Source organism: Psychrobacillus faecigallinarum (genome assembly GCF_014836595.1).
Taxonomy (GTDB): Bacteria; Bacillota; Bacilli; order Bacillales_A; family Planococcaceae; genus Psychrobacillus; species Psychrobacillus faecigallinarum.
The window spans coordinates 115,344-230,686 of sequence record NZ_JACSQO010000004.1 but is presented as its reverse complement, the minus strand read 5'-3'; the positions used below and the strand labels follow the sequence as shown (position 1 = coordinate 230,686).

The 115,343-nt window shown below is 35.5% G+C and carries 112 protein-coding genes, 1 pseudogene and 1 other annotated feature (2 of these 114 cut by a window edge); of the genes and pseudogenes, 68 read left to right on the top strand and 45 right to left on the bottom strand.

Annotation, left to right across the window (positions count from 1 at the left end; genetic code table 11):
• Together H9650_RS10430 and argH are read left to right on the top strand one after the other, a co-directional pair.
• Positions 1-504: the end of an argininosuccinate synthase gene (locus H9650_RS10430; RefSeq protein ID WP_144536290.1), read on the top strand. Its footprint begins 705 nt before the window's first position; 504 of the gene's 1,209 nt are visible here — the last part of the coding sequence; its start codon lies off the left edge, out of view; it ends in the stop codon at positions 502-504.
• Positions 501-1,874 (top strand): argininosuccinate lyase, encoded by a 1,374-nt coding sequence (argH, locus tag H9650_RS10425; protein ID WP_191697137.1) that lies wholly within the window; start codon positions 501-503, stop codon positions 1,872-1,874. The genes H9650_RS10430 and argH overlap by 4 nt, the downstream gene beginning before the upstream one ends.
• Positions 1,875-1,948: 74 nt before the next feature.
• Here the strand turns inward: argH and H9650_RS10420 are convergent, their stop codons facing one another.
• Entirely contained in the window at positions 1,949-2,494 is a 546-nt protein-coding gene (locus H9650_RS10420; protein ID WP_154310763.1) for a recombinase family protein, read from the bottom strand.
• A 95-nt stretch (positions 2,495-2,589) separates the two neighbouring features.
• On the opposite strand from H9650_RS10420, the gene H9650_RS10415 reads away from it, so the two are divergent.
• From H9650_RS10415 to wecB, 18 genes and pseudogenes are all read left to right on the top strand, one after another.
• The gene (locus H9650_RS10415; protein ID WP_225216015.1) at positions 2,590-4,020 is read left to right on the top strand and encodes a SulP family inorganic anion transporter; all 1,431 of its coding nucleotides are present in this window, start codon (positions 2,590-2,592) and stop codon (positions 4,018-4,020) included.
• 14 nt (positions 4,021-4,034) lie between these two features.
• Entirely contained in the window at positions 4,035-4,454 is a 420-nt protein-coding gene (locus H9650_RS10410; protein WP_191697136.1) for a universal stress protein, read from the top strand.
• Between the two features lie 84 nt (positions 4,455-4,538).
• A complete protein-coding gene (locus tag H9650_RS10405; protein ID WP_191697135.1) occupies positions 4,539-5,093 on the top strand; it encodes a GNAT family N-acetyltransferase in 555 nt (184 codons plus the stop codon).
• Positions 5,094-5,177: 84 nt separating this feature from the next.
• The gene (locus H9650_RS10400; protein WP_144536303.1) at positions 5,178-6,254 is read left to right on the top strand and encodes a metallophosphoesterase; all 1,077 of its coding nucleotides are present in this window, start codon (positions 5,178-5,180) and stop codon (positions 6,252-6,254) included.
• Positions 6,255-6,376: 122 nt separating this feature from the next.
• Positions 6,377-7,087 (top strand): ABC transporter ATP-binding protein, encoded by a 711-nt coding sequence (locus H9650_RS10395; RefSeq protein ID WP_191697134.1) that lies wholly within the window; start codon positions 6,377-6,379, stop codon positions 7,085-7,087.
• Entirely contained in the window at positions 7,081-7,821 is a 741-nt protein-coding gene (locus H9650_RS10390; protein WP_191697133.1) for an ABC transporter permease, read from the top strand. Before H9650_RS10395 ends, H9650_RS10390 begins: the two co-directional genes overlap by 7 nt.
• Before the next feature lie 64 nt (positions 7,822-7,885).
• Entirely contained in the window at positions 7,886-8,416 is a 531-nt protein-coding gene (locus H9650_RS10385) for a PadR family transcriptional regulator (protein WP_151109754.1), read from the top strand.
• Positions 8,417-8,974: 558 nt separating this feature from the next.
• Complete coding sequence (locus H9650_RS10380; protein ID WP_144536314.1) at positions 8,975-9,592, top strand: NUDIX hydrolase; 618 nt, start codon at positions 8,975-8,977, stop codon at positions 9,590-9,592.
• Positions 9,593-9,613: 21 nt separating this feature from the next.
• Positions 9,614-10,162, top strand: a complete 549-nt coding sequence (locus H9650_RS10375; RefSeq protein ID WP_191697132.1) for a histidine phosphatase family protein — start codon at positions 9,614-9,616, stop codon at positions 10,160-10,162.
• Positions 10,149-10,571, top strand: coding sequence for an NUDIX domain-containing protein (locus H9650_RS10370; RefSeq protein ID WP_144536319.1), 423 nt, complete (start codon positions 10,149-10,151; stop codon positions 10,569-10,571). The genes H9650_RS10375 and H9650_RS10370 overlap by 14 nt, the downstream gene beginning before the upstream one ends.
• Before the next feature lie 141 nt (positions 10,572-10,712).
• A complete protein-coding gene (locus tag H9650_RS10365; RefSeq protein ID WP_225216014.1) occupies positions 10,713-11,744 on the top strand; it encodes an LCP family protein in 1,032 nt (343 codons plus the stop codon).
• A gap of 127 nt (positions 11,745-11,871) precedes the next feature.
• A complete protein-coding gene (locus H9650_RS10360) occupies positions 11,872-12,453 on the top strand; it encodes a TetR/AcrR family transcriptional regulator (RefSeq protein WP_151109756.1) in 582 nt (193 codons plus the stop codon).
• Between the two features lie 22 nt (positions 12,454-12,475).
• Positions 12,476-13,678 (top strand): MFS transporter, encoded by a 1,203-nt coding sequence (locus H9650_RS10355; protein ID WP_151109758.1) that lies wholly within the window; start codon positions 12,476-12,478, stop codon positions 13,676-13,678.
• A gap of 409 nt (positions 13,679-14,087) precedes the next feature.
• A pseudogene (locus H9650_RS10350) lies at positions 14,088-14,593 on the top strand (recombinase family protein).
• 63 nt (positions 14,594-14,656) lie between these two features.
• On the top strand, positions 14,657-15,619 hold the full coding sequence (locus H9650_RS10345; RefSeq protein ID WP_191697131.1) for a helix-turn-helix transcriptional regulator: 963 nt from the start codon (positions 14,657-14,659) through the stop codon (positions 15,617-15,619).
• Positions 15,620-15,693: 74 nt separating this feature from the next.
• Positions 15,694-16,326, top strand: a complete 633-nt coding sequence (locus tag H9650_RS10340; protein WP_154310771.1) for a type 1 glutamine amidotransferase family protein — start codon at positions 15,694-15,696, stop codon at positions 16,324-16,326.
• 246 nt (positions 16,327-16,572) lie between these two features.
• Entirely contained in the window at positions 16,573-18,198 is a 1,626-nt protein-coding gene (locus H9650_RS10335; protein WP_191697130.1) for a glycosyltransferase family 2 protein, read from the top strand.
• Entirely contained in the window at positions 18,195-19,313 is a 1,119-nt protein-coding gene (gene wecB, locus H9650_RS10330) for a non-hydrolyzing UDP-N-acetylglucosamine 2-epimerase (protein WP_191697129.1), read from the top strand. The genes H9650_RS10335 and wecB overlap by 4 nt, the downstream gene beginning before the upstream one ends.
• Positions 19,314-19,465: 152 nt before the next feature.
• On the opposite strand, the gene H9650_RS10325 is transcribed toward wecB, so the two are convergent.
• The gene (locus H9650_RS10325) at positions 19,466-19,678 is read right to left on the bottom strand and encodes a hypothetical protein (RefSeq protein ID WP_225216013.1); all 213 of its coding nucleotides are present in this window, start codon (positions 19,676-19,678) and stop codon (positions 19,466-19,468) included.
• A gap of 254 nt (positions 19,679-19,932) precedes the next feature.
• Between H9650_RS10325 and H9650_RS10320 the strand changes: the two genes are divergently transcribed.
• The 13 genes from H9650_RS10320 to H9650_RS10260 all read left to right on the top strand — a co-directional run bounded on the left by H9650_RS10320 (position 19,933) and on the right by H9650_RS10260 (position 33,909).
• Positions 19,933-20,979, top strand: coding sequence for an ArsR/SmtB family transcription factor (locus H9650_RS10320; protein WP_151109770.1), 1,047 nt, complete (start codon positions 19,933-19,935; stop codon positions 20,977-20,979).
• A complete protein-coding gene (locus H9650_RS10315) occupies positions 20,976-22,196 on the top strand; it encodes an MFS transporter (protein WP_191697128.1) in 1,221 nt (406 codons plus the stop codon). Before H9650_RS10320 ends, H9650_RS10315 begins: the two co-directional genes overlap by 4 nt.
• A 51-nt stretch (positions 22,197-22,247) precedes the next feature.
• Complete coding sequence (locus tag H9650_RS10310; RefSeq protein ID WP_186318063.1) at positions 22,248-22,598, top strand: hypothetical protein; 351 nt, start codon at positions 22,248-22,250, stop codon at positions 22,596-22,598.
• Between the two features lie 246 nt (positions 22,599-22,844).
• Entirely contained in the window at positions 22,845-23,600 is a 756-nt protein-coding gene (locus H9650_RS10305) for a class I SAM-dependent methyltransferase (RefSeq protein ID WP_154310775.1), read from the top strand.
• 337 nt (positions 23,601-23,937) lie between these two features.
• Positions 23,938-25,959 carry a right-handed parallel beta-helix repeat-containing protein gene (locus H9650_RS10300; protein WP_151109776.1) on the top strand — a complete coding sequence of 674 codons (2,022 nt, stop codon included), beginning with the start codon at positions 23,938-23,940 and terminating at the stop codon, positions 25,957-25,959.
• Between the two features lie 139 nt (positions 25,960-26,098).
• Positions 26,099-26,317 (top strand) — a binding site (T-box leader).
• 75 nt (positions 26,318-26,392) lie between these two features.
• Positions 26,393-27,424 carry an anthranilate phosphoribosyltransferase gene (gene trpD, locus H9650_RS10295; RefSeq protein ID WP_151109778.1) on the top strand — a complete coding sequence of 344 codons (1,032 nt, stop codon included), beginning with the start codon at positions 26,393-26,395 and terminating at the stop codon, positions 27,422-27,424.
• Positions 27,421-28,212, top strand: coding sequence for an indole-3-glycerol phosphate synthase TrpC (trpC, locus tag H9650_RS10290; protein ID WP_154310778.1), 792 nt, complete (start codon positions 27,421-27,423; stop codon positions 28,210-28,212). The genes trpD and trpC overlap by 4 nt, the downstream gene beginning before the upstream one ends.
• Positions 28,209-28,823, top strand: coding sequence for a phosphoribosylanthranilate isomerase (locus tag H9650_RS10285; protein ID WP_151109780.1), 615 nt, complete (start codon positions 28,209-28,211; stop codon positions 28,821-28,823). Before trpC ends, H9650_RS10285 begins: the two co-directional genes overlap by 4 nt.
• A gap of 2 nt (positions 28,824-28,825) precedes the next feature.
• Entirely contained in the window at positions 28,826-30,019 is a 1,194-nt protein-coding gene (gene trpB, locus H9650_RS10280; protein ID WP_191697127.1) for a tryptophan synthase subunit beta, read from the top strand.
• Positions 30,012-30,800, top strand: a complete 789-nt coding sequence (gene trpA / locus H9650_RS10275; RefSeq protein ID WP_191697126.1) for a tryptophan synthase subunit alpha — start codon at positions 30,012-30,014, stop codon at positions 30,798-30,800. Before trpB ends, trpA begins: the two co-directional genes overlap by 8 nt.
• 364 nt (positions 30,801-31,164) lie before the next feature.
• A complete protein-coding gene (locus H9650_RS10270; RefSeq protein WP_151109786.1) occupies positions 31,165-32,037 on the top strand; it encodes a GNAT family N-acetyltransferase in 873 nt (290 codons plus the stop codon).
• 191 nt (positions 32,038-32,228) lie between these two features.
• The gene (locus H9650_RS10265) at positions 32,229-32,828 is read left to right on the top strand and encodes a lysophospholipid acyltransferase family protein (RefSeq protein ID WP_144536362.1); all 600 of its coding nucleotides are present in this window, start codon (positions 32,229-32,231) and stop codon (positions 32,826-32,828) included.
• Positions 32,829-33,111: 283 nt separating this feature from the next.
• Positions 33,112-33,909: a DUF4097 family beta strand repeat-containing protein gene (locus H9650_RS10260; RefSeq protein WP_154310782.1), complete on the top strand. Its 798-nt coding sequence runs from the start codon at positions 33,112-33,114 to the stop codon at positions 33,907-33,909.
• A gap of 55 nt (positions 33,910-33,964) precedes the next feature.
• Here the strand turns inward: H9650_RS10260 and H9650_RS10255 are convergent, their stop codons facing one another.
• The gene (locus H9650_RS10255; protein WP_151109792.1) at positions 33,965-34,456 is read right to left on the bottom strand and encodes a GNAT family N-acetyltransferase; all 492 of its coding nucleotides are present in this window, start codon (positions 34,454-34,456) and stop codon (positions 33,965-33,967) included.
• A 183-nt stretch (positions 34,457-34,639) separates the two neighbouring features.
• On the opposite strand from H9650_RS10255, the gene H9650_RS10250 reads away from it, so the two are divergent.
• The 9 genes from H9650_RS10250 (at position 34,640) to H9650_RS10210 (ending at position 43,667) form a co-directional block, all read left to right on the top strand.
• Positions 34,640-35,545 (top strand): aminoglycoside phosphotransferase family protein, encoded by a 906-nt coding sequence (locus tag H9650_RS10250; protein ID WP_191697125.1) that lies wholly within the window; start codon positions 34,640-34,642, stop codon positions 35,543-35,545.
• 210 nt (positions 35,546-35,755) lie between these two features.
• Positions 35,756-37,360, top strand: a complete 1,605-nt coding sequence (locus H9650_RS10245) for a spore germination protein (RefSeq protein ID WP_191697124.1) — start codon at positions 35,756-35,758, stop codon at positions 37,358-37,360.
• A 5-nt stretch (positions 37,361-37,365) separates the two neighbouring features.
• A complete protein-coding gene (locus tag H9650_RS10240) occupies positions 37,366-38,553 on the top strand; it encodes a Ger(x)C family spore germination protein (RefSeq protein ID WP_154310785.1) in 1,188 nt (395 codons plus the stop codon).
• A gap of 5 nt (positions 38,554-38,558) precedes the next feature.
• The gene (locus H9650_RS10235; protein WP_154310786.1) at positions 38,559-38,789 is read left to right on the top strand and encodes a hypothetical protein; all 231 of its coding nucleotides are present in this window, start codon (positions 38,559-38,561) and stop codon (positions 38,787-38,789) included.
• A gap of 15 nt (positions 38,790-38,804) precedes the next feature.
• Entirely contained in the window at positions 38,805-39,932 is a 1,128-nt protein-coding gene (locus H9650_RS10230; RefSeq protein WP_151109802.1) for a GerAB/ArcD/ProY family transporter, read from the top strand.
• A 111-nt stretch (positions 39,933-40,043) separates the two neighbouring features.
• A complete protein-coding gene (locus tag H9650_RS10225; RefSeq protein ID WP_191697122.1) occupies positions 40,044-40,625 on the top strand; it encodes a hypothetical protein in 582 nt (193 codons plus the stop codon).
• A gap of 215 nt (positions 40,626-40,840) precedes the next feature.
• A complete protein-coding gene (locus H9650_RS10220; protein WP_191697121.1) occupies positions 40,841-41,797 on the top strand; it encodes a tyrosine recombinase XerC in 957 nt (318 codons plus the stop codon).
• Between the two features lie 377 nt (positions 41,798-42,174).
• A complete protein-coding gene (locus tag H9650_RS10215; RefSeq protein WP_191697120.1) occupies positions 42,175-43,041 on the top strand; it encodes a GNAT family N-acetyltransferase in 867 nt (288 codons plus the stop codon).
• A gap of 437 nt (positions 43,042-43,478) precedes the next feature.
• Positions 43,479-43,667 (top strand): hypothetical protein, encoded by a 189-nt coding sequence (locus tag H9650_RS10210; protein WP_144536379.1) that lies wholly within the window; start codon positions 43,479-43,481, stop codon positions 43,665-43,667.
• 11 nt (positions 43,668-43,678) lie between these two features.
• Here the strand turns inward: H9650_RS10210 and H9650_RS10205 are convergent, their stop codons facing one another.
• From H9650_RS10205 to H9650_RS10195, 3 genes are all read right to left on the bottom strand, one after another.
• Positions 43,679-43,879, bottom strand: coding sequence for a hypothetical protein (locus tag H9650_RS10205; RefSeq protein WP_144536382.1), 201 nt, complete (start codon positions 43,877-43,879; stop codon positions 43,679-43,681).
• A gap of 32 nt (positions 43,880-43,911) precedes the next feature.
• Positions 43,912-44,802: a hypothetical protein gene (locus H9650_RS10200; RefSeq protein WP_191697119.1), complete on the bottom strand. Its 891-nt coding sequence runs from the start codon at positions 44,800-44,802 to the stop codon at positions 43,912-43,914.
• A gap of 359 nt (positions 44,803-45,161) precedes the next feature.
• Entirely contained in the window at positions 45,162-46,919 is a 1,758-nt protein-coding gene (locus H9650_RS10195) for a glycoside hydrolase family 13 protein (protein WP_191697118.1), read from the bottom strand.
• Between the two features lie 322 nt (positions 46,920-47,241).
• Here H9650_RS10195 and H9650_RS10190 point away from each other — a divergent pair, with 322 nt between their 5' ends.
• The 8 genes from H9650_RS10190 (at position 47,242) to H9650_RS10155 (ending at position 56,922) form a co-directional block, all read left to right on the top strand.
• On the top strand, positions 47,242-48,534 hold the full coding sequence (locus tag H9650_RS10190; RefSeq protein WP_191697117.1) for an extracellular solute-binding protein: 1,293 nt from the start codon (positions 47,242-47,244) through the stop codon (positions 48,532-48,534).
• Positions 48,535-48,666: 132 nt separating this feature from the next.
• Positions 48,667-49,947, top strand: a complete 1,281-nt coding sequence (locus H9650_RS10185; protein WP_144537180.1) for a carbohydrate ABC transporter permease — start codon at positions 48,667-48,669, stop codon at positions 49,945-49,947.
• Position 49,948: 1 nt separating this feature from the next.
• Positions 49,949-50,791 (top strand): sugar ABC transporter permease, encoded by an 843-nt coding sequence (locus H9650_RS10180; protein ID WP_144536394.1) that lies wholly within the window; start codon positions 49,949-49,951, stop codon positions 50,789-50,791.
• A gap of 29 nt (positions 50,792-50,820) precedes the next feature.
• Positions 50,821-52,359, top strand: a complete 1,539-nt coding sequence (locus tag H9650_RS10175; protein ID WP_225216012.1) for an alpha-amylase family glycosyl hydrolase — start codon at positions 50,821-50,823, stop codon at positions 52,357-52,359.
• A gap of 114 nt (positions 52,360-52,473) precedes the next feature.
• Positions 52,474-54,138: a glycoside hydrolase family 13 protein gene (locus H9650_RS10170; protein WP_144536397.1), complete on the top strand. Its 1,665-nt coding sequence runs from the start codon at positions 52,474-52,476 to the stop codon at positions 54,136-54,138.
• 135 nt (positions 54,139-54,273) lie between these two features.
• The gene (locus H9650_RS10165) at positions 54,274-55,317 is read left to right on the top strand and encodes a LacI family DNA-binding transcriptional regulator (protein WP_144536399.1); all 1,044 of its coding nucleotides are present in this window, start codon (positions 54,274-54,276) and stop codon (positions 55,315-55,317) included.
• Between the two features lie 143 nt (positions 55,318-55,460).
• The gene (locus H9650_RS10160) at positions 55,461-56,003 is read left to right on the top strand and encodes a GNAT family N-acetyltransferase (RefSeq protein WP_144536401.1); all 543 of its coding nucleotides are present in this window, start codon (positions 55,461-55,463) and stop codon (positions 56,001-56,003) included.
• A gap of 103 nt (positions 56,004-56,106) precedes the next feature.
• Entirely contained in the window at positions 56,107-56,922 is an 816-nt protein-coding gene (locus H9650_RS10155; protein WP_144537184.1) for a ZIP family metal transporter, read from the top strand.
• 144 nt (positions 56,923-57,066) lie between these two features.
• Here H9650_RS10155 and H9650_RS10150 read toward each other — a convergent pair whose 3' ends face one another.
• Positions 57,067-58,737 (bottom strand): ribonuclease J, encoded by a 1,671-nt coding sequence (locus H9650_RS10150; protein ID WP_191697116.1) that lies wholly within the window; start codon positions 58,735-58,737, stop codon positions 57,067-57,069.
• Between the two features lie 223 nt (positions 58,738-58,960).
• Here H9650_RS10150 and H9650_RS10145 point away from each other — a divergent pair, with 223 nt between their 5' ends.
• The 9 genes from H9650_RS10145 to H9650_RS10105 all read left to right on the top strand — a co-directional run bounded on the left by H9650_RS10145 (position 58,961) and on the right by H9650_RS10105 (position 66,070).
• On the top strand, positions 58,961-59,254 hold the full coding sequence (locus H9650_RS10145; protein ID WP_151113662.1) for a PadR family transcriptional regulator: 294 nt from the start codon (positions 58,961-58,963) through the stop codon (positions 59,252-59,254).
• Positions 59,251-60,339, top strand: coding sequence for a DUF2812 domain-containing protein (locus H9650_RS10140; protein WP_191697115.1), 1,089 nt, complete (start codon positions 59,251-59,253; stop codon positions 60,337-60,339). Before H9650_RS10145 ends, H9650_RS10140 begins: the two co-directional genes overlap by 4 nt.
• Before the next feature lie 382 nt (positions 60,340-60,721).
• Positions 60,722-61,777 (top strand): ribosome small subunit-dependent GTPase A, encoded by a 1,056-nt coding sequence (gene rsgA, locus H9650_RS10135; RefSeq protein ID WP_191697114.1) that lies wholly within the window; start codon positions 60,722-60,724, stop codon positions 61,775-61,777.
• A gap of 36 nt (positions 61,778-61,813) precedes the next feature.
• The gene (locus H9650_RS10130) at positions 61,814-62,797 is read left to right on the top strand and encodes a phosphotransferase enzyme family protein (RefSeq protein ID WP_191697113.1); all 984 of its coding nucleotides are present in this window, start codon (positions 61,814-61,816) and stop codon (positions 62,795-62,797) included.
• A gap of 260 nt (positions 62,798-63,057) precedes the next feature.
• Positions 63,058-63,237, top strand: coding sequence for a hypothetical protein (locus H9650_RS10125; protein WP_191697112.1), 180 nt, complete (start codon positions 63,058-63,060; stop codon positions 63,235-63,237).
• A gap of 86 nt (positions 63,238-63,323) precedes the next feature.
• Positions 63,324-63,632 carry a serine hydrolase domain-containing protein gene (locus tag H9650_RS10120; protein ID WP_191697111.1) on the top strand — a complete coding sequence of 103 codons (309 nt, stop codon included), beginning with the start codon at positions 63,324-63,326 and terminating at the stop codon, positions 63,630-63,632.
• Between the two features lie 96 nt (positions 63,633-63,728).
• Entirely contained in the window at positions 63,729-64,454 is a 726-nt protein-coding gene (locus H9650_RS10115; protein WP_191697207.1) for a serine hydrolase domain-containing protein, read from the top strand.
• An 80-nt stretch (positions 64,455-64,534) separates the two neighbouring features.
• Positions 64,535-65,227: an AIM24 family protein gene (locus H9650_RS10110; RefSeq protein ID WP_151109831.1), complete on the top strand. Its 693-nt coding sequence runs from the start codon at positions 64,535-64,537 to the stop codon at positions 65,225-65,227.
• A gap of 372 nt (positions 65,228-65,599) precedes the next feature.
• Positions 65,600-66,070, top strand: coding sequence for a DinB family protein (locus tag H9650_RS10105; RefSeq protein ID WP_144536419.1), 471 nt, complete (start codon positions 65,600-65,602; stop codon positions 66,068-66,070).
• A gap of 167 nt (positions 66,071-66,237) precedes the next feature.
• On the opposite strand, the gene H9650_RS10100 is transcribed toward H9650_RS10105, so the two are convergent.
• Positions 66,238-66,747 (bottom strand): DUF6944 family repetitive protein, encoded by a 510-nt coding sequence (locus tag H9650_RS10100; protein WP_144536421.1) that lies wholly within the window; start codon positions 66,745-66,747, stop codon positions 66,238-66,240.
• Positions 66,748-66,952: 205 nt separating this feature from the next.
• Here H9650_RS10100 and H9650_RS10095 point away from each other — a divergent pair, with 205 nt between their 5' ends.
• Complete coding sequence (locus H9650_RS10095; RefSeq protein WP_151109835.1) at positions 66,953-67,477, top strand: SMI1/KNR4 family protein; 525 nt, start codon at positions 66,953-66,955, stop codon at positions 67,475-67,477.
• 143 nt (positions 67,478-67,620) lie between these two features.
• Complete coding sequence (locus tag H9650_RS10090; RefSeq protein WP_151109837.1) at positions 67,621-68,853, top strand: SH3 domain-containing protein; 1,233 nt, start codon at positions 67,621-67,623, stop codon at positions 68,851-68,853.
• A 608-nt stretch (positions 68,854-69,461) separates the two neighbouring features.
• Here H9650_RS10090 and H9650_RS10085 read toward each other — a convergent pair.
• From H9650_RS10085 to ccsB, 3 genes are all read right to left on the bottom strand, one after another.
• Positions 69,462-69,947, bottom strand: coding sequence for a tetratricopeptide repeat protein (locus H9650_RS10085; RefSeq protein WP_151109839.1), 486 nt, complete (start codon positions 69,945-69,947; stop codon positions 69,462-69,464).
• Between the two features lie 143 nt (positions 69,948-70,090).
• Positions 70,091-70,300: a hypothetical protein gene (locus H9650_RS10080; RefSeq protein ID WP_191697110.1), complete on the bottom strand. Its 210-nt coding sequence runs from the start codon at positions 70,298-70,300 to the stop codon at positions 70,091-70,093.
• Between the two features lie 443 nt (positions 70,301-70,743).
• The gene (ccsB, locus tag H9650_RS10075; protein ID WP_191697109.1) at positions 70,744-71,934 is read right to left on the bottom strand and encodes a c-type cytochrome biogenesis protein CcsB; all 1,191 of its coding nucleotides are present in this window, start codon (positions 71,932-71,934) and stop codon (positions 70,744-70,746) included.
• Between the two features lie 143 nt (positions 71,935-72,077).
• Here ccsB and H9650_RS10070 point away from each other — a divergent pair, with 143 nt between their 5' ends.
• A complete protein-coding gene (locus H9650_RS10070; protein WP_318245403.1) occupies positions 72,078-72,494 on the top strand; it encodes a ribosomal maturation YjgA family protein in 417 nt (138 codons plus the stop codon).
• Between the two features lie 258 nt (positions 72,495-72,752).
• Here H9650_RS10070 and H9650_RS10065 read toward each other — a convergent pair whose 3' ends face one another.
• The 8 genes from H9650_RS10065 to parE form a co-directional block, all read right to left on the bottom strand.
• Positions 72,753-73,232, bottom strand: a complete 480-nt coding sequence (locus H9650_RS10065) for a GNAT family N-acetyltransferase (RefSeq protein ID WP_191697108.1) — start codon at positions 73,230-73,232, stop codon at positions 72,753-72,755.
• 360 nt (positions 73,233-73,592) lie between these two features.
• Positions 73,593-76,205: an Ig-like domain-containing protein gene (locus H9650_RS10060; protein WP_191697107.1), complete on the bottom strand. Its 2,613-nt coding sequence runs from the start codon at positions 76,203-76,205 to the stop codon at positions 73,593-73,595.
• Positions 76,206-76,664: 459 nt separating this feature from the next.
• Complete coding sequence (locus H9650_RS10055) at positions 76,665-77,171, bottom strand: GNAT family N-acetyltransferase (RefSeq protein ID WP_191697106.1); 507 nt, start codon at positions 77,169-77,171, stop codon at positions 76,665-76,667.
• Between the two features lie 201 nt (positions 77,172-77,372).
• On the bottom strand, positions 77,373-78,503 hold the full coding sequence (locus H9650_RS20770; RefSeq protein ID WP_191697105.1) for a copper resistance D family protein: 1,131 nt from the start codon (positions 78,501-78,503) through the stop codon (positions 77,373-77,375).
• Positions 78,476-79,024: a copper resistance CopC family protein gene (locus H9650_RS10045; protein ID WP_191697104.1), complete on the bottom strand. Its 549-nt coding sequence runs from the start codon at positions 79,022-79,024 to the stop codon at positions 78,476-78,478. Before H9650_RS10045 ends, H9650_RS20770 begins: the two co-directional genes overlap by 28 nt.
• A gap of 389 nt (positions 79,025-79,413) precedes the next feature.
• Positions 79,414-80,616 (bottom strand): MFS transporter, encoded by a 1,203-nt coding sequence (locus H9650_RS10040; protein WP_191697103.1) that lies wholly within the window; start codon positions 80,614-80,616, stop codon positions 79,414-79,416.
• A gap of 17 nt (positions 80,617-80,633) precedes the next feature.
• Positions 80,634-83,063 carry a DNA topoisomerase IV subunit A gene (gene parC, locus H9650_RS10035; protein WP_191697102.1) on the bottom strand — a complete coding sequence of 810 codons (2,430 nt, stop codon included), beginning with the start codon at positions 83,061-83,063 and terminating at the stop codon, positions 80,634-80,636.
• Positions 83,060-85,030, bottom strand: a complete 1,971-nt coding sequence (parE, locus tag H9650_RS10030; RefSeq protein ID WP_191697101.1) for a DNA topoisomerase IV subunit B — start codon at positions 85,028-85,030, stop codon at positions 83,060-83,062. The genes parC and parE overlap by 4 nt, the downstream gene beginning before the upstream one ends.
• A 467-nt stretch (positions 85,031-85,497) precedes the next feature.
• On the opposite strand from parE, the gene plsY reads away from it, so the two are divergent.
• Both plsY and H9650_RS10020 read left to right on the top strand, forming a co-directional pair.
• Positions 85,498-86,103, top strand: coding sequence for a glycerol-3-phosphate 1-O-acyltransferase PlsY (plsY, locus tag H9650_RS10025; RefSeq protein WP_191697100.1), 606 nt, complete (start codon positions 85,498-85,500; stop codon positions 86,101-86,103).
• A 118-nt stretch (positions 86,104-86,221) separates the two neighbouring features.
• On the top strand, positions 86,222-86,515 hold the full coding sequence (locus H9650_RS10020; protein WP_144536449.1) for a HesB/YadR/YfhF family protein: 294 nt from the start codon (positions 86,222-86,224) through the stop codon (positions 86,513-86,515).
• A 310-nt stretch (positions 86,516-86,825) separates the two neighbouring features.
• Here H9650_RS10020 and H9650_RS10015 read toward each other — a convergent pair whose 3' ends face one another.
• From H9650_RS10015 to H9650_RS09960, 12 genes are all read right to left on the bottom strand, one after another.
• Positions 86,826-87,131, bottom strand: a complete 306-nt coding sequence (locus tag H9650_RS10015) for a hypothetical protein (protein ID WP_144536451.1) — start codon at positions 87,129-87,131, stop codon at positions 86,826-86,828.
• 2 nt (positions 87,132-87,133) lie between these two features.
• Positions 87,134-87,556 carry an acyl-CoA thioesterase gene (locus tag H9650_RS10010; RefSeq protein ID WP_191697099.1) on the bottom strand — a complete coding sequence of 141 codons (423 nt, stop codon included), beginning with the start codon at positions 87,554-87,556 and terminating at the stop codon, positions 87,134-87,136.
• Between the two features lie 57 nt (positions 87,557-87,613).
• Entirely contained in the window at positions 87,614-89,098 is a 1,485-nt protein-coding gene (locus H9650_RS10005) for a class I adenylate-forming enzyme family protein (RefSeq protein WP_191697098.1), read from the bottom strand.
• Between the two features lie 19 nt (positions 89,099-89,117).
• On the bottom strand, positions 89,118-89,858 hold the full coding sequence (gene fabG / locus H9650_RS10000; protein ID WP_154310833.1) for a 3-oxoacyl-ACP reductase FabG: 741 nt from the start codon (positions 89,856-89,858) through the stop codon (positions 89,118-89,120).
• A gap of 2 nt (positions 89,859-89,860) precedes the next feature.
• Complete coding sequence (gene phaZ, locus H9650_RS09995; protein ID WP_191697205.1) at positions 89,861-90,754, bottom strand: intracellular short-chain-length polyhydroxyalkanoate depolymerase; 894 nt, start codon at positions 90,752-90,754, stop codon at positions 89,861-89,863.
• Between the two features lie 2 nt (positions 90,755-90,756).
• On the bottom strand, positions 90,757-91,779 hold the full coding sequence (locus tag H9650_RS09990; protein ID WP_191697097.1) for a 3-oxoacyl-ACP synthase: 1,023 nt from the start codon (positions 91,777-91,779) through the stop codon (positions 90,757-90,759).
• Positions 91,776-92,789, bottom strand: a complete 1,014-nt coding sequence (locus H9650_RS09985; protein ID WP_191697096.1) for a branched-chain amino acid ABC transporter permease — start codon at positions 92,787-92,789, stop codon at positions 91,776-91,778. Before H9650_RS09985 ends, H9650_RS09990 begins: the two co-directional genes overlap by 4 nt.
• A gap of 7 nt (positions 92,790-92,796) precedes the next feature.
• Positions 92,797-93,657 carry a branched-chain amino acid ABC transporter permease gene (locus H9650_RS09980; protein WP_144536461.1) on the bottom strand — a complete coding sequence of 287 codons (861 nt, stop codon included), beginning with the start codon at positions 93,655-93,657 and terminating at the stop codon, positions 92,797-92,799.
• Positions 93,658-93,670: 13 nt separating this feature from the next.
• Positions 93,671-94,378, bottom strand: a complete 708-nt coding sequence (locus tag H9650_RS09975; RefSeq protein WP_144536463.1) for an ABC transporter ATP-binding protein — start codon at positions 94,376-94,378, stop codon at positions 93,671-93,673.
• The gene (locus H9650_RS09970) at positions 94,362-95,129 is read right to left on the bottom strand and encodes an ABC transporter ATP-binding protein (RefSeq protein WP_151109864.1); all 768 of its coding nucleotides are present in this window, start codon (positions 95,127-95,129) and stop codon (positions 94,362-94,364) included. Before H9650_RS09970 ends, H9650_RS09975 begins: the two co-directional genes overlap by 17 nt.
• A 106-nt stretch (positions 95,130-95,235) precedes the next feature.
• Positions 95,236-96,477 (bottom strand): substrate-binding domain-containing protein, encoded by a 1,242-nt coding sequence (locus H9650_RS09965; RefSeq protein WP_404814880.1) that lies wholly within the window; start codon positions 96,475-96,477, stop codon positions 95,236-95,238.
• A gap of 727 nt (positions 96,478-97,204) precedes the next feature.
• Positions 97,205-100,417 carry a BTAD domain-containing putative transcriptional regulator gene (locus tag H9650_RS09960; RefSeq protein ID WP_191697094.1) on the bottom strand — a complete coding sequence of 1,071 codons (3,213 nt, stop codon included), beginning with the start codon at positions 100,415-100,417 and terminating at the stop codon, positions 97,205-97,207.
• Between the two features lie 119 nt (positions 100,418-100,536).
• Between H9650_RS09960 and H9650_RS09955 the strand changes: the two genes are divergently transcribed.
• On the top strand, positions 100,537-101,079 hold the full coding sequence (locus H9650_RS09955) for a GNAT family N-acetyltransferase (protein WP_191697093.1): 543 nt from the start codon (positions 100,537-100,539) through the stop codon (positions 101,077-101,079).
• Positions 101,080-101,342: 263 nt separating this feature from the next.
• Here the strand turns inward: H9650_RS09955 and H9650_RS09950 are convergent, their stop codons facing one another.
• The 4 genes from H9650_RS09950 to H9650_RS09935 form a co-directional block, all read right to left on the bottom strand.
• Positions 101,343-101,753, bottom strand: coding sequence for a GNAT family N-acetyltransferase (locus H9650_RS09950; RefSeq protein WP_191697092.1), 411 nt, complete (start codon positions 101,751-101,753; stop codon positions 101,343-101,345).
• A gap of 3 nt (positions 101,754-101,756) precedes the next feature.
• Positions 101,757-102,806 carry a serine hydrolase domain-containing protein gene (locus H9650_RS09945; RefSeq protein WP_191697091.1) on the bottom strand — a complete coding sequence of 350 codons (1,050 nt, stop codon included), beginning with the start codon at positions 102,804-102,806 and terminating at the stop codon, positions 101,757-101,759.
• A 128-nt stretch (positions 102,807-102,934) separates the two neighbouring features.
• The gene (acnA, locus tag H9650_RS09940; protein WP_191697090.1) at positions 102,935-105,643 is read right to left on the bottom strand and encodes an aconitate hydratase AcnA; all 2,709 of its coding nucleotides are present in this window, start codon (positions 105,641-105,643) and stop codon (positions 102,935-102,937) included.
• Positions 105,644-105,765: 122 nt separating this feature from the next.
• The gene (locus H9650_RS09935) at positions 105,766-106,263 is read right to left on the bottom strand and encodes a DinB family protein (protein WP_191697089.1); all 498 of its coding nucleotides are present in this window, start codon (positions 106,261-106,263) and stop codon (positions 105,766-105,768) included.
• A gap of 1,298 nt (positions 106,264-107,561) precedes the next feature.
• Between H9650_RS09935 and H9650_RS09930 the strand changes: the two genes are divergently transcribed.
• Entirely contained in the window at positions 107,562-107,810 is a 249-nt protein-coding gene (locus tag H9650_RS09930; RefSeq protein ID WP_144536478.1) for a GlsB/YeaQ/YmgE family stress response membrane protein, read from the top strand.
• A 108-nt stretch (positions 107,811-107,918) separates the two neighbouring features.
• On the opposite strand, the gene H9650_RS09925 is transcribed toward H9650_RS09930, so the two are convergent.
• Together H9650_RS09925 and H9650_RS09920 are read right to left on the bottom strand one after the other, a co-directional pair.
• Complete coding sequence (locus H9650_RS09925) at positions 107,919-108,590, bottom strand: lytic transglycosylase domain-containing protein (RefSeq protein WP_151109881.1); 672 nt, start codon at positions 108,588-108,590, stop codon at positions 107,919-107,921.
• Positions 108,580-108,954, bottom strand: a complete 375-nt coding sequence (locus tag H9650_RS09920) for an EAL domain-containing protein (RefSeq protein WP_318245409.1) — start codon at positions 108,952-108,954, stop codon at positions 108,580-108,582. Before H9650_RS09920 ends, H9650_RS09925 begins: the two co-directional genes overlap by 11 nt.
• Positions 108,955-109,594: 640 nt before the next feature.
• On the opposite strand from H9650_RS09920, the gene mscL reads away from it, so the two are divergent.
• Positions 109,595-109,972, top strand: a complete 378-nt coding sequence (gene mscL / locus H9650_RS09915) for a large conductance mechanosensitive channel protein MscL (RefSeq protein ID WP_151109885.1) — start codon at positions 109,595-109,597, stop codon at positions 109,970-109,972.
• Between the two features lie 139 nt (positions 109,973-110,111).
• Here mscL and H9650_RS09910 read toward each other — a convergent pair whose 3' ends face one another.
• The 4 genes from H9650_RS09910 to H9650_RS09895 form a co-directional block, all read right to left on the bottom strand.
• Entirely contained in the window at positions 110,112-110,702 is a 591-nt protein-coding gene (locus H9650_RS09910; protein ID WP_144536482.1) for an SCO family protein, read from the bottom strand.
• Between the two features lie 90 nt (positions 110,703-110,792).
• Positions 110,793-110,921, bottom strand: a complete 129-nt coding sequence (locus H9650_RS09905; protein ID WP_144536483.1) for a YvrJ family protein — start codon at positions 110,919-110,921, stop codon at positions 110,793-110,795.
• Positions 110,922-111,286: 365 nt separating this feature from the next.
• The gene (locus H9650_RS09900; RefSeq protein WP_151109887.1) at positions 111,287-111,499 is read right to left on the bottom strand and encodes a DUF2922 domain-containing protein; all 213 of its coding nucleotides are present in this window, start codon (positions 111,497-111,499) and stop codon (positions 111,287-111,289) included.
• Positions 111,500-111,518: 19 nt separating this feature from the next.
• Positions 111,519-111,734, bottom strand: a complete 216-nt coding sequence (locus tag H9650_RS09895; protein WP_151109889.1) for a DUF1659 domain-containing protein — start codon at positions 111,732-111,734, stop codon at positions 111,519-111,521.
• Positions 111,735-111,850: 116 nt separating this feature from the next.
• Here H9650_RS09895 and H9650_RS09890 point away from each other — a divergent pair, with 116 nt between their 5' ends.
• The gene (locus H9650_RS09890) at positions 111,851-112,312 is read left to right on the top strand and encodes a DUF2621 family protein (RefSeq protein WP_144536487.1); all 462 of its coding nucleotides are present in this window, start codon (positions 111,851-111,853) and stop codon (positions 112,310-112,312) included.
• A gap of 13 nt (positions 112,313-112,325) precedes the next feature.
• On the opposite strand, the gene H9650_RS09885 is transcribed toward H9650_RS09890, so the two are convergent.
• The 4 genes from H9650_RS09885 to H9650_RS09870 all read right to left on the bottom strand — a co-directional run.
• Positions 112,326-112,811 (bottom strand): CcdC family protein, encoded by a 486-nt coding sequence (locus H9650_RS09885; RefSeq protein ID WP_151109891.1) that lies wholly within the window; start codon positions 112,809-112,811, stop codon positions 112,326-112,328.
• A gap of 40 nt (positions 112,812-112,851) precedes the next feature.
• Positions 112,852-113,217: a response regulator gene (locus H9650_RS09880; protein ID WP_151109893.1), complete on the bottom strand. Its 366-nt coding sequence runs from the start codon at positions 113,215-113,217 to the stop codon at positions 112,852-112,854.
• A gap of 16 nt (positions 113,218-113,233) precedes the next feature.
• The gene (locus tag H9650_RS09875; RefSeq protein ID WP_144536493.1) at positions 113,234-113,944 is read right to left on the bottom strand and encodes a cytochrome c biogenesis CcdA family protein; all 711 of its coding nucleotides are present in this window, start codon (positions 113,942-113,944) and stop codon (positions 113,234-113,236) included.
• 90 nt (positions 113,945-114,034) lie between these two features.
• Positions 114,035-115,343, bottom strand: partial view of an ABC transporter ATP-binding protein gene (locus H9650_RS09870; RefSeq protein WP_151109895.1) — the 3' portion only. 476 nt of this gene lie beyond the right edge of the window; 1,309 of the gene's 1,785 nt are visible here — the last part of the coding sequence; its start codon lies off the right edge, out of view — the gene reads right to left on this strand; the stop codon is at positions 114,035-114,037.

The following is a 115,343-nucleotide window of genomic DNA, read 5'->3' as shown; positions in this document are numbered from 1 at the left end:
CATGAGCTTATTCTAAAATTAAACGATGTAGCTGGGAAGCATGGCGTTGGACGTATTGATCACGTAGAAAACCGTTTAGTTGGTATAAAGTCCCGTGAAGTATATGAAATACCTGGGGCACACACCTTACTGCTCGCTCATAAAGAACTTGAAGATATCACTTTAGTAAAGGAACTCGCTCACTTTAAACCGGTAATGGAAAAGAAATTAACAGAGCTTATTTATGAGGGGCTTTGGTTTTCGCCATTAAAAACAGCACTTGAGGCATTTTTAAAGGAAACACAGCAATATGTAAATGGAACTGTACGAGTAAAACTATTCAAAGGTCATGCGATTGTAGAAGGACGTAAATCCCCAAACTCCTTATACAATGAAAAACTTGCTACCTATACGTCCGAAGACGAATTTAACCATACTTCAGCTGTTGGATTCATTGAGTTATGGGGACTACCGACAAAAGTACATGCAATGGTAAACAAGGGAGAAAAGAAGGTGCAGGTATGACCAAGTTATGGGGTGGACGTTTCCAAAAATCCGCCGAGCAATGGGTGGACGAATTTGGAGCTTCTATCGAATTTGATCAAAAGTTAGTAATGGAAGATATAGATGGTAGTATTGCACATGTCCAAATGCTTGGCGATTGCAATATTTTATCTACTGATGATGTAGACATAATTCTCGGTGGCCTAGTTCAACTTAAGCAGCTTGCAGTGGAACATAAGCTTGAGTTTTCTATTGCTAATGAAGATATACATCTGAATTTAGAAAAGATGTTAATAGATTTAATTGGACCAGTTGGTGGAAAGTTACACACTGGGAGAAGCCGGAATGACCAAATTGCAACAGATATGCATTTGTATTTAAAGAACCGAGTAGAAGAAATTATTGAGTTGATCCAAGTATTCCAAAAAACAATCGTGAATCAAGCAGAGGATCATATCGAAACACTTGCACCAGGTTATACTCATTTACAACGTGCCCAACCAATTTCCTTTGCGCATCATTTAATGGCTTATTTTTGGATGCTTGAGAGAGACAAAGAACGTTTTTTAGATTCTATGAAACGCATTGATATTTCACCGCTAGGTTCCGGTGCACTTGCAGGAACTACCTTTCCGATAGACCGTAAGCTTTCAGCAGATTATCTTGGATTTAGTAATGTTTATGCTAATAGTATGGATGCAGTAAGTGATCGTGATTTTATCGTTGAATTTTTAAGTAACTCTTCCTTGCTCATGACTCACTTATCACGTTTTGCAGAAGAAATTATTTTATGGTCTAGCTCTGAGTTTAACTTTATCGAATTGGACGATTCCTTCTCTACTGGATCAAGTATTATGCCTCAGAAGAAAAATCCAGATATGGCAGAGTTAATCCGTGGTAAAACTGGTCGTGTATTTGGAAACCTAATGGGACTTTTAACCACTTTAAAAGGGTTGCCGCTTGCATACAACAAAGATATGCAAGAGGACAAGGAAGGTATGTTTGATACTGTAGAGACAATTGTTGGATCTCTTAAAATTTTTGAGGGAATGATTCGGACAATGACTGTACATACTAAGCGGTTGCATGATACAGTGCATAAGGATTTTTCAAACGCTACAGAGCTTGCAGATTATTTAGCAGCAAAGGGACTTCCGTTCCGAGAAGCTCATGAGGTGACTGGTAAGCTGGTGTTCCTATGTATTCAACGTGGATATTTCCTTTTAGATCTTCCTTTAAATGATTTACAAGAAGCTAATAGCTTAATAGAAGAAGACATTTACGAGGTATTATCACCATTAGCTGCTGTCAGAAGAAGAAATTCGCTCGGTGGAACAGGCTTTAATCAGGTTGAAATTCAAATAGAAGAAGCTAAAAAACGATTAATATAAAGTAAAACCCGTAGGAATGGATAAACACAATTTCTGCGGGTTTTCTTTGTATGTTATTTAGTAAGCTACTAATTTTACTCAGCGGACTCCAGATAGCGATATAGTGTTGACTTGCTTATGCCCGTTTCTTCTTTAATCTCATGGAGAGTGAAATCTCCTGAATGGTACATGGCAATTGCTTTTTTTATATTAGTATCCGGTTTTTTTGGTCGTCCTAATGTTTTTCCTTGTTCCTTTGCATTTTCTATGCCAATTGTTGTAGTCTGTTTTACTATGTCTGTCTGAAAATCCATTAAATACTGCATATATACTCTCAATGAAAGATTAAGTACCTCATCACTTTGTATTCCCTCATGAATGAATTGAATGACAACGCCGTCTCTTTCACCAAGCTTAAGAAGATCTACAAGATGTCTTGTTGTATCGGCAAGGACAAACATTCTTTCCACTACAATGATGTCTCCTTTTTTTAAGTTCATTAGAAGTGACTCTAGCTCTGTACGTTTTTTTGATGAGCCGTGGCTCTCCTGAAAAATATTTTGTGTTCGAGAGCCTAAACATGCTAGCTGTTGTTTGCAAGTAACATCATTATAGAGGGGTCTAACATATCCATAAATCATATAAAAGCAACTCCTTACATTTGTCCCCAAAAAGGTTCCATTTTGGGAATGGAGATGGTATGATAATCGAAGATTTTTTTTAGAAGGAGATTATCATGGAAAATATAAAACAACAATGGTTTGGAAACATACGGGGGGATATACTGTCTGGTATTGTGGTCGCGCTAGCCCTCATACCAGAAGCAATCGCTTTTTCAATTATTGCAGGTGTCGACCCTATGGTTGGTCTGTATGCTTCCTTTTGTATTGCGGTCATTATAGCATTTGTAGGCGGACGGCCAGGTATGATTTCTGCAGCTACAGGAGCTATGGCGTTAGTAATGGTTCCACTAGTTAAGGAATACGGTTTAGATTACTTATTAGCAGCAACTATTTTAACAGGTATTATTCAAATAATGTTTGGTGTATTTAAAATTGCTAAATTGATGAAATATATTCCAAATGCTGTAATGATCGGTTTCGTCAATTCGCTTGCTATTTTAATATTTATGGCTCAGGTTCCACATTTCATCGGTATTTCAACCATGACATATATATTTGTAGGCATTACGCTTATTCTTGTATATACATTACCACGTTTTGTAAAGGTAATACCAGCACCGTTAATTGCAATTGTCGTTTTGACTATTATTGCAATTTACAGTGGATTAGATTTAAAAACAATTGGAGATTTAGGTAACATTACTCAAACTTTGCCTTCCTTCTTTTTACCAGACGTCCCTTTAAAATTTGAAACGTTACAGATTATATTCCCTTATTCAATCGCACTTGCAATCGTAGGATTAGTGGAATCTCTGCTCACTTCACAAATCATCGATGATATGACTGCTACGGAAAGTGATAAAAATAAGGAAGCAAGAGGTCAAGGTATTGCTAACTTTATCAATGGATTCTTTGGAGGAATGGCTGGTTGCGCCATGATAGGTCAATCGGTAATCAATGTGAAATCAGGGGGTAGAGGAAGACTATCTACATTAGTTGCTGGATTGTTTCTTATGTTCTTAATTATTGTATTAGGTGATTTAGTTATTAAAATTCCAATGCCGGTATTGGTTGGAATCATGATCATGGTTTGTATCGGTACCTTTGACTGGAATTCTTTTAAGTATTTAGTTAAGGCCCCAAGAACCGATGCAATTGTCATGCTAACAACTGTAATTATTGTAGTTTATACACATGACCTATCTAAGGGAGTTATCGCAGGGGTAATTTTAAGTGCTGTTTTCTTTGTTGTAAAAATTTCAACCTTAAAGATAATTCAACAGGAACAGCGATATATTATAGAAGGACAGCTATTTTTTGCTTCTACTGATAGCTTTGTGGATTACTTTAAAAAAGTATCCATACATTCGGAAAGTATACAAATCGATTTTTCTAATAGTCGGATCTGGGATGATTCAGGGGTAGTTGCATTATTTAAAGTAAAAGTTTTACTTAGTGACCGAGCTATACAAGTAGAATTAGTTGGCTTAGATACATATAGCCAAAAAATGATTGCACAGATCGATGGCTTATCATCTCATTAAGGGGGAAATCACAAATGTATAAACATATCGTTTTAGCAGCTGATGGCTCTGAAAATGCTGACCGTGCAGCGAAAGAAACTATAAAAATAGCTTCTATGAGTAAGGACTGCGTAGTGGAAGTAGTGTATGTTGCGGATTTTGAAAATGCGAAGACCGAGGTATTGCACTCTAGCTCTAAAGAGGCATTAGAGCTAGAAAGACGTAGAAAAATTAAAAATGTAGAAAAACTATTAAATGAATCAAAGATTTATTATAAAGTAAGAATACTGCATGGTATCCCAGGACCAGAAATTGTGAAATTTGCTAATGAGAATAATGTAGATCTTTTAGTTATAGGTAGTAGGGGATTAAATTCCTTGCAGGAAATGGTTTTAGGTAGCGTCAGTCATAAGGTGATTAAACGCGTAAATTGTCCAGCTTTAGTAGTTAAATAGGTTTTTTGATAAGTCCTGTGTTTCACAGGGCTTTTAATTTTGAACGAATTTTCATATAATTTAAGAAACAAAAGGAGGAGAATTATGGAGACTCAAGAAGGTATTTATATTCGTTTACTTAAAACAGAGGACACTGAAGCCTCATTAGCTCTAGAAACAAAAAACAAGGAATTTTTTAAGCATTACACAGTATTAAGAGAACCAAGCTTTTATACATTTGAAAAAATAAAGGAACGGATCGAAAATGGGATTGAAGGAGCAGCGAATGATACTTTATATGCTTTTGGAATTTTTTTGTCAGGTACGGATGAGTTAATAGGCAATGTATCATTATCGCATATCTCACGTGGTCCGGCTCAAAGCTGTATGATTGGTTACTACTTAGATAAAAATCAGAATGGGAAAGGTTATATGACGAAGGCTGTCCAGTTAGCGGTTGACTATGGTTTTAAGACGTTGAAATTACATAGAATAGAAGCTGGAGTTATGCCTCACAATATTCCTTCTATAAATGTTCTAGAAAAAGCCGGCTTTCACAAAGAGGGAATTGCTAAAGAAAATGTGAAAATTAACGGAAAATGGCAAGACCATCTTATATTAGCAATTATTAACCCCGATGATTCAGAATCTGAGGTTTAAATAATATTTGATTGTATTTGTAGTTTAGACTCTTTTAGGCTAAATAACTCAAATCAAAAAGCTTAACTTAGGAGAAATCAAGTAATGTTAAATTTTAAAAGGCTCAATTTAGAACATAACAAAAGAGTTATTATAATTTCAGATATACATGGAAATTTACATTTATTCAAAAGCTTATTAGAAAAAGTCAATTACCAATCGGAAGATTATTTGTTTATAAACGGCGATTTATGTGAGAAAGGTGATAACAGCCTAGAAGTCATAGAATTTGTTCGGTTGCTCCAAGAAAGCTCTAGTAACGTATTTATAACGAAGGGTAATTGTGATGTTGTTCATCGATATATAATTCAGGAAGATAAATCCATTATTTCTTATATGAAAAATCGTAAAAAATCTGTTTTAAACGAGATGCTCAATCAACATGGAAAGAGTCTGGATGAATATACTAGCTTAAGCGAACTATCTAAGTTTTATCAAAAGCATTATTCAGAGATGATTGCCTGGCTGGAGGGGCTTCCAATTGCCTTTGAAACAGAAAATTTTATAGTCGTTCATGCAGGAATTGATCCTATAAAAGATTGGAAACTTACTGATGAAGAAACCGCATTAAATATTTCCTCTTTTCTAGATAAGGGGCATCAAGCCAATAAGCTAGTCATTGTAGGACATTGGCCGGTTATAAACTACCGTTCAACTTCAGTAAGCTCCCATAACCCTATGATAGATATAGATAAAAACATAATTTCAATTGATGGGGGAAACCAAATAAAACAGGATGGACAATTAAATGCTTTAATCATAGAAGGCGATACATATTCATATACCTATGTCGACAATCTTTCTAAATACATAATTGCACACAATGATTTCGGAGGATGCTCAAATAGAGTTGGTACTGTAGCTTATCCTAATTACGAATTAAAAATTATAAGACAAGAAGAATACTTTACCTTATGCGAAAATGTAAAACTAGGTATAGAACAGTGGATTAAAAATGAATATATTATTGAAAAAAACGGGACAAACTTTTGCAGGACAGATTTAAGTACTACCTTTCTCCCAGTAATGAGAGGAGAAAAGGTTTGGGTAGTAGATGACGGGTGTGCCGGTTACATGCTTGTTAAAAATGTTCTCGGAGAAATCGGATGGATTGAACAATAAATTTATTTACAAAAGGTATGGAGTAAACTCTGTACCTTTTTCTATTGACATTTAAACAGCACTACTATAAATTTTAATTAACGTTGAATAGTCAACGTTGAATAAAAAGAAGGAGTGGTGAAATGTTATATTTGCAAGCTACAAATTTAGTAAAGAAATATGGTAACCGAGATGTAGTTAAGGATATTAATATGAATATTAGCCAAAACGAAATCCTAGGTGTAATTGGTCCCAATGGTGCAGGTAAGACAACTTGTATTGAGTTACTAATCGGATTAAAGGAAGAGGACGGCGGGACTATTCAATATTTTATGGAGGATTTTAAAAACAATTTTGGAGTACAGCTACAATCAATATCCTTTTTCCCAAGGTTATCTGTCTCTGAAAATTTAAGGTTGTTTGGAGCCTTTTACAAAAAGAATGTAAATAAGTACGAAATGAAAGAAATCCTTTCAAAATGTAACTTAACTCAAAGCGCTAATATGGAAGCATCCAAGCTTTCCGGAGGTCAGCAAAAACGTCTTGCAATTGCTATTACGTTAATACATGATCCGAAGCTAATATTTCTAGATGAACCAACAGCTGCATTAGATCCACTTTCAAAAAAAGAATTACATTCCCTAATTCGCCAAGTAAATAAGGAAGGAAGAACAGTTGTGTTTACTTCACATGACATGGAGGAGGTAAACTATCTAGCGAACAGAATTATATTTATAAATAAAGGCAGGATTATTTGTGAAGGTGATCCTAAATTATTGATAGAAGAACACAATGTAGCTAATTTAGAAAGCCTATATATTAAATTAATCTCTGAGGAGGTCTCTGAATGTTAATTATTTTTCGTTCTATGATTGTAAGTTCTTTGAGAGATAAAATTACCTTATTTTATTCTCTTTTGTTTCCTATAGGAATGATTATTGGATTAGGTCTCTATTTTAATAATATGGATGAACGTATTTTAACAGGCGTGACAGCAATTGGAACATTATTTTGGGGTATGCAAGGAATCGCTTTTCAAATTCTCTATCAACGAAACAAAGGTGTCTATAAAATGTTGAAAATAACTCCTTTACTGATTGGCCATTTTATCATTGCTATGGTGCTCGCTAGAACTGTATTGGGGATAATCTTAAATATGGGTGTATGGATTATTGGAGTCTTGTTTTTTCAAATATCGATTAGTAGTGAAGCATTCATAGGAACATTGCTACTTGTTACAATAGCAACACTCTGTTTTACTAGTCTTGGTTTTTTAATAGCCAACTTAGCTAATAATGAGGGCCATATTAATATGATTGCAAACCTGATTCAAATTCCTTTTATACTAATAAGTGAAGCTTTTTATTCTTTAAGTAAAGCACCCGGTTGGATGTACTTCATCAGCAAACTATCACCTTTTGAACACTATGTTAAAGCGTTGAAAGGCTTAACCGATGGAATGATGTTACCTATGGGATCCTCTATACTAATATTGTTAATTTACACACTGTTTAGCTTTTTATTGGCTGTTATTACCTTTAAATGGGAAGAACGGATAGGTAGTGAATACAAACCTATTTCTAACTAGGCTGACAATCGTCTTGTGCTATAATAATACTCAATATTGATTATTTATAATTGAGGAGAACTTTATGACAAGATTGATGGTATTAGGCCTACTAAAATTAAAGCCGATGAGTGGTTATGAAATTCAACAAACACTTCAAACAAGTGAAGCGGATCGTTGGGCAGGAATCTTAGCTGGTTCTATCTATCACGCTCTTAAGAAAATGGAAAAGGAGCAACTAGTAGAGCTAGAAGCAGTAAAGAATATTGGGAACAGAAGTAAAGCCATCTATAGAATCACTGAACATGGCAAAAAGGAATTTCAAACATTGCTAAAAGAAACATTGCAGGAACAATCTGTTAACCTGCCAAGTAATCTATACACAGCATTAAGCTTTATACAAGACCTTCCAAAAGATGATGTTTTAGAAGCTCTCTATAATCAAAAATTACAAATTGAAACAGATTTAGAACAGCAAAAAAGAGGTATTCAAGTTAAGAAAGAACATATGAAAGCCGATGAAGTTACAGAACTTATTTTTCACAATATGTACAGTCAATACGAACTACAAATACAGCTTCTCGACGATTTAATTAAAATCTATGAAAAAAGATGAATCTTGTTCCACAATCTAGGTTTTTCAATTCATTAGTCAGATTCAAGTCCAAGTGGAGAGCTTTTTCAATTGGCAACGCCTTTGTGACCGACATCCTCTTGGCCTGAAGCACCCGAACTGAACGTAGAGAGGGAGAAGTCTGAGGCCGTGTCGGTGGTTAGCATAGCGCTTGAAAACGATTTATTTGAGTTTATAAAGTGTGAATTGCTTGATAATAGTTTAATAGTTCTTTCCCCTTGATAGCTGCCGTGACATACAAATGTCGGCAGCTTTTAATTTTTTTCTATCTTTATTCGAGCCATAATGATATATTTAATGTGAATTTTTAGACTTTTAAGTTTAATGCTTCATTGATTATTATCAGTTAGCACTTACAAAGTAAAACTGCCAGAGTCAGTGTCTTCCCTAAAAAAGTGTATGTATCTCCACAGCTAAATAAATTATTCTCTATTGGATCATACAGAGGCAAGGTGCAAAGTTAGACAAAGCATCTATTTATCTTTTTAAAAGTAATAGACAATAATTTAAAATGTCTCTAATACATAGGAGTGTTATGAAATGAGCCAAAAATGGTTGGAATGGGCAAAGAGGATTCAAGCTTTATCACAATCTGGATTAGCCTTTTCTAAGGATATATACGATATCGAACGATACGAGGAATTAAGAGCTATAAGTGCTGAAATTATAGCGGGACATACAGGAATAGAATTTCAAAAGGTACAGGATTTATTTACTAATGAAACAGGTTATCAAACTCCCAAAGTAGACGTCCGTGGAGTAGTTTTCAAGGATAACAAGATTCTCATGGTTTGTGAGAGTATTGACAACAAATGGTCCTTACCAGGTGGTTTTTGCGATATTGGGTTATCTGCATCTGAAAATATTGTAAAAGAAATAAAAGAGGAATCCGGGTATGAGGTAAAACCTATTAAATTGCTTGCATTATTGGACAAAAATAAGCATCCTCATCCACCAGAAGCATATCATTATTATAAAATATTTATCCGCTGCGAAATAATTGGTGGGACACCAGCAAGCGGTGTCGAGACAAGTAATGTTCAATTTTTCTCTCCTACTAATTTACCGCCACTTTCTACTAACAGAAACACAGAATCACAAATAATCACTATGTTTGAATACCTGCACAATCCGGATAAAGATACGATATACGATTAAACAAATATGGAGGCATTCCGAATGATTTATGTAGTGCGTCACGGAGAGACAGATTTAAATAAAGAAGGCAGATTACAAGGACGCATGGGTCTACCTTTAAACGAGAAAGGTAAACAGCAAGCAAGAGAAATGAAAGAAATGTTAAAAACTGTACAATTTGATCTAGTTTTTTCTTCTCCCCAAGAACGAGCAGTTCAAACTGCTGAAATTATAACAAATTTAGAACCTATAGTAGATTCTAGGTTAGACGTTTTTGACTTAGGAGAGGCAGATCAATCAAAAAAAGAAGAAGTAAAACTAAAAGGTGCAATACCTGATCCAACTATATACAAAGGCGTGGAGGATATAAAATCCTATGTTGGGCGTATATTTGATTTCATGGTGCAGCTTGAAGAGCAATATAAAAGTAATAGTGGAAATATACTTATAACCGGTCATCGTTGTACTACAGGATGTATAGGGGCCTACTTCAAAGGAATACCTGAAGATAAAAATATCTTATGTTATTCCTCAAACAACGGAGAATTTAAAATATACACATTTAAGGAGGAGTTAAATGTTCATCGTTAATGTGGAGGGCGCTATATACAAAGAGGGAAAGTGGCTCTTAGTGAAACGAAGCGAGAAGGAAGAACATGCTGCTGGAAGTTTGGCATTTGTGGGTGGCACAGTAGATCAAGAGGGTGATGCAATTGACATATTTGAAAGAACGTTGCACCGAGAGATCAAAGAAGAGGTAGGTATTGAAGTTACAAACCTTCAATATGTAAACAGTTCTTCCTTTATATCAGATACTGGAAAATCTGTTGTTGATATTGTCTTTGTCTGTGACCACTCATTTGGTGAACCCTACGTCAAATGCAGAGAAGAAGTGGATGAAATAGTTTGGCTGACGACTGAGCAAATATTAAGTAGTGATGAATTCCCTGATTATTTCAAAAGAAATATTACTCTAGCAGACCAATTTAAAAATACATGAAAAAGTAAAATAATCTCATGAATAAAACCTAAAAGTCTTTATAAACTTGTAATTAAAAATATAAATGGTATAATTTAGAAAAATAATTATAAGATAATTTCAAGAAAAACATATATTAGACTTAAGGGAGAAAAGAACAAGATGAAAAGTTCTCGAAGTCGAGTGAAAAGAAAGACTTTTAAAAGAAAGAAAGTTATATATACTATAATGATTAGTTCTATTTTACTGATGTCTGCAGTCATTTTCTTTGCCATCAATTTATCGTGGGAGGCAAAGCATGCGAATAATAAAATATTTGCGCCATTGATTAAGGACCTTGAAGAAGACACTGGTACGAAAGAAGTAAAAGCTAAGTCTCCGTTTTCAATACTTTTAGCTGGCATTGAGCATGGAGAAAATGAAAAGTATGGTCGATCAGATATGCTAATTGTAGCTACAGTCAATCCAACTACCAACAAAATGTCAATGGTTAGCATACCTAGAGACACTTTAGTTTATATAGAAGGACTAGATAAAGAAGACAAAATAAACCATGCTTATTCAAATGGTGGTATCAATTGGACAACTGATACAATAGAAAACATGTTAGGGATACCTATTGACTATTACGTATCGACAGATTTCCAGGGTTTCCAGGACATAGTTGATACTTTGGGAGGGGTCGAAGTCGACGTTCCTTTTACCTTTAAAATTCAACTCGCTAATTTTGAGTGGAAGACCTATACAGAGGGACCTATGTTTTTAGAGGGAGACGAGGCTCTAGCATATGTACGTATGCGTAAAAAAGATCCAGAGGGTGATAAAGGACGAAATGAAAGACAGAAGCAAGTCATCCAATCACTTTTAAGCGAAATGACCAATGTGAGTATGATTACTAAAATAGATGATTTAATCAAGGATATTGGAGAAAATGTCAAAACCAATATTCCTTCCTCAGACTATATAAAGCTAGCTAAAATGTATCAGCAGATAAAAGGAACGCCCATTGAACACTTACAGTTAGATGGTACAGGTAAAACCATATATAGTAAAGAAGCTGGCCATGATCTCTGGTATTTTATAGCAGATGAAAACTCTTTAAACGAAGTAAGCAAAAAGCTTAAAACAAACTTAGAGGATACTACTTATAAGGCAAATTCGGATGAAGTAAAGGACTTAACAATAGGTAACTAAAGTGCATCAGGATTATCTCCTGATGCTTTTTTGTGTAATTTTTTAATACTTTGATCTAATTAACTTGCTTCCATGATTAAATTTTGTTAATATAACTGACGAACGTTCGTTAAAAGGAGTGAGAGATGTGAAAAGCCAAGAGCTCAAAGAATCAGCTCTTAAATATTTTACAATTCACGGCTATGAAGGTGCTTCGCTTTCCCAAATCGCTGAAGATGTGGGTATGAAAAAACAGTCTATTTATGCACACTATAAAGGGAAGGATGACCTTTTTCTTCAGGTTTTAAGAGATGCCAAGCAAACTGAATTGGATACTAAGTTAGAGTACTTTCGTCCATTAAACTCTAAGGATCCCCAGAATGATTTGTATGGATTCCTGCAAATGGTCATTAATCTTTTTCAAAAAGATGAGCATTTAAAGTTTTGGTTACGTATGTCATTTTTCCCACCTGCTCACTTAGCGAAGGAAATTGAAGAGGATGTACTTGATATAGAGAAACAAGTGCAAGCTATGTTAGAAGACAAATTTAAACAATGGATGGATGAAAATTTGGTTATTGGTGAGTCCGCGTTAATATTGACTTATGCATTTCTAAGCATGGTAGATTCAATGATGCTTGAACTGGTATATGTCAATGAAGAAAAACGTTTACACGAGAGGCTAAATGCCTCGTGGAAAGTATTTTGGCGAGGCATATCTATTCATTGATAGTAAAGAAAGAAGTGTATATATGAATAAATCTATAAAAGAACAAAAATCAGTAATTATTATCTTATTAAGTAATATTTTCATCGCGTTTTTAGGAATAGGACTCATTATTCCTGTGATGCCATCGTTTATGAATATCATGCATTTGTCCGGAAGCACAATGGGTTATTTAGTAGCAGTGTTTGCTGTCGCTCAACTGATCACATCTCCATTTGCTGGCCGCTGGGTAGACCAATTTGGTCGTAAAAAAATGATTACCATCGGTTTACTATTATTTAGTGTTTCCGAGCTTATTTTTGGGGCGGGTACAAACGTCTGGGTACTATACCTTTCAAGAGTATTAGGAGGCGTTAGTGCTGCATTTATTATGCCGGGTGTTACAGCATATATTGCTGATATTACGACGATTCAGGAGAGACCTAAAGCAATGGGCTATATTTCAGCAGCCATTAGCACAGGTTTTATCATAGGGCCAGGGATTGGCGGATTTATAGCAGAATTTGGGGTTAGATTGCCATTCTACTTTGCAGCAGGAATAGCATTTATCGCCTGTATTTCCTCTTTGTTTATACTGAAAGAACCACTTTCAAAAGAAGAATTAGCTGAAATATCAGCTAACAGTAAACAAACCAATTTTGTAGGCGATTTAAAAAAATCACTAAAACCAATGTACTTTATAGCTTTCATTATTATATTTGTTTTAGCCTTTGGTCTATCTGCATACGAAACGGTTTTTAGCCTATTCTCTGATCATAAGTTTGGTTTTACACCAAAGGACATCGCTGTCATTATTACCATAAGTTCCATATTTGGAGTAGTAGTACAAGTATTTATGTTTGGAAAGTTAGTAGACCTTTTAGGCGAAAAAAAACTAATTCAAATTTGCCTAATTGTAGGAGTGATTTTGGCATTCATTTCTACGGTCATTTCTAGCTTTATAATAGTCCTTATAGTAACGAGCTTTATATTTCTTGCATTCGATTTACTCCGTCCAGCACTCACAACATTTTTATCCAGAGCAGGCGGAAAAGAACAAGGATTTGTTGCGGGCATGAACTCAACATATACGAGTTTAGGAAATATTATTGGACCTGCACTAGGTGGTATCTTGTTTGATGTTAACATCAATTTTCCATACATTTTCGCTGGTATAATCATGGCAGTCGGCCTAGGGATTACATTTATGTGGAAAGAACAACAATTCAAAGATAGTTTTCTTAGTTAACGATAAGTATATTTCTTATAAGAAAAAAACAATTTAGCATCTTTTCCTGTAATGAAGGTGAACACTACATTACAAAAGAAAAGATGCTCTTTTTAATTCATTAATTAGCATAATTGTAGCGGCAGGCGGCGACAACGGCGGGATTGTGAGCCAAATGAACCCAAATGTAGTAGGTTCCTAGCACCCACTCATCTTCAGGAATTTGCATAAGAGCCCGTCAATGTTCCGGTGTAAGAAATTCTCTACCTCTAGGAGTTTTCATAAAGTATCATCTCATTTCTGTAATTATTCAGTCAATTAATTTAATTAAATATCAATAGAGTGTACTCTATTGATACAAGTGTCGGAGACAGATAAAATCATAGTTAAGAGCGTCTCATAAGACTTGTCTCAAAAACGAGGTGATATTTTGCGAAAACTCGGTTATATACGTGTCAGTTCAACTAGCCTTAATCCTTCAAGTCAATTACAGCAACTTCAAAAAATGTTAGAGGATATACAAGAAGGTGACATCATTTATGTTCGGATTTAACTCGGATTACTCGTATTAAACAAGATTTATTTGAATTAATCGATAACATACGAAGTAAAAAGGCAATTTTAAAATCCTTAAAAGATACATGGCTAGATTTATCAGAAGATAATCCCTACAGCCAATTCTTAATTCCTGTTATGGCGGGTGTAAACCAATTAGAACGTGATCTTAACCGTATGCGGCAGCGTGAAGGGATTGAACTGGCTAAGAAAGAAGGAAATTTTAAAGGTCGGTTAAAGAAGTAGCACAAAAACTATGCAGGAATGAATTATGCAGTAAAGCTTTATAAAGAGGGAGAAATGACTGTAAATCAAATTTGTGAAATCACAAATGTATCTAGGATCTCATTATATAGAAAGCTATCGGAAAGGAAATTTTGATGAGATATACCAAAGAGCGGAAATATAGAGTAGAAAATAAGTTCCATATAGAGGTGGGAATATATGCCTAAAATTGACAATCTGTTAGCGATTCTATGGATGCTTCGTTCAGGTGAAAAAATTACTGCAAAACAAATTTCAGAAAAGTTAGAGATGAATATAAGGACTGTGTATCGTTATATTGATACAATTTCAACGAGTGGCGTACCTATAATTTCAGAACCAGGACATAACGGTGGATACACTTTATTGAACAATTTTATTGAGGCACCTCTTTTTTTTGATTTTGAAGAGCAAACTTCACTATTTCACGCGGCTGTTTTTGCAGAAGAAGCCGGATATTATGGAGGTGAAGCACTAAATAGGGCCATTTCAAAACTAAGTAAATACTCAAATCAAGAGCAGGAAACAAAGATAAACCAACATTTAACTAGTCTTGAAGTAATAAGTCGATTAAGTTCACTCTCTATGGAACCTTTTTTGAAGGAGTTGGAGCAGGCTGTAACTGACGGGTACTCAGTAAAAATTCTTTACCATAAAAGTGGCGAAAAGCAATTAAATTATAGATTGGTCGATCCGTACAGAATTATCTATTGGAATAATAAGTGGTATGTGATTGGCTTTTGTCATCTTAGGAATGATATCCGTAGTTTTAGAGTAAATCGAATTGAAAGTCTAATGCTAACCGCAAAAAAGTTTAACCGACCAGAAAATTTTTCAGCACGTGACTTTTTTATGAAAAATCTCCTTCCTACTATAGAAGATAAGGAAGGGATTACTTCTTTAGTTATTAATGGAAATGAAAGTACGCTGAATGATGTTTGCCAACATTGGTTTTTAGGACATTATTTACATGAACGAAATTCAAATCAAGCAGTTTTCCTTCTTGAAAGAGATATAGTACATACATATATTCCTCATTTACTTTTACCGTACGGTAAATCTATTCAAATTATAGAGCCAATAAGTCTAAAAAAAAGACTTATTGAAGTTCTGTCGGAATTAATAAAATTTCATCAAGTATGATAACTTCCCTGACGCTAGCTGTCAGGGAAGTTATATTATAATTAGTATATAAATGTGATTGGGAGTGTTATTGGATGCAAACAAAAAAAGTTTATCTATATGTATTTAACACAATGTCAGACTGGGAATATGGGTATTTAATTGCCGAACTAAACACAGGAAGATATTTCAAAAAAGATATAGTACCTTTAAAAGTAGTTACAGTAGGAGCTAATAACGAAATGATTACCACGATGGGGGGACTTAGTATAAAACCAGATATTTCCCTTGATGAGTGTACTCTTGAGAGTAAAGATCTTTTAGTTTTGCCTGGAGGGACTACTTGGGGAGAAGTTATTCATCAACCAATCATGAAAAAAATTGGCGAAGCCTTAAAGCTCGGCACTATTGTCGCTGCAATTTGTGGTGCAACTGAGGCTCTTGCGAATATGGGATACTTAGATTCTAGAAAACACACAAGCAATGACTTACAGTATATTAAAATGGTCTGCCCTAATTATAAAGGAGAAAAATATTATGAGATGAGACCTGCGGTATCTGGTGAGAATTTGGTTACTGCATCAGGGGTTGCACCTCTGGAATTTACGATGGAAGTATTAAAAAAATTAGATGTATTTGCACCAGATACATTACATTCCTGGTATAACCTAAATAAGACTCATAAACCTGAATACTTCTTCCAGTTAATGAATTCAATAAATAGATGAGCTAAAAAAATCAACTTAGCAGATTTATATAAGTTAAATAAAAACCATGCTTTAGACAATGTCAAAGCATGGTTTTTAGTATTGAAAATTCCTTAACGTTGTAAATCCGCATTTTCCTGATGGTACCCCTAGCGAAGTATTCCCATTAATTATTCACTAGATAAAAGCCGTGTTCTCTTAGAAAGGGTTTCATATACTACTTAACCGATGTGAAATTCGGTATAAATAATAGGAAGTAGTGAATATATGTTCTTTAAAAATAAAAAGCACTTTTGGTTACCAAGTAAGCCTAAAGATAAGCAAAGTCATTTAAAAACAAGTACAAAGCAAAATAATATCGAACGTATACCAAATAAGGTAGGTATTGTAATGCCTGTTTACAATCAAGAAAAACAATATTTGATTGAATGTGTACATGCTATTGAACAACAAACCTATAAAAATTTTTCACTTGTGATTGTAATTGATGGTGCAAATGTGGAAACCGTTAAAACCGTTTATGAATTATCCAGTTACTTAACTTGCGACTTCATCATAATCGATAGGAAGATAAACAAAGGAATTGCCTACTCATTAAATGAAGGATTTGACAAACTCAAAGATTGTTCCTATTTAACTTGGATCTCCAGTGACAATAGACAAGCTCCCAATTTCCTAGAAAAGTTAGTTGAAACTATGAACACTTCACCATCAAATACTGCTCTCGTTTACTCCATGTATAGTCCAATTGATGAAAATGGAATGCCGCATCCTTCCACTCCATATTTTTACCCAGCTCTATACAAGATGATGAATCGTTCAAAAGAAGAGATCATGATGGTCAGTTTCATCGGTGCATCTTTTCTTTATACAAGAGAGGCTTTTGAAAAGACTGGTGGCTATGATTCTAAATACGACTTAGTATCTGATTATGAATTTTGGATTAGATTAATGAAACAAGGAGAATTTGTTTTTATACCTGAACCCTTAATGGAATATCGCTTAAACGGCAAACACTCATTAACAACTCTTACTCCTCCTGAGGAACTATATCTTAACAGCATGTCTGCTAGCTTAGAACACCGAACGAAAAATGGAGACTTACCTAAGGTTTCAGTAATAATTACTGCTCACAATCATGGGAACTTTATAAAAAAATGCTTACAAAGTGTTTTTGATCAAACTTTTAAAAACTTTCATGTAATAGTTGTAGACGTTGGCTCTACGGATAATACCTTAGAAGAGATATATAGTTTACATGATACCCGTACTATCCCTATTCATATTAAGCAACGGACTAAAGCAGAAGCATTAAATATTGCTTTAGACTATGTGTTGGGTGAATATGTCCTTGAACTTGATGGTGATGACTGGATAGAACCCATTACTTTGGAGGTCATGATTAGTGAAATGGATAATTTATCCTCTAAAGTAGGGATGGTTTTTGCAAATAGAAGGCTCTGGTATGAGGAAAACGGCGTTTTAGTCGAGGGGGACATTTATAAAGGCTCACCATTAAAAGATAAATATAAAATTCTAGAGAGTTTTCAGACTCACTGCCCTAGAATGTATCGGTATTCTGCACTAAAAGAGCTAAGCGGATGGATGACTACTTTACGAGGAGAACCACTAATTGCTGAAGACTTCATGATGTTTTTACGAGTCGCAGAACGCTTCAAAGTTCACTGGATTGATCAAACCTTATATAATCAGCGCAGACATAATAAAAATATAACAATTATTCAGAAGGAAAATTTAAATAAACAGTTTCGTATGGTAGTTGATGAAATGCTTATCCGTTGGGGAGATTCCTATAAAGCAAATTTTGAAGAAAGTGATGGCTATATTACTAAAATAAAGCTTGAAAAACGGAGAAAAGGAGACAGACAATGAAAGTGATGATTATATTCGGTACAAGACCTGAAGGAATCAAATTCGCGCCTATTATTAAAGAGCTTCAAACGAATAAAAAATTTGAAACTGTTTTGGTTAACACCGGGCAACATATAGAAATGCTCGACCAAGTTTTATCCTTATTCTCCATAAAACCCGAATACGAACTAAAGCTTATGAAAACAAATCAAAAGCTAGAGGAATTATCCGCAGAACTAATACAAAAACTAGGTGAGGTTTTGGATAAAGAAAAACCTGATCTTGTTTTTGTTCTAGGAGACACGGCGACTACATTTGCAGGAGCATATACATCGTTTTTAAAACGTATCTCGGTAGCACATGTGGAAGCAGGTCTACGCACACACAATATTTCTTCTCCTTTTCCCGAAGAAATGTACCGACGAATCGTAACTAAGTTAAGTGATTATCACTTTGCACCAACTGAAAAAAACAAAGAGAATTTATTAGCTGAAGGAATTCCACAAGAAAGAATTATAATAACAGGGAATTCAGTAATAGATGCTCTTTATGACATTACAAATAGACCATATGTCTTTCCTGATCATCTGCAAAAAATATTTGATAGAGGAAAGAGAATTCTATTAGTTACTACTCATCGACGTGAAAATTTTATAAAGCTAAAAGGAATATACGAAGCTCTTACCAGTCTAGTAGAAGAGTTTGAGGATATTGAAATTATTTTCCCGGTGCACCCGAACCCTAATGTCAGAAAAGAGGTTAAAGATCATTTTCTAGCAAGTACTAAGAGTTCCACTATTCATATTATCGAGCCGCTAGACTATGAATGTTTTGCACATGTTATGAAGAAATCCTATCTAGTAATCACAGATTCAGGAGGTATACAGGAAGAAGCTCCAGCATTAGATATACCCGTTTTAGTTATAAGGGAAAGTACAGAACGTACGGAAGGAGTAAAGGCAGGAACTTTAAAATTAGTTGGAACTGAGAAAGACGATATTTTACAAGCAACTCGAATGTTACTCAATAATCCACAAGCATATGAAAACATGGCTCAAGCTAATAATCCATATGGAGATGGTACCACTTCCGAACAAATCTCATCCTATCTTGATAAAATTGCAAAAAAGATATGAGCATCTGAACTCATATCTTTTTTAAATCGGCTATATTAAAGTGACAGGTTAATTTATAATTTTAAAAAATGAGTTGGAGATACATTTTCCAGCTCATTATTGTTTTGATTTGCTTTTTTATTAAAGCACTTGTTAGTTTAAATAAGAACTTTTTATATTTTATCTTCTTTTATCCATGTCCAAATTCGGTAACTTCCGAATACTGATACTAAAAAAAGTAAAATCATAAATATAACGTAAATGGATAATCTATTGATTTCTTGTAACCCTTCCCTGTTAGCCACTGTCCAAATGGATAAACCAAATAGCATCAAGTAACAAAATACATTAGGAATAATCCATGCGATTCTCTTTTTGTATTTCAAAAATATTCCCCCTCAAACTATATATGAATAACAGTATGAATAGATTCCAAATAAGCCGTTAGTTTAAGTGTACCATTACACAAACAATACCTCCTCATGAAAAACAACCTTTGTCGTTAACAGAGCCTTTATGTCCAACCTATAAACTCTAACCACCTAAGATAGAAGATTGTCCATTTTTATTAATATTCTATTGATTCTAAAAATATAGAATGTTATATTCTAAATAAATAGAATTATAAGGAGAGAAATGCATGGATGTTTTAAATCTTTCAAGTAAAGAAAGAGAAACTTATGAAGTAGAGATTAACTATTCAATATTATGGGAATCTGCCTTAGGTATTGCAGCAATTACTAATACACGTCTATTAAACACTCTAGAAAAGCAAGCATCTTTTTGGGATTCCATTAAAAGTAGTTTGTCAGCGGGAATACTAAAAGAGTTAAATTATGTTGAAGAAAATAATACTTGGAAAGCTTTGCTTTTACTTTTACATGTGAAGGATTTTAAGAGTCTTAAGGAATTTACTTCTTATATAGATGAGTTATCTGCAGAGGAACTAAGGTTGACTTGTATGCCATACTTAGGAATAAAACATCAATACCTAAGACAAAGTGCTTCATTGGGTGATTTGACTTCTTTACAAAAAATGAAGGAAATTGCTAAAGATAATCCATTTTACCCTGCTTATATTGATTTTGTCTGCCAAGTAGATGCAGATAAGCTTAAACAGCATTTGACTAAAATAATGAGCGTTTGGGTTGAAGAGGTTATAACAATTGATAAGCAGAAAGAGATTACTAAAATACTTCAGGCAGATTATGAATCAAAGAGTAAGATGAAAGAAACTTTAAATAGTTTTGAATTAGTGGAATGGGCTACAGGCGGAGTTACTTACCATCCGGAGCCGAGCGTCACAAAGGTATTATTAATTCCTCAGTACATCTATAGACCATGGAATATAGAAGCGGATTTAGAAGGTACAAAAGTATTTTATTATCCTGTGGCAAATGAAAGTATTACACCAGAGGACCCATATACACCCAATCATTCACTAGTTCTTAAATATAAGGCGCTGGGTGATGAGGTTAGATTACGAATGGTAAAAATGCTTTACGAAAATGACCATACATTACAGGAAATTACAGACCACTTAAACCTTGGGAAATCAACTGTTCATCATCATTTAAAAATATTAAGGTCAGCGAGAATTGTTGCAATAAAAGATAATAAATACACTTTAAAAAGAAAGCCTTTAGATTCCATTTATATGGAACTAAATTCCTTTCTAAATCAATGAAACAGAGTGTTGTTTTTCATAATAAGAGCTTTTTAGTACTATGGATAGGAAATATCATTTCGGAACTAGGAGGAGTCCTAGGTACACTATGTAACTCATTTTTAATCTATCAGCTAACCAATTCTACTTTAGCGCTTAGTAGTATGTGGCTTCTATATTTTATACCATCATTGATTCTTCAATTATTTATTGGCCCATTCATTGATCGTTGGAGCAGAAAATGGATCATGATTCTATCACAGTGGGCTAGGGGAATAATTTTTATTCTTCCATTAATAGCTCTTGCTTCAAATCAATTAGAAGTATGGCATATTTATTTAGTACAAATAGTTGTCGGATTAATCACACCGATCTATACACCAGCCAATCAAGCTATTACACCTACGATTGTTCCTGAAGAGCTTTTGACTTCAGCGAATGCATACAATGACGGTGCTATAAGATTAATGACATTTATAGTTCCTTTCGTTGGAGGTATGATCATTGAGTTTCTAGGGTTAATCCCCTCGTTATTAGTAGTATGCTTAACGCTACTTACTAGTGGTATTCTCTTATTGTCTTTACAGGAAAAAAGGAATGCATTTACTGTGAGGAAAACGTGGCTAGAGCAATTTACAGAAGGGATTTTATATTTTTTTAAGCAGCGTATAATAGTTTGGCTAGGGATTTTTTTAGCATTTGTGCAATTTGGTGTAGGAGTAACAATGATTATTACTTTGCCTTATATTACAGATGAGCTTTCTGGCTCCTACACTCAAGTCGGATATTTTATGGCTAGCTTCCCACTAGGTTATGTGATTGGCACTATGTTGGTTGGAAAAGTAAAGGCTAAAAGCCGTAGAATGTTAATGCTAGGCTCCTTAGCTGTAGGCGGGCTAACATTTATCTTTCTTTGCTTCAATACAAGTATTGTCCTTGCTCTCTTAACGGAAGGGATAGCAGGAATTGCGTTGGCCTTCTTTGGAGTACATAATATCACCATTTTTCAAAAATCAGTTCCAAATGAATTGATGGGTAAAGTTGCTTCCGTCCGATTGCTTATTATTAGAGGCGCAATGCCAGTAGGTGTATTAGTGGGAGGACTTTTAAGTGAGACATGGGGGATACGGCCCTTATATTTCTTCATCGGTTCAATTATTTGTACGGTATCCATAATAGGCCTGACTTTTCCTTATTTTAAATTCTTAAACAATTCTTCGGGAATTGAAGGGAATTAGCTTCTATTGATTGAATACTTTATATAAGAGCATATATAGGAGGTATCTAATTTGAACAAATTTTACCTGGTACTCTTTTTAATATTTCTTTTAATGGGCTGCTCCGAAAATGGAAATCCTACCCCTAGAGAGTTGCTGGGCGAAGAGGATGTTGATATTTTCCTAATGAACGAAGTCGTTTATGCGAAAGCTAGTGATATTGATTGGGTCACTGAGTCTGAATATACAATTGGAGAGGAAGTTGCTGAAATTAGTAAGCAACAGAACCGTGCAATAGGATTCAACAATGGAACAGCCAATATACTACCGGTCGGCACCAAAATATACGAGACAGGTCAGGGATTTGTTATTGCAATTGTAGGGGAAAAAGAGGTGCCTTATATTGCTTTACTTGAAGGGTGAGAAATGTTAATTTACTGTCAGTTTCAAATAAAATTCAATTGATTCATTTAAAAAAAACGGTTAATTTTTCAAATAAATTTATTAGGTAAACAAATACTTTAAAGGATGTGAACTAAGTGATTAGAAGCAAACGAGATAAATACTCGGTGCAGTTTTGATGGATAGCAGCATGCAACCGAGTACTAATGCTATCACCTAGGCTGCACTATCTTATTTGTACTAACTAAGAATAGGAGCGTAGCATAGATGAATATAGAAACTCTGAAAAAAGATTGGAAGATGGAAGAAATTGAAAGCTTTAAAGGGTGGGATTTTTCTCATTTGGAAGGTCGGTGGAAGGAACAAGCTACACCGTGGGATTATCGGAAAATCATCGATAAATATCTTTCTCCAGAGAACGTACTTCTGGATATGGGAACAGGTGGCGGTGAATTTCTGATAACATTAGGCCATCCCTTCGAACGGACTTCTGTTACAGAGGGATGGGAACCAAATGTGAATTTGTGTAAAGAAAAATTGGAACCTCTCGGAATTTGCGTTAAGCAGGTATTCAATGACTCTGAACTTCCCTTTGAGGATAATGTTTTTGATATTATTATTAATCGACATGAATCCTATGACGTAAATGAAATACGGAGAATCCTGAAAAAGGGAGGCATCTTTATAACCCAACAGGTTGGAGGTAAGAACAACGAGTGGCTGTCCAATGCATTAATAAATAACTTTCAGCCCTTATATCCTAGCTTAAATCTAGAGAATGAAACTAAAAGATTTACTTCTGAAGGCTTTGCTATTTTATATGAGGGTGAGTATTTTCCATCTTTAAAGTTTTTGGATGTAGGTGCAATTGTTTACTACGCTAAAATTATAGAATGGGAATTTCCTGGGTTTACGGTCGATTCATGCCTTGAACGTCTAATAGAACTTGAAAAAGTGATGCAGCTTCAAGGATATGTAGAAAGCTATGAACATCGATTTATATTAGTTGCTCGTAAAAGCTGAATGGTAACTTATTATACTGAACGGTCATAAATTTTTTTATCCGGTCATAAATCCTACTTGAACGGTCATAAAAAAAATTATCCGGTCATAACGACCAAATTTTCTTTGACAAATAGGAAATTAAGCATAGTATGGACTGGTCTTTTTAACTGAAATACAGATTCTACTAACAATTGTAAAGGAAAATACCCTCTACTTATCGAATTAGTAATTACTAATCCTGATAGTAGGGGGTTATTCGTTATTTAGCACACAAAAAGGGGGGAGATACGAAAGAAGATGTATATATAAACAGCCGGTTGATCTTAGAACAATAATTTAAAGGGGAGATATAAAAATGACCAATTATACACCCAAGAAAAAATATTATATTCCAACTAACATTGAGGACAAACTTTCAAAGGACTTCGTTCAGGGAATCACGCGTAATTTTGAAATGTTAGATGAGATGGAAGGTGGAACAGCTAAGACGATTAAGGCCGATACAACTGGACGTACACGGATTCAAGAATTAATTCAAATTGCTTTTGATCATGCTAGGGATGGGGATACCTTGATCCTTCCACCGGGCCGTTATTGGCTTGAGAAAAACACCAAACTGGATGATTTTCCAAACAATGACCAACCATGCTTGCTACTTAGGGGGAAAAAAAGAATTCATTTGGTTGGTTACGGTGCTGTGTTATTTACTAGAACACATGCCCAAGGGATCTTAGAGCTACAACAATGTGAAAATTGTATAATCGAAGGCATTAAGTTTGAGGGGTATGGGGAGTTTCCAGGAATAGACCCAGTGACTGGATATGGAGAAAAAGGGACCAAAGCTGGAGGCTATCCAACTTCAGGCTTTTGGAATTATAGAAAAAACAATAGCTTTGATACGAGTGAGCGCGCCAGAAATGATGGGAAGCCGTTTGGCATATTTGGTGGTGGATTTATAGGAAACGTAGGTAGTGGTGTTTTAGTACATCGAGGTTGCAAAAATATTATCTTTAGATCATGTGAGAGCAGTGGCTTTAACTTTTCCGGATTTGCGGTTGGACATCTAGGGGACTATTTGCCAACAGACTTAGAATACGAAAACAATGCCGACATTACCTTCGTAGAGTGTAATGCACACGACAATTACTCTAGCAATTTTGTGTTCTCAGCTGTTGAAAGACCTCGAGTGCTCAACTGTATAAGCGATCGGGCTGGACACCCGAATGCCTCGAAGCTCCATACTTACGTTGATCCAGGCTACGGTATAAATGCACTTGGAACAATGTTTCCTAAAGCAAATGATCTTTTAGTTTCTGGATGTACTTTAAGAGGAAACAAGCGGAAAGCTATTGATGGTCATGCTGCAGGCGGTTTAATCGCAACAGACAATTTAATATCAGACTCGATGGTCGGTGGTGTTTTCTATAAATGGACAAATGGAGACCAGTTTACAAAAGACTGCATCATAGTAAACAATAAAATCGAGGATTGTGGCTATGCCAAAAACCCTCTAGGAGCCATTTATATTGGCGGTGTTCAGCGAGAGTCAAAAGAAAATCAAGAAATGAACACTATCATATCTAACAATCATATAAAAAATTGCTTTGGCACAGAGGGTGTGATCTTTGCAGGAGCATTCGATCGTCTCATAATTGAGGGAAATATCATTCATGGAATACCAGTGGAGTTAGATACCACTAACACTATTTTTGAGCCATATGTCATATATGCAGGATATTCCATAGCTTCTCAGCCGAACTTTGCCGGCAATATTTCTAATAATGTAATAGATGTTAACCACCCAAGAATTGCAGGTGGAATATTAGTTAGAAATTTACAGGACGGTACTGTTCAGGGCAACACAATCAAAACCGTTAACTCTCTGACTTTATATGGCTTGAGATTATGGAACTGTAAAGAGGTTGGAGCAGTCGGCAACACAATAAAAATGGGCACAGAAGGTTTGCCTTTAGATGCAGAAACAACTGGAGTAGTTGCACACAACACCTTGGTTGGTGGAAATGCTGCATTTCAGCCTCTACAGGGTCAAGCCATTATATTTACTATAGAAGCAAATAAAGGAAATGGAAATGTTCGTTTTAAAAATGGACAATCATATGTGTCGATAATCGAGAGCCATGAAATGGGACTGGAGGTCAAACTTCAGAATATTTCGTCAGGCATTATACCTACGGTGAAAGTATCTCAAACAGGACAAAAAGGACTTCTAGGAGCTGAGCATTCAATCGACTATATTTACAGTTGTCAAGAATCTCATAAAAATGTCTTTATTGTTCTAAAGCCTTCAAAAGAATTAAGTCACATGCCTTTTTCAAGTATGACTAATGGTGGTCTTGAAATTGAAATCATGATTTAGTGATTAAAATGCTTAAAAATAATTTGACAATTTAAAGTATTCCTATTATCATAGACAATAACTTTTATGTTCGGGTATAGGTTGAAGACATTGAGAGCAATGTCGCCTTGAGAACAGACGAGCCGAGATGAGATAGCTGAGAAATTGTTTAAATAAGAGAAGTAGCATTAGTTCTGCAATTTAGAGAGTCAGTGGTTGGTGAGAACTGATTTGCAACTGATGTGAATGGACTTATGAGAGCCTCCTTGAGAATGTCTTTTTGTTTTAGAGGTGGACGTATTTCCTACGTTACAAGGAAAAAAGGGGGAGTATATATACTCCAACTAGAGGTGGCAACGCGGTTAACATCGTCCTCTTCATGGGAATTTTATATTCCTATGAAGGGGACTTTTTTTATTTAGCTTAGACGAGAAGAGAGCAGAGGAGAGATTAGATGAGAGAGTATATTGAACAGGTCCTTAGAAAAGAAGATTTATCATTCGAAGAAATGCAGGAAGCATCTAGAATTATTTTGGATGAGAGTACGGATATGCAATTGATAAAACAATTTTTAATTGCTTTAGCTATAAAAGGAGAAACAGCAAATGAGGTAGCTGCTCTTGCGACAGTAATTAAATCATTTGCAATCACTTTAAATGTTCCTGAAGGAAATTATATGGATAACTGTGGAACAGGTGGTGACGGATCAAATAGCTTTAACATTAGTACAGCATCTGCCATTGTAATAGCTGGAGCTGGCGTGAGTATAGCAAAGCATGGAAATAGAAAAATCTCTAGTTCATCTGGAAGTACAGATGTATTAGAGGCATTAGGTATTCAAACGAACTTAGATATCCAGGCTTCCTTGAATATATTAAACAAAGAAGGTATTACTTTTTTATATGCACCGACTGTACATCCAAAACTAAAAAGAATTGGACTGGTGAGACAACAAATTGGAAAACCGACTATCTTTAATCTTGTAGGGCCTCTTACCAATCCGGTTCCACTTCTCAGCCAGTACACTGGCATAAACCGTCCTGATTTTACAATAGAATACGCAAAAGTACTTCATATGCTTGGAAGAGAGAGAGCAATTGTAGTTTGTGGGACGGGTGGGATGGATGAAGCATCGCTTGTAGGAAAAAACTCTTTAGTATTAGTCGAAAAAGGTGACCTGATACCCTTCACCCTTAGTCCGGAGGATGTGGGACTTTCCTTTTATTCTCCTGCTGCTGTAAGAGGGGGTACAGCAGAGGAAAACGCTCAAATTATGTTGAATTTGCTTAACGGTAAACAGGATGCTTATTTTGATAGCGTAATTTTTAACGCAGGAATAGGACTCTACGCAAATGGAGCAGTGAATAATATACCTGAAGGTGTAAAACTAGCAAAAGACAGTATTCTCTCTGGCAAAGCACTTGATAAATTGAAAGCAGTTGTTGCTTATAGCAATCCTAATTTTGCTCAGGAGGTACTATCATGACAACTATTCTAGATAAAATTCTTAAAGAAAAAGAGACGCTCATCAATCAAATGATTCATGAAACAATTCCTGTATGTAAAAAGAGACTGAAAAGACCTTCGCTATTTGATAGGTTGTTTCAGAACAATAAGCTCCAAGTAATTGCCGAAATTAAACGAGCCTCTCCTTCAAAAGGGTTAATTCAAGGAATAGTAGATCCAGCAAAACAAGCATTAGTTTACCAAGAAGCTGGGGCTGCTGCAATATCTGTTTTGACAGATTCCCCCTTTTTTCAAGGTTCTTTTAAGGATTTACAAGCAGTAGCAGAAACCGTAGATTTACCGATCTTGTGTAAGGACTTTATCATTCATAAAGTACAGATTGATTTTGCTAAAAGTGCTGGTGCCTCTGTTGTTCTTCTCATTGTCGCAGCATTATCAAAGGAAAAAATAAAAGAATTATACACATATGCAATAGCGAAAGGTCTCGAGGTGCTAGTAGAGGTTCACAATATCCAAGAGCTAGAGGTAGCACTTCAATTAGACACTAAGCTTATAGGTGTAAATAACAGAGATTTACGCACTTTCCAAGTAGATTTATCTCACACCGGTGAATTGGCAAGTAATTTCCCTTTTAACGAGGGACGGGTATTAATTAGTGAAAGTGGTATTTGCAATAATGTGGATGCAATACAGGTTGCAAAATACGGTGCAAGTGCTGTATTAGTAGGTGAAGCTTTAATGCGAAGTGATGATCCGTATAAGACACTTCGTACATTGCAGGTGGAACGTGAAGTGATGGTCCAATGACTAAGGTGAAGATATGTGGATTGATGGAGAAAGAACATGTGGTAGCAGCAATAGAAGCTGGCGCGGATGCTGTTGGATTTGTTTTTGCACCAAGTAAAAGGAGAGTCACATTATCACAGGCTCATGACTTAGCAAAATGCATCCCTAAAGAAGTGTTAAAAATTGGCGTTTTTGTCAATCCAAACAGCGATGAACTAGAACAGGCAATTCGAGAGATTCCGTTGGATTTAATTCAATTACATGGTAATGAGGAACCAGATTTTATAGAAAATATTAAGTTTCCAACCATTAAGGCCCTATCTATCAGAGAAAGTCGTGATGTGGAAAAAGCGAAAGTGTTTAATACCGATTATATGCTGTTCGATGCTCCAGGAAAAGATTTTAAAGGAGGAAGTGGAGTAACGTTTGATTGGCAACTGTTAAATGATCTCAGCATTTCCCCTAATCAGATAATTCTAGCTGGTGGTTTAAATGCATCAAATATAAAAGAAGCGATTAGAAGAGTGAAGCCCTTTATGGTGGATGTATCTAGTGGAGTAGAGGTAAATGGTAGAAAAGATGAGCAATTGATACGCGAATTCATTCAAACGGTCAAAGATGAGGAGAGATAAGCATGGTACAAACAAAAGCTGGGCGATATGGACGTTTCGGAGGTCAATTTGTTCCTGAGACACTTATGACTGCATTAGTAGAATTAGAGAATGCCTATAAAACAGCAATCGAAGATGCTTCCTTTTTAGAAGAGGTAGAATATTACTTAAAGGACTACGTGGGAAGAGAAACTCCTCTCTATTTTGCTGAACGTCTTACAAAGGAAATCGGTGGAGCAAAAATTTTATTGAAGAGGGAAGATTTAAATCATACAGGCGCTCATAAAATAAACAATACAATCGGCCAAGCGCTACTGGCAGTCAGAATGGGTAAGAAGAAAATTGTAGCAGAAACAGGTGCAGGCCAGCATGGAGTTGCTACTGCTACTGTTTGTGCACTGTTTAATCTCGAGTGCATTGTTTTTATGGGAAAAGAAGATGTTCGCAGACAGGAACTGAACGTTTTCCGGATGGAGCTACTCGGTGCAAAGGTTGTATCGGTAGACCAAGGCTCTGGAACTTTAAAGGACGCAGTCAACGAAGCACTTAGATATTGGGTTGCAAATGTCGAGGACACCCATTATATTTTAGGCTCAGCTCTTGGTCCCCATCCTTTTCCGAGAATTGTTCGGGATTTTCAACGTGTTATCGGTGTAGAGACTAAGAAGCAAGTACTAGAAAAGGATGGAAAACTCCCTAATGCCATCGTTGCCTGTGTAGGCGGAGGAAGCAATGCAATAGGAATGTTCCATCCCTTTATAGACGATTCAGAAGTGGCTTTGTACGGTGTTGAAGCAGCGGGAGAGGGAATTGAAACTGGGAGACATGCAGCGGCAATTGCCGGGGGGAAAGAAGGTGTATTGCATGGAGCTTATATGTACGTTCTGCAAAATGAAGACGGATTTATACAGGAAGCACATTCAATTTCCGCCGGTTTAGATTATCCTGCGGTTGGTCCGGAGCATAGCTATTTACATGACATTGGAAGAGTGAGGTATCTTTCTGTGAAGGATTCTGAGGCATTAGAAGGATTACAATTACTAGCTAGAACGGAAGGAATTATTCCAGCTCTAGAGAGTTCCCATGCTATATATTTTGCAGCTAAACTTGCTAAGAAAATGAGCCCAGAGGATACAATAGTTATTTGTCTTTCTGGTCGTGGTGATAAAGACGTACACACAGTTAGAGATGCATTAGGAGGCTCAAATCATGTCTAAAAGAAAACTTACAAATGCATTAGTTAATTGTTTAAGCAGCGGCGATAAAGTATTTATTCCTTATATTATGGCTGGGGACGGGGGGCTGGATCAGTTAAAGGAGAGAGTTCTACTTCTCCAAGAGGCTGGAGCAACAGCTATTGAATTAGGAATTCCATTTTCTGATCCAGTGGCCGATGGACCAACTATCCAACAAGCTGGTGAACGAGCACTTAAAGTAGATGCTACATTGAAAAATATCATTGCTGAACTGGAAGGAATCTATCAAGAGATCCATATTCCATTAGTTATTATGACGTATTATAATCCTATGTTGAGCTATGGATTGAGTAATTTTGCACAGGATTGTGAACGACTTGGTATTGCCGGGTTAATCGTACCGGATGTGCCCTATGAGGAGAGTGACATTTTGAGAATCGCCTTAAGAGAAACAGATGTAGCTTTAGTGCCTCTTGTGTCACTGACTAGCCCGAAAGAACGTATAGTTAAAATCGTGAATGCTGGAGAAGGTTTTATATACGCTGTCACGGTCAACGGAATAACTGGTACTCGTGAAAAGTTCAATAAAGACTTAGTAGAGCATTTGAAATCTATCAAAGAACTTAGTAATATACCAGTGATGGCAGGATTCGGCATATCATCTCCTGAGCAAGTAGAGGAAATGACTAGTATGGCTGATGGAGTCATTGTCGGAAGTGCAATTGTAGAGGCATTTCATAAAAAAGATTTGAATAAAATTAAAATCTTGGTGAAAGCTTCTAAACGAAAAATTATATCTTAAAAACATAGACACATAAACGTCTTTCTTACAGACTAACAATTAATAAAATGATCTTAAGCAATCCGAAATAATGCTATCTCGGATTGCTTTTTTATTGAAGCATTTATTTTTAAATGGGAATAAAAAGGATTTTTAAAGGAAAGCTAGAATTTATTATAAAAGCTGCGAAATTAATCTCCAGTTGAATGGTTTCGAACAAGGATTTTCTCTTGAAAAAGATTACTAGTGATTAAGATGGATATTAATTTCAAGATTATTAGAAACAAATGATATTACTTGTCCCTAAGAGTAGAAAAAAGATTGTTCAAAACTAAAGGCGGTTGAAATACAATCACAAAAAATACTGATGAGTAGGTGCGGTTAAATGTTAAAGATAAAGAATCCAAAAGATATTCATCTTCTTTCGGAATTTCTCGAGAAATTGAATCTCCAGCCTGAGTATCATATCGGTTATTGTGGAGTTATTGCTAAAGAAATTGAAGATACTATTCTACATGATTTCTCTGACTTAGACTTTGAGCACTCATTTGTCATTGCCACTGAACATGCCATTATTAAAGGTGCTCTTGGCTTTGATGTGGATGAGCAATTAAGAACTATTGAAGTTTGGGGACCATTTGTTTTAGCTTCAGAGGAATACCGGGAGATAGCAGATGGAATGTGGAATCATTTGGTTTCACAGATGCCATTTGACGTAAAATCCTTTCAGTTCTTTGTTCATAAGGAGAATTTTCTTACAAGAGAGTACATTCGGGAAAAAGGGGGAGTGGAAATAGGACAGCATCTGATATTATCTATCATTAAGAAAAACCACTCATTTCCGCAAAACATCAAAATTATACAATACAGCCCATCATTCGAAGATTCCTTTACAGCTCTCCATACTGCATCATTTTCTAATACTTACTATAATAGCTCCGATATTCTGAGACGTTTGGACAATAAAAATAAGCTTTTTATATTTGCAGAGGGTCTAGAAAAAGTTAAAGGATATGTTTACGTAGAGATAGAATCAAGTCAAAACAATGGCTCTATTGAATATATAGCAGTTTCCAGTGAGTATCAGAAGCAAGGAATCGGGACTCAACTTATTCAATCCGCTCTCAATTACTTATTTTCTTATGACACTATTAAAGAAATTACATTGAGTGTCAGAGCTGAAAATGACAAAGCATTGGCTTTATATAAATCGGTAGGTTTTGAATTGAAGTATGAGCTCATAGCCTATAGGAAATAGTAGAAACACAAGGTCAACAGTCTGCTCCGATATTCAAACAATGAAAAAAGCAAGAACCCCCTGAAAGGATTAGTAAGAATATGAATCTAGTAGACAAGTAGATAAGTGAAAATTAAAAAAACCTAGTAATTTCCCGATATTTACTCTACAATTAGCACTAGGTGCTAATCGTAGATAATAAGGTGGGTTATATGTATAAATTTGTATTAAGTATTGCTAAAATAATTGTAAGGATATTCGGGAAAGTAGAAGTGCTAAACAAGGAACTGTTGCCGCAACAAGAAGCATACATTGTTACTTGTACTCATAGGGGCTGGCTAGAAATTGTTATATTAGGAATTGCTATTCCAAGACCAGTTCATTTCATGGCAAAAAAAGAACTATTTGATAATCCGATAATCGGATTTCTTTTACGCAAAATCAATGCATTTCCGGTAGATAGAGAAAATCCTTCTCCTAGCACTATTAAAATTCCCGTTAAACTATTAAAAAGAAAAGAAGTTGTCGGCATTTTCCCAAGCGGAACTCGAAATTCAGAGGGAGCGCCCTTAAAAAGAGGCGCAGTAACTATTGCAAACTTGTCGAAATCCCCGATTGTTCCAGCCTATTATTACGGTCCTCGAACATTGAAGGAGTTAAAAAGAATGAAAAAAGCTGTAATAATGTTTGGTGAACCAATTTTCATAAATGTTCAAAAAAAAGACGAACTAGCTAGCTATACAGAACTACTTAATGAAAGAACAAAATTATTAGAAGAAGAAATACAAACTACATTAGAAAATAAGAAATAATAATCAGACCTAAGCCTTACATAACAAGAGACTTAGGTCTATTTTTAACATTACATATTTTTATTATAATTTGGTAAATGTTAACTTTTGAAGGTTATTAGTAGCAAATAGCTCCTGGATATATCTTGCTTTTTCTAGGTGGAAGTCGATAAAACCATTCTATAACAATAATATGAAGAGCATATATTAAGCTATATACGGCTTAGGTCTTACACTTAAACAGCTCTTCAGACCATTTATATGTTTTTCAAACACACTATAATGAAGTTAAGGAGGGAAATATATGAACTTAAAAAAAATTATTATCTTATGTGTATCAATTTTACTCGTAGGAGCTATCATCAATATTGGTTTTGATATAAAAGGTCTATTTCAAGCAGACGCAGCTAAAGTGTCAACTATAGCAGAGACGTATGAAAATGTGGAGGTTGTATCAGACAATGCTTCCATTACAGTTTTACCTACAACCGATTCAAACACTAAGGTAGAATATACAGGAAATACAAAACAGAAGAAGAAATATAAGTTTTCAGCAAAAGTTAAGGGTGATACTCTTTATGTAGAGTTGTTAGAAAAAAGATGGAATACTTTTCAATTTGGTATTAATTCGGGTAGCACGAAACTAACGATTTATCTTCCAGAAAAGGTTTATGATGATATTAATCTTTCAACTTCAAATGGAAGTATCAAAGCAAACAATATTCAGGGTGATCAACTTATTTTTGAATCCAATAACGGGTCAGTATTACTAGAAGATATCGTTGGGAAAAATGTTCATGCTGAAACGGATAACGGAAAAGTTGCTTTGAAAAATATAGCTGGAATCATTGTGGCTGATTCAGATAACGGTGCGATAAGTCTAGAAACGAAAAATCTTGATCAACATATTAACCTCAGCACTGATAATGGAGCTATTGAAGTAAAGACAGAGAATGAACCGACGAATGCAACTATTCAAGCAAAAAACGACTTAGGCGGAATCGATCTTTTCGGTTCATCTGATTCTTCTATCACTTACGGTAAGGGAGAATATCTCATCAAACTTGATACTGATTTAGGTAGAATTTCTGTTCGAAAGTAGAATAATAAGTGAGCGGACTATGAATTTTCTATTTATAGTCCATTTTCTCATTATATTATTTTTCGGTTTCTCTTTCTAAGCTTATCGTCATTTTCCTGCTGATAGTTTCCATTCCTAACTTTTCATAAAAGGCAATAGCACTTTCATTGAAGTTCCACACATTAAGTTCCAAGGCTGTTGCTCCTTTACTATTTGCCCAGTACGTACACCCTTCAAATAGTACTTTTCCTATACCCATTCTTTTATGACTGCTTTTTACTCCAAAATCGTTTATGTATGCATATTTTCTTGGAGCAAGTGAGTCGAAAGGTGGAGCCTCCATTACCTCCAATATAGCGAAACCTAGGATTTGATTATTTTTTCTAACTACTAATACTTCACTTGCTGGTTCGATTAATAACGATTGAAAGTAATCGTGTGGCATTACTTGGTCGACTCTGCTAAAAATATGGGGTAAAGCTCGGTGGTGTTCATCTTGACTCTCTTTTACTATGGAGTTAACCTCATCAAAATCAGCTATGGTTGCAGTTTCTATTGCAATAGTCATTTTATCTCCAACTTTCAGTAGTTATTTCATTCTATTTTACTAAAGTATTTTTTAAATATAAATAACAATTCTCACAAATTAAATAAGAAGCACCAAAGATATTAGTAATTATTTTATACTTATAAGAGAAACTAATATATTTTAGAAATGGTAAATTAAGAGCTAGAGAATGGAGGTAGGGTTATGGAGTATCCCCAATCGTTTGTGCAAAAGATAAAGGGGGCATTTGGAGAAGAAGGCATACAATGGCTTAGTCATTTACATCAAATCATAGAAGTTTACGAAAAAAAGTGGGAACTAACAATATTAAGCCCGGTAGATAACTTATCCTACAACTATGTATTAAATGTTAAGCAAATAAACGGCTGTCCAGCAATTTTAAAAATCGGTGTCCCCAATATAGATTTTTCAAATGAAATCAACACCCTTGCTTCATATGATGGAAATGGAAGCGTAAAACTTTTGCGATATGAAAAGAAAGATGGAATAATGCTACTGGAGAAAATTATTCCAGGCAACATGCTGTTTGATTTATCAGAAGAAGAAGCAATTGAACAATACGCCACTGTGTGGTCAAAACTCCCTAGGAAGGTAAATCTATCACTTACGACGCCCAATATTAGTAATTGGTTCTCCGCCATTGACCGATATGTAGAAAGTGATTATGACTTTGTCGAATATCCTCCAAAGAAGTTTGTACTTGAAGCAAAGCTTCATTCTCTGGACTTTATGAATCCATCCAATGAATTTCTTTTACATGGTGATTTACACCATGAAAACATCCTTTACTCAGATGAAAAAGGATGGACCGTAATTGATCCAAAAGGAGTGGTAGGTCATCTTTACTTAGACTTCACCTCTTTTATGGTTAATCATCTGCCAAAAAACAAAGATGTAAAACAGGTTCTCAATAATCGAATTAACCGTTTATCAAATCTTTTACACTTAGACAAACAAAAATTAGTTGAAGCTAGTTTCGTAATGGCAACCTTAAGCATGTGTTGGGCAATTGAAGATAATGATTCCTATTGGAGAAAGGCATATTATTGTGCCCAATGTTTTAAAGAACTTCTTATAGAGGATTGTTAATATAATAAGTAGTTGAAAACTTAAAAGTGGACAACAAAGGTTCGAGCACAACTTAAAAAGATGGAGAAAATGAATCATTTTCTCCATCTTTTTGTATTTAGGACTATTTAGACTTACCTAATTTTACTGTATATTGCAGTTTGATTTTGAATAAATAATGCATAAAATGGAAACACTTTTTCGTAGGATACTCACGAAAAGAGGGAAGAAATGTTTTTTTTAAAACGAAAGAAGAAAGTCGTATTATCATCATCGAGCACTGGTGATCGATTTGATTCGAAACAATTCGATAAACAACAATCCCTCAAGCAACAACTTGATGAAAATCTCAAGACTATAACAAGCTCCCTTGGTAATAGTAATGATATTATCATTCGAGAAATAAAAATTGGAACAAACGGAATTTTAAAAGCTGCAATTATATATACAGATGGACTTAGTGATGCTAATGCTATACAAGAATTTGTAATGGAATCATTAATGATTGATTTGAATGATATTCCAATTGGCGAAACTATAATGAATGAATCTGAAATTATGAATACATTAAAGAGTTATGCATTAACTGTTGGAGAATTAAAAGAAGTGAAAGATTTTAATATGTTGTTCACTTCTTTATTATCTGGAAACACTATCTTATTGATTGATGGTGCAGAATTAGGTTTTATAATCGGGAACAAAAATTGGCAGCAACGTGCGGTAGCAGAGCCGACTTCACAAACTGTCATAAGAGGTCCTAAAGAAGCTTTTACAGAAAATTTAAGAGTTAATACTGCCCTAATCAGAAGAATTATAAAGGATACAAATCTATGGATGGAACAAGTTGAGCTAGGTACTAGGACCAAAACCAATATTGCCATTATGTATATTAACGGAATTGCAGAAGAGTCTGTTATTAAAGAGGTTCATGCACGTTTGAATGAAATTAATATTGATGGAATATTAGAGAGTGCTTATGTCGAAGAATTAATACAGGATGAACCCAACACCCCTTTTCCAACAATCTATAATACGGAGCGACCTGATTCTGTAGCTGCTTGCTTGTTAGAAGGTAGGGTAGCAATTTTTGTAGATGGTTCTCCTTATGCTCTCATAGTGCCTACATTATTTGTGCAATTTTTTCATTCGCCAGAGGATTTTTATCAAAGACATTGGATGGCTACTTTTGTTCGATTATTGAGATTTTTCGCCTTTAGTATATCCTTGTTATTTCCCGCCATGTTCATAGCCTTAGTAAACTTTCATAGAGAAATGTTACCTACTGAATTATTAGTAAGTATAGCTTCTCAAAAAGAAAATACCCCTTTTTCTACCCTTACTGAGGTAGTCGTGATGGAAATAGCTTTTGAACTATTAAGAGAGGCTGGTCTCCGGATGCCTCGAGTTATAGGATCTGCAATGTCAATTGTCGGGGCTTTTGTAATAGGAACAGCAGCAGTAGAAGCTGGGTTAATATCTGCGGTAATGGTAATTGTAGTCTCGCTCACTGCAATTGCTAGCTTTGTAGCACCAACCTATAACATTGCAATCTCAGGAAGATTACTACGTTTTGGTTTTATATTATTGGCTGGTATGTTCGGATTATTTGGTATTGTACTAGGACTAATTTTGTTGATACTTCATTTATGTCATCTTAAATCTTTCGGAATCCCATATATGTACCCATTTGCGCCATTTCATTTAGTTGGACAGAAAGACACTGTATTGCGTTCACCTCTTCAGAAAATGACTCATCGTTCTTCCTACTTTTCTAAGAATTTGGTGAGACAGCATGCTCCTAGCACTAAAGAGAAAAAGAGTAAGGGGAAAACATAAAAATTATGATAAAAAAAATGTCCTTAATGATTTGTTTATTGTTACTTTCCGGGTGTTGGGATAAATCTGAGTTAAATGAAATAGCAATAGCATTGGCTATTGGTATCGATTTAATAGATGATGAATACGTGGTAACAGCTCAAGTCATTGTACCATCAGAACTTTCTCAAAATGGGGGGACTGGGAACTCGCAAATTACAATGCTGAAAGCAAAAGATAAAAGTGTACTTGGGGCAATTAATAAAGTCACCGAAGCTTCACCTCGAGCAATATATCCTGGTCACCTTCAAATATTAGTCTTTGGTGAAACATTAGCTCGAGAAAAAGGAATTGTAGAGACAGTTGATTCATTCACTAGAAATTGGGAGGTTCGGTCTGATTTTTTTATTGCTGTAGCAAAGGATACTAATGCAGAGGAGATATTAAAGGTACAGACCCCTCTTGAAATTGCTCCTATTCATATGTTTTACAGCATCCAGCAAACTGCCCAAAATAGTGGTAAAAGCGTAAGGATTTCATTAATCGAAATTGCACAAGAATTAGAGAAGGTTGGAAAACAACCAGTATTAGCAAAAGTAGAATTAAAAGGGGATACAAAAAAAGGTGCAAGTAAACAAAATTTAGAAGGGATAAATCCAGAGGCCCATCTTAACATGTCAGGACTTAGTGTATTTAAAAAGGATAAATTAGTTGGATGGTTAGAGCAAGAGGATACAGTCAATTTTAACATTATAACGAATCATCTAAAATCAACAGTAGATACTGTTTCTTGTCCTAAAGAAGGAAATATTGAACTAAGAATAAACAAGGCTAAATCCAAATTGAAAGGCAATGTTATCAATGGTCAGCCAAAAATTGATATGAACATAAAATTATCAGGAAATATAAATGCAATTGCTTGTGACATTGATCTCCAAGATGAAAATATCATTAAGGAATTAGAAACAAACTACGAAAAACAACTGAAAGCCTCTATGCTAAAAACAATAAAAAAATTACAGGACGAGCATCATTCAGATATATTCGGTTTTGGGAGGACTATATATGAAAATGATCCAAAGGGATGGAACAAAATAAAAGATCAGTGGACAGAGGAATTATTCGCAGAGCTGGAAGTAATTATTGAAGTGGAAGCAACAATAAAAAATACAGGAATAACCAATAACTCTCTTTTGGGTAATGTAAAGGATTAAATTGAATGGTAAATAGCTTAATTATCATATCTATTGGGGCATTAATCATCAAATTGGATTTACCTTTATTGAAAAATAAATCAGGGAAAAAAGAGAAATTTTTATATTGGATTTTATTTTTTTTAGGATTGGGTCTTTGCTTTTTTATAGCATTCAGTATTCCAATTCCATTAGCAGATTTTTTGTCCAAATTATTTAAGCCTATTAGTAATTTACTTATGGACGAAAAATTGTAAAGAAAGGAGCGAAATATTATAACTTCCTATAACATAAATTCATTTCAATTTTTTGTGCTCGTTCTTTTTTTTACAATTGGTTCTAGCATTATATTCGTTCCGTCACATCTGGCACAGCATTCAGAGCAAGATGCCTGGATAGCTAGTATTATGGGAATACTGGGGAGTATAGTAATTGTCTATATGTATACCTTATTAGCTGGCTGGTTTCCAGGTTTAAATTATATTGCTATTAATAAGAAAATATTTGGAGGTTTTCTCGGGTCTATTTTTTCTATTTTCTTTATTATTTTGGTAATCATTTTCGCTGCAATATTACTGGCAGATGCGGGTTCATTTCTCACCACACAGATGCTACCTAAAACACCTCCGGTTATTATTAATGCCTTACTCGCATTATTGGTGGTAGTAGCTCTTAGATTAGGATTGAATACACTTGCACTTTCTGCAGAAATATTATTATTTATATTTCTCATCTTCTTTTCCTTTCTAGTGCTGTCTACTTTATCAATAGTAGATACACATAATTTATTGCCAGTGTTTCAGAAAAATATTGGCACTTTAGCAGATTCCTCTTTATTTTACATTGTAATATCCACTACCAATTCACTCGTTTTACTTATGGTTTACCCTTACGTTTCAGAAGGCGTGAAGAAGGCGAAAAAAGCTTATCTTTTCGGTAACTTTGTAGGGGGAGTATTAGTATTTATTGTTACTATCTTGTGCATTGCTGTACTAAGTGCACCTTTAACCTCGAGATTGACTTATCCAAGCTATTACCTTGCAAAACAAATTACGATTGGAGATGCAGTAAGCCGTATTGAAGCCTTGATGGCTGGTATTTGGATTATTAGTATATTCTTGAAGTTATGTTTATATTTTTTTGCTGCAATATTTGGGATTGTCCATCTTTTCAGATTGAAAAATTATAAATTACTTTGTTATCCCATTGGAATAATTGTTACCGCTCTTTCCATAATCATATTTCCAAATGTAGTAGTGCAACGAAATTTTGTTGGGAGTACTGTCGTTTCTATGAGTATTTTTGGCTTTTTATTCATCCCAATCTTAATGATGCTTGTGTATTCTATCCGCAGAAAATCATTAAAGGCACAAAATAAAACACTTGAAACAGATCCGTGATGAGTTAATTCATTGCTGGGTCTTTTTTTATTCCAATTTTTAAAAATTTATTGTTTACTACGTTCTACTCAGGGAAACCAATTAATAATGATAGGAAAAGGGGGGAAGAATATGAACGCTGCAATCCAATATAACGGATTGGTATTACTTTATGGCTATCTTCAAAGGTTATACGTTCATGAAAGAACAAAAGGGCTGCTTGATAATGGAGCTTTTAACGTGGAGAAAATAGATATTATTACACAACATTTAAAGAAAATACATGACATTACAGATGTATTTGACAACAATAAAAAATTAGATGAAACAAATCAGGCTTTGTTGTTAGACATAGCTAATGTTTGCAGCGAAATGTCTGATGAATACAAAAATGAAATCTTAAATAGCAAAACCTTTAAGGATGAGCTCGCAGTAGTTGCCTCTACCATTTACGCCGAGGAGCATATAAATAATGGAATCATAAAAATGGGCGAGTTATTTAATCCAGAAATTCAAGATCGGTTCATGCAACAAATATTATATTACAGAAATCGAGTAGCACTTGTAAATGCTGTAGTACAAAAAGAAACAGAAGGCAAAGAGATATCAGAAAAAGAAAAGGAACAAATAAAAAATTGGTATGTGGAAACTTCGCAAACCTCTAGTTACATGAAAAAGGATTTTGATTCCATTAAGGAGTACATTCAAAGCTAAAAAGAGAATTATACTAGATTAGATTGAGAGCTCCCTTCAAGGTAATTATACGGAAATGATTTTCTAAAGTACTCTCAGAGCCAATCTCAAGCATTCATAAAAAACGACAAAAATCCTAAATAAAGTAAAATATTTAAAGAAATTTTAAAAAGGTTCCCAAATTCATATTTGGGAACCTTATTTTGTGATAAAATGGGTGTTATGAGGTGAGCGAATTGCAACGAGAAATCCCAAGATTACTTAAGGACTTTTTAGTATATTTAACAACAATTAAAGGGAAATCTCCCCGTACGAGAAAAGAGTATGAATATGATATAAGTTTGTTTCTTCGATTTATTAAATCATTGGATGATGATATACCAGCTAGGAAAATAGACGAGATAAACATAAAAGATGTTACCATTGATCGAATACGTAAAATTACATTAGAAGATTTATACATGTTTATAGAATTTTGTGAGATACAAAGAAACAATAGTGCTGCTACAAGAGCAAGAAAGGTAGCTACTCTAAAATCTTTTTTCAAATATTTAAAAGGGAAAAGAAAATTATTGGAGGATAATCCTGCTGATGAGCTGGAAAGCCCCAAGATAGGAAAAAAATCTCCTATTTACATGAACCAAGGAGAGGCAGAGCAGTTTATAGCAGCTATCAAGCATAGCAACCACTATTACCGTAACTATTGCATGGTAATACTCTTTTTAAATTTAGGACTCCGAGTATCGGAGCTATGTGGCTTAGACATTAATTCGATTCATGATCGAACACTTCGAATTGTAGGTAAAGGAGACAAGGAGCGCACGGTATATTTAAATAATGCCTGTCTCAGCTCTATTCGCAATTATTTTGAAAAGGAAAGATCATCTATACATGGGGCGGATAGTAATACCGCTTTATTTTTATCCCAAAAAGGGACACGCCTAACTAGACAAACTGTGGCTAAAATTATTAAACAGATCAATATGGATTCTGAACTAAAAAACGATAAAATCACCCCACATAAGCTGCGCCATTCAGCTGCAACCATTATGTATAAACACGGAGCTGATATTAGAAGCCTGCAGCAAATTTTAGGTCATACAAGTGTCTCTACCACTCAAATCTATACACATGTTGAAGATAAAGAGATTCAACATGTTTTGGAGAGTAATCCATTCAATCAAACTAATTAAGAGGTTTACATAATATTATTATGTAAACCTCTTTCTATAAATCCATAATTCAAACATTGTATTAACTTAACAGCAGGGAGTTTATACATTCAAATATTCCTTTTTAATCATGTAAAAGTATGCAGAACGAAATAAGGACTGGATATTACAACTTACTTAGCAACTAGATGTGTTGATCTTATCTCAATGTAATCAAAAAATTATTTAAATAGAGGAGGATAATGCTCTTAATTTGTCAAATAGAATTCTTAATATATTTTGGTGATTATACTTTAGAAATAAAATTGGCATTTAATACAAACTACTTCAACCAATGATGCTGGAAATATGGGTTATAGAGCATTAGTAGAATCATCGATAAAGGGGAATAATATGTAATGGAAATAAAAACATTAGCTAAATGCACTTTAGATGAGATCACTGAAGCATGGAATAAAGGATTTGAAGGTTATTTATTGCCTGCTACGATGGATACTCACTCATTAATCAAGAAAATAGTAGGTGAGGAGCTTTCGACTGATTTTTCTATCGTCGGTTTTATGGAAGGCAAACCAGTTGGCATTATTTTAACTGGCATGAGGGAAGATGGCGGCGAAAAAGTAGCCTGGAATGGTGGAACAGGTGTCGCTCCTTCCTATAGAGGCAAAGGAGCTGCAATTAAAATGATGGAAGCACTTTTTGAAATCTATCGGAAAAATAATGTTTCAACAGCTACTCTTGAGGCACTTGAAAAAAATGAAAGAGCGATCGCTTTATATAAAAAGTTAGGATATGAAGTGAAGGATTATTTATTATTCATAAGTAAACAGATTAAAAGCGATGAATTTCCCTTGCAAAATAACAAGTGGACAATGGAAGCAGTTTTACCTGAACAACTTGCTAAAATTGATTTCTATACATCAAATATTCCATGGCAGTGCCAGTGGCAGAGCCTCAAACACGGGGAATCCTTTGTTGTTAAAGATCAGCTGGGAGGCAGTGTAGGCTATGGTCTTTACAAAAAAGTGATAAATGCAGAAGGCAAGGTTGAAAAGGTCAACATCTACGATTTGAATTATCAACCTGAAAAAATAAATAGTACAGAATTTACGAGGAAGTTTATATCTTACTTAGCAGCAAGTATGGAGAATTCGATTGAACTATCGACATTTAACTTTCCATCAAATAATCCTCTAGCAGAAGTTCTTATGGAGATTGGATTTGAAAAGAAAATTGTCCAAGTATATATGGAGAAGCTGATGTAATACCATTGCCCATAAATATACAAAAGAAAAGCGATTTCTTATATAACTAAAAACGGTCTCCATTTCTCATGAATTGAATTTGAGAAATGGAGATTTTCGTTACTCGAATCGCATACATCTGCTTAAAATGAAAGAAAAGTGATATTTCTATGCTTTTATTCTAATAGAACTTCTATGTAGTCGGTAGCTTAAAATATCAAGAATAACCACCCTAGAGGGGGGCATTCCATTTTCCACTTCACTTCAAAATAAGTACTGCACCGATGTCCATCACAATAGAATTCCATTGATCTATTTAAATCAGCTACCACTAAAATAACTATAATAATATTATGTAAACTAATTATTATCTTCCATATAATGCAAGCAAGTACATACGTCTAATTAACATAACTGAATATACTACAAAAGGAATATGTAGAAAACGAGGGGAAGCAATGAAAATAAGGGATATTTATGAGCGACTTCTAAGGGGAGAGAAGTTCAAAGGAGTAAATGAAATAAAGTTAAACCACTTACCCGTAAAACGACCAGCAGATTTGGTTGGGCCTTCGCCAATTATGCAGGAGATAGCTGAAAAGCACTCCAAACATTTTAAAGAAAAAAATAGAAAGTACCCACTTTGAACAAGTGGGTACTAACTGTTGTTTTGAAAATAAGTCATTCTCTTTACTAGCGGCTCGGACTTGTTTACATGGATTGGTTTAACTAAATCTCCGGTTATTGCAGCAGTCTTTACAGGTTTCGAACTTTTTTTTGTCGTATTGAATCTACCCAGTTTTCTTGCTGCCCGATTTTTAACATCCTCGGTGCAAATAGGTACCTTTTCACTTAGCATACTCAACACTCCTTTAATGTATAAATTATATTTTATTGGTTTTCAATTGATTCTGAGTTAGTCAATGCCACCATGTATTCAATATTTTCAATATTTTTGGCAATTGTTTTATGAAGAAGCTCAAAAAGATATTTATCAATAATATCAAACGAGTAAGTAAAGCTTTCAATCACTGTCGTAAATTCTAAATTGTCATATGCAAAATAGTAAATTAAATAATTTTTCTTCCATACATTTAAGTCATCTGTCCTATTAAATACTACTGCCTCTCCAGTTTCCTTTGATTCGTCTATTAGGTCCACAAACTTTTCAGGGGTGTCTCCTGTATACACAGCAAAAGAAAACGCACCGTTGATTGGTTGATTTTTGTAACCGATTTGTGTCTCCTCTAAAAAATATTCTAAAACCTCTTTAAAATCGATTGCCGACCTGAATAAGAACTCCAGAGTTCTTCCAGAGGCGTCGTCACCTGTAAAATAAGCCATGAGCTTTGCTTTTGTACCACTGATTTCCACTGTTTCAATAGCGGCTTGCTCAATATTATCTACTTCAAATTCTAAATTCAAAAACTTAAACCTTTTCAATCTCTTAAAAGCAACTGGGATTATTAAAAATAATAAAAACCATATAAATAGTAAAAAGAGTCCTCTAAAAATGACTTGGTTAAAATTTGATTCAACAAAGGGTTTTATAATAAGTGAAAAAGCAGTTTCTTGAACAGTTTGTACTGTATTAGAATTATCTACCTCGATTTCCTGAAGAAAAAATGCTTTAGGGTTCTCCTGCCATGTCGAAATGCCAATGATCAGGGAGGAGGTGGCCATCCACACCAAAATTAACAGAATTCCTATCGTATAAATATAGGGAATCATCATGTTTATCCATTGAAAGAGAGTACGTTTTTCTTGAAAACGGGAATTCATATGGGCTACGCCTCCGTCATATAAAACGAGTTGTATATTTGTTTTATCAATTGATTGTATGTGACAGAGCCCAAAATATTACCTGATTCCTCTTTATCATATGAAAGGTTGCTCCAAAAATTGATAGTAGCGATAGAATAATAGAATGGAAAAATTTAAGGGGGGGTGACCTAGTAGCTAAAAATGCATTTAATGTGCTATTATCCAGACATGCGAGAACAACGGACAGACCATAGACATAAAATAACGTTAAAAAAGATGGTGAGACCTTATGTCACACCATCCTCTCTATATTTTTCTATTAGTTAGAGTTTATTGTACATACTAAACATTTTTTATTTGATTAATTGAAGTTATGCTCATACCACAACGCTTGCATTTTTCTTTATAATTGCGAAACCATAACCATTTAAGCTTATTGCGGTGCTATTGAAACTTTTAGTATCGCTATATAATAGATCATATTTGCTTGTTTGGTCTAAATCCAGGGCCTGCTCCGTTTGTGATGGATTAAATAATACAAGTAGAGAATAATCATCATTGAATTTCTCATAACCAAAAATACCATTTTCAGAAGAAGGACGGATAAATCTTACAGAGCCTTCGTTCGCAAGCAGCTTCTCTTGTTTTCTTAATTTAATAAGGGTTTTAATATGGGTTTTCATCTCCAGATTATGCTTTGATTCATCCCATTCCATACATTCTCTACAACCAGGGTCTTGACCACCAGTTAATCCGATTTCATCTCCATAATAGATACAAGGTGTCCCCATAAAGGTTAAAAGAACAGTGAAGATTTGTTTTGTTTTGTTAATATTGTTATCACATTCTGTTAATACTCTTGCCGTATCATGACTTCCAACAAGGTTAAAAGTATAGTCAAAAACATTTTTAGGATAGTTGTAATAAACTTGAGTAATATTTTCTACAAACTGTCGAGAACTAATGCTTTCATTTACTAAAAGATTAAATAGATTTGTTTTAAAGGGATAGTTCATGACCGCATCAAACTCATCTCCTCGAAGCCAAGGCATTGAATCATGCCAGATTTCTCCTAATATATATATATCTGGCTTAATATTTTTTACTACAGTTCTAAACTCTCGCCAGAAATGATGATCCACTTCATTAGCAACATCTAATCTCCAGCCGTCTATGTCATACTCCTCAATCCAGTAAGCTCCTACATCTAATAAGTATTTCTTTACTTCAGGATTAGCTGTATTTAGCTTTGGCATAGACTCTACAAAACCAAACGCCTCATAATTTGGTCTTTCTCCGCCTCGGACAGGGAAGTCATGAATATGGAACCATTCCTTATAACGAGAACTTTCTCCATTTATTAATACATCTTGAAAAGGGGGGAAGTAGTACCCACTATGATTGAAAACAGCATCTAGCATCACCTTGATGCCACGTTTATGACACTGTTTCACAAGAAGCTTTAAGGATTCTTTATCACCAAATTGAGGATCGATTTCTAAGTAGTTGATTGTGTCATACTTATGGTTGGAACTAGCTTGAAATACAGGTGTAAAATATATTCCATTAATACCTAAGTCACTTAAATAATCTAAATGTTGAATGACCCCGGCAAAATCCCCACCAAAAAAATTATTGATTGCAGGGGGCTCGGAACCCCATGCCTTAGCGGTTGGAGGATTAATAGAGGGATCACCGTTTGCAAAGCGCTCTGGGAAAATTTGATACCAAACAGTGTCTTTTACCCAGGAAGGGGCCTCAAAAATATCATTACTGTGCAAATATGGAAAACAAAAATAGTAGTCGGAATCATTAGGAGCTTCCGAGTAGAACCCTTTTTCTGTATAAACAATTTGCTCATCATTTGAAATTAACTTAAAGCCATAACGGATTCTATTCGTCTCAGAGAAAACCTTAATCTCCCAGTAATCATGCACTTCATCAGATCCTACCAAATACATTCTAGCCACGTTATATTTCCATTCTCCATTTTCCCAAATGTATGGATCTCCATGGATTAGTAATGCTTCGTTAAGATCATTTGCTTTCGTCTTTAAGCGTATATGCATTGTTTTTTCTTCTAATAGATACGCTAAGTTGTCTACCGGTCTATGAAATACAGCAGCTCTTTCCATATAACTCCCCTTTTCCAATTATCACTTCTACTAATTTGACTATATTTTTACACAAATAAAATATTTTTTTAAAAAATTTAAAAAAGTGTTTGTGTAAACTTACTTTAAATGTATAATAAAACCATAAGTTGTGCAATCGCTTTCATAAAATTTAGTTGAAATAATATTTTTCTATTTAACTTACATACCATGCAATAACAGGAATAAATAGAAAATTATTTTCATAGATAAATTTTATGTTAGCGTTTTCATTAAATTTATTGTGCAAACGGTTGTACAACTTTGGTAAAAAAGAGAGACACAAATTGGGAGGGGTAAAGAAATGAAAAAGTCACTATCATTCTTATCTATTTTGGTTCTACTGATGGCTATTTTAGCAGCATGTGGACCAGATAGAGAAACTAACACGGGCACGTCTACTTCAAACAATAATGAAAATGCTAGTAGCTCGGATGAACCTGCTAAACCAGAAAAGCTAATTGTATGGGAAGATACAGATAAATCTGTAGCCTTAAAACCTGCAATAGAGTCTTTTGAAAAAGAATATGGTATTAAAGTAGAATTCAAAGAATTAGGTATGGCTGATAAAATGCGTGATCAGCTTCGTATGGACGGTCCATCTGGAACTGGTGCAGATGTAGTTACTTTACCTCATGACCAAATCGGCCAGGTAGTAACAGAAGGTCTTATACAAGAAATTGAAGTAAGTGATGAAGTTCTATCAATCTTCAGTGATTCTTCTGTAAATGCACAAAAATACGATGGCAAGCTTTATGGGCTTCCTAAAGCGACTGAGACACCAGTATTCATCTATAACAAGGCATTAATGTCTGAAGCACCGGAAACTATGGATGAGGTATATGAGTTTTCAAAAGGTTTTACAGATGGCAAACAATTTGGATTTATCGCAACTTGGGATGATTTCTATTTTGCACATGGGGTAATTGCTGGTATGGGCGGATACGTTTTCAAGGAAAATGATGGCGCTCTTGACAGAGACGATATCGGTTTAAATAACGAGGGAGCAATTGAAGGAGCTTCTTACATTCAAAAATGGTATTCAGAAGGATTATTCCCTAAAGGAATTATTGGGGAAAGTGGTGGTTCTACTAGAGACGGTCTATTCAACGAAGGAAAAATTGCTTCAGTTATGAATGGTCCATGGTCTTTCCAAAGCATGAAGGATGCTGGAATAGATATCGGTATTTCAGCAATGCCAAAGCTTCCGAATGGTGAACCAATGAAAACGTTCATGGGAGTTAAAGGATGGCATGTAACTGCTTTTACAGAACATAAATACTGGTCTACTAAATTAGTCGAGTGGTTAACAAACGAAGAAAATGCAAAAATTCGTTTTGAAACTACACAAGAAATTCCACCAGTTAAAACACTAGTAGAAGATCCAATCATTGCAGATAACGAAGGAGCTAAAGCTGTAGCACTTCAATCTCAATATGCAGTTCCAATGCCAAACATTCCAGAAATGGCTGAAGTATGGAGTCCGGCTGCTTCTGCATTGCAAACTATTGCAACTGGAAAAGCTGAGCCTAAGGCCGCAATGGATGATGCAGTTAAAAACATCAAAACAAATATAGAAACAAATCACCCTAAATGATTTTAAATGATTTTTAATCGCAAAGGCATGTTTCCTACACGGGGGCATGGCTTTGCTTATATTTAAAGGATTGTGAATACAATTTTGAGAGAAAATACTCCTTTCAAAGGAAAGAAGGAGGCCGCATTAGCAATGGACAGTAATGCCACCAACAAACATAGAAAAACAGCTGGGTTATTATCGATTATTCCAGGCATTGGTCAGTTTTACAATAAACAATATGTTAAAGGAATCATTTTCTTAGTTTTAACAGCCGCATTTTTTAGTAGTTTTTATCAAACTCTTAATTGGGGCTTTTGGGGATTGTTCACACTTGGAGAAATACCAGGTCTAGACCACTCCGTATTCTTATTAGTAGATGGAGTCATAGCTTTGCTAGTAGCAGCAATCGGTTTAGGTATTTATGCATTTAACATTTACGATGCGTATAACAACGGAAAAAAAAGAGATAAAGGCTTCGAGTTAAACAGTGTAAGAGAGCAATATCATAATTTAATAGACAATGGTTTTCCTTATCTTATGATTTCCCCTGGTTTTTTACTGTTAATCTTTGTTGTAATTTTCCCTATCTTTTTCGTAATATTACTTTCTTTTACTAACTATGATTTATACCACACGCCACCGGCTAAATTAGTCGATTGGGTAGGAATACAAAACTATATTGATATTTTCAAACTAGAGTTATGGCGCTCTACTTTCTTTAGTGTTCTTGGATGGACGATTGTATGGACTTTTGGAGCAACAACAATCCAGGTAGCAATCGGTATATTCCTCGCAGTTGTGATTAACCAAAAGGATTTAAAAGGAAAAGCTGTTTTCCGTACGATTTTAATACTTCCTTGGGCAGTACCAGCATTTATCTCGATTTTGATATTCTCTGGAATGTTCAATGAATCATTCGGAGTAATAAATGATGGCATACTAAGCTTTTTTGGAATAGATCCTGTCCCATGGATGACTTCTGAAATGTGGACCCGTATCGCCTTAATAGGTATACAATCGTGGCTTGGATTTCCTTTTATATTTGCTATGACAACTGGTGTTCTACAGTCTATTCCTGATGAACTATATGAGGCAGCTAACGTGGATGGTGCTTCTATTTGGCAAAAGTTTCGAAGCATCACATTACCGATGGTACTTTATGCGACTGCTCCGATTTTAATCACGCAATATACATTTAACTTTAATAATTTCAACGTAATTTTCTTATTCAACGGCGGTGGGCCAGCATTGCCTGGGCAAAATGCTGGAGGTACAGACATTTTAATCTCATGGATTTACAAGTTAACGATGACTTCCGCTCAGTATGGTAAAGCTGCAGCCATAACGATGCTATTATCCTTAGTTGTTGTAGCCGTTGCCCTATGGCAGTTTAAACGCACAAATTCATTTAAAGAGGAGGATATGATGTGATATGAATATGAAGACTGAAAAAATCATCAGACTGACACTTTCATACTTTATTCTCCTGGTAGCTGCTGTAGTTGTTATTTATCCACTTCTTTGGGTTATTGGTTCATCACTCAATCCGGGTCAAAGTCTTTCGGGATCTACCATGTTTCCTGAAAATCCGACTTTTAAACATTACTTAGACCTGTTCGATATGGAAAACTCTAACTATGTACTTTGGTATATCAACTCAATGAAAATTAGCTTGATCACAATGGCTTTAGCTGTAATTAGTGTATCTCTAACTGCATACGCCTTCTCTAGATACCGATTTGTCGGCCGTAAGAATGGACTATTAACGTTCTTAGTACTTCAAATGATCCCTAACTTTGCAGCTCTTATAGCAATTTTTGTTCTTGCACAAAGAACAGAACTTTTAGATACTCATTTAGGATTAATCCTAATTTATACAGGTGGGCAAATCCCTATGAATACATGGCTTATGAAGGGATATTTAGATACTATCCCTAAAGAGCTTGATGAATCTGCAAGGATGGACGGCGCAAGTCACCTTCGTATATTCTGGCAAATCATTATGCCATTAGCTAAGCCAATTATTGCCGTAGTTGCTTTGTTCTCCTTTATAGCACCGTTCGGAGACTTTATACTTGCTCGTGTAATGCTACGCTCCGAGGAAAAATTTACGATGGGCGTAGGACTGTATGAATTAGTATCTAAGCAATTTGGTAATGAGTTTACGACATTTGCAGCTGGTTCCGTTTTAATCGCAATTCCTATAACAATTTTGTTCTTAACTTTCCAAAAGTATTTTATCTCTGGATTAACTGCTGGTGGAACAAAAGGCTGACAATAGTTCATGGAAATTGGCGGGGGTGTATGACTATAAAAAGGTGTTTACAATTACTAATATTGCTAGTGCTTTTAGTTAGCTTCAATCCCTATCATGCTTCTGCTAATGTAGATACTACAATGCAGGATGAGGCTGTCTATATGATTATGGTGGACAGATTTAATAATGGTGACACTTCAAATGATAAGGACGCTAACCTAGATGATCCTTATGCCTATCATGGTGGGGATTTTAAAGGAATAATGGATAAGCTAGATTATATAAAAGAAATGGGTTTTACAGCTATTTGGCTGACACCCATCTTCGAGAACACTCCAAAAGGGTACCATGGATATTGGACAAAAGATTATTATAAAACTAACGAGTACTTCGGTACAATGGAAGAATTTAAAGCGTTAGTACAAGAAGCTCATGAAAGAGACTTAAAGATTATCTTAGATTTTGTTGTGAATCATGTTGGACCGAATCATGAATGGCTAAATGATCCCTCTAAGGAAGAGTGGTTTCATCCAAATCAGCCAATTTCTAATTGGAATGACCAAGCTGAAGTTGAGAACGGATGGTTGTATGACCTCCCTGATTTAAATCAAAGTAATCCAGAAGTAGCTGCCTACTTGATAGAAGCTGCAAAGTGGTGGATCAAGGAAACCGATATAGACGGTTATCGTTTAGATACAGTTAAGCATGTACCTAAGGAATATTGGTTCGATTTCTCCAGTGCTATTAAAGCTGAAAAGGAGAACTTTTATCTTATAGGTGAGGTATGGCATGATAATCCAAATGTAATTGCTGAATATGAAGAAACAGGGATTGATGGCTTTTTTGATTTTTCTCAAAATGATAGCCTTCGTACAGCTTTTGAGAAATCTAACCAATCACTTGGCTGGTTATTTTCAAACGTCGAAAGAAACGAAAAATTATTTAATCGTTCCAATTTTCTCGGCCAATTTATTGATAACCATGACATGACTAGATTTAGTAATTTGGTACTTAACCAAAAAGAAGAGCCTAAATCTCAACTCAAGAAGAGTCTTACTTATTTGTACACCGCTCCTGGTATACCGATAATTTATTATGGGACTGAAATAGCGATGGATGGCGGAAATGACCCTGACAATCGAAGAATGATGCAATTTGATAGTGAAAACAATTTAGTTGACTATATTTCCAAACTTGGGTCGTTAAGGACAGAACATCTTTCCCTTACAAGAGGAAAAATGGAGGTCCTTCACGAGGATGAAGGAATAGCTATATATTCTAGAGTGTATGAAGAAGAAACAATTGTGGTGGCTATTAATAACACTTCAGAGCAACAAAGGGTCGTTCTAGAGGGAAAGCTGGAAAATGGAAAAAGATTAATGAGCTTGCTGTCGGACTCTGTAATTAAATCCAACGGCAACCAGTACACGATTAATATAGAAAGCGGTCAATCAGAAATATACGAGCTAACGGAGAAAGCCGACACTAACTGGTTGTTTATAGTCTTATCTTCAGCCGTATTAGGTTCATTTATATTAATTCTCACATTGGGAATTAGAGAAGTTAAAAAACGATCAGTATTTTAGTTTATGCTAACCCTCTCTGTATACCGCGGATAGCATGATGCTATCACTCGGATAGCCGATTGGTTGTGGCTACATATACTTAAAAAAGTTCAAGCGAGAGGAGTTTTTCATTACATGAAGAGAAATTGGTGGAAAGAAGCAGTCAGCTATCAGGTATACCCTAGAAGCTTTATGGATAGTAACGGGGACGGAATAGGTGATCTGCGTGGAGTAATCTCAAAACTAGATTACTTGAAGGATTTAGGTATAGACGTAATATGGGTATCTCCATTTTACAAATCTCCAAATGCCGATAATGGTTACGATATAAGTGATTACCAAGGTATTTCAGAGCAGTATGGAGACATGAAGGATTTTGATGAGTTATTGGCAGAAACTCATGCCCGTGACATGAAACTTATTCTAGATCTTGTTATTAATCATACAAGTGACGAGCATCCTTGGTTTGTTGAATCACGTTCTTCTATAGATAACCCAAAAAGAGATTGGTATATATGGAGAGACGGTAAAGGTACTGAGCCGCCAAACAATTGGGAGAGTATTTTTTCTGGTAGTGCTTGGGAATACGATACAGCGACAGCGCAGTATTATATGCACCTTTTTGCCATTAAACAACCAGACTTAAATTGGGAAAACAAAGAAGTAAGAATAGCATTACATAAGATGGTCAATTGGTGGTTGGACAAAGGAATCGATGGTTTTCGTGTAGACGCTATCAGTCATATTAAAAAACGTGAGGGTTTTCCTGATATGCCAAATCCAGAAGGCAATCAGTACGTTTCCTCATTTGACATGCATACTAACCAACCAGGTATACAGACATTCCTAAGCGAATTAAAAGAAGAAACGTTCGCAAAATATGATATTATGACGGTCGGAGAAGCTAATGGCGTTGGTATAGACGAGGCAGACGAATGGGTTGGTGAGACAAACGGGAAGTTTGATATGATTTTTCAGTTTGAACACCTTGGACTTTGGAATAAGGATAAAAATAAGACTGTTGATGTGCTCGGACTTAAAAAAACACTAACAAAATGGCAAAAGGGACTTCACGAAAGAGGTTGGAATGCACTCTTTCTAGAAAACCATGACCAAACAAGAAGTGTTTCTAGCTGGGGAAATGACCAGGAATATTGGAATGAAAGTGCAAAAATGCTGGGTGCTTGTTATTTCTTAATGCAGGGTACACCTTTTATCTATCAGGGCCAAGAAATTGGTATGACGAATGTTCAGTTCCCTTCTATAGAAGATTATGACGATATCGGTATGCAAAATTTTTATGAGATCGAAATTGCAAAAGGTCGTCCTCATTTGGAAGTAATGGAAACCATTTGGACAAACGGAAGGGACAACTCACGAACTCCAATGCAATGGGATAATTCTGAGAATGCTGGATTTACAAGTGGTACTCCATGGATGAACGTTAACCCAAACTATTCTAATATTAATGTACAGGCTCAGCTTAAGGATGAGAATTCCATCTATCACTTCTTTAAAAATATGATTAAGCTTCGCAAGGAAAATGAAGTTTTTGTATATGGCTCTTATGATCTATTATTAGAAAATGACCCAGATGTATATATCTATAAACGTTGTCTGAATGAAAAGACAGCAGTTGTCCTATGCAACTTCCGTAACAAAACGGTAGAAGTTAATCTACACGAGTTGGAGCAAAAGGATTACCATCTTATGTTAAGCAATTATAAAAAAACACCTGATTCACTAACAGAGAAAGTGATATTAAAGCCATACGAAACGAGAATATATTTGTCAAAGTAAGAAAGCTCTGATGAATAGATACAGTCACTAACAATTGGTCATATGACTTAATTGGGCTAGTTAATAATAACACTTATCTATATAATTATATTTTACAGAAACATTATGAAAACAGAAAAAGAGTGGTGATATCCTGTGGCAATTACGATTAAAGATGTAGCAAAATTAGCAAATGTCGCTCCCTCAACCGTCTCTCGGGTAATTGCCAATAATCCCCGGATTAGTGAGAAGACAAAGAAGTGTGTTAGAGAAGCAATGGAGCAGCTAGGATATCATCCTAATTTTATTGCACGTAGTCTTGCTAGCCAATCGACAAAGGTAATCGGTCTAGTATTGCCTCCATCGACTGGTGCATTCTTTCAAAACCCATTCTTTGCTGAGGTTATGCACGGATTAAGTGAAGGAGTGCATGAAAAGCATTATGCACTTCAGATGACTACTGGAACGACTGAGGAAGAACTATTCAATGGTGTAGTGCAGATGGTTCAGGGGGGTAGAGTGGATGGAATTATACTCCTTTACTCTCGAATCAATGACGATATCTTAAACTATTTGAGATCTAGAAACTTTCCATTTGTAATGATTGGGAAGCCTTATGAGCATGTGGCAAAAATCACTCATGTAGATAATGATAACTTCCTAGCAGCGAAAGAGGCAACAGAGTACCTTATCGGTCTTGGACATGAGAATATCGGCTTTATCGGGGGCAGTCCTAACCTCACAGTAACTTTGGACAGACTCCATGGCTATAAGGCAGCTCTGCAAGAAAATGATATATCTTTGCAAGAAGATTATATTATACATTCTGAACAATTTCTAAGAGAGGGTGGCCAGAAAGCAGTAAGTAAACTTTTCTCGGGTACCATTTCTCCTACAGCGTTAATCGTTACAGATGACTTGATAGCGCTAGGAGTTGTAAACTCTCTTACAGAAATGGCAATTGACATTCCGAGTCAGGTTTCCATTATAAGCTTCAATAATGCTTTGTTTGCGGAAATGTCTCGTCCACCTCTAACATCCATTAATATCAACATAGTTGAATTAGGATATCAGGCAGCCAGAAGCCTGATTCAGGTGTTGGAGAATGAAAATGAACCAGTAAAGCGTATTATCATTCCGCATCAACTAGTAGTTCGTAACTCATGTGCAGTGTCACAAAAAAACGTTTTCGAAAGATAGTAGTCCATTTTAAAAAGTAAAATGGTTATCCGAATAATTTGGATAACCATTTTTATGTTTGATAATATTATTATGTAAACAAATAAAATATTTCCATTATTGTAAAGTTAATTTATAATGCTCTATAAGGAGGGAGATATACTATGTTTACATTTAATATTGACGAAAAAACTAAACTAAAAATGCTAGATTTACGGGACTCGGAACAAGTGTTCGATTTGACTATCATGTCCAAGGATACATTAAAGGAATGGTTACCTTTTATTGATTTTACAAAAACTGTTTCTGACACGGAGAATTTCATCAAATCTACTATGAAACAGTTTAGTGAAAATAATGGAATCCAAGCAGGGATTTGGTATGAAGACAATCTTGCTGGTATAATTGGTTTTCATAAAATTGACTGGAACAACAAATCTACGAGCATTGGATATTGGTTGGGCGATGCCTTTGTTGGCTATGGTCTAATGACTAAATCAGTAAAGGCATTTGTAGATTATGCATTAATCGATTTAGGATTAAATCGTGTAGAAATCCGAGCTGCGGTTGAGAATAAGAAAAGCAGAGCAATTCCTGAAAGACTTGGGTTTACCCATGAGGGAACTATTCGTCAATCAGAGTGGCTATACGACCATTATGTCGATCATGAGGTCTACGGCATGCTAGCAGCCGATTGGAAGAAATAATGATTTAAATAACCAGGTTGGTACCGTTTAATTTCTTTATTATTAAATTCTCTACAAAATCATATAGTGATAATAAAAGAAGACAAAGAAGGGACAGGAAATGATGATTGCGTACATATCCACGCTTAGCCCAGTTATGCAGGCATTATTAGCAACTTTGTTTACTTGGGGAATGACAGCGCTAGGCGCCTCCCTAGTGTTTACAACAAAGACAGTAAACCAAAAATTAATGGATGGTATGCTTGGCTCTGCTGGCGGAATAATGATTGCAGCAAGCTTTTGGTCGCTTCTTTCCCCTGCTATAGAGATGTCAAAAGAAGGCCCTTTTCCAGTTTGGTTTCCAGCAGCTGCTGGATTCCTCTTGGGTGGATTTTTCCTTTGGATCGCAGATAAAATCATCCCCCATATGCACCCTTCCTCTCACACCAATCAAACCGAAGGGATTAATCCGAAGGGGAAAAGAAGAAGTACACTGCTTGTCTTTGCAATCACTTTACATAATATTCCGGAAGGCCTAGCTGTCGGTGTCGCTTTTGGAGCAGTTGCAGCTGGTCTCGATTCAGCGTCTTTAACTGCAGCTGTAGCTCTAGCAATCGGAATTGGTATTCAGAACCTTCCTGAGGGTGCAGCGGTTGCAATGCCTCTAAGAAGAGAGGGGATGTCTCGTAGAAAGAGCTTCTTTTATGGACAATTCTCTGGAATGGTAGAACCAATTGCTGCAATTATCGGTGTCTTAGCAGTGTCCTTTATGTCTCCAATCTTACCTTTTGCTCTTGCATTCGCAGCTGGTGCTATGATTTTTGTTGTAGTGGAGGAGGTAATTCCTGGTTCACAGGAATACGGAAACGGAGATTTGGCAACTGTTTGCTTGATGATTGGATTTACAATTATGATGATTCTAGATGTAGCTTTTGGATGATGCCAAATAGGGTGAACGGTCATAATTTTTTTTATCCGGTCATAAAAGATCTCTGAACGGTTATAAATCTTGCCTATCCGGTCATAAAAAATTCTATCCGATAAAAAATCAACGCATCCTTTTTACTAGGATGCGTTGATTAGTTTAAATTTCAATAATAATAGGCAAAATCATCGGTTTTTTCTTTGTTCGTTTGTAAATCAAGTTTTCTACGGAGTTTTTAATATTCTTTTTGAGGGTACGTTGGTTTTTATTGTTATCCCATTTTTCTACAGTAGTGCGTACATTTTGATTGATAGAGTTAATAAGCTCTTCTGAATCTGGTCCATATACAAAGCCTCTTGTAAGAGTATCTGGACCATTCCATATTTTCTTCAGCCCTTTTTGTAGGCTTACGACTATAACAATCATTCCATCTCCAGCAAGAACCCTGCGGTCACGAAGAATTATTTCTCCTACATCTCCTATACCGGAGCCGTCCACAAAAACATCACCGGCCTCTATCGAGCGAGTTTGTATGACCTCATTTTCGTTAATAATATCGACAACATCCCCATTGTTCAGTAAAAATATATTGGAACGCTTAACACCGATGGACTGAGCGAGCTCTCTGTGAATATGCAGCATGCGATATTCACCATGTATAGGGATAAAATACTTTGGCTTCATCAAGGTCAGCATGAGCTTCAGCTCTTCTTGGTAAGCATGGCCAGATACATGCATCCCTGTTGCGCTTCCTGAACCATATATTACATTCGCTCCTAGGCGCAATAGATTGTCTACAACCCTCGTAACATTCGTTTCATTTCCAGGGATAGGGCTAGAAGAAAAGATTACTGTATCTTCTGGGAGAACTTCTAATTTACGGAACCGAGAGCTGGCTAGTCGAGAAAGAGCTGCCATTGGCTCACCTTGTCCACCTGTACAAAGAATCGCCACTTCTTCTGGTGACATTGAAGGAACCTCGCTTTCCTCTAGCAACATTCCTTCTGGTATTTTTAAATATCCTCGCTGAGTCGCTACCCTAACTACATTTACCATGCTTCTTCCAAGTAAAAGAATCTTTCTGTTGTTTCTAATGCAAGTGTCAACTATTTGCTGTACCCTGTGTACGTTTGAAGCGAAAGTAGTAATGAAAATTTTGCGAGTTGCCTTTCTAAAGGTTTCATCCAAATGTTCTTCTATTAGCCTTTCCGACGGGGAAGAGCCAGGTCGCTCTGCATTCGTACTTTCTGAAAGTAGCAATAGTACTCCCTCCTGACCAATTGCTGCCATACGATGTATATCTGCAGCTTGCTTATCCACGGGAGTCCAATCAAATTTAAAGTCTCCTGTATGCACAATTGTGCCAAGTGGCGTTTGAAAGGCTATACCAAGGCAATCTGGTATGCTGTGGCTCGTGCGAAAAAAGGTTGTCCGAATAGTACCCAGCCTTAAGACATTATCCTCGTCTATCATAAAAAGCTTGCTATCTCGAAGAATTCCATGCTCCTTTAACTTAATTTCAATCAAACCGAGCGTCAGATTTGTGGCATAAACGGGTACATTCAACTGTTTTAAAAAGTAAGGTATTCCACCAATATGATCCTCATGCCCGTGTGTGACGATCAAACCACGTATTCTTTCCTCGTTTTCTTTTAGATAAGTGATGTCAGGGATGATTAAATCTACTCCTGGAAGACTTTCATCGGGAAATTTACCTCCACAGTCAATTATTACAATGTCATCGTATGATTCAATAACATACATGTTTTTTCCAATTTCATTTATACCGCCAAGCGCAAACACGGAAACGGTAGAATTTTTTGTATTCAAAAAAATACCTCCCTCATAAATAAACTATTTAAAGTATGAACTTTAAAAGCTTATTTATGAGGGAAAATCATGAAAGAAATTTTTATATTGCTTAACTAGTAAATATTAGGTTAAATTTTACATGTTTTGCTTGGCAAATATGTCACGTCGTGATATAGTCGTGTTGTGACATAGTACAAGAGGGTGGAGCAGCTTGGATAAATTAATCAAGAAATACATACCAATGACGGAAACAGCTTTCTATATACTTTTTTCATTGACTGAGCCACGGCATGGTTATGGAATTATCAAAAGAGTAGAAGAACTGACTAACGGCAGACTACATTTAGGATCTGGCACTATTTATGGAACGCTCACTAAAATGCAGAACGATGAAATGATTACTGTATTCTCGGACGAAAAGAGAAAAACAATTTATGAAATTACCGAGCTTGGCAAGGTTATCATTCGGAAGGAAATGGAGCGTTTAAAAGAAGTACATAGCAATATTTTGCTTTATGAGGGGGAGTTCGATTGAAACAGTTCAAATTATTTTGGAGCTATCGTATATCATACACTGAACGTTGGCTAGAAAGGATGGCTTATAAAGGCTATATACTCAAAGACATTAACAGATTCACACGGATATTTACGTTTGATAAAACTGTGCCTCCTAACAAGGTTACCTTTTCAATACAATATAATTCCGGAGCGTTATCAGAAAGCTTAAAAAGCGATGGCTGGCAGGAGCATTCAACTACCGGTAAATGGGGTATTTTAAAAAATGAAGATATAATTGTTTCTTTTTATCCCTCCCGTGAAAGCTTGTTCAAAAGGATTCGTTTGCATGCGTATTTATTTCTTATGCTGTCCATATTTTATTTATCAACTGGCCCTATTAACTTGTTAATTTTTGAAACCATAAATACTAATGACCCTAATTATGCAGCACTTATTATTCCCGTACTAGTATTCTTGGCTTTAGCAGGACTATCGACTTTTGTTTTCATTTCCTATAGAACTTTTGAGAAAAAAACTTTTAATCTTAAGGACGAAATAAAATACGATAGAAAAAAAATAAGGAAAATTCGATTAGCATGGATGTATCAGCCACTCCAGACTAAAATATGGTTGGATGAGATGCATCATAAGGGCTACGAGCTTGAAAGTGTATTTGCTACAATCTTTTCTTTTGTTCCCTCTAGGCACGAAAAGATTGCATATGAGGTTACATTTGAACCAAAACTTAAATCTGATTATTATATAATTCATAAAGAAATAGGATGGAAACTAAAATATACATCTAATATGTCTCTATTAAATTACTCTATTTGGGCGATGCCTTATGACGAGGCTAATAATAAACCAGCATTCTCCTATGACGTATCAGAAAAGCGACTCCAAATAAAAAAAGCCTTTAGGATGAATATGACAATCGCTATATTCTTGTTGTTTGTATTAGCACAGTCCATGTATATGCAATGGGTTCTTGACACAGATTCTTCTACAATTAATACTGTTTTAAAGTACCTTTTAACATGTATGACTATTTTTTGGATATTATTATCTGTCAAAATCATCACTGGATATAGGAAAGAAAAAAATTTACTAAAAGAATCCTAGAAATAGGATTCTTTTTTTTTTCTTCCAAGGAATTTTGCCATTGGACAAGATAAGTTATTGATTTATCAATAATTGAAATGGTATAATTTTCTTACAATTACTGAAGGGAGTGAGATTAAGCAATGACTAATTTAATGAAGATAACCTTGGAATTATATTTATTGCATCTCACTCATGCGGACTAAGTTATTAGGCTTTTGAACTTATTAATATAGGACATGTCAAGAGAGAAAATTGACTTTTTGTAAAGAAGAACGGAATGTCTAGTCACAGGGTTATTTTATATATCCTGTGGCTTTTTTCGTGTGAGTACAAAATATATTAAATAAATATAATTCCAGTTGTTCTTCTCCAAATTTATAACTAACTGGGGGCAAAATTAATGGAACCACATTTACTAGGTTGGAATGCAAATTTTGATGAATATTTTAGACCTTATAAAATAAAAGGTCTAAGAGCTGGTAGAGTGACATGCAAAATAAAAGATAATTATCTTGTAACATTTGAAGAGAAATCAATTACAGCTAGAATAACAGGAAGGTTTAGACATAATGCTCAATTAAATAAAGATTTTCCGGCAGTTGGAGATTGGGTAGTGTACGAAATTAAAAATAGTAATCCTCATGCTTTCATTCACGCTATTTTACCGAGAGAAAACGCTTATGTAAGGAAGCTTCCTATCTCTGGTGGGAGAAAATTAAATAATGGTGTTATTGGAGGAGGAAAAACAGAAGAACAAGTAATAGCTTCAAACATTAATACAGCATTTATCGTAGTTGGCTTAGATAATAATTTTGAAATTCGACGTATAGAAAGATTTTTAACTTTGATTTATAACAGTGGAATTGAACCAGTAGTTATTTTAAACAAAGTAGACTTATGTATTAATATTGCCGAATATATAAATCAAGTGAAAGAAATAGCAAATAAAGTAACTGTTCATTCTGTCAGTGCAGAAAAAAATGTAAATATGGACGTTTTCTTTAAATATTTAATGTGTGGAAAGACAGTTATATTTCTTGGATCATCTGGAGTAGGAAAATCAACAATAACTAATTTCTTGGTGGGTAATGAAATACAAAAAATACAGTCTATTAGTAAATTAACGGGCAAAGGAAAGCATACAACTACAAATTGTGAACTTATTTCCCTTCAAACTGGTGGCATAATCATAGATACCCCTGGTATAAGAGAATTGCAGCTATGGGGAGATGTAGAGATACTTGAGCAAAGTTTTGAGGAAATCAAACAACTGAGTTACTATTGTAAATTTAAGAATTGTCAACATCGAAAAGAACAGGGCTGTGCCATTCAAAAAGCCATAAATGATAAACGTCTAAGTCAAAGCAGAGTTAATAGTTATAAAAAACAGTTAGCTGAATTACAAAGATTAGATACAAGGAGAAGAGATTTCAAGAAAAAATTAAACAAAAAATGATGCAATATAACTTTAAGTAAAGGGAGTTGTCAGTTTATGTTGAAATTGAAATATCTTTTTAAAAATGAGGATTTAGCAGAAATGTTGTTGAGAAATTGGGAATTTGATGAACGCTCTCTTGAAATGTTCAAGTACTACAGAATATCTTCAAATGCTATTTATCCATTTCAAGCCAAAGGCAAAACTCAATTTTTAAGATTTTCTCCAAAAACGGAGAAATTCGAAGAAAATATTTTAGCAGAATTGGACTTTATTTCATACCTTCGATCCAAAAAGTATGGAGCAGTAGAAACTGCTGTATCAAAGAATGGGAAGGAGCTCGTCAAATTACAAACTCCATGGGGCGTATACTTTGCCTCTGTATTTAAACGTGTTGTAGGTGTGCAAATCATCAAGACCGATTTAAGTGACACAGTTATTTTCAATTATGGAAAAGCTTTAGGAAAGCTCCATCAGTTATCCAGTGAGTATAAAACTTCACAATACAAACGATGGTCATATAGCGACGTATTAAATTGGATTCACAATATTCTAGTTGATTTTCCTCTCGAAAAATCTGCATTGAAGGAAACCCTGTTATTACAAGATTATTTTGACTCAATTCCTAAGACAAACAACAATTTTGGACTGATTCATTATGATTTTGAATTTGATAATGTATTCTATGATGAAGAGTATAACTCTTGTAACGTTATTGATTTTGACGATGCCATGTATCACTGGTATGTAATGGATATCGAGCAATCACTTGATAGTTTACAGGATTGTATTCTGCCTGATATTTTTCAGCAGAAAAAAGAAAGCTTTTTGGACGGATATCGTACTGAATTTGAGATATCAGAAGATATGATGTCAATAATGCCAGCTTGTAGACGATTTGCAAATTTGTATAGTTATGTGCGCATTCTACGATCTGCGGAAGAAAAGTGGGACCAGGAACCGGAATGGTTAGCAGGTTTAAGAAAGAAATTAACAGAAGCTATGAAGAATAAATCATTGTGTTTTGGAATGGAAATATAATATTAGCCTTTTTATAGACCGACCATCGTAACATCCTCTAAACGAGGGACGGACTAATAAATCAACAAGTTATATTTGACTAAAAAGCCTGATTTCCTTCTATTTTATAGAGAAAAAGGCTTTTATACTTGATATTAACTTAAAGTAAATCCACATTTTACTGATGTCATTTTCATTAACCTTAAAATTCGAAACTTTCTCAATATTTTTCCGTATGTGTATTAAGTGAACATACTATATCTGATGAAGGAGAGGATGTTATGCATTGGATTATGTGGATTTTTTGGGGTTTCTTTGCTGCTATCATAATAGGTGCCTATCTCGTAGATCGGTTAAGTAGTAGGAATTATAACTTAACGCATAAGAAGACAATGAATCAAGTAGCCGCTCAAGTCAACTCAGACAGAGAGGTAGATCGTTACAACAACCAATTGTTCTAACTATATAAAAATGCAGCATAGGGTGTGGCATTAACCAAAAAGGAGCACTTTAATTAGAAAATTTAGCAATATGTAGGGAGCAAATAATGAAAACAATTGATAAAAAGATAGAAGAAATAAACAGTTTAATAAATGGAGTCATAGAAGAACAAGGAGTCGGGATTACTGTCTCTATAGTTAAAAAAGATGAACTAATTTTTGCAAAAGGATACGGTTACGCTCAGTTGGAGCCTACTACGAGCCTAATTGATGAAAATACAATCATGAGTATTCAAAGTGTAACAAAAAACTTTGTAGCAGTCTGCATTACGAAGCTTGTTGAAAAGGGCAGCATCCAACTCGATACACCAATCATTAAGTATTTGCCTTATTTCAGAACAAAAGTAAATACTTAAGCGATCAAATAACTGTAAAACATGTTTTAAGCCATACAACAGGCTTTCCAGCTGATTTAGGTATAGCCCAATTTAGTTGCTCCAAATGTTAAAGAAATCTATTCAGACACACCTACTGAATGGGATGAGGCTTTAGCCTATTATAGGTTAGTAGAAGATGAATTAACTAGTATCCATACTAGAGAGGATATCACTAGGTGGTTTCGAAAAGTTAAGCTAGAATCACCCCCTGGACATGATTGGAACTATTGTACAGATGCATATGTTATTTTGGGAGATTTAATCGAGAAGGTTACCGGAGAAAGCTGGGAGACTTTCCTTCAAAATCAGTTCTTAACACCACTACAAATGACGCGAACTACTACAGATACAAATATCATTCTGACTGACAATAATTACGCAAAATATTATTTAGGTACCGACAAGGTTGAAACCCCTTATCCAACGAATTCTTTGGCTGCTCCAATAGGCTTTCTTTACTCTACAGCAACAGATTTGGCCAAGTATATGTCCTTTCATTTGAACTACAGTTCAAGTGAACAGCTTGAAAATACTCTCAAAAAGCAAATGCAAAATCCTGTATGTCGAGTGTCAGAAGAGTGGGATAATGAAACTAATACATGTTTTTATGGATTAGGCTGGTTTATCGAGGACTATAAGGGAAAAACCATCATCGAGCACGGCGGGGGACAGATGGCTGTAAGGGCATTAATCTCATTAATTCCAGAGGAAAACATTGGGGTAGCTGTTCTATTGAATTTTGATAGCACCGTCCATCGTTATATTAGCAGTAAAATCATAGATATTTTGCTAGATTTATAGATAAGAAAACCAATTTAAGGATGATTTTAAACATAGTTCTATTCATCATCGTATATGATAAGAGGAAGGGGTGTTTGTTGATGAATCGATACTCAGTAGCTGAATTTATACGCAAAACGGAGCAGGAGGATAAAGGAGAAGGCTTTTTCGAACTAGAAACAGAGCGCTTATTGGAGGTTAACCTGGAGGGGCTTGTTTGGGCTAAAGCAGGTGCCATGGTCGCTTATCACGGAAAAATTAAATTTGAGCGTGAGGGCGTTTTAGAGCATGGTGTGGGCGCAATGTTTAAAAAGGCTTTGACTGGTGAAGGTGCCTCACTAATGAAGGCAAATGGCCACGGTAAATTATATCTAGCTGACAGTGGAAAGAAAATCATTATTCTTCATCTTCAAAATGAAGCGATTTATGTAAATGGGAACGATTTGCTTGCTTTCGAGCCGTCCATTAATCACAATATCAAAATCATGAAAAAAGTGGCAGGAATGATGTCTGGCGGGTTGTTTAATGTGAGATGTGAAGGAACTGGTTTAGTTGCTATAACTTCTCATTACGAGCCTCTCACACTGCGTGTGACACCAGGAAAGCCCATTTTCACAGACCCAAATGCTACAGTGGCTTGGTCCGGTAATCTACAGCCTGATTTCCAAACAGATATCTCCTTTAAAACCTTTGTTGGTAGAGGAAGTGGAGAATCAATACAAATGAAGTTCGAAGGAGATGGCTTTGTCATTGTACAGCCCTATGAAGAAGTATATTTTCAGAGACAGAGTTAAATATACATTTTAAAAACAAGCAAATAAAGAAACGGAGGGTTAGCTATCAATCAACCGTATTTTTATACAGCTAACCTCGAAAAGCTAAGTTTCACAAAACTAGACAAATATTTTTGTTCTTAAAAAGAAATGTTTAATGGTTTCAACCATAAACGTTTCTTTTTTAATGAAACCATTTGCATATTATTTCGCATTTCTTACAAGGATTAATTTTTAACTTTAAACAACTATTCATTTAACAGCTAAATAACAGGTTTGTTACTAATGCAGCAAGTAATTGAAAAAGAGGAGAATAATCTTATCAACTAGAATAATTAACAATAGATAGAGGCATTTAAATGATGATAAACATTAAGGGGGAGTATAGCAGGTATGTTTCATGCAAAAGATGTTTTGTCTGACCAACTGTTAGCCAATGCAAACGATCCCAGTTGGTACGTACCATTTTCAGAATCTGTAAATGGTTTGACAGAGGAACAAGCTTTTTGGAAGGCGAGTAAAGAAAATAATAGTATTGCAGAAATTGTACAGCATTTGCTTTATTGGAATAAAACCTGGCAAATAAGGTATAAGGAATCTAGTGTTAATGCAGTTCCAGCAGTTGGAAGTAATGACAGTACGTTTACCATCTCAAAAAATAAAACATTCGATGAACTAAAGAAACAACTTATAGAAGTTCTTTTACATTGGCAAATGATATTAACAGAAGAACAACTAGAAAAAAGTGTTCAAGAATACTCGAATGCCAATTGGTGGCAAGTAGTAGGGAATGTCACCACACATAATGCATATCACATCGGTCAAATTGTTTATATTAGGAAGCTACAAAAGAGCTGGAAATAGAGTATAAAATTTAAGTAAGATATTTAATAGTTATAGAACTAACAGCTTCTTCAATAAGGATGCTATACCTAAAATAAAGACAGAGGAATACGATAATCCACTGTCTTTATTTTACATTTCATTCACATGAGAAGATTGACTTGTATTGCCTGGAGAAATCATTCAACTCATTCATCAACCGTTAGGGCTGAAAGAACTGCTCCAACGGCTTGTATCCAACTACCGACTGTATTCATTTCTTGCGCTTTTTGACTATTTGAAGGATATTTAATTGATAATGCTTGATAAATAGTTCCAATCACTTGGAGTACATTTCCAATATTGTTTAGTGCGTCTTCTATCGACTGATTTCCAGAATAATCTATCGTGAGAACTCCACCTAGCGCTTGAACAAAATCACCCTGTGCACTTATGAGGGAACTCGTATTTTGATCCTCGATAAAAAATGACTCGAGCGTAATGAGATTACCTATGGCCCCTAGTTGACTTCCTACTTTATCCAGATAATCCGCATCCGTGGGGATTATACCACTCCCAACTGCTTGTAGAGCATCCCCTATGATGTTCAGGTCTCTTAACATTGCGTTTGATAATACTTGTGAAGGAGTACTACCTATTGCAGATATAACTGTACCTACTGCAATAATCCAAGAGCTTATTTGTGATACATTCCACATTTAAATCATTCCAATAACAATTGATTAAACCCTCTAAATAGTATATGCAAGCCTTTTAAGTACAATTGGTCAAATGATTGGTATCGTTTGCTTTCTCATTAATTTAGCCTATGAAATAAAGATCTAGATTTTATATCTGTTTTTTGTTGCTAGTACTATGTAAAATATTTATGTATGGATTTACGAAGGAGAGAGGTAGAACAGAATGAACAATGCTGCAAACCTATGGAATCAGATAATCGCAAGAGGTGAAAAATTTGAGGAAGGGTTTAAAGAGTCATTAAACCTTCAACCTGGCGTCACTGACAAAGAATTGGATTTACTCCAACAAAAGCTGGAAGTTAAGCTACCAGAAGAAGTACAGAATTTTTACAGAGTGTATAACGGACAAGTTTGGGAGCCTGGTGTGAATCCATTTGTAAGAAATTTGGTTCTTTCTCCCATCCACAAAATTATAAAGGATTGGTCGTTTTTGCAGGAAGAATATGATCCCGATGATATGCAGCCAGAAAATGAAAAAGAAATAAAGCCATTTATATGGAATTCTAAGTGGATTCCAATTGCCGACAATGGTGCTGGTGACTATCTTTGCATGGACATGGATCCAACTGAAGCTGGAACAATCGGTCAGGTTTTATACTACTGGCACGATTGGGAGGATAGATCCCTTGATGCAAATAGCTTTTTTGAATTCATCGAAATTTGTTTGCTGGAGGATTACGATAACTAAGTGTTTATTCTTTTTTAACTCTATTGAATTTAGCTAGTTTTGTAGATAGCACCACTTTATTCCAATAATAATTTCTCCATTCATATTTTATGGTAATATATACTAATAAATATAAAATATTCAATGAAATGGGGATTAAATCAATGAAACTATTAAAAATGAGTTTAGCATTCTTAGCTTGCTTAATGCTATTGGCTTGGTCCAATGGAGAAGCTTCCGCTGAGTCAGCATGGACGTCTAAATGCTCTTCATATGGGGAAATAAAGCCAAACCAAAATCCATCTTTTCAGTATATGAACTGTCTACTTACGAATGCAGCCATAGAAGCAAAAATTCCTCCTGAAGTTGTGAAGGCTGTTGCTACTAAAGAAAATGGCGGTTGGAAACAATTCGATGCAAATGGTCAGCCTGTAATCTCAACGGATCAAGGGATTGGTCTTATGCAAGTTACCAATCAACTAAGCTATGATCAAGAAAGATTGAAATACGATATCACTTATAATATTCAAGCAGGCGTCGAAATTCTTAACAGTATGTATAAACGTAATGATTTGCCTAAAATAATAGGCGGAGGACCTGAAATAATCGAGAACTGGTACTTTCCAGTCATGGCTTATAACGGTATAAAACCTGCTAACAGTCCACTATATAAGTCCAATGGATTGAAGAACATTGGTGCTTATCAAGAAAAAGTCTTTACATTTATTGAAAAGGATAGTTACTTGAATAGCACTAAATTAGCGCAGTTTCCTTTCAGTTTAGCTGATTTTGAATATGACCCTAACAGCAGTGACAATATTGCCTTTACGAAGAAGGAATATACATTAACGGATCAATTGCATACCTCTTCATATCATTTCCAAAAAGGAAGCAAGGTATTGCTAACAGCAGACAATGTAAAATTAAGATCGCAACCTAGTACTTCTTCAGTAGCAAATACTTTAGCCAAAAACACTACCTTAATTATTGAAGATAAATTCTTATACGACCAATCTCCAACGAGCATAAACCAATTTGTGTGGTACCCTGTTAAAACTGAAGATCAAAAGCTAACAGGTTATATTTCCTCTGCTTATATTAAGAAAAAGACAGATGTTCCATCTATAAAAAAAGTGATGTGGGGAAAAACAGAGCTAAAATTAGGGCAAATAGGTAAAGCTACTATTTTATCCAATACAAGCTTGGTCAAGATGGAAAGCAATGGTTCATTGACTACTGTTCGAACTTTGAAAAAAGGTGAAGAATACCGTGTTTATAACTATAAGAGCAATCATGGTGGTTTATATGGTGTAGGTGGTGGAAATTACATTCAAAAATCACCAAATGTAAAATACGAAACACCATCGAAAAGCAAGCTAGCATTACTTAAGCAATAAAAAAGTGTTCGATGTAAATAACTACCTAAAGTCATAAAGAATACTGCAAACGGCAAAATAGGAGTTGCACAAGAGTAAAATTTCAGTAATTGAACTGCTGCATAAGTATATAAAGAAATAGTAAATATTTTAATAATGTTATAAGCGTTGGAGTTTACGACAGAGTTGTTTTTCACGAACAAGTTAAGGCGAACTTAATAAGCCTGTTAGGTAATCAAAAGTTAACCGGCAGGCGAGTAAATGTATAAGTGACTTAGCATAGAGCGAATGTCTAAACTTTTGTGGCAGTCGAAATAAGAAAGAGGTGTAGGCGCACCTCTTTCCATAATTTTTAATTTTAGTTTACATAATATAAATTATACGAAGTTACGTTTCATTTGAAAAGTATACTTGAAACAGTGAGATATTTGAGAAAAATACGTAAATACATGATTTTTATAGATTATAAATTTATAGCTTTTTTGCATTTTAATCACTCATATTTTTAGTTATTACAATTCATTGTTCAGGTTAATGTCTTCCTTGTATTCAAATTAACTGTAAATTGTAATTCAGACACTATACACATCATTTATTTTGTTTTACCTTATTTATCACTTATTTCTGTTTCAATTCCAAATCTCATCCAGCTTATCTGAATAAAATTCAATTGCCTTTTTGTAGCTTTGTATATTTTCATCTATTGACGTATCTTTAATGTTTTTTAATAATAGTTCCATAGCTTTGTTATGATCATTTAAGTTGTATAATGTCATCGCTAAGAATACTTGCATAGCTCTATTATCTGGAAATCGTTCTAAACCCTGCTGCAAGGTTTTTTGGGACTTTACGTATTCTCCGAGTGTTCTATATGTACTTCCAAGCCCAATAAAAGCCCCTTCCTGATCTTTTTCAGGTAATCCTAGACTAATTGCTCTCTCGTAAAATGGAACAGCCTTAAGCTCCTCTCCTTGCGCGTCAAAGCTCCAGGCACATTGATAATTAATATAAGCATTTTGAGGGAAATCTTTAACCAATTGAAGCAAAATAGTATTGGAATCTAGAAGAAGACCTTTTTTTCTCAATTTAAGTGCTTGTTCTAATAATTTTTCCATAGAAACCTCTCCCTTCCTATTTTTAATGAATTTAACCTTTTTCTATTCAATAGTTTTTTTCTCACTATTCATTATATTGTAAATATGAGTTCTATGTGTAAATCCATTGTAATTATTAGCCCTGCTTTCTATTGGTACTAGTGTTACAGAGATTTCTTTTTGTTGCGTCTATAAAAAAGTCTCCATGAATAATATACTATCCAAGCAAGGTAAATTAACAAATGTGGAATGTAATTATATTCAAGATCAATGAACAAAAAGGTTATGCTGCCTACAACAATCGTTGGTAATATAATATAAAACCACATTCGAACTTCTTTGTTTTTAAAGCTTAAATCAAATCGATCGCTCATCTGCTCCATCCTGCCATTCTTTACATAATATTATCCTCTTACAGATTAAAAAAATAACTGGAAACTTACGATTTGAGTTATCCCAAAACTTGCAATGCCTAATAAGAATCGACCGACAATTTCTCTTAGTAGCCTATTAGTGATGGTTACCTTCTCTCCATCTACCTGTACTACTTATATTTAAACATTTTCTACCAATAATATAACCACTCCAAACGAATGGTAGAATCGTTAAGTACAGCGCATATATAACTTCAAAAATTTACTGTCTAAAAAGTTTTTATCAATGCCACCTTTTACGATCAATGAGACGATAATACTCAGCAGTAAAAAAAGAAGGCTATCCACTAAAAATGCAAATATTCTGCTCGGGGAACTAGCTAGGATAAAATTATTTTCTATAGTTGTATTCTCCATTCTCAAAATATTTAAGGTTATTGTATTTAAGCATATGAATGCAAGCCGGCGATGACTAGATTGACGAAGATTTGATTGAACATGATAGTCCCAAATCCAATGATAGCTAACCAAGCTGTTCTCTCTCCATCCCACCCTCTGTTGATGCGCAGGTGTAAAAATGCTGTGTAGAATAAGAAGGTGATTAATGCCCATACCTCTTTAGGATCCCAGCCCCAGAATCTGCTCCATGCTAAATGTGCCCAAATCATTGCGAAGAACAAACCACCTAATGCAAACAGAGGAAATCCAATAACGATAACACGATAAGATATTTCATCCATTAGAGTAAGGTTTACTTTTTGTGTGAGTGGCTGTAAAAGCTTCGATATACTCTTACGAGAAAATAATCGAATGAGTATGTAAAGTATGGAGCCTATAAAATAGGACCAAATTAACGTATTCAACTTTGCCGCGTCAAAAATAACTGGTATCTGTACTAGTCCGGAGAATTTCCCTTTTAATTCTTCACCAGAATCATCTATTGGTAGTGCATTATTAGGTGTTACGATAGCTGGTAGACTATACTGATAGGTTTCCTGATTGCCTTGTTGATTAACAAATTGGTAACTAGCGTTATAATGGAGAAAGCCAAATATCCCACTTATAGTCACAAAACCTAAAACGACTATTAATTGATATAAAACAAACTCTAAAAAAAATGTACTTGCTCCTTTTTTGTTATGGTCTACTTGCTTGATCAAATAGATTAGCCCAGTAACAAATGAAAGAGATAATATTGCACTTGCAATAGCCACTGTAATCACATGTATTGTTAACCAATTGCTTTGTAAGGCAGGGATTAAAGGTGTAATCTCCTTGGAGAACATACTTCCATAAGCTATGATTAATATAGCAATTGGCATTAAGAATAATCCAATCACCACCTGTCTATATAGGTAATAGACTAGGAAAAAACCACCAACTAGCATCAAGCCAAAGAAGGTCATAAACTCATAGAGATTACTAACAGGAGCATGACCTGAAGCAATCCACCGTAAGACAAAATAATTTAACTGAGCAACAAATCCAAATACAGTAAGACTCAATGCTAGGGTGGTTGCTGTCTTTTTTTTGGAGCGGATTGCAAAGCCAAATGGTAAAATTGCAATCAAATACAAAATAAAAGCTAAATATAACGAAGCACTACTTATTGAAGTTAAAGAATCAAAAGACATATGTATCCCCCACTAACTGAATATTTTCCAGACAATTCAATCTCCATTATATTATAAAAATACATAAAAACCATTATATGGTTAACAAAAGTTAGTATTTTCAAACTTTTATTCACATTTTCAACACATTTATTTCAAAGGGAGTGATTTCCTTGAACCAAATCGTTCGCAAGCAATTAACGTATTTGGCACTTACTTTTCTCATGCTATTGTTAGGATTAGCTTCTAGAATATATGGTTATTTGCTTTTTGATGTGTTAGAGCTAAATGCTGGAGATGCATTTTGGGCAGCTATGGTTTATTTTGGAGTACGATTTATTTTAGTTACTAGACCTCCTCTATTTTCCTTGCTTTTTAGTTTACTATTTAGTTTTGGCATTGAATTGAGTCAACTCTATCAAGTGGAATGGATTAATAATATTCGTGGAACTACACTAGGGACATTAATCTTAGGGAGAGGATTCCTTATCGTAGATTTGTACAGGTATTCATTTGGCATCCTAATGGCTTTTGTTATAGATGTTCTACTTTTTAAAAAGAAAAGAAAACAAGTACTTTGAGAACTATTTGTTTTTTCCATTTATCATTTTATACGGTTTCAAAAGATGAGACCGATAAATTAATTAAATTAGTTGAATCTCACTTTAATTAAGACTTCATATGAAGTCTTATTTTATGCACTTTTAGTGCTCTAATCCTAGTGTAATTGATTTTATGATTTTTGACTCTATTTGGTATTTTTAAATAACAACTTTGAAATTTTTGATGTCAAAAGTTCTTTTCTTTCTGTTTAGAGATTTTGCTTGGTCGTATCGATTTCAAATCTCTTCTCCAAAACAATAGACACTCACATAATAATCGTCTACAGGAAAGTCACCTAAACAGGTCAAACCACATTTACTATAAAACTCTTTTAGCGTGACATTGCCTGCCCAACAATCTAAATACATATCTCTTTTATGCTTTTTAGAAAAGGACCAACAATAGCTAATAATATGGACACCTATATTTTTCCCTTGATATTCTGGTAATATGGCTATTCTTGCTACATATAAGCTGTTTTCCTTTATCAAAAGATTGTTTAAACTTCGGATGGGTTTAATTATAAAAGTTCCTATTACGAGATTTTCTATTTCTACTTTATACACTAACTTTTGAGCTATTTCATTTTCTACGAGAGGGATCGGCCATGGATATGTCCATTGTTTAATATCCTTTTTCAACAACTTTAGCGTAGCTTTATCCAAAACTTCAACTACTGGTTTTATATCACTCTTTCCTGCCAAATTAATAATCATAAATGCAATCCCCCAATAAACATGTAAAAAACTTGGACGTACTCTTATAAAGAGTACAATAAATTTTTTAAAATGTTAAGCTATGTTAAAGGTAGAATAATAGTTCTTTTAAGTAGCAGATTTTTGTTACTTCGAAGGCTGGACACTCTCCTCTTATACAACCCTTCCTTGTATGGTAGGAGTCATATCTGAAATAACTGACTGAACTTATTATAGGAACCAGATACTTTAGCTTTAGAAGAAAAATTTTAAAAGAGCCTGTATCTTTTATTACATAGTAATCTAAGATACAGGCTTTATATTTTAGTAAAGTCAAAGACTGTGCAAACGAGTAATTAATAGATGATTGGAGTCAGATCTTTATTTTACTTGTGCCAGCACTGACTTTGACGGTGTTTCGTATTTCACGTAACCCTGCATGTTGGTGATGAAGAGACTTCCTCCTACACCATATTGCCCGCCATACTTGCTGTCATACCGGTAGACTCGATATACTTCTCCAGGATTTAACACACGTTCGAAAACCAGCTTATCCCCTTCACGCTTCCAAAGATTGATTTTTTTCGTAATTGTAACGAGTCCAATTTGGCCTTTTTTCAGCTCTAAGCCTTTCCAAAAAACAGGCTTTTTTGGTATAACTTCTTCCTTTATAGGTAAAGTAGTAACAATGTTTGCTTCCTTGCTTTTATTTTTAGATTTATCCTCAGCAATTGCCGTAAAGGTATCTCCCGGGCTTGGAGCCGAAATCGAGAACTTGAAAACACCATTCTGATCAGCGAGGGTGTCCCCAATATTCCTAGACATTAGTTTGATTGTTACTTTTGCATTAGCTTCTGTTTTACCACTAATTTGCAATGACTCACTTGTCACAGTATCCAATATCGGCATCATTGGTGGGGTAACATCTTGGACAGTCGTACCGAGATTACCGCTCTCTCGTCCTTCTTCATTTTTGGAGTATATAGTAATAGAAATACCCTCCCGCAGCTTCCCGGTGTATACTTTAAATGTCCCATTGTCGCTGACTTTTTGGGATAGATCCTTAAATGATTCCTCATCTTTTGCAGTAATATAAATAGTGGTATTAGGATCTGCCGTACCTGTAATGTATTCCGTTTGGTCAGTAATACTTTCTAAATCAGGTAAGTTTGGCTTTTCCGTTTTATAAACTGGCATGGTAATCACATTGCTTTTCACTCCCAGTTTGGATTCGGCCCAAACTTGTAATTCCGTTAATCCCTTAAGACTTGGAAGAGTAAATGTTAACCATCCGGAAGGTACGACCTCTGCGATCACCTTACCATTACTAGCTATAACCACTTTATCTTCCCCGAATGAATGTACGCTCATCTTGTTTGTTTGAAGTGTAACATCTCCATTAATCGTGGGGTCTAATGGTTTATAATGTTTGTTTATAACAGTTAATAGGGTCGAATGAGTAAAATAAGGGTCAGCTGTACCTTTAATTGAGTATGTAACGGTTGTTGTCCCTGTTTTTTTCGCTAAAATATTTCCGTCTTTCGTTAGTTCAGCCACCTCAGGGTCCGAAAAAGATACCATCAAATCACTTGACTTAATCTCATCTTCCCAATCTTCATCACTAATCGAAACCTTTGATAAAATCGGTCCATCATATACATCGCCAATAGACATTTCTAATGGTTTTAGTTTACGTAACTCAAATTGATAAAATAGTTTAAACTTTTTTGCATTTCGTTCATCAAAAATATCAATGAAGTTATATCCAGCAAACAATGACTGCAGTACTGGTAGCTTGGTCATTTCACTTATCGAATGGATATAGTTTGATTCGGCATAAATTGTCTCCAGGGAAGGAAAAAGATTAGCATGCTCTCCTAATATGTTAATGTCGATAATTTTATTCCCATCTATATCTAATTCATTTAAGTATCGGAAAGGAATATTCGCTTGTACCAGAGGAGATAAATCAGTAATCTCGTTTCCTCTCAGATTTAGTTTTTCAATCGATGGAAATAGAACCGAAAGCTTCTCGGCCCCATTAATTGAAGAAAGTTCATTTTGACTGATGTCTAAGCTTTTAAGGTAGATCAAGGGTTCATTAATCGCACATAACAAGGAACTAGTATCCTTATTTGATATCTTTAACTCCTCTAATCTTGACATATTATTAAGATAATCATAATTGGCTTCGATATTAAATAATCGAAGAGTCTTAAGTATTGTTAACTTTTTCAAGTCATCTCCATTAATAATTTTAGGTTCATCACTAAAAGCAGAGAGAGTCAATGTCTCTAAATTAGACAGAAACTGTAAGAAACGAGAGTCCCCATTAAAGTCCACAGATAATTTTTTCAACTGCGGTGCATTTTTTAATTCCCAATAGTCAGGAATTGAGACGTCATCTATGGCCAATGACGTGAGCTGTTGCATCCTTTCAATTCCAGCCAGTGAAGTAACTTGATTTCCACTTAATTGGAGCGTTTGTAAATTTTTTGATAAAGAAATCGATAGTAACGGTTCATTATGAGTAGAGTTAATCACTAATTCTTTTAAGTTCGGTAATGTAGCTAATGGAGAAAAATCATTTGAGTATGTACCATATAATTTCAAACTCTCTAAACTTTTTATATCTGCTAGTGGTGTAAGGTTAGCAACGCTTCTTCCACTTGCATGAGTGTTTTGAATATTTAACTCTTTGATGGGTAAAACAGCCAGTTTCTCCAACCCATTAAGAGTCCTGATCTCCCCAGCATACCAGTTTCCAAGTGTTAAGATTCCATTGTTTTTCTCTAAACAGGTGGATATCCGATCGATGGTGGTGTTCTCGTGAAATTGACTGTCACATAAATCAACGTAAGACGCTAACTTTTCTTGTAGAAGAGGGTCCTCTAATTTTATAACTGTGTTTCCAGCTAAATAAGAAGCATGTACAGGTGAATTTAAACTCAGTAAGAATAATGCAAAAAAAATGGTTGAAATAGTATGTTTCATAAAAGTCTTCCTCCAAAATAATATATATCTTACTATATTATCTTAGAATAATGAGTGAAAAGATATAGGGAAAATGTGAGTATTTAGCATCAAAAAAGAAAATCTCCACTTTAAGCAAAAATACTGTTTAAAACAAACTTTCTTGAGCATATAGCTTTGCTTGTTCATGGTCTTTTATAAAAATAGGAATTATGGAATTAACTCAAATATATATTTCTTATTTTTATACAGTAAAGTCGAGAGAATGAAGTGTCTCTTCGTAAGTTTAAGTACATTCATCAACAAAATCATACATATTTCAAATGTATATCAAACTTATTTACTAGGTGTAGGATAGAAGTCATAGTGCCATTTTATGAAACATCAATCTTTATCTTTAACATAGCTGAATGTTATTTGTTACTAAAAGATAAAATAAACTAGTTCTTATTCCATCTCACGATAATTTTTGTATTAATCCTACTCTCTACCGATTAAACTACTTCTTCTCTCTAATAATACGACATCTCTCCAAACACCATTCAGTTTGCCGATTTTTTTTCGAGTACCGACTATCTCAAAACTATGTTTTCTATGTAAGTGTATGCTTCCCTCATTCTCGGGAAAAATCATGGATTGGATTGTCCAAAATTCTTGTTGCTCACTGTCCTCTATTAGATTCTTGAGTAGCTTTCCACCATTGCCCATACCGGTAGATGAACCTGATAGATAAATACTTACTTCAGCAACGCCAGAAAAGGCTTTTCGGCTTGAAATCGGACTAAGGGCAGCCCAGCCTACCACTTTCTCTTTAAACGTCACTACGAACCTACATTTGGCTGTATGGCTAGCATCCCACTCTTCCCATGTTGGTGCCTCTGTTTGAAAGGTAGCATTACCAGTTTGTATTCCCTCTATAAAAATCTCTCGCACATCGTCCCAATCGTCTTCGGTCATTTTTCTAATGACTGTTTCTTTATGATTCATTCATTATCCCTTCATTTCTAATTATATTTTCTCATATTATAAGACAAGCAATCTATCTAATAAAGTCTTTTCAATTTTTTTCTCTTGATATTAATTCAACTTTCATTTTGATTTGATGGATATCCATCTATCTACGATATTTCTAATACAAATAAAAAACACTTCCTAAAGGGTTAGATCCCTTTTAAGAAGTGTTTTCTTTTAATATGCTACGACGCTATAAGATAGCGCTAATAATGCACATACGACTAGTAAAATACTCATGATGAATGAGAACAATGGCGGCATCTTTTTCGTAAAGGAATAGATACTGATTACTAGAAATGCCACTGCTAGAATACCTAAAGATATCCCTTTAAAATTAGCAACAATATCCACTGTTAATGGAACTAAAGAGCCCTGACCAGAAGGTAAAATGCCGTAAGCTTGCAAAAATGTATCCTTGCTGAACGATGCATTGTTATGTGGCGGTTCCTGCTGACTCATAGCCCCAGTAGCAGCAAAAATTGCTAGCACAATAATTGATTCCAGCTTAGTCCAAGGTCTTGGATCCAGTTCTTCTTTCTTTCCAAGCTTTCTTTTCATCAAAAACCCATTAATGAAGGCATATCCTATTAACGGAAGGATGAGCAAATGTTTGATGAGCAGGCTTTGGCCATATGGCTGTAACCACGAATTTGGATATTCAGATATATTCATTGAGTAATTCATTAATGAAAGACCAGTAACCATAATAATGGCAAAACAAAACAATGCCGTTACATGGAACCAATTTAAAAAAGGGATCCAATTCTCTTTGTTTTTAGAAAACCAAGCGACTATTATTAATATACCAACCCAAACGATAACAGTGCTAAAGTGAATAAAATGTGTAATAAGGCCTTGTATACCATAGACCGCATGCGAATGGGTAGTCCAACTCATCGCTGCAACTATACCAAACAATAATAGGATTCCAATTATATAATAGATAGGAGTATTTCTATTATCAAATAAGTAAATAAAGAATCCAAGAATGATTGTTAAAATAACAGTTACAATCCAAGCTTTTCCTATTTCAAAAGTTAGCAACAATGATTTTAATACATATAAAAAAGTGTATTCCTCTAGCAAATAAACCATTAGATTTAATATTGGCATGAAGGAAAATACTGCTATTCCAGCGAGTGCTATTAGTTTAAACTTTTTAGAAACTAAAATTGCAGGTTTTAAATCAGTTGGAATTAAAGAAAATATGAAGCTGCCCATTAACAATGCAAAGCAGGAATATAGTAAGGCCTCGCTAATTGTTGATAGAAACATCATCATTTCTTCTTGCGTCCATTCATCCACCATATACTAACAACTATTACTAAAGCTAATACGATAATCATACCGATGAAAAAACTGTTAGAAGATTGATCACTGTCTACATCCTTAGTTTCATTAATAGGAGCAGTCTCTTTATCTTCAGTCTCTTTAACTTGTGACTCTTCTTCAGTCACTTGCACTGGAGTTTCCTCAACAGGAAGATTTACAGCAAATGTTAGGTCTCCTTGAATTGGATGGCCATCAGCTCCAATTATATTCCACGTCAACGTGTATTCGCCATTTTCCATCCCATCTACTGAACCAGTCATAATATCATCAACTACTACAATATTTTTAACCGGAACCTCTACATTATTTGCTCCTTGTATTTTAAATGAACTTGTTTGTTCAATTTTTGTTAAAAAGGTAAGTGTAATTTCTTCTATCGGATCAGTAACAGTACTTCGGTTAGAGGGATTTGAACTTTCTAATCCCGTATGGGCAAATGCTTTCCCTCCAATTACCAGTAAACAGATAGTGACTAAAAATATGATTTTTTTCATTCTATTACCTCCAAAATATTATGTAGGTATTGTTATGTATACTTTCGAATTTAACAGTACCTTAGATTAATGTAGTGCTCACTATTACTTATACCACAATCTAAAGAAATATGTTAAAGATTGAATTTTACAATCACTTTCTTTAATATAGAAGGAGAAAATTATTTTAAAGGGAGAGAACTATATGGCCAAATCAAATGCCAAGAAAAAAAGATTACATCAGTTGAGAACAACCGGTAAAGATGTGTCATCGATGAGAAACGAAGTAGATTTTAGTACTCATGTAAGAGTGACTAAGACTAAAAAGGAAAAACTACTTCACTATAATAACAAACACAAAAAGCATTTCCAGCAAGGTGTACACCTCGACGGAAATGCTTTTATTATGTTCATGCAGTTGGAATCTGAAAAGAAAGCTTTCTCCTTTGAATTTGTAAAAGGAAAACAATTGTTAGCCCTATACTAAATACTCCGAAAATCACCATCATATAAGCAAGACCTATCAAATCTAGCATTGCTCCAGTGGACAATAAGACAATTTGGAAAGAAACTCGGTCCAGCATATTGCGAAAGGAGAAAAAACGACCATGATACTCTTTAGGCACTTGCTTTTGGAAAATCGTCAGTGCTGTAGGATAAAAGCAACCTATGGAAAAACCAAATAAAGCAAAGCTTACTAATGTTAAGAATGGATTTGCAACAAAGTACATAGACATTTCAGCAAAACCAATGATGAAAACAAATGTAAAAAGAATAGATTTTGTACTATATCTTTTTCCAATGTACTTAATAGCCAAGGTCCCCACCATAAAGGCAACACCCTCCACTGCATAAATGATGCCCTTGATAGAAGATGAGTCCTGAATCTCACTAATATTAATGACAATCAGGTTAAACGACCCTAAAAACAAAACAGGTATCAATGTTAAAAAGAGTGTCAGCAATACAGGAGTATTGCCCTTAAGCATTGGAAAAACTTCTTTAAACCCATCCGTTCTCGGTCCATTAGTAACGATCACTTTATCCGTTCCAGCTTCATCAATTCTAAGCATAAAAGTAAATACTAATATGCCTAGATAAGCCATCAAGGAAATTATATATAATGATTGAATTGGCCAGTAAACGAGTGCAAGTCCCCCTATCGCAGTACCAGCAACTCTAGCAATGGTAGACACATTCATATGCCAGCCATTTAACTGCAGTAAATCCTCATCTTTAACAATTAACGGTAGCGTTGCCTGTAAAGCTGGGAAGTAAAAAGATGCTGACACCTGTAGGCATATTAGAAACAATAACATCCACCATATGGAACCAGTTGCAATAGCAACGAACATAAAAAACACACTAAACACTCTACCAATACCAGAAACAATTAGAACCGTCTTTTTGTTTGATTGGTCAATTATTCTACCCGCTAGTGGGCCAACAAGGATTCCGGCAAGCAAACCACTAGCGAGCAGCAAGGACTTATGAAAATCTGAAGGAACCTTTTCCTGCATAAATTCCAAGTTTCCAATGATTCCGCTCCATAGCCCTAAACCTGCAATTAATTCCCCTATAAGAACAATCCAAACATTCCTATTTCTCCACATATCCCTTTTCCCATCTTTTAGGATTCTTCTACTGGTTTCTTCCAAACTCGAAGAAGCTGCCCATCTTTCTCTGTATCTATTACAAATGATCCGTTAGAATAACGATCTGTCGGACGGAAGCTATTCACTTCAATTATTTCTTGATGTCCTCTTTCTGTTTCCATTACTAAACCTTCTGATTTGTTTGCCAAAACGACAGCAAATACACGATGGGCGTTTGTTTTTAATTCTCGAAGCGTGACAAGTCCCCGTTTCGCGCGAACGCCAGGCTCAACTTCTGAAAGATGCATTCTCTTCACAGATCCACGATGTGTAATTAACATAATATCATCATTGCTTTGTTGCGGTACTACATTCACACTAACAACATAATCCTCGTCTTTTAGATTGATGCCTTTAACCCCACTGGTTTTAACCCCTGTGATTGGCACTTCGTCTAAGGAGAAGCGAACAGAATAGCTCAAATGAGTAGTCATTAGTATTTCATCAGAAGGTGCCACTAGCTGAGCTAATATTAGCTCATCAGTCGCCTTTAATTTAATGGTTTTAATTGGTCGTGCATATCTTTGGACTACATAATCTGAAAGAAGAGATCGTTTTATTTGCCCTTCTTTAGTTGCAGTTAAAACACATAAGTCTAAATCAAATGAGTCAATGCCTATTACATTTATAATTGTTTCATTTGACTCGAGAGGTACGATACTAGATATATGCTGTCCTAGATCCTTCCAGCGGATATCCGGCAACTCATGCACTGGTTGATAAATATAGTTTCCTTTTGATGTAAACAACAGAAGGTGATGCTGCGTGTTGATTGACTCCTGATATAGCTGGTAATCGGACTCTTTTATAGCAAAGTCCTGTCCATTGGATGCATTAAATGATCTCAAGCTCGTGCGTTTAATATAACCATCCTTTGTAACAGTAACGATAACCTCTTCAGAAGGGATTAGCACATCTAGTGTTACCTTTATCTCTTCAATTTCATTTTCAATAACAGATTTACGCTGTTCAGCAAACTGTTTACGAACAACTTGCAACTCTTTCTTGATGGTCTTCATCAATACAGATTCCTTAGCAAGTATACTTTCAAGATTTTTTATAAGATCATTTAACTTAATCTCTTCCTCTTGAAGCTCGGTTATATCTGTATTAGTTAAGCGGTAAAGCTGCAAGGAAACAATAGCCTCTGCCTGTGCTTCAGAAAAATCATATGACTTTATCAAATTGTTTTTCGCATCTTTTTTATCCTTGGATGCCCGTATCGTCTTAATAACCTTGTCTAAAATAGATAAGGCTTTCATAAGACCAGAGACGATATGAAGGCGCTCTTCTGCTTTTTTCAAATCATGAATTGTTCTACGAGTAACAACTTCTTTTTGATGATTGATGTACGCATCAAGTAGTAAAGGCAATGTCATCATGGTAGGTCTACGATTGTGAATTGCGATCATATTAAAGTTATAAGTTATTTGAAGATCAGTGTTTTTAAATAAGTATTGTAATATGCCATGAGCATCAATTTCTTTTTTCATCTCTATCACAATACGTAAACCAGTTCGATCTGATTCATCCCGAACATCCGCGATTCCATCTAATCTTTTATCTAAACGTTGTTCATCTATTTTTTTGACCAAGTTAGCTTTGTTGATTTCATAAGGAATTTCTGTGATGACAATTTGTTCTTTGCCGCCTTTAATCGTTTCTATTTCTGCCTTAGAACGTACAACAATTTTCCCTTTGCCGGTTTCGTATGCCTTTTTAATACCTTCAACACCTTGAATTATGCCGCCTGTTGGAAAATCCGGTCCTTTAATAACAGTCATAAGCTCATCCACTGTACATGCTGGGTTTTCCATACGCATTAAAACTGCATCTAGCGCTTCATGTAGAGCATGTGGAGGTATGTCTGTCGCATATCCAGCAGAAATACCAGTGGCACCATTTACTAGTAGATTAGGAAAACGGGCAGGTAGAACAAGTGGCTCCATGTCAGAGTCATCAAAGTTTGGTATATAGTCAACCGTATTCTTGTTAATATCTCTTAAAAGTTCATGTGAGATTGCAGAAAGTCTTGCTTCTGTATAACGCATAGCAGCGGGTGGATCTCCATCCACCGAACCGTTGTTACCATGCATTTCAACAAGCATATGACGTAGCTTCCAGTCCTGACTCATACGGACCATCGCTTCATAAACAGAGGAATCACCATGTGGATGGTAGTTACCAATTACTGTTCCAACTGTTTTAGCTGACTTTCGGAAGGGTTTGTCGTTTGTATTCCCTTCTTGAAGCATCGCAAATAAGATACGACGCTGAACAGGCTTAAGACCATCTCGGGCGTCGGGTAATGCACGGTCTTGAATGATGTATTTGCTATAACGTCCAAACCGATCACCTATTACTTCTTCTAAGGGTAAATTTTGATATTTTTCGGTTTGTGTCATACTAATTCATCCTCCGTGTGAATTCTGTCATTTTCTAAGATGTTAGAATCATCGTCTAAACTAAAGTTTACGTTTGCTTCTATCCATTTTCTACGTGGCTCTACTTTGTCACCCATTAGTGTAGTCACTTGTCTCTCCGCTCGAGCACCGTCCTCAATAGTTACTCGTATTAATGTACGAGTGTCAGGGTTCATCGTCGTGTCCCACAATTGATCGGCATTCATTTCACCAAGACCTTTATAACGTTGCAACATTACACCTTTTCCGATTCTTTCCATAGCAACATCGAGCTCTTTTTCCGTCCATGCATACTCAAAGACCTCTTTTTTGCCCATTCCCTTATATACCTTATATAGAGGAGGCATAGCAATATAAATGTTGCCATTTTCGATCAATGGCTTCATATAGCGATAAAAGAACGTGAGTAATAAAACCTGAATATGTGCTCCATCCGTATCGGCATCAGTCATAATAACAATTTTGTCGTATGCAATATCCTCTATTTTAAAATCTGCTCCAACTCCGCCACCAATTGCATGAATGATAGTAGCAATCTCAATATTTTTCATGATATCGGTTAGCTTTGCCTTTTCTGTGTTTATAACTTTTCCTCGGAGAGGTAAGATTGCCTGGAAAGTTCTGTCTCTACCTTGCTTCGCAGATCCACCTGCAGAATCTCCCTCTACGAGATATAATTCATTTTTCTTAGCGTTTCTTGATTGAGCTGGAGTTAGTTTACCTGATAATAACTCGGAAGGCTTACGTTTTTTCCCATTTCGAGCATCTTCACGTGCTTTTCTAGCTGCTTCACGAGCATGTTGAGCTCTAATTGCCTTTCGAATTAAAGAAGCAGATAGCTCGGAGTTTTCCTCGAGGATATACTGTAGCTTTTCAGATACAACAGCGTCAACAGCACTTCTTGCCTCACTCGTACCTAATTTCCCTTTTGTTTGTCCTTCAAATTGTAAAAGATTTTCTGGTATTCGAAGAGATATGATTGCTGAAATCCCTTCACGAATGTCCGAACCATCTAAGTTTTTATCTTTTTCCTTCAATAAGCCTGATTTTCTAGCATAGTCGTTGAACACACGCGTTAATGCCGACTTAGCACCTGTTTCATGTGTCCCGCCATCTCTTGTTCTTACGTTGTTAACAAAAGATAAAATAGTTTCTGAATATCCATCATTGAATTGGAATGCAAACTCTACTTCAATCTCTTCATGGCTTCCTTCCATATAAAAAACAGGATGTAAAACATCTTTTTCTTCATTTAAGTAAGCTACGAAAGCTTCTATTCCTGTTTCAAAGAAGAAAACGTCATGAGACTCCGTACGTTCATCAATCAGTTCAATTTTTAATCCTTTTAATAGAAAGGCTGATTCTCTAAGTCTTTCGCATAATGTTTCATAATTATATTTAGTGGTAGAGAAAATTTTGCTATCTGGCAAGAAGTGAACAGAAGTCCCTGTTTCTTTCGTTGTGCCAATTTGAGTTAAAGATTGTACTACTTTTCCTCCGTCCTCAAAGCGTTGTGCAAATTTTTTACCTTCCCTATGAATTACTACATCCACATAAGAAGAGAGAGCATTTACTACAGAAGCACCTACACCATGTAGACCCCCACTTGTTTTATATCCACCTTGTCCAAATTTACCACCTGCATGTAACACAGTAAAAATAACCTCTGCAGTGGGAATACCTGTTTTATGCATTCCAGTTGGCATACCTCGGCCAAAATCTCTCACTGTAATACTTTGATCTTGGTGTATAGTGACGATAATATGATCACCGAATCCAGCAAGGCTTTCATCCACCGCATTGTCTACAATCTCGTATACTAAATGGTGAAGACCTCTTGCATCCGTAGATCCAATATACATTCCTGGTCTTTTTCTTACGGCCTCCAAGCCTTCTAACACCTGAATATCATCATCGCCATAGCTTGTTAAATTATTATTTTTACTCAATTCGTTCCCCCCAAAAAAACAAAACGTTTGTTCTTTTTCTATTTTAAGCCTACAAACAGATTGTCATTATGTCAATAGCGCTGAAGGACAGGCCAGACTTCAATTGTAGTGAAAGTTCAATTAGAATGCAATCTACCCTTTTCTTGCATTCTCTATTCACCTAAATAATTCCTTCTTTACTTTTAAACAAAGCTTCTAACATATGTTTAAAAGAACAATCGTATAATTAGTATATCGTATAAACTTGGATTTTTTCAGTAGGAAACTTTTTAAAAGTTAAGATTTGGTCCTTCTGTGAGTTAAGTCATACTAAAATTCTGTAATATTGCTACAGTCATACTAAATGTGCACAAACTCTAAAGTATATCTGTATTTATCCTCTTTTCTTGTCATTGAATAAAAACTCATGTACATGGTAAAATAAGAAAGTTATCATATTATCAGTAGATAAATAGAAGGAGCACACTATGACAATAATCATTTTACTTTTACTTGCTTACATAATTGGATCAATCCCATCTGGGCTATGGGTTGGTAAGCTATTTTATAACATTGATATACGAGAGCATGGTAGTGGTAATTTAGGTGGAACTAACACTTTTCGGACACTCGGTAAAAAAGCTGGTTTAGTCGTTACAATAATGGATATTCTTAAAGGAACTGCTGCTACCCTATTAGGCTTGCTTCCGTTCTTTGCTTCAGCAAATGTACATCCTCTTATTTTAGGAATAATAGCGGTGATTGGACATATCTATCCTGTTTTCGCTGGATTTAAGGGTGGTAAGGCAGTTGCTACTTCAGGTGGTATTCTTCTAGGTTATAATTGGCCGATTTTCGTAATATTAGTTTTAGGATTTTTTATTATCTTAAAAATAACGAAAATGGTTTCATTAACATCGATGTGCTTAGCGATTATAGCAATCATTTATTCTATAGTTTATTATTTTACAGTGGAAAAGGACTGGCCGTTAATCGTTATTGTGTCGTTACTTGCTATATTCATTTTATATCGTCATCGTGCCAATATCGAGCGTATTAAAAATGGGACTGAGCCAAAAGTTAAATGGATTTAAATTTTTGCGACAGAGATACTCTTTATTGTTAGACAAATTCTTTGTGGATTGTACTAAAATAATATAGACTAAACTCATGAAAAACAGCGCAAAATATAAAGAAAGCTTGGTGGTTCAGATGAAAATCAATATCTCGACAGATGCTTTGAAATGGTTCCATGAGGAAATGGAAGCGGACAAAGGTGATAAAATTCGTTTCTACGCACGATATGGAGGAGCAAGTCCTATGCACGAGGCCTTTTCTCTAGGTGTAACGAAGGATACTCCATTTGAACCGTCTGTAACTCTCATGCATGAGGACATCATGTTTTTTATAGAGGAAAGAGATGAATGGTATTTCAATGGCCATGATCTTTACGTAACATTCAACGACCAATCAAATGAACTTGAATATTCCTATAAGAAAAGCTAAAAAGAGGGTGGTTATCTTACCATCTTCTTTTCTTTTAATAGATGAACGGTCGCAAAGTTTTCTATCCGGTTATAAAAAATTCTTTCGGGCTATAAGTACCTGCTGAACGGTCATAAAAATTTCTATCCGGTCATAAATCTTTGCTATCCGGTCATAAAAAATTCTATCCGGTCATAAATCTTCGCTATCCGGTCATAAAAGATTCTATACGGTTATAAATACCTGCTAACCGGTCATTAACACCATCTCCATCTAAAAAAACAAGTCGAAATATTCATCCGACTTGTTTTTTTAATTAAAACTTGTTATTTTACTGCACGAAACGAAACCTTCTCAACTGCTCCAATAAACCTTCTTTTTTCATAATCTCATATTCATACTTTCCAAACAAATCAAAATGAGGGTATGCTTCCTTATAATCGATCCATTCTTCTTTTAAATCATACTGCTTACCCCACTCAATGAGCTTAGCAATATCGCTACAGCCCACCTTAGTTACTGTATTACATCCAGGAAAGCGTTCATCTGTCCAATAATGAGTTAAAAAAGCGATTTGTTTGTTTTCTACTGCTTGCTTCCAGCTTGTCAACTCTTCCCTCTTTATACCGAATGCCACGATTAGGATTCCTTCACAATTTCTTTATACTTACTATCCCAAGCCGCATCGATCTTTGCAAGCGCCACTGGTTTAAAATCTTCCTTTCGAACCACGACATGCTCCGTTGTTGCAGTAGAAGACAGTGTTCCATCCGTATGTACAATTTCATAGCCATAGGTTGTTCTTAGTTTTCCATGCTTTTCAATCCATATGCGTACTTTAACATTGTCTCCGTATTTTACAGGAGCTTTATAATTTATATTTACATTGGTTACTGGTGATAAGTATCCGTCTTTCTCTAAACCAGCATAGGAGAAGCCCAAATCTTGTATAAGCTGAGTTCGCCCCATTTCTAACCAAACTAAATAGTTTGCATGATACACTACTCCCATTTGATCGGTTTCTGCGTATCGCACTTCAATTTCTTTTTCACTTATGAACATATCCTTAGTCACCTCACCTTTATTATACAAAAAGACAGCAAAAAAAGCTGTAAAGGGTTACTTTACAGCCTTCAAAGCCATCTCTTTTAATGTTTTTTTATCAATTTTACCTACATCTGTCCTCGGTAGTTCTTCTAGAAAGTATATTTTCTTAGGAACCTTATAGCTACCTAGCGTTGCTTTACAATAAGCGATAAGCTCCTGTTCTGATTGTGGAGAGTTAGCGTAAGAGATAAAAGCAGTGACACATTCTCCCCACTTATCGTCCTCTATTCCAAGTACGGCAGCTTCTCTAACGTTAGGATGCTCAGCAAGAAGTTGTTCTATCTCTATAGGGTAAATATTCTCTCCTCCTGAAATAATCATTTCTTTTTTACGGCCAACTATGAAGAAATCTCCTTCTTCATCAAACATCGCAAGGTCCCCCGTTTTTAACCATTTCCCTTCAAACGTGTTCGCCGTTTCCTGTTCATTATTCCAGTATTGCTTAAAAACATGCCTTCCCGAAACATATAGTTCTCCAACTTCATTTGATTGACAAGGTTTCCCGTATTCATTTATTACCTTTACTTCATTGAATTGCATACACTTGCCTACTGTCCCCTTTTTGAGCCTTGCTTGCAGGGGATCGATGAAGAAGTTGTTTGGTCCTGCCTCGGTCAAACCATAGCCTTCCTTAAACAAAATTCCCATTTTTTCAAACCTATTATATATAGCTCGAGGACAAGGTGCACCTCCTGACAAAAAACACTTAACTGTCGGAAAGATAGACTTCTTTATATATTCTGTTTCAAGCATAGCCTGGTACATCGTCGGAACAAATAACGAAAGAGTAGTCTTGTAGATATCCAAGAACTTTAAAGCTTCCTCTGCTTGGAATCTTTTACCTGTAACTACAGTGCCTCCCGCCATTAAAATAGGTATGCACAATGCATTTAGTCCCCCCGTATGAAACATAGGCATATAGTTTAGTGTGCAATCTTCGTCATTTAATCCCCAGCTGATAATTGTATTGATAGCATTCCAATTCACATTATCAAAAGAAAGAACTGCACCCTTTGGACTTCCCGTTGTTCCTCCCGTATAAATAATGAGCCATGGGTCATCCGGTTTCCAATCAATGTTAAAATGAAAATCACTGTTATGGGAAACTGTTGCACTCGATAACAAAAGTGTTTTATAAGTCGGGAAAAATTCGCTCAATTCTATATGATTTTCATCATAAATGATCGTCACCGGAGAGCAATTATTTAGTATATCCTGTAATTCGTTAGTGCTTAGTCGATAATTCAACGGGACATATATTAGCCCCTTCAAGCCACAAGCAAATAATATGGCAAATAGCTCAATTCTATTTTGAGAAAGCACGGCTATTCTATCCCCGGCTTCAAATCCCTGACTTTCAAAATAATTGGCCCATCCTTTTATTTGTTCCCATAATGTATGGTAGGTCCATACTTTGCCACTACTGCTATCTATTAAAGCTTTCTTGCTTGGAGAGAGGATTGCCCTCTTATAAATCCATGCCTGTTCAGTAAACATCTTGGCAACGCACCTTTCCTTACATCATGATACCGCCATCCACTTGTAATACATGTCCGTGAACGTAACTAGATTCATCGGAAGCTAAAAATAAATAAGCGTTCGCAATATCTCGTGGCTCGGCCAGACGCTGTAGAGCTACAACAGACCTCATCTGTTCAATGATTTTATCTGGCATCTTCGCTACCATTTTCGTCGCAGTAAAGCCAGGAGCTACCGCATTCACATTAATCCCTTTTCTACCTAATTCTTTTGCCCATGTTTTAGTCATCCCTACTACTGCTGCCTTTGAAGCCGCATAATTGGTCTGGCCCACGTTTCCATAAACCCCGCTGACCGAGGAAGTACTGATGATTTTTCCGTATTGATTTGCTACCATGTGAGGAACAACAGCCTGTGTACAGTTAAACACGCCTTTTAGATTGACGTCTAAAACTTGGCTGAATTCCTCTGCAGTCATCTTAGTTAACATGGCATCACGAGTAATTCCCGCATTATTTATCAAAATGTGAATCTCTCCAAATTGCTCCAGTGTTTGTTCCACCATTGCATCTACACTTTCCCGATTCGCCACATCCACTTGGATAAATACTGCATTATAGCCCTTTTCTCTCATTTCTTTTTCTAGAGATTTCCCCGCACTCTGATCAAAATCAGCTAAAACCACCTTTGCTCCTTCTTCTGCAAAGCGTTGAACTGCTGCAGAACCAATACCGTTAGCTGCTCCAGTAATAATAGCAACCTTATTTTGAATTCCCATAATCATCTCTCCTCCTTTAAAAATTTTTCGATAGCTCCTAACAATTGCCCGAGATCATCGATAAGGGGAGAGTGACCGCAGTTAACTAAAGGTATATATGTAGCATTGTCTCCTAAATCTGAAACGATTTCTTGTGTCATTTCCTCTGTGACTACATAATCTCGATCTCCTCGAAGTATTAAAACTGGAATCGTTATGTCCTTTGCCTGATTGGAACCTTTTGACACCCCGTTATGATCAGCGCCAATATTAAAAGTATTTAAGCTATGATACACATCTGCTAAATTTCGTTGTGTCAGCATATCCTCTAGATACTCTTCATATAACTGCTCATTCGGTTTACTATGCGTATAAATTACAGCATCCCAAACTGCCCTTAAGCCCTCTTTATTTTTGGTATCGTACAAACCCTGCATTGCTTTCGTTTTAGATGGATCTTCTTCGATTTGCTCTATAGTCTGTAATCTTTCTGTATAGTTAGGTGTACCATCTGCATTCGTACCAAACAATGGATATCCTCTAGTGGAAGCAGAAGCCAATAAAACAAGCTTCTCGCAGTATCCGGGATTGTCGATCACAAACTGCATACATATTGCCCCACCGGTAGACCAACCGATTAAATCGAATTTTTGAAGTGCAACCGAATCTATAAAATCCTTGAGATCATTCGAAAAATCTTTTATCCCATTTACTCGAGTATAATAGGTGGAGCCTCCAAAGCCTCTCAAATCTAGGGCGATTACAGTAAAAGAATCATCTAAGGCATCGATTAATACATCCCAATGCTTAGATGAAGTCATATTGCCATGAACAAGTACGATTACGCGATTACCTCCATCTCTCTTTCTATAAGTGATAGACTCCCCATTTGCCAATGTTACTTTTTGCAATGTCATGTTCATATTTTTCTCCCTTCAGTTCCCCATTTAACAGCTATTGCTCCCCATGCATAACCAATGCCTGCACTAACTAGAACAACAATATCTCCACTTTTTATTTTCTCTGATTTTTCCGCTAATTCCAACGATATAATTTGATCCATTTGTCCGATGTGTCCATAATCACTTAAATAAATCGATTGTTCTTTAGTTAAGCCTAACTCACCTAATACATAATCATGAGCTGATTTTTTCATATGGAGGATGGCAAGATAATCTATGTCCTTCTCACTGTATCCACTTTTAAATAATGCGTTACGAATAACTTTTAAAAAATTGTCCATAGATTTTTGTTCTAATCTTGCCTTCATCCCCTGTGGGTCCATTACATCTAAACGATACATACCGTTTTCCAAGAGTTCTGTGGTTAGAGGTTGCTTGGTTCCCCCAACTGGCACCAATACGTCCTCTGAAAAAGAGCCGTCCGTGATTATATCTGACTCTAAAAGAATATTTTTATCGTAATTTCTTTTTAAAATCATCGCCGCTCCTCCTGCTCCCAGGTTAAACATGAAACGAGTACTTTCGTTTGTATAATCAATAAAGTCACTGTTTCGATATCCTCCAGCAAGTAAAACCGTTTGGATAGAAGGGTCAGCCAACATCATGCTCTTTGCCACCTTCATCGCCATAATTGTTGTTCCACAGCGTAGTGCAACATCAAAAGCCCAAGCGTGAAAGGCACCAAGCTCCTCTTGTATCTTAATAGCAGCTGTCCACAGGGGGTATTCCTTGTGTTCTTCCCCGATATAAATAATTAGATCGATAGATTTTGGATCCACATTTCCTTTTTGTAATGCTTTTTCTGCTGCCCATATTCCCATAGCAACTGTATGATCGTCTCTCCCTGGTATCGGCTTTTTTGATATACCCATTTTGTATTTGACGACTTCTAGAGGGAGATTGGATTGTGTAGCGATATCTTCAGCAGTCATAACTGCTTCAGGAATATATATACCAGTGCTGACAATTCCTATGCTCATTTAGCTAACTCCCTTCTTTTAGGAGCAACTTCAACTTTATGTTTCTTGTTTTTCCTTTTCCAAAAAGCTTGTTGAATAGTACCAACAATGCCTCTAGGAAAGAATATAACAGCGAGAATATAAACAACCCCGAAGAATATGATCCATCTTTCAAAAATCGGATGCTCTTTTGCAAGTCCGGAAAGATAATGCTGAGCTAGCTCTATAACCCCTGCGCCTATAATTGGACCAATTAATGTGCCTACTCCACCAATAATTGTCATTAGTAAGGCATCGAGCGTAATATCCATTGTGAGCACGCTTGTATTAACAAAGCGTAAGGATATTGCATATAACGAGCCAGCAAGACTAGCAACTACTCCGGCAACTACTGAAGCAATTACTTTATAATGAAGCGTATTGAATCCAAGTGACTTGGTTCTTTGCTCATTTTCCCTCACTGCAATCAAAACCTTGCCAAGCGGAGAATCTACAAATCTTCTTAGAAATAGGTAAACTAGCAGGAGGCTTCCAAGCACAAATAAATAAAAGATCATGCGATCTCTAAAAACCTCGGGGGCTCTAAATGTAAACCCGTCATTTCCATAGGTTAAGGTTCTCCACTTTTCTGCTAGGACGAGAAACAGGCCGGATACTGCCATGGTAAGCATAGCAAAGAAGTGACTTTTTAGACGGAGCGTCAACAACCCAACTAAAAAGCTAATAACACCTGCAATAACCATCCCTACAGCTATTGAAAGTAAGAACGTTCCAACTGTAGACTCAAAATGATTTAACATAATCGCCGTGGCATATGCTCCCATCCCGAAGAACATAGCGTGACCGAAAGATACAATGCCAGTATAGCCGAGCAAAATATCATAGCTCATCGCTAATATAGAAAAGATGAATATTTGAGTCAAAAGTATAGTCCATGTCCGAGAGTCTGAGACAAATGGAAATATGGTAAATGCCGCGACAATTACTAACAGCACTCCATGTTTAATTTGAAATGTAGATTTTAACTTCATCCTTGTATCATCCTTTCGCAGTAAACAAACCTTGCGGACGGAAGATTAATACGACTGCCATAAGCAGCATATTGACCGCAAGTGATAGAGCTGGAACATAATACGCCATGAAGCTTCCTGCTAAACCTACTAAAATAGCTGCCAGCAATGAACCGGGAAAGCTACCCATTCCTCCAATGACCACCACGATGAAGGCTAATATCGCATACTCCATTCCCATTTCAGCGTATACAACTCCAGAGTAGGGTGCCATTAAAGCACCTCCTAAAGCCGCGAGCGCTGCACCTGTCATAAATACATACAAAAATACCTTTTTAATATTAATACCTAACGCCTGCACCATTTCCTTATTCATCACACCAGCACGTACTGTCAGACCGATTTTCGTACGCTTTAAAATAAATTGGAAAATACCGAATACGATAAAACCAATGCTAATGATAAACAAACGGTATTTAATAATAATGACATCTCCAAATTCCCAGCTTCCAGCTAACAAAGGTGGAACTTTTGCTGCCATCTGATTTGGTCCAAAAACGACCTTCAGCATTTCAGAAAGGACAATCATAAATCCTAAAGTTATTAATATTTGTTGTACATGGTTCCCATAAACAGGTGTAATAATTAGCTTTTCCGTTATAAAACCTAATATTACACCTGTTAAAATGGCTCCTATAATCGCTAAGGTGAAGCTATCCGTCAAACTGTAAAACCAAACACCAGAAAAAGCTCCCCAGGCAAATAGGCCTCCATGTGCAAAGTTTAAAACATCCATTAGTCCAAATATCAAGGTTAATCCAGCTGCCAATAAAAAAATCAACATGCCTGTCGCCAATCCGTTTATCAATAAATTGATGATTAACTCCATGTAGCTTCCTCCTTCACCCGATACCGAGATATTTTCTTTTCAATTCTTCATTTTGGATAAGCTCGCTCATTTTCCCCGACTGAACAGTTTCACCATCATCGATTAGTGTATATGTATCTCCGATTTTGCTGGCCATCATAAAATTTTGTTCTACCAGGATAATGGTTGTTTGCTTCTTCATTTCAATAATTGCTTCCATAACCTTTTCAATAACGACTGGTGCTAGGCCCTTGGAAGGTTCGTCTATTAGTAAAAGCTTACTTTCATTTACAAAAGCCCTAGCCATCGAAAGCATTTGTTTTTGTCCTCCAGATAAGTGTCCACCATTCTTTTTCCAAAACTTCTTAAGATCTGGGAATAGCTCTAGGACATATTCTTGTCTTTCTTTTGCAGCATCATCTTCCTTACGCATGGCTACCTTTAGATTTTCCTCGACTGTTAAAGCTCCGAAAATACCTTGATCCTCCGGCACATAGCCGATACCGCCTGATGCAATCTGGTGTGTATGCTGGGAGATAATAGACGAACCCGCGTATTTAATGATCCCTTTAGAAGCAGGTGTGAGGCCCATTATTGTTTTCAAAGTGGTCGTTTTCCCTGCACCGTTTCGACCAAGCAGCACACTCACCTCTCCAGCCTTTGCTTCGAAGGAAACTCCCTGTAAAATGTGATATTGTCCTATAAACGTGTGTACGTTATCTAATTTAAGCAAGGTGCTCATCGTATAACCCTCCCAGATATGCGTTTTGAACAGTTTCATTGTTCATGATTTCTTCAGGGCTACCATCAGCAAGCAGCCTTCCATTGAACAAAACCATGATAGAGTCAGAGAGATCCAAAATCATATCCATCTTATGTTCAATCAACAAAATCGTCTTGTCACCCTTTTGCTTAATCTGCTTTATCACATCCAATATAGCCGGAACCTCTTCTAAGGACATTCCAGCTGTCGGTTCATCCAACAATAGTACTTCCGTATCTAAAGCAAGAAGCATGGCAATTTCTAGTTTTCTCTTTTCTCCATGAGAAAGCTCATTGGCAAGTGAATTGGCTTTCTTAGACAGTAAAACTATCTCGAGTAATTGTTCCGCTTCAGTCCGAAATTCTTGATAGCTACTAAAATGACGAAGCATCTGATAGCGGACTTTCTGCTTTGATTGCACAGCAAGACGTACGTTTTCCATGACAGTCAGATTAGGAAAAACATTCGTTATTTGAAAGGATCTACCAAGTCCAATTCGAGTCCTCTCTATGGAGGAATACTTAGCCATAGATTGACCTTTAAAGAAAACCTCTCCTTCTGTTGGCTTCAACTCACCACTGATTAAATTAAAAAAGGTTGTTTTTCCTGCACCATTTGGGCCGATAATGGATTTAAAGTGTTTGTTTGGCATAACAAAATTTACATGATCTACAGCTGTTTGGCCGCCAAATTTGATTGTCAGATTTTCAGTTCTTAATATAGGCTCCATACGATTTGACTCCTCTCTTCTATCACTAACCTTGCTTTAGAAAGAGTCTATAGCAAGGTTAGTGACAGGCCTAATGAATGTTAGGCTGTCACTTGCTTCAATATAGTTACTTCTTATTTAAAATTGGTGGTTCCGTTTCCTCAGGTGACAATTCACGAATCAGCACTGGTACTGGGTTAGCAATGCCTTCCTGCTTTTCTAACTTAATAGAATATAAGGATTGCAAGGCTTGATGATCATCCGGACGGAAAGTCATTTTTCCTTTAGGTGTTTCAAATGACATTCCTTCCATCAATTTAATCAATTCATTCGCATCCGTATCACCTTCAGATTTTTTTAAAGCTTCTACTATGGCAATCGCAGCTGACATACCTCCAGGTGTGAATAAATCTGGTACTTCTCCATTGAAACGCTTTTTATGTTCATCTACTAACCAATCATTAATCTTATTGTCTGGTAACGTGTGATAATAAACCGAGAATCCTTCCATACCTACTAGCGGTTCCATAATAGAAAGTGCCGGGATATCTGGTGCGCCAGTAGAGATTTTAATACCTTTGTCTTGCAATTTTAGATCAGCAATTTGGTTCCATGGGGAGTTAGCGCCAGCCCAAACAACAAACAGATAATCTGGTTTTGCTTGAATCACCTTTTGTAGGTTCGATGTAAAATCCGTAGCGGCAGGGTCAGCGTATTCTTCTAATACAATCTCTGCTCCTAACTTTTCAGCTGCGGCTTTAAAGGCAGAAACCCCATCCCAACCGAAGGAGTAATCAGGCGCAAATGTCGCTATCTTTACTCCCTTTTTTGCAATAGCAGCTGCTCCTGCAACCGCATCCTGTGAAGAATTACGAGCAGTACGGAATATATATGGATTAAACTCTGATCCAGTAATACTGTCTGCAACTGCTGGTTCAACGATCATAATCTTTTCATATTCCTCTGCAAGGGGGAGAACTGCTAATGTATCACCGGAGCTAGAGGAACCTACTAAGAAATCAACCTCATCTTCTTCCAAAAGCTTCGTTGCTTTTTGAACCGCAACCTCAGGCTTAGTTTCTGTATCCTCAAATACAACCTCGATTTTTTTTCCTGCTACCTCCATCGTCCCGTCTGTAGCATACTCTAAGCCAAGCTCAAAACCATTTCTAGTTTGCTTTCCATAGGACTCAAGCGCTCCTGTTAAAGAAGCAAGAACCCCAATTTTAATAGTCCCGCCTTCCGTCACCTCACCCGAAGCAGGAGTGGTTTCACCTGACTCCTCACTAGACTTAACAGAATCCTCACTACAAGCGGCAGTAAAAATAAAAATCAATAATAGCGTTAAAAACAAACTCCATTTTTTCAATATTCCATACCTCCTAAATAATTTTGTAAGCGCTCTCATGCTTCGCTTTAAATGTACATAAGAGGAGTTACAAATAAGTTACAAGCTTTTTTTGTAGTATCATGTTTATGAAGAAGGCATCAGGGGCTTAAGTGACTTAGTTACTTTTTTTATGCTTGTTTATGGAAAGAGACATTTTATAAGCGAATAAGATTCCCCCCTCGCTACCTGCAAATACTAGGAGTTTTATAATATTTTACATATGAGTCCATTTCATAAATAGCGTTTTACTGATTAAACACGAACTTTCTTAGGTATTGATTGTAGCGAAAGGCGGACTCCTGTTGGATGTGTGAGACAGATAAGCCATCATATGAAAGCATCCACCTGAAGCGGTAATCAATTATACTTAATTCTTATATAAGCATATGTTTTTGGTATTCCCTCATAATTATTCGTGTTTCTCTTTAAGAATAGGAATTATGAAATTGATTAGGTAAAGAATCAAAATATTATTCATACAATTAAAAAGCATATCCATTAAATTGGATACGCTTCTATCTGGATAAGCCTCTAGTTCTATATATAAAATGTCAACCATTTACAAAATATTTGACGAGCTTACAGAGCCGATCAGCATCAAATTTAGAATCGCTTACTAGTAGCCGTGGTGTTATAATTCTGCTGTAATGAATTTTCTCAGCGAAATATTATATTTGATGCCATATTTTTAAAACTTAAATAATCCTTAGCCAAAATTCACAATCATCTCATACATTTGAATAGTCGTTTGCATAGGTTCTACACGAAGCTCATCATGTAAAGTTGCTACACATCGTTCATACCATTTAACTGCCTGTGTTCTATTTTGCATTTGATAATAAGCAAACATAAGCAAACGATAGGCCTCTTCCCACGTTGGATCTATCCGTATGAGTTTCTCAGACCAGTATATCGTGTTCTCGAAATCCTTTATACGCGTACTCGTTTGAGCCAATCTTTCTAAAACTAACATATACTGTTGCTCTGTTTTCTCACGGTCATGAGAGATCCATTCATTGGCAGGATTATCTTCTAGAAGGCTACCATTATAGAGTCTCACTGCCTTTAATAGATGTTCTAACGATAACGATGCAACTTTTTCTTGCATTCCTAGCGTAACGTAATCATTAAATGTCTCTAAGTCACTATGAACAACTGCTTCTGGATTAATACGGTACATTGATTGTTTACGGACTATAAAAAAAGATTCTCCTCGCGCTTGCCTTTTTGGTTCTATAACTTTAAGCAGCGCATTTAAGACAACCTTAAAATCGCGATCATTTGTTTTTTCATCCTCTTTCCATAGGTTTCTTATTAATTCTTCCTTAGGTACAAATCGATTTTTATGCAAATATAAAAAAGTAAGAAGCTCCTTCGACTTTTCTCTTTGCCATTTCCTTTCTTCTACTTCATGAATGCCCATAAATAGAGTAAAGGAGCCTAGAAGCTGCAGTCTCAGAGAATATCCTGGGTAAGGTATATCATCTCGCACATCTAATTTTTCTATCAATTTTTGCAAGAAGGGATCTTTGTTTCCTTTTAGAAGTAAGCTTCCCTTTTTAAGAAGGGGATAATTGACCTGTAGATCCACTGGACCAAATACGGTTTTTTTCAGCAGAAAGAAAAGAAAATTATTTTCCACACACATTCTTGCAAATTTCAGCAAGGAACCTAAAAAAGGTTCACTCATTTGAAGCTCTGCATAAATACTAGAAAGCCAGTAGTTACTGATCATTTCTCCGTATATATCTCCATTTTTATAAAATAATGCGTTTGCTTCCTGACATGTTGCTTCAGCTTTGTCTAAATCACCATTTTCATAATAAACAATGGACAGGCCAAGCATAATATAAGCAGATAGCCAATAATCATTACTTTTGATTGTTTCACGCAATCCCATTTCACCGTAATCAATAGCTTCCTGAAGCTTCCCCTGCCTAGACTTTAAAATAGAAAGTCCCAAGTAAGGCTCGGCTTTAGCTCTTGAAACATCTAAGTCTTCCATTCGTTGTACGGCTTTTAAGTATAGAGATTCAGGTGTCTTTTGATCAAATGGATTGTACAAAATTTCAGAATGACCCTTTCTAATCCACCCCACTGCCTCCACGAAACCTGACTTTTCTTTGATGCCTGTTTCGATGCCTTTATTAGCAGCTATTTTAGCTTTTTCGATTTCTCCTGTCAGTGAGTAAATAAACGAAAGCAAGATGTCAGTTTCTCGATGAGAATCGGGAATAGCTATTTCATCTCCTAGCCTCGATTCTAAAACCTGAACTGCGTCATTGAGCAGCCCGGTTCTTAAATAGATTCGCGCATCCAAATTACCATTCCTTAAAATAAATGGATCTAAATTCTCCATCGATACCCATTCACTAGCCTCTTTGGCTTTTCCTAAATTAACTAGATTCTCAGCATGAAGCCTTTTTAGAGAGTTCTGTTCCTGAATCGATATTTCCTCACTTTCATTTGCCCATCTAATGGCTTCCTCTAAAAATGATTTTGCTAATGCAGGTTGAATGGTATCTAAATAAATATGTGCCATCCCTGCATTAGCTCTGCTTATAAATAGAACATTTCGCTTTGTCTGAGCAATATCTAAACACACTTCATATGATTTCCTGGCTTTTTCATAAAAAGCCCGATATCGATGACATTCACCTTCAAAATAATAGAGTTCGTAAAACATTTCCCTAGTAGTAGGAGACAAATGATCCTTCATCAAGTCTAACAGCCAATCGAATTGACCAGCCATAATCATTGAGTTCGCATTCTGAATAATCATTTCAGCTAAAAATAGCTCATCTTTAGATTTTTCTGCATGATAAATAGCTTGTACGATATTATTTTGCTCTTTAAAAAACCAAGATACTTTTTTATGTGTTTCATAATACAGTAAAGAATTTGTTTGGAGCCACTTATCTTCTAAAAATTGTTGAAACAATGAGTGAAATCTATAAGTGTTAGAGTCACTTAACTTTTGGATGAAAGAGTGACTTGAAGTTAGCAACTGTAACTGAACAAGTCCTTCTTCACCAAAGAATTCCTTTATTTCTATTGCTGAAAAAACTGGAAAAATACTAAAATTCAATAAGGAATGTTGATTTTTGAGGGTCATATTAGAAAATACTTCTTCCGAAAGATAGGAAAATAATTCATTCAATGCAAAATCAGAAAGATCTGCTATCACTTTGTTTGATTCCGCTACTTGTATGGCAATCAATTGTATTGCGATAGCCCATCCCTCTGTTAGCTTTAAAACGTTTTCCGCTTCTACACTTGTAATTGTTTTATCAAAGTAATCTTCAAAGAACACTTGAATTTCTTCCTCGGTAAACATAAAATCTTTTTCCTTTATCTCCACTAATTGACCATTTAACTTAAGCTTGAGTAGAACTGTCCATTTTGGTCGAATCCGTGAAGCTATAACCATATTGATAGAAGGAGGAAGAAACTCTATTATTTTTTCAATTACATAATTAATGTGAAATACATGATCAACCAAATGATAATCATCTAAAACAATTGTAAAAGGGGTGCCCATTACTGAAAGCTCATTACTGAAAAGAGAGTACCACCTAGTTAGCTCAGCCTCCTTTGGATACATGAATAGAAGGCTATCCTCTAGGAGACTGCTTCCAAACGCTGGAACAACTTTACGAATGCTATGTACTAAATGGCGTAGAAAAGGAAGAATATTATCATCCTCCTCCGATATGGAGTACCATGAAAACGTTTCCTTAGAATCTTGAAAATATTGAGCAAGGGCAGAGCTTTTTCCAAAGCCTGCACCACTATGTAAGAGACAAACTTTTTTGTCCGCTTTACTTTTCAATTTTTTAATTAGAGAAGACCTTCTCATATAATTTGAAGAAGGAACCGGTGGATTAAGCTTAGACAGTAAGATAGTTGGTTGTTCCATCGAATACCCCCCAAAGAAAATGCCATTTATATAACCATATCCTAACATACAATTTAATTGAATAGAAAGATAATTACAGTTGTGTTAGAATATAAGAATTATAGAAAAGGGGTTTTGAGATGAGCTTTCCAACATTGTCTACAGAGAGATTAAAGTTAATAGAAATTAAAGATGAACATGTGGCTAGTATTTTCTCCATTTTTTCCAATGAAGAAGTCATTAAGTTTTATGGGATGTCCCCGTTTACAAAAGAAGAACAAGCTGATGCGTTAGTTAAATCATTTGCTACAGGTTTTGAGCAAAAAAAATCTATGCGTTGGGGAATAGAATTGAAAGAAACTGGAGAGTTAATTGGAACTGTTGGATTAAATAACTTATCTTTAGCTAGTAAAAGAACAGAAATTGGCTACGAACTATTACCTGGCCATTGGAGAAAAGGAATAGTGAGTGAAGCTGTGAGGGCTGTTATAGACTATTGCTTTAATGTTTTAAATCTATACCGTATAGGAGCAGTAACATTCCCTCAAAACGAGGCCTCTTTTACGTTACTTTTAAATCTAGGATTTGAAAAGGAAGGTTTGTTGAGAGGGTATCTATATCAAGATAACAGCTCACATGATGCTTTCATCTTTTCCCTCACCAAGCCTGATTGGATAGAGTAATCTTTTTCTTTATGTGAAATTTGCTTCGTTTCTTCCAACGAACCGAAGCAAATTAATGTCTATCAAAAATGAGACTAAATGAATAGGAAATGCCCCATGATAAAACTATAGAAAATAGCCCTTTATCAGCTAATCCTTATACAAATCTGATGAATATTAAATCGCTATGATTATATTTATTCATTTGCTTTTTCAAGTAAAAAAATGCTTACATTTTAAGTGAAAGTATTATTAATTAGTAAACACAAACCGTAATCAAGCACTCATTTAAAAATCCACGTATTAAACCCATCAACTTGTTCTTGTAGTTTCCAATCCATCTTGTAATAATATTGGTTAAATTTTGATTCAATTGGACATAGAGCTACGATTGGCGCGTCATTTATAAAGAGAAGCATCTTTTTTAAAACGCCTTTACCACGATACTTTGAACTTACAGCAAATTGATAAAGTGAAATGGTATTGGCTGTTTTTCTTCGATAAAAACGAATTGCTCCCACAACATGCCCATTTTCTATAGCTAGTATCATTTGGTTCCTTCTAATAGCAGCTTGAGTTCCAAGAGGGCATAAAAACTCTTCTGAATATATCTCGCTACTATCGGGATTTAAGTTTTCTTTGAAGAAAGCTATTACATTAGATATAGAAGCTGGTTTAGCTAGTAAGATATGCATTTTTTACCCCTTCAATTGGCTCAGAAAAGAGTTATATATTTCTCCGATGATTCCTTCCAGTTGATGTACCCCTAGTTCTGCATTTGTCATTATGACAGCACCTTTCTCCAAATATGGGTATGCTACCATCATACATTGAAAGCCTACTCCCCATCCAAGTGATGAGATTTCCAGTTGGTTCTCAGATTCCTCAAGAAATACACCAAGTCCTGCCCATTTTTTTCTTCCTTGTGAACTAATTAACTCCTTTGCTGCTATAGCAGAGATACCTGTTTTACTTTCACCTTTCAAAGCATTCATTAATTCTTGGACTAATTTGGCTATATTTTCAGAGGTTGTCCATAATCCAGAAGCAGCTGGATATGGATATAAAGGATACTTTTCATTCACTACTTCTCCGTTTTTGTTATGACCACACGAAATGTTTTCTTCACTCATACTTGCTGCTGTCATAGCATAGTTACTATTCTCCATTTCTAATGGTGTAAATATATGCTCAGTCATAACTTGGATGAATGATTTTTTCATTGAGTCTTCAATTACTTGCTGAATTATACAGTAGCTAGCATCTGAATAATGAAATTCACTTTCAGGTTCATATGTGACTTCAATTGGGCAATTATTATAGGGCGTTTTTCCTTCTAGTAATTCCACCATTGTTGGAGTGCCATTACTTGCAACATGCTCTGGAAAACTATTGATAGGATCTACAATTCCAGATTGATGGCTAAGTAAGTTTCTTAAAGTTACTCTTTTTAAGTTAGTAAAATCATTCTCTGGGATATTCCAAGATATAAGTTTCTCGTTAACATTTTCATCTAAATCTAAATCCCCTTGTTGGACGAGTTTTATAACCAACATTCCAGTTAGAAACTTACTAATAGAACAAGCGTTAAAAAGAGACTTCTCGTTGATAGCTCTTCTGCTTCCCACCTCTAAAACCCCTTGGTTTATGCATGCACTGATTTGTCCCTGATCAATTAATGTAATACTTACTCCTGGCACCTTATAGTAATGCATTCGATCTGCCAGATGAAAGTTTTTTAGTCTCATGTAATTTCCTCCTACAACTCGTTATCTATATATTAACACGAATGTATGTTCTTGTAACGAATATTTCGTTAATTTACACAAAAAAAGAGCCCTAAATCATATAAGATTTAGGGCCCCGTTTCTATCTATTATGCTTCTAGCATTTTGTTACGTAACACCATTTGAAGGATACCGCCATGACGGTAGTAATCTACCTCAACCTCTGAGTCGAAACGAGCAAGCACATTGAATTCTTTTACAGAACCATCTTCTGCTTTAGCTGTTACTTTCAGGATATCACGAGGTTTAACTCCTTCAGCAATATTCACACTAATTTCTTCTTTACCAGTTAAGCCTAATGTTTCAGCATTTTCACCTGGTAAGAAATTAAGAGGTAAAACACCCATCATCACAAGATTTGAACGGTGAATACGCTCAAAGCTTTCCGTAATTACTGCTTTAATGCCTAAAAGATTCGTTCCTTTAGCTGCCCAGTCACGAGATGATCCCATACCATAATCTTTTCCGCCAATTACTACTAAACCAGTACCTTCTTCTTGATACTTCATAGCAGCATCATAGATGGACATGATTTCGCCTGTTGGCCAGTAAGTAGTATATCCACCTTCTGTGCCAGGAGCTACTTGGTTACGAATACGAATATTTGCAAATGTACCGCGCATCATTACTTCATGGTTACCACGACGAGAACCATATGAGTTGAAGTCACGTACTTCTACACCATTTTCACGTAAGTATTTACCTGCAGGTGTATCTTTACCAATTGCACCAGCCGGTGAAATGTGGTCAGTAGTAATAGAGTCACCAAATTTGGCTACTATGCGAAGACCATCAAGTGATTCAATTTGACCAGGTTCCTTAGATAATCCTTGGAAGAATGGTGGGTTTTGAATATAAGTTGATTTGTCATCAAATGAATATAGTGATTCTGTAGAAGTTTCAATTGCATTCCAAGCTTCGTTTTCATCGAATACACGTGCATATTCCTTTTGGAATAGTTCACGAGTAACCACTTTAGAAAGTACTTGGTTAACTTCTTCAGTAGATGGCCAAATATCAGCAAAGAATACTTCGTTGCCATCTTGGTCTTTACCAAATGAATCTTTTTGTAGGTCAATATCTACAGTTCCAGCAAGAGCATAAGCCACAACTAATGGTGGTGAAGCCAAGTAGTTAGCTTTTACTAATGGATGCACACGACCTTCAAAGTTACGGTTACCAGAAAGCACAGAAGTTACGAATAAATCTTCGTCAATAATCGCTTTCTCGATTTCAGGCAACAATGGACCAGAGTTACCGATACATGTAGTACAACCATAACCAACTGTGTTGAATCCAATTTCATCAAGGAATTTGTCTAGTCCTGAATCTTGTAAATAACCAGTAACTACCTTAGAACCTGGTGCTAATGATGTTTTTACATATGCAGGTACTTTCAATCCTTTTTCTACAGCTTTTTTCGCAACTAAACCAGCTGCTAGCATAACGTATGGGTTAGATGTGTTTGTACAAGAAGTGATTGCAGCAATTGCAACAGCACCAGTTGGCATAACAACATCTCTGTCTTCAAATTTTACAGTTGCAGATTTAGCAAACTCTTTTTCTGATAATCCGAAGCCTTGTGTACCTTGAGGAGCAACTACTGCTTCACGGTAACGAGATTTCATATCAGTAAGGGGAATTAAATCTTGTGGACGTTTTGGTCCTGAAAGATTTGCTTGGATTGCACCAAGGTCAATTTCAATAACATCTGTGTATACAGGCTCTAAAGTTGGATCAAAGAACATGTCGTTTGCTTTTAAGTAAGCTTCAACAACTGCAATATGTTCTTCTTCACGGCCAGTTAGACGCAAGTATTCAAGTGATTCCTCATCGATAGCGAAGTAACCACAAGTAGCACCATACTCAGGAGCCATGTTAGCAATAGTTGCACGGTCAGCAAGTGGTAATTTAGATACTCCAGGGCCGAAGAATTCAACAAATTTACCAACAACACCACGTTGACGAAGTACTTGAGTAACTTTAAGCGCTAAGTCAGTAGCAGTCGTTCCGTTTGGAAGATCTCCTATTAATTTCACTCCGATAACTTCAGGAATTGGGAAGTATGAAGGTTGACCAAGCATTCCTGCCTCAGCCTCAATACCACCTACACCCCATCCAAGTACACCAAGACCATTGATCATTGTTGTATGTGAGTCAGTACCTACTACTGAGTCTGGGAATGTTTCTAATGTACCGTCAGTTGTTTCGTTTACGTGTACGATTGGCGCTAGGTACTCTAAGTTAACTTGGTGAACGATACCAGTTGCTGGAGGTACAGCACGGAAGTTATCGTATGCTGTTTGAGCCCATTTTAAGAAGTTGTAACGCTCTGCATTACGTTCGAACTCAAGATCCATATTAGCTTGTAAAGCTGAAGCAGTACCATATTTATCTACTTGTACTGAGTGATCGATTACAAGGTCAACTGGAATAGCAGGGTTAATTTTGTCCGGATTACCGCCCATTTCGTTCATCGCAGAACGTAATGCTGCTAAATCAACTACTACTGGTACTCCTGTGAAATCTTGTAGTACAACTCGAGAAGGTTTAAATGGAACTTCTGCTTCTGGGTCTGCATCTTTACCCCATTTTGCTAATTGTTCTACATGTTCATCTTTAATAACATATCCATCATGTTGACGTAGCACAGACTCTAGCAATACTTTAATTGAGTATGGTAGACGTGAAACGTTTGCAATTCCTGCTTCTTCTAGAGCTGCTAAACGATAATAAGTATATTCTTTTCCATTTAGCGTGAAAGAAGTACGGCTATTGTATAAGCTATCTTTTGCCATTAGTAATCCTCCTAATATCTATTGAAAAGACTCTATTCAAGTAACTTTTCTCCATAACTAATCATAACTTATCTCTATTGATAAGTAAATTACATTAAAATTATTATAAGTAATAATTAATTCTAATGACCTTTTATCTTTTTGATTGTTTTCTCTAATTGCTTCAAATGACGTTTTTCATGTAATCCTACGAATGGAAACCACTGCACAAGTGGTACTTGTCCAAATAAAGGATGCTTTAATGATTTTTTTTGAAATACCTGATATTCATTATCAGCATATACTTTTAATAATTCCATTCTTGCCTCATGCAATTTATTTTTCATCACCTCTTTTGTCTCATAATCAGGCTTTGGCACTGTATGTTTAGGTGCCTTTACTTTGATCAATCGGAAAGTCGAAACCCCAATAGGCTTCTTTTTCACTTGTGGGCTTTGAGGATTGGCAAGTTCAGCCTTTATTCCTTTTACAATGGTATTCTCCATCTTAACTAAGTGTTCCATAATTTCCTTTGGCGACCAAGCATTATTATCAGGTTTTTTATTAAATTCTTCCTCTGTTAAGGAATCTACCAGACGGAATAGATCCGCTCGAATTTCATTATTTTTTTCTAAAAACATTTTATACCTCCACTAAGCTTTGTTTACATATCTTTTAACTTATACCCATTTCCCTAGTAATACAATCTAAATTTCACAACATATTCTTATTTAGTTTATACTTAGATACGATTTTCACAATTCCAATTTATATGAAAAGACATGGATGTTCTTTCCAGGAAATTTGATAATTATCCAAGGTTGATAAAATCACTATAAATAACTCAAATTTAATAATTAAAATTTGTCACGAAGCATGGTTTACTCCGCTCGATTTAAAACTAGACAACTCTTAGTCCTTTATCTTATCGTATTAAGCAAATAAAAAAGCAGAGAAACAAGATTTCTCTACTTTAGGTTTATTAAAATTTAAAATTATAAATTATTTATTTAATGAAAGGAACTAAATTCGATAATAATATCCAAGATGAGGATTGTATGAAATATAGCAAACCAAATTGCTTGTTTATTTAGCTTTTTTGTTTGTTTTTTATCCATTTCTTAATCGCTCCTTTTTAGATTGTAATTTTCCATTTGAGTTTATCTCAGAGCTTTAACAATAAAAACGAACATTTATCAATTTGTTGCTAGATAAAAATACGCAACGATATTAGCGATTGACTGAGACTGGAGACATTACAAAAGTAATAATGGAAAAAGGTATAATATTTTGCCCTTAACCTGATTAATAAAAGAAAACGCTTGGAACAGAAATCAATAAACCTTATCGATTTAATAGTATATATTTGATTTCTACCCACATTATTCATGTTTTTTATTTGAATAAGCTCTTTTAAAATGGTTAATCTAAGTGAGAATTTTATCAAACTCATCCATACTTATATTAGAGGTATTGTTTTTCATACTTATGGGTTTTTGATTGTAGTGGCCTTTATTGCATACAACTGTATCTTAAAGGGCTAAAACCTGAGCAACCGATCTAAAATAATATAGAAGTCTTGCTCCATTTGATTTGAATGGAAAAGAGAAGCAATTCATTCTAGGTAAATTAGTAGTACTACAAAATATTCTTGATATGAGGGTAAGAACATTTGGTAATTTTAAGATTTATTTAGTCAGTTTATGCAAGTTTATATGCAGTAGGCAAACAATCTTAGAAGCTCATAATTCTAGATTGTCTACAGTAGCGTATGAAGATGGAGCTTCAAGTTTTATCGAGGTTGGAGACCATGGGCGGTAATTATTTAAATATTCCTTAAGTGCGAATTTTTTTAAATTAATTAGGTATGTTTAGTTTCTGTTGAAGTTGGTTATATAAAGAGTGTACAAGATAACAATTATTTGAGGAGATGAAGACAATGGGACTAATTTTATACTTAATCATCGGTGGGATCATCGGTTGGCTAGCAGGATTAATTCTTGGTAAAGATATACCTGGAGGAATTATAGGTAATATTGTAGCAGGTATTATCGGGGCATGGATCGGTGGAATGATTTTCCCTGACTTGGGTCCAGTTATTTGGGATATGGCAATTATTCCTGCATTAATCGGAGCAATTATTTTAGTAGCAATTTTAAGTTTGATTTTAAAGAGTATGCGTAAGTAATCAAAAAAATTATACGTACACCAAAAAGGGACGACTATATCATAGTCAGTCCCTTTTTCATTGTATTTGTTGAAGTGAAAGCTAAATGCTATTCACCGTTAGAAGTTCTTATAGTCCATCCTGAACGGTAGCAGTTTGGAGTGTGGCAAGCTGTTTTTCATAAAGATGATAAAAGTGGAGCACGTCCTCCACATATTTATTGCTACGGTTATAGTTAAAAATGGCTTTTTCAATTTCACCATCTGCTGCACCGCTTGCTGCCAAGTAATTAGCAGCACTGTAGATAGCGTCCTCTAAGTCAAAAGGATCCGCATAACCATCTCCATTTGCATCTATACCATATCCTCCATATTGGGCTATTACTGCAGGGTTTATTTTATCCTCTTCAGGTATTTCTCCTAAACCAAGTCCACCACAGCTAGGATGCGACCACCCAACAAAGGTACATGGCATAAATTGCATATGGCCCTCTGCCCCCACTGGTGATAACAAAGGATCCATAGTAGAAAACTTGGTTTCGATTCGATGGTGTGCAGCGAGAAGAGTCCAAGGAATCCCATATTCATCCGCAGCATCTTTATAAATTGGTATGTATTCCCCTGGAACATCTATCTTTGTCGTTGACTTTTGAATAGATGTCGCCCATTCCTGGACAGCAGGTATTTTACGAAGCTCCTGCCAGCTCACTATTAACAGAACATATACTGTGATCGTTACTGGCAACAAGAGGATAATACTCCACAGCTTCCATTTATATGATTTTTGTTTCTTAGATGTCATTCTTAAAAGCCACCTTTTCATTACTTGCTTCAGAATACTCCTTCAATAAATGGTTTAAAGTTAACGCCTTATTGAAGAAATAGCTTTGGAGGTAATGGCAATCTAAATTCTTTAAGCAACAAACCTGATAAGGGTCTTCTACTCCCTCGGCTAAGATTTTCACCTCCAAGTTATGAGCTAAAGAAAGGATGGATTGAACGATTGCCCTTGTTTTAGATTTATGTATCTCTTGTGTGAAGCTTTGGTCAATATTAATAATATTCCCCGGAAGCTGTTCAAGATGTTTAAAATAAGAGTAGCCTGTGCCAAAATCATCCATGGCAATTTGAAATCCGAATTCCTTTAATTCCTGAAGGAATCTGATGACAAAGTATATTCCATAATAATTGAGTCTGTGATTTCCAATACAATCTTGTTTGGGGAGATATTGGTCTCATGCAGTATTAGCTTTGTACGCTAAATATAATCCTGTTGATAAAATTGTCTAGCTGAAACATTTATGCTAAAAAGTAATTTTTTACCTAAAGATTTCTCTATAACAAGAAATTCTCACATGTTTCTCTTAATACAAAGTCACCATTCTAGATTATTAATCCACTTTATCAGCTAGTGAAATAAATTCTCCTAGAGAAACAAAATTACCTTCATATCTCTACCCTAGCAATGATTCTACTCTAATAATCTCACTAGTACTAGTTGAAATTTGTGGATGAAAATTTTAAAAAAGCTCGTTGTTAAGCACCCTATTAACAAGAATTGAAAGTTCTATATGGTAAGGAATATGCTTTAATACACCTAATTTCTTAACTTCACGTATATATTAATACATTCTAAAGGATAGAGCTCTATATGTTTTCTTTAAGTTCATGGGTGCCCCCACCCTACCTAGCCATTTCTCTAAGAAAACAATAGCACAAATTGACAATAACTGCATAAAAAATTGCGAACTTTCTATTTAAAATATATACTATTTTGGATATTCAATAACGGGAGGTGAAAATTTTATGTGGAAGGACTTTAAAGAATTTGCATTCAAGGGTAATGTATTAGACCTTGCAGTTGCCGTAGTAATCGGAGCTGCTTTTGGAAACATCGTTACATCATTAGTAGAAAATATCATCACTCCTTTAGTAGGAATACTGTTAGGAGATATAGATTTTACTAGTATTAAATTAGGAGAACTCCTAATTGGAAATTTTCTTCAATCAGTCTTCAATTTTTTAGTGATTGCATTTTCTATTTTCATATTTATAAGATTACTATCTAGATTTAAACGTAAAGAAGACGTAGTTGCAGCTACACAAGATGCTCCTCCTGTGGACTCAAAGGAAGTATTGTTGGAAGAAATTAGAGATTTACTAAAAAAACAAGCAAACAATTGATATACATAAGTTTCTCTTCCAGGTAAAACGAATTTCCGGCAGTAAAAGTAGTCAAAAAAATACCCCGTAAATATTAGTTTAGGAACTAATATTTACGGGATAATTTATTATTTACAGACTTTTTTCGAGAAACAGCTTATTATTGGCCTTCTTTAATTAAAGTTTCGATATCGATTACTATTTCTTCTTTTGGCACTTCTTTAACCCCGCCGTAGTTTTTTACAGCTACTCCATTTTGATCGACTAAATAAAAGGAAGATCCGTGAATCACTTGGTCATCGTTTGGATTGTTGCGAACAAGTGCTTTAAATGATTTTTCAGCAAACTGTGAGATATACTCTTGAGAATATCCAGTTAAAAGCTCCCATTTACTTTCATCTGGCACCTCATACAATTCCAGATATTCTTTTAATACTTCAGGTGAATCTACATCCGGATCTACGCTGAAAGCCACAATTTTATAATCCTCAATACCTTTTTCCTCTAACATTCCTTGTATTTCTGTAAGGTTAAAGGTCATTGGAGGACAGACCGTAGTACAATTAGTAAAAATAAAAGTAGCTAACCAAACGGTTCCTTTTAAATCATCTAATGATACCTCTTCGCCACGCTGATTATCAAAAGCAAAATCTTCTATCTCCCAGTTAGTTTGGGCTTTAAAATCACTGCTGCCACATCCTGCGAGGACCAATATACTTATTGTTAACATAACTAATAATTTCTTCATCATATGACCCCTTTATAACATCATAGCCTAATCTTATAGAAAGAAAATAATTCATTCAACTACTCTGTCTCAGATATTTCAACAGTTTTGTGTCTACACTTTACTTAAGGACAACAGTGCGTTTTTTATTTCTTCAAGCTTGCTCTCAACTCTGTGCATTAAATAGAACGAGACAAAGATGGGAAAGCCTATATCTTGAATAACCATTAGCCACTGCTCCATCGGATATCCTCCTTCCTAGTAACTTTTAGAAAATACATATTCGTACCATAACAAAGATAGGTTTTAATACACACCTCAGAAATGTCACAAAGCTTGTGAAATTACTAAAGAGCTATGAAATATAGGTCACCTCCTTTATGTCACATTTAGGGACCACAAATCTACACAAGCATTTGGAAAAATGTATATTTTCTCTGTTGCTTTCAAAAAGGCCCTCCTAAGGAGAGCCTAATGTTTAGAAAAGTAATAATGACGAACTTGTTCCCTATCAACTGTTTCGAATCTTTAAATGACAACAAATTATACGTGAGCTATGGACAAAGATATATGTCTGCAATCTAAGCTCGGGCTAGTTAGCATATTTGCTAGATTATTTCATTAACGTTTCGATTTACTACCTTCGCGCTTTTGATCGAGGTTAAACTAAAGCTTTCTGCATGAAAAGCATCACTAGTAATAATAGCTTGCATTCCAGCTTCAATTTCGTTTCGAGTCAGGTTTTCACGAGGGTCATCAACGCTCAAAAGTACTGCTTTTCCGTTTGACGATTCAAATTGCATTTGTAAAGTTTTAGCCATGATTATTCCTCCTTATTTTTTAGTTAAGATTAGATGTTTGTATTTTCTCTGCCCCCACAAATGGGCTAGTAGAAAATCCCGAAAGAATTGTTACCGCTGCTTCTAGCTGGTCTGCGTTTGCATTTGCCTTTACATTGCGATACGTTTTTGACTTTGTTTTCATTTTCCCATCTGTTCCAATTCCTGCTTCAAAAGTTATTCTTAAAACTGATTGTTTATGTGCCAAGTTTGCCATCTGAATCACCTCCTCTCACTCTCTATATAGAAAGTTTTTAGCAGAAAGGATACATTCATGATGAAAATTCTTTTCAAACGCTTTATACTAATAGTTAGAAGAATGAGGTGAATAGATTGTTAGATGGATGGTTTTTATGGTTTATACTTTTTTGGGTTGTTGTCTTAGTAGTTTTAATGGGAATTGGAGGATTCTTCATGTTCCGAAAATTTCTCAAATCTATGCCTAAAAACGATGGTAAATCGGATCTCGACTGGGAAGAGTATTATGTAGATAAAACAATTCACCTTTGGAATGATGAGCAAAAAGCTCTGTTAAATGAGCTGGTTGCTCCGGTTCCTGATTTATTCCGACCTGTAGCCAAACAGAAAATTGCTGGTAAGATTGGTCAGATTGCCATAGAAGAAAATGCTACTGCAATCACACAAGAATTGTTAATTCGTGGATATATTATCGCCACCCCTAAAAGAGATCATAAATTTTTGCGGAAGAAACTCAAGGAATTGGCTGTAGATGTATCTCCTTTTGAAAAGTACTTTGCTTTATCAGAAGACAGAAAAAAAACGAGCACCCCTTAGTGGATGCTCGTTTTTATATTGACTGTTTTTGTATTTTCTTAAACTTTATGAACATTGCTATTCTCCATGGAACAATCATTCCAAATGCTAAAATCCAAAACATTCCACTTAGTGCTCCCACATCTATGCTGGAGCTAAGTATTATCTTCCCTATTAATCGAATAATTAGTAGACCGATTAATATAAAGATAAATGCCTTCGACTGCTTAAGATAGATTTCCCCATCTTTGTATTCGAACTTGGATGTCCATATGAGAATAATGGAAAATAGCATTCCAACTAGTAGTGCTTCGCCAATTTGTGCTAACGTTACTCGAAAGAAAGGAAACACAAACATTAGTGCTCCGGTTGACATAAATAGAGGCGGTAATAAGATTTTTTTTACACTTGCTGGTCGCTTTGCAGATTTTGCTCGCAAGGTCGTCACCAGTACTCCCATACCTAGCGCAATGACCGTAGAAACAATTATCATAACATTGGCCGGAACTATATCAAACATTGGTATTCCCCACATCATATAAATTCTTCATTTAAATTTTTTAAAACACTTCAGTTACATTACGTAACACATTAATAAGCTGATCAGGATCAAAAGGTTTGGTGATAAAATCCTTCGCTCCGTATTCTAAAGCATCTACAATTAGTTTTTGTTGGCCAAGTGCAGTGACCATAACAATCTTCGCATCAGGAAATTCAGTAACGATATGCTTTACAGCTTCGATACCTGTCATTGTCGGCATGGTAACATCCATTGTCACCACATCCGGTTTTAAATTCCTATATTGCTCGATCGCCTCAAGCCCATTAGTGGCTTCACCCACTATCTCAAATTGATGATCTTGTAGCATTCGTTTAATCGTTGTTCGCATGAATACCGCATCATCCACTACTAAAACTGTCGGCATATTATTGCCTCCTTACTTAAAATCCGGTAAAGTCTCCAAAAATAGGGCTTAAAATACGAATTATATAAGTTAATCCGTCGAAAAACAACAAAATTCCTAATGCGATCATAATATAGCCACCGATTTTAACAATCAGGTTACTATTTTTACGAATCCAGTTCAAGCGTGTTATAAAGAACGAAAGGACAAAGAAAGGAATAGCAAAGCCTAATACATATGCGAGCATATACCAAACACCTGACCCAGGGTTAGAACTAGCTAATAGCAATACAGAAGCTAAGATTGGCCCTGTACAAGGTTGCCAGCCTGCTGCAAAAGCCATACCGATTAATGCAGTTCCTATGTAACCAGATGGTTTGTTTTTAAACTGTAATCTTTTCTCCTTCATTAAAAATTCAGGTTTAAAAACGCCGACTACCATTAATCCAAACGCTACGATAAATATAGCACCGACCTGACGTATCAAATCATCGTATTGAATAAAAAATGTTCCTACAAAGGAAGTGGCAAAACCTAATGCAATGAATATGACAGAGAAGCCAAGCAAGAAAAACAAAGTATGAAGCATTCCTCTTTTTTGCATTAGCTTTCTATCGGTTTTAAGTTCTTCTAAAGACATTCCAGTAATATAAGATAGAAATGCGGGATACAACGGTAAAGTACATGGGGAAATAAAGCTTAAAAACCCAGCACCGAACGCCAGTAGTAAATTAACATCTGAACTCACGGCAGTCTTCCTTTCCGAATTACTGTTCCTATCGTATCAAATTTCCCATACTTTTACTCTATTAATGCTTGTGACAGCTTTTTGAATTTTTTATGCTATATCATCTACAACTCCATTTTGTAGCAGGTACATCTTATGATATAACCCTTTTTCATTTAATAATTGCTGATGTGTCCCTCTTTCTACAATCTCTCCATGATGAAGTACAAGTATTAGTTCTGCATCCTGGATTGTACTTAATCGATGGGCAATCGCAATCGTTGTTCTTCCTTTTCGCATATTTTCAAGACTGCTTTGTATCGCTACCTCAGTTTCTGTATCTATATTGGCAGTTGCCTCATCCAAGACGAGGATTTTCGGATTAGTGGCAATTGTTCTTGCGAAGGCAATTAGCTGCCTTTGTCCACTTGAGAATGTAGATCCTCTCTCAGAAACTTTTTGCTTATAACCCTTTGGTAATTTTTCAATAAATTTGTTAGCCTGCACGAACTCCGCAGCATTTCTTACTTCTTCGTCTGTCATATCGGGTGCGTGAAGTCTAATGTTGCTTTCAATGTCTCCATAAAAGAGGAATGGATCCTGTAGCACTAGCCCCAACTTATTTCTAATCTCGGCCATTGGAAACTCTTTAATAGAATGATCATCAATTCTTATATCTCCACGTTCGAACTCATAGAAGCGCATAAGCAAGTTGATAATGGAACTTTTTCCACTTCCAGTGTGTCCAACTAGTGCGACTGTTTGACCTGGCTCAGCTGTGAATGAGATATTTTTCAGCACATCTGTTTTTCCATCATAGGAAAAGGTAACATTTTTAAACTCTATTTTCCCTGACTCAATTTTTGCAGTTTCTTTATTTTGCTGTTCTGGAGTTAGGTCATTTTCATCTAATAGCTTAAATACTCGGGAAGCTGCTACGATTGCTTGTTGAAAAATAGATAATCTCTGCATCACTTGATTGATGGGTTCAAAGAATCTATCAATATATGTGACAAAAGCATAGATAACCCCAACCTCCACAATATTGTTCATAGAAGTGATTCCAAAATAGCTCAGCAAGATAATGATCGCAAGTGCGTAAACCATATCAATTGCAGGGCGTAGTAACAAGCTATCTAATTTAATGTTTTTTCTTCCAGCCTTCCAATGTGAGTTGTTTATATCATTGAACTCATCTTGAAGTCTATCCTCCTGCCTAAACGCTTGAATCATCGTCATCCCTTGTAAGGATTCAGCAAGCTTGGCATTCAATTGACTAAGTCTTTCGCGTAAATCCTGATATACTACCGAACTATATCGACGGTAGGTAACAATAATCACAAATAGAATCGGAAGTAATACAGTTGTTATTAAAGCAAGCTTCACGTTCAATAGGAACATGGCAATATAGACCCCGATG

What these genes read in the sequence shown, in the direction of transcription:
- argH (WP_191697137.1), top strand. Translation starts at nt 501, where the DNA reads ATGACCAAGTTATGGGGTGGACGTTTCCAAAAATCCGCCGAGCAATGG.
- H9650_RS10420 (WP_154310763.1), bottom strand. Translation starts at nt 2,494, where the DNA reads ATGATTTATGGATATGTTAGACCCCTCTATAATGATGTTACTTGCAAA.
- H9650_RS10415 (WP_225216015.1), top strand. Translation starts at nt 2,590, where the DNA reads ATGGAAAATATAAAACAACAATGGTTTGGAAACATACGGGGGGATATA.
- H9650_RS10410 (WP_191697136.1), top strand. Translation starts at nt 4,035, where the DNA reads ATGTATAAACATATCGTTTTAGCAGCTGATGGCTCTGAAAATGCTGAC.
- H9650_RS10405 (WP_191697135.1), top strand. Translation starts at nt 4,539, where the DNA reads ATGGAGACTCAAGAAGGTATTTATATTCGTTTACTTAAAACAGAGGAC.
- H9650_RS10400 (WP_144536303.1), top strand. Translation starts at nt 5,178, where the DNA reads ATGTTAAATTTTAAAAGGCTCAATTTAGAACATAACAAAAGAGTTATT.
- H9650_RS10395 (WP_191697134.1), top strand. Translation starts at nt 6,377, where the DNA reads ATGTTATATTTGCAAGCTACAAATTTAGTAAAGAAATATGGTAACCGA.
- H9650_RS10390 (WP_191697133.1), top strand. Translation starts at nt 7,081, where the DNA reads ATGTTAATTATTTTTCGTTCTATGATTGTAAGTTCTTTGAGAGATAAA.
- H9650_RS10385 (WP_151109754.1), top strand. Translation starts at nt 7,886, where the DNA reads ATGACAAGATTGATGGTATTAGGCCTACTAAAATTAAAGCCGATGAGT.
- H9650_RS10380 (WP_144536314.1), top strand. Translation starts at nt 8,975, where the DNA reads ATGAGCCAAAAATGGTTGGAATGGGCAAAGAGGATTCAAGCTTTATCA.
- H9650_RS10375 (WP_191697132.1), top strand. Translation starts at nt 9,614, where the DNA reads ATGATTTATGTAGTGCGTCACGGAGAGACAGATTTAAATAAAGAAGGC.
- H9650_RS10370 (WP_144536319.1), top strand. Translation starts at nt 10,149, where the DNA reads ATGTTCATCGTTAATGTGGAGGGCGCTATATACAAAGAGGGAAAGTGG.
- H9650_RS10365 (WP_225216014.1), top strand. Translation starts at nt 10,713, where the DNA reads ATGAAAAGTTCTCGAAGTCGAGTGAAAAGAAAGACTTTTAAAAGAAAG.
- H9650_RS10355 (WP_151109758.1), top strand. Translation starts at nt 12,476, where the DNA reads ATGAATAAATCTATAAAAGAACAAAAATCAGTAATTATTATCTTATTA.
- H9650_RS10345 (WP_191697131.1), top strand. Translation starts at nt 14,657, where the DNA reads ATGCCTAAAATTGACAATCTGTTAGCGATTCTATGGATGCTTCGTTCA.
- H9650_RS10340 (WP_154310771.1), top strand. Translation starts at nt 15,694, where the DNA reads ATGCAAACAAAAAAAGTTTATCTATATGTATTTAACACAATGTCAGAC.
- H9650_RS10335 (WP_191697130.1), top strand. Translation starts at nt 16,573, where the DNA reads ATGTTCTTTAAAAATAAAAAGCACTTTTGGTTACCAAGTAAGCCTAAA.
- wecB (WP_191697129.1), top strand. Translation starts at nt 18,195, where the DNA reads ATGAAAGTGATGATTATATTCGGTACAAGACCTGAAGGAATCAAATTC.
- H9650_RS10320 (WP_151109770.1), top strand. Translation starts at nt 19,933, where the DNA reads ATGGATGTTTTAAATCTTTCAAGTAAAGAAAGAGAAACTTATGAAGTA.
- H9650_RS10315 (WP_191697128.1), top strand. Translation starts at nt 20,976, where the DNA reads ATGAAACAGAGTGTTGTTTTTCATAATAAGAGCTTTTTAGTACTATGG.
- H9650_RS10305 (WP_154310775.1), top strand. Translation starts at nt 22,845, where the DNA reads ATGAATATAGAAACTCTGAAAAAAGATTGGAAGATGGAAGAAATTGAA.
- H9650_RS10300 (WP_151109776.1), top strand. Translation starts at nt 23,938, where the DNA reads ATGACCAATTATACACCCAAGAAAAAATATTATATTCCAACTAACATT.
- trpD (WP_151109778.1), top strand. Translation starts at nt 26,393, where the DNA reads ATGAGAGAGTATATTGAACAGGTCCTTAGAAAAGAAGATTTATCATTC.
- trpC (WP_154310778.1), top strand. Translation starts at nt 27,421, where the DNA reads ATGACAACTATTCTAGATAAAATTCTTAAAGAAAAAGAGACGCTCATC.
- H9650_RS10285 (WP_151109780.1), top strand. Translation starts at nt 28,209, where the DNA reads ATGACTAAGGTGAAGATATGTGGATTGATGGAGAAAGAACATGTGGTA.
- trpB (WP_191697127.1), top strand. Translation starts at nt 28,826, where the DNA reads ATGGTACAAACAAAAGCTGGGCGATATGGACGTTTCGGAGGTCAATTT.
- trpA (WP_191697126.1), top strand. Translation starts at nt 30,012, where the DNA reads ATGTCTAAAAGAAAACTTACAAATGCATTAGTTAATTGTTTAAGCAGC.
- H9650_RS10270 (WP_151109786.1), top strand. Translation starts at nt 31,165, where the DNA reads ATGTTAAAGATAAAGAATCCAAAAGATATTCATCTTCTTTCGGAATTT.
- H9650_RS10265 (WP_144536362.1), top strand. Translation starts at nt 32,229, where the DNA reads ATGTATAAATTTGTATTAAGTATTGCTAAAATAATTGTAAGGATATTC.
- H9650_RS10260 (WP_154310782.1), top strand. Translation starts at nt 33,112, where the DNA reads ATGAACTTAAAAAAAATTATTATCTTATGTGTATCAATTTTACTCGTA.
- H9650_RS10255 (WP_151109792.1), bottom strand. Translation starts at nt 34,456, where the DNA reads ATGACTATTGCAATAGAAACTGCAACCATAGCTGATTTTGATGAGGTT.
- H9650_RS10250 (WP_191697125.1), top strand. Translation starts at nt 34,640, where the DNA reads ATGGAGTATCCCCAATCGTTTGTGCAAAAGATAAAGGGGGCATTTGGA.
- H9650_RS10245 (WP_191697124.1), top strand. Translation starts at nt 35,756, where the DNA reads ATGTTTTTTTTAAAACGAAAGAAGAAAGTCGTATTATCATCATCGAGC.
- H9650_RS10240 (WP_154310785.1), top strand. Translation starts at nt 37,366, where the DNA reads ATGATAAAAAAAATGTCCTTAATGATTTGTTTATTGTTACTTTCCGGG.
- H9650_RS10235 (WP_154310786.1), top strand. Translation starts at nt 38,559, where the DNA reads ATGGTAAATAGCTTAATTATCATATCTATTGGGGCATTAATCATCAAA.
- H9650_RS10225 (WP_191697122.1), top strand. Translation starts at nt 40,044, where the DNA reads ATGAACGCTGCAATCCAATATAACGGATTGGTATTACTTTATGGCTAT.
- H9650_RS10215 (WP_191697120.1), top strand. Translation starts at nt 42,175, where the DNA reads ATGGAAATAAAAACATTAGCTAAATGCACTTTAGATGAGATCACTGAA.
- H9650_RS10210 (WP_144536379.1), top strand. Translation starts at nt 43,479, where the DNA reads ATGAAAATAAGGGATATTTATGAGCGACTTCTAAGGGGAGAGAAGTTC.
- H9650_RS10205 (WP_144536382.1), bottom strand. Translation starts at nt 43,879, where the DNA reads ATGCTAAGTGAAAAGGTACCTATTTGCACCGAGGATGTTAAAAATCGG.
- H9650_RS10200 (WP_191697119.1), bottom strand. Translation starts at nt 44,802, where the DNA reads ATGAATTCCCGTTTTCAAGAAAAACGTACTCTCTTTCAATGGATAAAC.
- H9650_RS10195 (WP_191697118.1), bottom strand. Translation starts at nt 46,919, where the DNA reads ATGGAAAGAGCTGCTGTATTTCATAGACCGGTAGACAACTTAGCGTAT.
- H9650_RS10190 (WP_191697117.1), top strand. Translation starts at nt 47,242, where the DNA reads ATGAAAAAGTCACTATCATTCTTATCTATTTTGGTTCTACTGATGGCT.
- H9650_RS10185 (WP_144537180.1), top strand. Translation starts at nt 48,667, where the DNA reads ATGGACAGTAATGCCACCAACAAACATAGAAAAACAGCTGGGTTATTA.
- H9650_RS10180 (WP_144536394.1), top strand. Translation starts at nt 49,949, where the DNA reads ATGAATATGAAGACTGAAAAAATCATCAGACTGACACTTTCATACTTT.
- H9650_RS10175 (WP_225216012.1), top strand. Translation starts at nt 50,821, where the DNA reads ATGACTATAAAAAGGTGTTTACAATTACTAATATTGCTAGTGCTTTTA.
- H9650_RS10170 (WP_144536397.1), top strand. Translation starts at nt 52,474, where the DNA reads ATGAAGAGAAATTGGTGGAAAGAAGCAGTCAGCTATCAGGTATACCCT.
- H9650_RS10160 (WP_144536401.1), top strand. Translation starts at nt 55,461, where the DNA reads ATGTTTACATTTAATATTGACGAAAAAACTAAACTAAAAATGCTAGAT.
- H9650_RS10155 (WP_144537184.1), top strand. Translation starts at nt 56,107, where the DNA reads ATGATTGCGTACATATCCACGCTTAGCCCAGTTATGCAGGCATTATTA.
- H9650_RS10145 (WP_151113662.1), top strand. Translation starts at nt 58,961, where the DNA reads ATGACGGAAACAGCTTTCTATATACTTTTTTCATTGACTGAGCCACGG.
- rsgA (WP_191697114.1), top strand. Translation starts at nt 60,722, where the DNA reads ATGGAACCACATTTACTAGGTTGGAATGCAAATTTTGATGAATATTTT.
- H9650_RS10130 (WP_191697113.1), top strand. Translation starts at nt 61,814, where the DNA reads ATGTTGAAATTGAAATATCTTTTTAAAAATGAGGATTTAGCAGAAATG.
- H9650_RS10125 (WP_191697112.1), top strand. Translation starts at nt 63,058, where the DNA reads ATGCATTGGATTATGTGGATTTTTTGGGGTTTCTTTGCTGCTATCATA.
- H9650_RS10120 (WP_191697111.1), top strand. Translation starts at nt 63,324, where the DNA reads ATGAAAACAATTGATAAAAAGATAGAAGAAATAAACAGTTTAATAAAT.
- H9650_RS10110 (WP_151109831.1), top strand. Translation starts at nt 64,535, where the DNA reads ATGAATCGATACTCAGTAGCTGAATTTATACGCAAAACGGAGCAGGAG.
- H9650_RS10105 (WP_144536419.1), top strand. Translation starts at nt 65,600, where the DNA reads ATGTTTCATGCAAAAGATGTTTTGTCTGACCAACTGTTAGCCAATGCA.
- H9650_RS10100 (WP_144536421.1), bottom strand. Translation starts at nt 66,747, where the DNA reads ATGTGGAATGTATCACAAATAAGCTCTTGGATTATTGCAGTAGGTACA.
- H9650_RS10095 (WP_151109835.1), top strand. Translation starts at nt 66,953, where the DNA reads ATGAACAATGCTGCAAACCTATGGAATCAGATAATCGCAAGAGGTGAA.
- H9650_RS10090 (WP_151109837.1), top strand. Translation starts at nt 67,621, where the DNA reads ATGAAACTATTAAAAATGAGTTTAGCATTCTTAGCTTGCTTAATGCTA.
- H9650_RS10085 (WP_151109839.1), bottom strand. Translation starts at nt 69,947, where the DNA reads ATGGAAAAATTATTAGAACAAGCACTTAAATTGAGAAAAAAAGGTCTT.
- H9650_RS10080 (WP_191697110.1), bottom strand. Translation starts at nt 70,300, where the DNA reads ATGAGCGATCGATTTGATTTAAGCTTTAAAAACAAAGAAGTTCGAATG.
- ccsB (WP_191697109.1), bottom strand. Translation starts at nt 71,934, where the DNA reads ATGTCTTTTGATTCTTTAACTTCAATAAGTAGTGCTTCGTTATATTTA.
- H9650_RS10065 (WP_191697108.1), bottom strand. Translation starts at nt 73,232, where the DNA reads ATGATTATTAATTTGGCAGGAAAGAGTGATATAAAACCAGTAGTTGAA.
- H9650_RS10060 (WP_191697107.1), bottom strand. Translation starts at nt 76,205, where the DNA reads ATGAAACATACTATTTCAACCATTTTTTTTGCATTATTCTTACTGAGT.
- H9650_RS10055 (WP_191697106.1), bottom strand. Translation starts at nt 77,171, where the DNA reads ATGAATCATAAAGAAACAGTCATTAGAAAAATGACCGAAGACGATTGG.
- H9650_RS10045 (WP_191697104.1), bottom strand. Translation starts at nt 79,024, where the DNA reads ATGAAAAAAATCATATTTTTAGTCACTATCTGTTTACTGGTAATTGGA.
- H9650_RS10040 (WP_191697103.1), bottom strand. Translation starts at nt 80,616, where the DNA reads ATGTGGAGAAATAGGAATGTTTGGATTGTTCTTATAGGGGAATTAATT.
- parC (WP_191697102.1), bottom strand. Translation starts at nt 83,063, where the DNA reads ATGACACAAACCGAAAAATATCAAAATTTACCCTTAGAAGAAGTAATA.
- plsY (WP_191697100.1), top strand. Translation starts at nt 85,498, where the DNA reads ATGACAATAATCATTTTACTTTTACTTGCTTACATAATTGGATCAATC.
- H9650_RS10020 (WP_144536449.1), top strand. Translation starts at nt 86,222, where the DNA reads ATGAAAATCAATATCTCGACAGATGCTTTGAAATGGTTCCATGAGGAA.
- H9650_RS10010 (WP_191697099.1), bottom strand. Translation starts at nt 87,556, where the DNA reads ATGTTCATAAGTGAAAAAGAAATTGAAGTGCGATACGCAGAAACCGAT.
- H9650_RS10005 (WP_191697098.1), bottom strand. Translation starts at nt 89,098, where the DNA reads ATGTTTACTGAACAGGCATGGATTTATAAGAGGGCAATCCTCTCTCCA.
- fabG (WP_154310833.1), bottom strand. Translation starts at nt 89,858, where the DNA reads ATGGGAATTCAAAATAAGGTTGCTATTATTACTGGAGCAGCTAACGGT.
- phaZ (WP_191697205.1), bottom strand. Translation starts at nt 90,754, where the DNA reads ATGACATTGCAAAAAGTAACATTGGCAAATGGGGAGTCTATCACTTAT.
- H9650_RS09990 (WP_191697097.1), bottom strand. Translation starts at nt 91,779, where the DNA reads ATGAGCATAGGAATTGTCAGCACTGGTATATATATTCCTGAAGCAGTT.
- H9650_RS09985 (WP_191697096.1), bottom strand. Translation starts at nt 92,789, where the DNA reads ATGAAGTTAAAATCTACATTTCAAATTAAACATGGAGTGCTGTTAGTA.
- H9650_RS09980 (WP_144536461.1), bottom strand. Translation starts at nt 93,657, where the DNA reads ATGGAGTTAATCATCAATTTATTGATAAACGGATTGGCGACAGGCATG.
- H9650_RS09975 (WP_144536463.1), bottom strand. Translation starts at nt 94,378, where the DNA reads ATGAGCACCTTGCTTAAATTAGATAACGTACACACGTTTATAGGACAA.
- H9650_RS09970 (WP_151109864.1), bottom strand. Translation starts at nt 95,129, where the DNA reads ATGGAGCCTATATTAAGAACTGAAAATCTGACAATCAAATTTGGCGGC.
- H9650_RS09960 (WP_191697094.1), bottom strand. Translation starts at nt 100,417, where the DNA reads ATGGAACAACCAACTATCTTACTGTCTAAGCTTAATCCACCGGTTCCT.
- H9650_RS09955 (WP_191697093.1), top strand. Translation starts at nt 100,537, where the DNA reads ATGAGCTTTCCAACATTGTCTACAGAGAGATTAAAGTTAATAGAAATT.
- H9650_RS09950 (WP_191697092.1), bottom strand. Translation starts at nt 101,753, where the DNA reads ATGCATATCTTACTAGCTAAACCAGCTTCTATATCTAATGTAATAGCT.
- H9650_RS09945 (WP_191697091.1), bottom strand. Translation starts at nt 102,806, where the DNA reads ATGAGACTAAAAAACTTTCATCTGGCAGATCGAATGCATTACTATAAG.
- acnA (WP_191697090.1), bottom strand. Translation starts at nt 105,643, where the DNA reads ATGGCAAAAGATAGCTTATACAATAGCCGTACTTCTTTCACGCTAAAT.
- H9650_RS09935 (WP_191697089.1), bottom strand. Translation starts at nt 106,263, where the DNA reads ATGTTTTTAGAAAAAAATAATGAAATTCGAGCGGATCTATTCCGTCTG.
- H9650_RS09930 (WP_144536478.1), top strand. Translation starts at nt 107,562, where the DNA reads ATGGGACTAATTTTATACTTAATCATCGGTGGGATCATCGGTTGGCTA.
- H9650_RS09925 (WP_151109881.1), bottom strand. Translation starts at nt 108,590, where the DNA reads ATGACATCTAAGAAACAAAAATCATATAAATGGAAGCTGTGGAGTATT.
- mscL (WP_151109885.1), top strand. Translation starts at nt 109,595, where the DNA reads ATGTGGAAGGACTTTAAAGAATTTGCATTCAAGGGTAATGTATTAGAC.
- H9650_RS09910 (WP_144536482.1), bottom strand. Translation starts at nt 110,702, where the DNA reads ATGATGAAGAAATTATTAGTTATGTTAACAATAAGTATATTGGTCCTC.
- H9650_RS09905 (WP_144536483.1), bottom strand. Translation starts at nt 110,921, where the DNA reads ATGGAGCAGTGGCTAATGGTTATTCAAGATATAGGCTTTCCCATCTTT.
- H9650_RS09900 (WP_151109887.1), bottom strand. Translation starts at nt 111,499, where the DNA reads ATGGCTAAAACTTTACAAATGCAATTTGAATCGTCAAACGGAAAAGCA.
- H9650_RS09895 (WP_151109889.1), bottom strand. Translation starts at nt 111,734, where the DNA reads ATGGCAAACTTGGCACATAAACAATCAGTTTTAAGAATAACTTTTGAA.
- H9650_RS09885 (WP_151109891.1), bottom strand. Translation starts at nt 112,811, where the DNA reads ATGTTTGATATAGTTCCGGCCAATGTTATGATAATTGTTTCTACGGTC.
- H9650_RS09880 (WP_151109893.1), bottom strand. Translation starts at nt 113,217, where the DNA reads ATGCCGACAGTTTTAGTAGTGGATGATGCGGTATTCATGCGAACAACG.